This is a genomic window from Streptomyces afghaniensis, assembly GCF_044327915.1.
GTDB classification, from domain to species: Bacteria; Actinomycetota; Actinomycetes; order Streptomycetales; family Streptomycetaceae; genus Streptomyces; species Streptomyces afghaniensis.
On the sequence record NZ_JBIRGJ010000008.1, the window covers coordinates 506,730 to 614,737 of the forward strand.

120 protein-coding genes, 1 tRNA gene and 5 pseudogenes (2 of these 126 cut by a window edge) are annotated in these 108,008 nt (G+C 70.9%); 62 read left to right on the top strand and 64 right to left on the bottom strand.

What is annotated here, in order from left to right:
* Positions 1-31, top strand: partial view of a GNAT family N-acetyltransferase gene (locus ACH4G3_RS31190; protein WP_397627640.1) — the end only. It extends 494 nt beyond the left edge of the window; only the last 31 of its 525 coding nucleotides appear in the window; its start codon lies off the left edge, out of view; the stop codon is at positions 29-31.
* Here the strand turns inward: ACH4G3_RS31190 and ACH4G3_RS31195 are convergent.
* Positions 18-1,424, bottom strand: a complete 1,407-nt coding sequence (locus ACH4G3_RS31195; RefSeq protein ID WP_397627641.1) for a M1 family metallopeptidase — start codon at positions 1,422-1,424, stop codon at positions 18-20. The genes ACH4G3_RS31190 and ACH4G3_RS31195 overlap by 14 nt on opposite strands.
* 37 nt (positions 1,425-1,461) lie before the next feature.
* Between ACH4G3_RS31195 and ACH4G3_RS31200 the strand changes: the two genes are divergently transcribed.
* Together ACH4G3_RS31200 and ACH4G3_RS31205 are read left to right on the top strand one after the other, a co-directional pair.
* A complete protein-coding gene (locus ACH4G3_RS31200) occupies positions 1,462-1,962 on the top strand; it encodes a hypothetical protein (RefSeq protein ID WP_354738560.1) in 501 nt (166 codons plus the stop codon).
* 65 nt (positions 1,963-2,027) lie between these two features.
* Positions 2,028-2,684: a hypothetical protein gene (locus ACH4G3_RS31205; protein WP_397627642.1), complete on the top strand. Its 657-nt coding sequence runs from the start codon at positions 2,028-2,030 to the stop codon at positions 2,682-2,684.
* A gap of 8 nt (positions 2,685-2,692) precedes the next feature.
* On the opposite strand, the gene ACH4G3_RS31210 is transcribed toward ACH4G3_RS31205, so the two are convergent.
* Positions 2,693-3,370 carry a pentapeptide repeat-containing protein gene (locus tag ACH4G3_RS31210; protein WP_397627643.1) on the bottom strand — a complete coding sequence of 226 codons (678 nt, stop codon included), beginning with the start codon at positions 3,368-3,370 and terminating at the stop codon, positions 2,693-2,695.
* 129 nt (positions 3,371-3,499) lie between these two features.
* On the opposite strand from ACH4G3_RS31210, the gene ACH4G3_RS31215 reads away from it, so the two are divergent.
* The 7 genes and pseudogenes from ACH4G3_RS31215 to ACH4G3_RS31245 all read left to right on the top strand — a co-directional run bounded on the left by ACH4G3_RS31215 (position 3,500) and on the right by ACH4G3_RS31245 (position 10,187).
* Positions 3,500-4,660 (top strand): NAD(P)-binding protein, encoded by a 1,161-nt coding sequence (locus ACH4G3_RS31215; protein ID WP_397627644.1) that lies wholly within the window; start codon positions 3,500-3,502, stop codon positions 4,658-4,660.
* A gap of 43 nt (positions 4,661-4,703) precedes the next feature.
* Positions 4,704-5,684 carry a zinc-binding dehydrogenase gene (locus tag ACH4G3_RS31220; RefSeq protein WP_397627645.1) on the top strand — a complete coding sequence of 327 codons (981 nt, stop codon included), beginning with the start codon at positions 4,704-4,706 and terminating at the stop codon, positions 5,682-5,684.
* Between the two features lie 25 nt (positions 5,685-5,709).
* The gene (locus ACH4G3_RS31225; RefSeq protein ID WP_397627646.1) at positions 5,710-6,633 is read left to right on the top strand and encodes an aminoglycoside phosphotransferase family protein; all 924 of its coding nucleotides are present in this window, start codon (positions 5,710-5,712) and stop codon (positions 6,631-6,633) included.
* A gap of 3 nt (positions 6,634-6,636) precedes the next feature.
* Positions 6,637-7,809: a DUF4037 domain-containing protein gene (locus ACH4G3_RS31230; RefSeq protein WP_397627647.1), complete on the top strand. Its 1,173-nt coding sequence runs from the start codon at positions 6,637-6,639 to the stop codon at positions 7,807-7,809.
* A 768-nt stretch (positions 7,810-8,577) separates the two neighbouring features.
* Positions 8,578-8,706, top strand: a pseudogene (locus ACH4G3_RS31235) (IS5/IS1182 family transposase); the annotation flags it as partial.
* 29 nt (positions 8,707-8,735) lie between these two features.
* Positions 8,736-9,260, top strand: coding sequence for a P-loop nucleotide/nucleoside kinase family protein (locus ACH4G3_RS31240; protein ID WP_397627648.1), 525 nt, complete (start codon positions 8,736-8,738; stop codon positions 9,258-9,260).
* A 390-nt stretch (positions 9,261-9,650) separates the two neighbouring features.
* Positions 9,651-10,187, top strand: coding sequence for a hypothetical protein (locus tag ACH4G3_RS31245; protein WP_397627649.1), 537 nt, complete (start codon positions 9,651-9,653; stop codon positions 10,185-10,187).
* 290 nt (positions 10,188-10,477) lie between these two features.
* Here ACH4G3_RS31245 and ACH4G3_RS31250 read toward each other — a convergent pair whose 3' ends face one another.
* A complete protein-coding gene (locus ACH4G3_RS31250) occupies positions 10,478-10,966 on the bottom strand; it encodes a TRADD-N-associated membrane domain-containing protein (protein ID WP_397627650.1) in 489 nt (162 codons plus the stop codon).
* A gap of 497 nt (positions 10,967-11,463) precedes the next feature.
* On the opposite strand from ACH4G3_RS31250, the pseudogene ACH4G3_RS31255 reads away from it, so the two are divergent.
* From ACH4G3_RS31255 to ACH4G3_RS31265, 3 pseudogenes are all read left to right on the top strand, one after another.
* Positions 11,464-11,709 (top strand): annotated as a pseudogene (locus ACH4G3_RS31255) (GntR family transcriptional regulator); the annotation flags it as partial.
* A 108-nt stretch (positions 11,710-11,817) separates the two neighbouring features.
* Positions 11,818-12,077, top strand: a pseudogene (locus ACH4G3_RS31260) (HD domain-containing protein); the annotation flags it as partial.
* A pseudogene (locus tag ACH4G3_RS31265) lies at positions 12,075-12,899 on the top strand (tyrosine-type recombinase/integrase); the annotation flags it as partial. The pseudogenes ACH4G3_RS31260 and ACH4G3_RS31265, both read left to right, overlap by 3 nt.
* A gap of 43 nt (positions 12,900-12,942) precedes the next feature.
* Here the strand turns inward: ACH4G3_RS31265 and ACH4G3_RS31270 are convergent.
* A tRNA-Thr gene (locus tag ACH4G3_RS31270) sits at positions 12,943-13,016 on the bottom strand.
* An 88-nt stretch (positions 13,017-13,104) separates the two neighbouring features.
* Positions 13,105-13,542, bottom strand: coding sequence for a DUF3224 domain-containing protein (locus ACH4G3_RS31275; protein ID WP_397627780.1), 438 nt, complete (start codon positions 13,540-13,542; stop codon positions 13,105-13,107).
* A 139-nt stretch (positions 13,543-13,681) separates the two neighbouring features.
* Here ACH4G3_RS31275 and ACH4G3_RS31280 point away from each other — a divergent pair, with 139 nt between their 5' ends.
* From ACH4G3_RS31280 to ACH4G3_RS31295, 4 genes are all read left to right on the top strand, one after another.
* The gene (locus ACH4G3_RS31280; protein WP_397627651.1) at positions 13,682-14,650 is read left to right on the top strand and encodes a helix-turn-helix transcriptional regulator; all 969 of its coding nucleotides are present in this window, start codon (positions 13,682-13,684) and stop codon (positions 14,648-14,650) included.
* A 184-nt stretch (positions 14,651-14,834) separates the two neighbouring features.
* Positions 14,835-15,923: an ABC transporter ATP-binding protein gene (locus tag ACH4G3_RS31285; protein ID WP_397627652.1), complete on the top strand. Its 1,089-nt coding sequence runs from the start codon at positions 14,835-14,837 to the stop codon at positions 15,921-15,923.
* A 218-nt stretch (positions 15,924-16,141) separates the two neighbouring features.
* The gene (locus ACH4G3_RS31290; RefSeq protein ID WP_397627653.1) at positions 16,142-16,597 is read left to right on the top strand and encodes a hypothetical protein; all 456 of its coding nucleotides are present in this window, start codon (positions 16,142-16,144) and stop codon (positions 16,595-16,597) included.
* Between the two features lie 108 nt (positions 16,598-16,705).
* Complete coding sequence (locus ACH4G3_RS31295) at positions 16,706-17,437, top strand: nucleotidyltransferase family protein (protein ID WP_397627654.1); 732 nt, start codon at positions 16,706-16,708, stop codon at positions 17,435-17,437.
* Positions 17,438-17,508: 71 nt separating this feature from the next.
* On the opposite strand, the gene ACH4G3_RS31300 is transcribed toward ACH4G3_RS31295, so the two are convergent.
* The 6 genes from ACH4G3_RS31300 to ACH4G3_RS31325 all read right to left on the bottom strand — a co-directional run bounded on the left by ACH4G3_RS31300 (position 17,509) and on the right by ACH4G3_RS31325 (position 23,864).
* Complete coding sequence (locus ACH4G3_RS31300; protein WP_397627655.1) at positions 17,509-19,227, bottom strand: DoxX family protein; 1,719 nt, start codon at positions 19,225-19,227, stop codon at positions 17,509-17,511.
* Between the two features lie 128 nt (positions 19,228-19,355).
* On the bottom strand, positions 19,356-20,297 hold the full coding sequence (gene rlmB, locus ACH4G3_RS31305; RefSeq protein ID WP_397627656.1) for a 23S rRNA (guanosine(2251)-2'-O)-methyltransferase RlmB: 942 nt from the start codon (positions 20,295-20,297) through the stop codon (positions 19,356-19,358).
* A gap of 97 nt (positions 20,298-20,394) precedes the next feature.
* Positions 20,395-21,792 carry a cysteine--tRNA ligase gene (gene cysS / locus ACH4G3_RS31310; RefSeq protein ID WP_397627657.1) on the bottom strand — a complete coding sequence of 466 codons (1,398 nt, stop codon included), beginning with the start codon at positions 21,790-21,792 and terminating at the stop codon, positions 20,395-20,397.
* Positions 21,793-21,837: 45 nt separating this feature from the next.
* Positions 21,838-22,341 (bottom strand): 2-C-methyl-D-erythritol 2,4-cyclodiphosphate synthase, encoded by a 504-nt coding sequence (gene ispF, locus ACH4G3_RS31315; protein WP_397627658.1) that lies wholly within the window; start codon positions 22,339-22,341, stop codon positions 21,838-21,840.
* Positions 22,331-23,095, bottom strand: a complete 765-nt coding sequence (ispD, locus tag ACH4G3_RS31320) for a 2-C-methyl-D-erythritol 4-phosphate cytidylyltransferase (protein WP_397627659.1) — start codon at positions 23,093-23,095, stop codon at positions 22,331-22,333. Before ispD ends, ispF begins: the two co-directional genes overlap by 11 nt.
* A 286-nt stretch (positions 23,096-23,381) precedes the next feature.
* On the bottom strand, positions 23,382-23,864 hold the full coding sequence (locus tag ACH4G3_RS31325; protein WP_003953493.1) for a CarD family transcriptional regulator: 483 nt from the start codon (positions 23,862-23,864) through the stop codon (positions 23,382-23,384).
* Positions 23,865-24,456: 592 nt separating this feature from the next.
* Here ACH4G3_RS31325 and ACH4G3_RS31330 point away from each other — a divergent pair.
* A complete protein-coding gene (locus ACH4G3_RS31330) occupies positions 24,457-25,149 on the top strand; it encodes a copper chaperone PCu(A)C domain-containing protein (RefSeq protein ID WP_397627660.1) in 693 nt (230 codons plus the stop codon).
* Between the two features lie 78 nt (positions 25,150-25,227).
* Here ACH4G3_RS31330 and ACH4G3_RS31335 read toward each other — a convergent pair whose 3' ends face one another.
* Both ACH4G3_RS31335 and ACH4G3_RS31340 read right to left on the bottom strand, forming a co-directional pair.
* The gene (locus ACH4G3_RS31335) at positions 25,228-25,908 is read right to left on the bottom strand and encodes a two-component system response regulator PhoP (protein WP_030243122.1); all 681 of its coding nucleotides are present in this window, start codon (positions 25,906-25,908) and stop codon (positions 25,228-25,230) included.
* On the bottom strand, positions 25,905-27,197 hold the full coding sequence (locus tag ACH4G3_RS31340) for a two-component system sensor histidine kinase PhoR (RefSeq protein ID WP_397627661.1): 1,293 nt from the start codon (positions 27,195-27,197) through the stop codon (positions 25,905-25,907). The genes ACH4G3_RS31335 and ACH4G3_RS31340 overlap by 4 nt, the downstream gene beginning before the upstream one ends.
* Before the next feature lie 245 nt (positions 27,198-27,442).
* Between ACH4G3_RS31340 and phoU the strand changes: the two genes are divergently transcribed.
* The 3 genes from phoU (at position 27,443) to ACH4G3_RS31355 (ending at position 28,936) form a co-directional block, all read left to right on the top strand.
* A complete protein-coding gene (gene phoU / locus ACH4G3_RS31345) occupies positions 27,443-28,147 on the top strand; it encodes a phosphate signaling complex protein PhoU (RefSeq protein WP_397627662.1) in 705 nt (234 codons plus the stop codon).
* 210 nt (positions 28,148-28,357) lie between these two features.
* The gene (locus ACH4G3_RS31350) at positions 28,358-28,513 is read left to right on the top strand and encodes a hypothetical protein (protein ID WP_397627663.1); all 156 of its coding nucleotides are present in this window, start codon (positions 28,358-28,360) and stop codon (positions 28,511-28,513) included.
* A gap of 171 nt (positions 28,514-28,684) precedes the next feature.
* Complete coding sequence (locus tag ACH4G3_RS31355; RefSeq protein ID WP_397627664.1) at positions 28,685-28,936, top strand: SCO4226 family nickel-binding protein; 252 nt, start codon at positions 28,685-28,687, stop codon at positions 28,934-28,936.
* Positions 28,937-28,961: 25 nt separating this feature from the next.
* On the opposite strand, the gene ACH4G3_RS31360 is transcribed toward ACH4G3_RS31355, so the two are convergent.
* Complete coding sequence (locus ACH4G3_RS31360; protein ID WP_397627781.1) at positions 28,962-30,275, bottom strand: MDR family MFS transporter; 1,314 nt, start codon at positions 30,273-30,275, stop codon at positions 28,962-28,964.
* A 166-nt stretch (positions 30,276-30,441) separates the two neighbouring features.
* Between ACH4G3_RS31360 and ACH4G3_RS31365 the strand changes: the two genes are divergently transcribed.
* Complete coding sequence (locus ACH4G3_RS31365) at positions 30,442-31,203, top strand: phosphoglyceromutase (protein ID WP_020271854.1); 762 nt, start codon at positions 30,442-30,444, stop codon at positions 31,201-31,203.
* A 100-nt stretch (positions 31,204-31,303) separates the two neighbouring features.
* Here ACH4G3_RS31365 and ACH4G3_RS31370 read toward each other — a convergent pair whose 3' ends face one another.
* From ACH4G3_RS31370 to ACH4G3_RS31380, 3 genes are all read right to left on the bottom strand, one after another.
* Positions 31,304-31,483 (bottom strand): hypothetical protein, encoded by a 180-nt coding sequence (locus tag ACH4G3_RS31370; RefSeq protein WP_397627665.1) that lies wholly within the window; start codon positions 31,481-31,483, stop codon positions 31,304-31,306.
* Between the two features lie 464 nt (positions 31,484-31,947).
* Positions 31,948-33,186, bottom strand: a complete 1,239-nt coding sequence (locus ACH4G3_RS31375; RefSeq protein WP_449657606.1) for a tyrosine-type recombinase/integrase — start codon at positions 33,184-33,186, stop codon at positions 31,948-31,950.
* Between the two features lie 29 nt (positions 33,187-33,215).
* Positions 33,216-33,620: a type II toxin-antitoxin system PemK/MazF family toxin gene (locus tag ACH4G3_RS31380; protein ID WP_397627666.1), complete on the bottom strand. Its 405-nt coding sequence runs from the start codon at positions 33,618-33,620 to the stop codon at positions 33,216-33,218.
* 170 nt (positions 33,621-33,790) lie between these two features.
* Here ACH4G3_RS31380 and ACH4G3_RS31385 point away from each other — a divergent pair, with 170 nt between their 5' ends.
* Positions 33,791-34,771 carry an IS701 family transposase gene (locus ACH4G3_RS31385; protein ID WP_449657607.1) on the top strand — a complete coding sequence of 327 codons (981 nt, stop codon included), beginning with the start codon at positions 33,791-33,793 and terminating at the stop codon, positions 34,769-34,771.
* Complete coding sequence (locus ACH4G3_RS31390; protein ID WP_397627668.1) at positions 34,762-35,241, top strand: hypothetical protein; 480 nt, start codon at positions 34,762-34,764, stop codon at positions 35,239-35,241. The genes ACH4G3_RS31385 and ACH4G3_RS31390 overlap by 10 nt, the downstream gene beginning before the upstream one ends.
* On the opposite strand, the pseudogene ACH4G3_RS31395 reads toward ACH4G3_RS31390, so the two are convergent.
* The 3 genes and pseudogenes from ACH4G3_RS31395 to ACH4G3_RS31405 all read right to left on the bottom strand — a co-directional run.
* Positions 35,233-35,412: pseudogene (locus ACH4G3_RS31395) on the bottom strand (hypothetical protein); the annotation flags it as partial. The gene ACH4G3_RS31390 and the pseudogene ACH4G3_RS31395 overlap by 9 nt on opposite strands.
* A gap of 4 nt (positions 35,413-35,416) precedes the next feature.
* A complete protein-coding gene (locus ACH4G3_RS31400; RefSeq protein WP_397627669.1) occupies positions 35,417-35,851 on the bottom strand; it encodes a GNAT family N-acetyltransferase in 435 nt (144 codons plus the stop codon).
* A gap of 17 nt (positions 35,852-35,868) precedes the next feature.
* Entirely contained in the window at positions 35,869-36,624 is a 756-nt protein-coding gene (locus tag ACH4G3_RS31405; RefSeq protein ID WP_397627670.1) for a metallophosphoesterase, read from the bottom strand.
* A gap of 226 nt (positions 36,625-36,850) precedes the next feature.
* On the opposite strand from ACH4G3_RS31405, the gene pdxR (ACH4G3_RS31410) reads away from it, so the two are divergent.
* From pdxR (ACH4G3_RS31410) to ACH4G3_RS31425, 4 genes are all read left to right on the top strand, one after another.
* Positions 36,851-38,236 carry a MocR-like pyridoxine biosynthesis transcription factor PdxR gene (pdxR, locus tag ACH4G3_RS31410; protein WP_397627671.1) on the top strand — a complete coding sequence of 462 codons (1,386 nt, stop codon included), beginning with the start codon at positions 36,851-36,853 and terminating at the stop codon, positions 38,234-38,236.
* Positions 38,237-38,300: 64 nt separating this feature from the next.
* Positions 38,301-38,912, top strand: coding sequence for a DinB family protein (locus tag ACH4G3_RS31415; RefSeq protein WP_397627672.1), 612 nt, complete (start codon positions 38,301-38,303; stop codon positions 38,910-38,912).
* A gap of 201 nt (positions 38,913-39,113) precedes the next feature.
* Positions 39,114-39,485 carry a hypothetical protein gene (locus tag ACH4G3_RS31420; RefSeq protein WP_397627673.1) on the top strand — a complete coding sequence of 124 codons (372 nt, stop codon included), beginning with the start codon at positions 39,114-39,116 and terminating at the stop codon, positions 39,483-39,485.
* A gap of 76 nt (positions 39,486-39,561) precedes the next feature.
* Positions 39,562-39,987: a nuclear transport factor 2 family protein gene (locus ACH4G3_RS31425; RefSeq protein ID WP_397627674.1), complete on the top strand. Its 426-nt coding sequence runs from the start codon at positions 39,562-39,564 to the stop codon at positions 39,985-39,987.
* On the opposite strand, the gene ACH4G3_RS31430 is transcribed toward ACH4G3_RS31425, so the two are convergent.
* On the bottom strand, positions 39,984-40,598 hold the full coding sequence (locus ACH4G3_RS31430) for a DinB family protein (RefSeq protein ID WP_397627675.1): 615 nt from the start codon (positions 40,596-40,598) through the stop codon (positions 39,984-39,986). The two genes, ACH4G3_RS31425 and ACH4G3_RS31430, sit on opposite strands and share 4 nt — an antisense overlap.
* Positions 40,599-40,786: 188 nt before the next feature.
* On the opposite strand from ACH4G3_RS31430, the gene ACH4G3_RS31435 reads away from it, so the two are divergent.
* Complete coding sequence (locus tag ACH4G3_RS31435; RefSeq protein WP_397627676.1) at positions 40,787-41,767, top strand: winged helix-turn-helix domain-containing protein; 981 nt, start codon at positions 40,787-40,789, stop codon at positions 41,765-41,767.
* A gap of 133 nt (positions 41,768-41,900) precedes the next feature.
* On the opposite strand, the gene ACH4G3_RS31440 is transcribed toward ACH4G3_RS31435, so the two are convergent.
* Genes ACH4G3_RS31440 through ACH4G3_RS31450 form a run of 3 tightly spaced genes read right to left on the bottom strand, consistent with a single transcriptional unit; the run spans position 41,901 to position 45,222 of the window.
* On the bottom strand, positions 41,901-42,218 hold the full coding sequence (locus ACH4G3_RS31440) for an SCO4225 family membrane protein (protein WP_397627677.1): 318 nt from the start codon (positions 42,216-42,218) through the stop codon (positions 41,901-41,903).
* Between the two features lie 35 nt (positions 42,219-42,253).
* A complete protein-coding gene (locus tag ACH4G3_RS31445) occupies positions 42,254-42,931 on the bottom strand; it encodes a response regulator (RefSeq protein ID WP_397619654.1) in 678 nt (225 codons plus the stop codon).
* Positions 42,928-45,222 carry a sensor histidine kinase gene (locus tag ACH4G3_RS31450; protein ID WP_397627678.1) on the bottom strand — a complete coding sequence of 765 codons (2,295 nt, stop codon included), beginning with the start codon at positions 45,220-45,222 and terminating at the stop codon, positions 42,928-42,930. The genes ACH4G3_RS31445 and ACH4G3_RS31450 overlap by 4 nt, the downstream gene beginning before the upstream one ends.
* Positions 45,223-45,472: 250 nt before the next feature.
* Between ACH4G3_RS31450 and ACH4G3_RS31455 the strand changes: the two genes are divergently transcribed.
* Positions 45,473-45,913 carry a DUF5707 domain-containing protein gene (locus ACH4G3_RS31455; RefSeq protein ID WP_397627679.1) on the top strand — a complete coding sequence of 147 codons (441 nt, stop codon included), beginning with the start codon at positions 45,473-45,475 and terminating at the stop codon, positions 45,911-45,913.
* On the opposite strand, the gene ACH4G3_RS31460 is transcribed toward ACH4G3_RS31455, so the two are convergent.
* Entirely contained in the window at positions 45,903-46,634 is a 732-nt protein-coding gene (locus tag ACH4G3_RS31460) for a YqeB family protein (protein WP_397627680.1), read from the bottom strand. The two genes, ACH4G3_RS31455 and ACH4G3_RS31460, sit on opposite strands and share 11 nt — an antisense overlap.
* Positions 46,635-46,726: 92 nt before the next feature.
* Positions 46,727-47,170 (bottom strand): DUF2000 family protein, encoded by a 444-nt coding sequence (locus ACH4G3_RS31465; protein ID WP_397627681.1) that lies wholly within the window; start codon positions 47,168-47,170, stop codon positions 46,727-46,729.
* A 49-nt stretch (positions 47,171-47,219) separates the two neighbouring features.
* On the opposite strand from ACH4G3_RS31465, the gene ACH4G3_RS31470 reads away from it, so the two are divergent.
* Positions 47,220-48,038 carry a helix-turn-helix domain-containing protein gene (locus ACH4G3_RS31470; RefSeq protein ID WP_397627682.1) on the top strand — a complete coding sequence of 273 codons (819 nt, stop codon included), beginning with the start codon at positions 47,220-47,222 and terminating at the stop codon, positions 48,036-48,038.
* Here the strand turns inward: ACH4G3_RS31470 and ACH4G3_RS31475 are convergent.
* Both ACH4G3_RS31475 and mshA read right to left on the bottom strand, forming a co-directional pair.
* Positions 48,016-48,525: a type III secretion system chaperone family protein gene (locus ACH4G3_RS31475; protein ID WP_397627683.1), complete on the bottom strand. Its 510-nt coding sequence runs from the start codon at positions 48,523-48,525 to the stop codon at positions 48,016-48,018. The two genes, ACH4G3_RS31470 and ACH4G3_RS31475, sit on opposite strands and share 23 nt — an antisense overlap.
* Positions 48,518-49,855: a D-inositol-3-phosphate glycosyltransferase gene (mshA, locus tag ACH4G3_RS31480; RefSeq protein ID WP_397627684.1), complete on the bottom strand. Its 1,338-nt coding sequence runs from the start codon at positions 49,853-49,855 to the stop codon at positions 48,518-48,520. The genes ACH4G3_RS31475 and mshA overlap by 8 nt, the downstream gene beginning before the upstream one ends.
* A 190-nt stretch (positions 49,856-50,045) precedes the next feature.
* On the opposite strand from mshA, the gene ACH4G3_RS31485 reads away from it, so the two are divergent.
* From ACH4G3_RS31485 to ACH4G3_RS31500, 4 genes are all read left to right on the top strand, one after another.
* On the top strand, positions 50,046-50,669 hold the full coding sequence (locus ACH4G3_RS31485) for a dihydrofolate reductase family protein (RefSeq protein ID WP_397627685.1): 624 nt from the start codon (positions 50,046-50,048) through the stop codon (positions 50,667-50,669).
* 57 nt (positions 50,670-50,726) lie between these two features.
* A complete protein-coding gene (locus tag ACH4G3_RS31490) occupies positions 50,727-51,545 on the top strand; it encodes a class I SAM-dependent methyltransferase (protein WP_397627686.1) in 819 nt (272 codons plus the stop codon).
* A 207-nt stretch (positions 51,546-51,752) separates the two neighbouring features.
* A complete protein-coding gene (locus ACH4G3_RS31495; RefSeq protein ID WP_397627687.1) occupies positions 51,753-52,835 on the top strand; it encodes a C40 family peptidase in 1,083 nt (360 codons plus the stop codon).
* A 459-nt stretch (positions 52,836-53,294) separates the two neighbouring features.
* Positions 53,295-54,644, top strand: coding sequence for a PP2C family protein-serine/threonine phosphatase (locus ACH4G3_RS31500; RefSeq protein WP_397627688.1), 1,350 nt, complete (start codon positions 53,295-53,297; stop codon positions 54,642-54,644).
* A gap of 30 nt (positions 54,645-54,674) precedes the next feature.
* Here the strand turns inward: ACH4G3_RS31500 and ACH4G3_RS31505 are convergent, their stop codons facing one another.
* The 3 genes from ACH4G3_RS31505 to ACH4G3_RS31515 all read right to left on the bottom strand — a co-directional run bounded on the left by ACH4G3_RS31505 (position 54,675) and on the right by ACH4G3_RS31515 (position 56,570).
* Complete coding sequence (locus tag ACH4G3_RS31505) at positions 54,675-55,007, bottom strand: DUF2516 family protein (RefSeq protein WP_307179914.1); 333 nt, start codon at positions 55,005-55,007, stop codon at positions 54,675-54,677.
* A 118-nt stretch (positions 55,008-55,125) separates the two neighbouring features.
* A complete protein-coding gene (locus ACH4G3_RS31510; protein WP_397627689.1) occupies positions 55,126-55,791 on the bottom strand; it encodes a hypothetical protein in 666 nt (221 codons plus the stop codon).
* Between the two features lie 89 nt (positions 55,792-55,880).
* Positions 55,881-56,570 (bottom strand): helix-turn-helix domain-containing protein, encoded by a 690-nt coding sequence (locus ACH4G3_RS31515; RefSeq protein ID WP_397627690.1) that lies wholly within the window; start codon positions 56,568-56,570, stop codon positions 55,881-55,883.
* Positions 56,571-56,681: 111 nt separating this feature from the next.
* Here ACH4G3_RS31515 and ACH4G3_RS31520 point away from each other — a divergent pair, with 111 nt between their 5' ends.
* Positions 56,682-57,338, top strand: coding sequence for a class I SAM-dependent DNA methyltransferase (locus ACH4G3_RS31520; RefSeq protein ID WP_397627691.1), 657 nt, complete (start codon positions 56,682-56,684; stop codon positions 57,336-57,338).
* 50 nt (positions 57,339-57,388) lie between these two features.
* Here the strand turns inward: ACH4G3_RS31520 and ACH4G3_RS31525 are convergent, their stop codons facing one another.
* Entirely contained in the window at positions 57,389-57,757 is a 369-nt protein-coding gene (locus ACH4G3_RS31525) for a VOC family protein (RefSeq protein ID WP_397627692.1), read from the bottom strand.
* 104 nt (positions 57,758-57,861) lie between these two features.
* Between ACH4G3_RS31525 and ACH4G3_RS31530 the strand changes: the two genes are divergently transcribed.
* A complete protein-coding gene (locus tag ACH4G3_RS31530) occupies positions 57,862-58,590 on the top strand; it encodes a hypothetical protein (protein ID WP_397627693.1) in 729 nt (242 codons plus the stop codon).
* A 21-nt stretch (positions 58,591-58,611) separates the two neighbouring features.
* On the opposite strand, the gene ACH4G3_RS31535 is transcribed toward ACH4G3_RS31530, so the two are convergent.
* Complete coding sequence (locus ACH4G3_RS31535) at positions 58,612-59,265, bottom strand: class I SAM-dependent methyltransferase (protein WP_397627694.1); 654 nt, start codon at positions 59,263-59,265, stop codon at positions 58,612-58,614.
* A gap of 189 nt (positions 59,266-59,454) precedes the next feature.
* Between ACH4G3_RS31535 and ACH4G3_RS31540 the strand changes: the two genes are divergently transcribed.
* The 3 genes from ACH4G3_RS31540 (at position 59,455) to ACH4G3_RS31550 (ending at position 61,846) form a co-directional block, all read left to right on the top strand.
* Positions 59,455-60,003, top strand: coding sequence for a DUF2269 family protein (locus ACH4G3_RS31540; RefSeq protein ID WP_397627695.1), 549 nt, complete (start codon positions 59,455-59,457; stop codon positions 60,001-60,003).
* A 69-nt stretch (positions 60,004-60,072) separates the two neighbouring features.
* On the top strand, positions 60,073-60,660 hold the full coding sequence (locus tag ACH4G3_RS31545; RefSeq protein WP_397627696.1) for a TetR/AcrR family transcriptional regulator: 588 nt from the start codon (positions 60,073-60,075) through the stop codon (positions 60,658-60,660).
* Between the two features lie 4 nt (positions 60,661-60,664).
* Positions 60,665-61,846 (top strand): GDSL-type esterase/lipase family protein, encoded by a 1,182-nt coding sequence (locus tag ACH4G3_RS31550; protein WP_397627697.1) that lies wholly within the window; start codon positions 60,665-60,667, stop codon positions 61,844-61,846.
* A gap of 137 nt (positions 61,847-61,983) precedes the next feature.
* Here ACH4G3_RS31550 and ACH4G3_RS31555 read toward each other — a convergent pair whose 3' ends face one another.
* Complete coding sequence (locus tag ACH4G3_RS31555) at positions 61,984-62,340, bottom strand: winged helix-turn-helix transcriptional regulator (RefSeq protein WP_397627698.1); 357 nt, start codon at positions 62,338-62,340, stop codon at positions 61,984-61,986.
* A gap of 57 nt (positions 62,341-62,397) precedes the next feature.
* On the opposite strand from ACH4G3_RS31555, the gene ACH4G3_RS31560 reads away from it, so the two are divergent.
* Entirely contained in the window at positions 62,398-63,303 is a 906-nt protein-coding gene (locus ACH4G3_RS31560) for an NAD(P)-dependent oxidoreductase (protein ID WP_397627699.1), read from the top strand.
* Between the two features lie 55 nt (positions 63,304-63,358).
* Here the strand turns inward: ACH4G3_RS31560 and ACH4G3_RS31565 are convergent, their stop codons facing one another.
* From ACH4G3_RS31565 to ACH4G3_RS31585, 5 genes are all read right to left on the bottom strand, one after another.
* A complete protein-coding gene (locus tag ACH4G3_RS31565; RefSeq protein ID WP_397627700.1) occupies positions 63,359-65,374 on the bottom strand; it encodes a HelD family protein in 2,016 nt (671 codons plus the stop codon).
* 56 nt (positions 65,375-65,430) lie between these two features.
* Positions 65,431-66,054: a TetR family transcriptional regulator gene (locus ACH4G3_RS31570; protein ID WP_397627701.1), complete on the bottom strand. Its 624-nt coding sequence runs from the start codon at positions 66,052-66,054 to the stop codon at positions 65,431-65,433.
* Between the two features lie 39 nt (positions 66,055-66,093).
* Entirely contained in the window at positions 66,094-67,107 is a 1,014-nt protein-coding gene (locus ACH4G3_RS31575; protein ID WP_397627702.1) for a phosphotransferase, read from the bottom strand.
* Positions 67,108-67,314: 207 nt separating this feature from the next.
* A complete protein-coding gene (locus ACH4G3_RS31580) occupies positions 67,315-67,965 on the bottom strand; it encodes an HAD family hydrolase (protein ID WP_397627703.1) in 651 nt (216 codons plus the stop codon).
* 92 nt (positions 67,966-68,057) lie between these two features.
* A complete protein-coding gene (locus ACH4G3_RS31585) occupies positions 68,058-68,936 on the bottom strand; it encodes a winged helix-turn-helix domain-containing protein (RefSeq protein WP_397627704.1) in 879 nt (292 codons plus the stop codon).
* Positions 68,937-69,075: 139 nt separating this feature from the next.
* Between ACH4G3_RS31585 and ACH4G3_RS31590 the strand changes: the two genes are divergently transcribed.
* Positions 69,076-69,264: a hypothetical protein gene (locus ACH4G3_RS31590; RefSeq protein WP_020273448.1), complete on the top strand. Its 189-nt coding sequence runs from the start codon at positions 69,076-69,078 to the stop codon at positions 69,262-69,264.
* A gap of 2 nt (positions 69,265-69,266) precedes the next feature.
* Here the strand turns inward: ACH4G3_RS31590 and ACH4G3_RS31595 are convergent, their stop codons facing one another.
* The 3 genes from ACH4G3_RS31595 to ACH4G3_RS31605 form a co-directional block, all read right to left on the bottom strand.
* Positions 69,267-70,184, bottom strand: coding sequence for a FadR/GntR family transcriptional regulator (locus ACH4G3_RS31595; protein WP_397627705.1), 918 nt, complete (start codon positions 70,182-70,184; stop codon positions 69,267-69,269).
* 265 nt (positions 70,185-70,449) lie between these two features.
* On the bottom strand, positions 70,450-71,712 hold the full coding sequence (locus tag ACH4G3_RS31600) for a GNAT family N-acetyltransferase (protein ID WP_397627706.1): 1,263 nt from the start codon (positions 71,710-71,712) through the stop codon (positions 70,450-70,452).
* A 75-nt stretch (positions 71,713-71,787) separates the two neighbouring features.
* Entirely contained in the window at positions 71,788-72,420 is a 633-nt protein-coding gene (locus tag ACH4G3_RS31605; protein WP_397627707.1) for an RsiG family protein, read from the bottom strand.
* 212 nt (positions 72,421-72,632) lie between these two features.
* Between ACH4G3_RS31605 and dtd the strand changes: the two genes are divergently transcribed.
* On the top strand, positions 72,633-73,058 hold the full coding sequence (dtd, locus tag ACH4G3_RS31610; RefSeq protein WP_010036184.1) for a D-aminoacyl-tRNA deacylase: 426 nt from the start codon (positions 72,633-72,635) through the stop codon (positions 73,056-73,058).
* A 19-nt stretch (positions 73,059-73,077) separates the two neighbouring features.
* On the opposite strand, the gene ygfZ is transcribed toward dtd, so the two are convergent.
* The 3 genes from ygfZ to ACH4G3_RS31625 are packed head-to-tail and all read right to left on the bottom strand — an operon-like array spanning position 73,078 to position 75,083.
* Positions 73,078-74,043: a CAF17-like 4Fe-4S cluster assembly/insertion protein YgfZ gene (gene ygfZ, locus ACH4G3_RS31615; protein WP_397627708.1), complete on the bottom strand. Its 966-nt coding sequence runs from the start codon at positions 74,041-74,043 to the stop codon at positions 73,078-73,080.
* A 10-nt stretch (positions 74,044-74,053) separates the two neighbouring features.
* Entirely contained in the window at positions 74,054-74,491 is a 438-nt protein-coding gene (locus ACH4G3_RS31620; protein ID WP_010036186.1) for a Fur family transcriptional regulator, read from the bottom strand.
* Positions 74,492-74,507: 16 nt separating this feature from the next.
* Positions 74,508-75,083 carry a heme-binding beta-barrel domain-containing protein gene (locus ACH4G3_RS31625; protein ID WP_010036187.1) on the bottom strand — a complete coding sequence of 192 codons (576 nt, stop codon included), beginning with the start codon at positions 75,081-75,083 and terminating at the stop codon, positions 74,508-74,510.
* 203 nt (positions 75,084-75,286) lie between these two features.
* On the opposite strand from ACH4G3_RS31625, the gene ACH4G3_RS31630 reads away from it, so the two are divergent.
* A complete protein-coding gene (locus tag ACH4G3_RS31630) occupies positions 75,287-75,649 on the top strand; it encodes a DsrE family protein (RefSeq protein ID WP_397627709.1) in 363 nt (120 codons plus the stop codon).
* Here the strand turns inward: ACH4G3_RS31630 and ACH4G3_RS31635 are convergent.
* From ACH4G3_RS31635 to ACH4G3_RS31675, 9 genes are all read right to left on the bottom strand, one after another.
* On the bottom strand, positions 75,643-76,017 hold the full coding sequence (locus ACH4G3_RS31635; protein WP_397627710.1) for a VOC family protein: 375 nt from the start codon (positions 76,015-76,017) through the stop codon (positions 75,643-75,645). The genes ACH4G3_RS31630 and ACH4G3_RS31635 overlap by 7 nt on opposite strands.
* 20 nt (positions 76,018-76,037) lie before the next feature.
* Positions 76,038-76,298 (bottom strand): DUF3099 domain-containing protein, encoded by a 261-nt coding sequence (locus tag ACH4G3_RS31640; RefSeq protein WP_397627711.1) that lies wholly within the window; start codon positions 76,296-76,298, stop codon positions 76,038-76,040.
* A gap of 86 nt (positions 76,299-76,384) precedes the next feature.
* Positions 76,385-76,672, bottom strand: a complete 288-nt coding sequence (locus tag ACH4G3_RS31645; RefSeq protein WP_010036201.1) for a DUF1416 domain-containing protein — start codon at positions 76,670-76,672, stop codon at positions 76,385-76,387.
* Positions 76,673-76,715: 43 nt separating this feature from the next.
* Entirely contained in the window at positions 76,716-77,561 is an 846-nt protein-coding gene (locus ACH4G3_RS31650; RefSeq protein ID WP_307176040.1) for a sulfurtransferase, read from the bottom strand.
* A 136-nt stretch (positions 77,562-77,697) separates the two neighbouring features.
* Positions 77,698-77,778, bottom strand: coding sequence for a putative leader peptide (locus ACH4G3_RS31655; RefSeq protein ID WP_350310325.1), 81 nt, complete (start codon positions 77,776-77,778; stop codon positions 77,698-77,700).
* 204 nt (positions 77,779-77,982) lie between these two features.
* Positions 77,983-78,720 (bottom strand): LmeA family phospholipid-binding protein, encoded by a 738-nt coding sequence (locus tag ACH4G3_RS31660; protein ID WP_397627712.1) that lies wholly within the window; start codon positions 78,718-78,720, stop codon positions 77,983-77,985.
* A 434-nt stretch (positions 78,721-79,154) separates the two neighbouring features.
* The gene (locus ACH4G3_RS31665; RefSeq protein WP_397627713.1) at positions 79,155-80,246 is read right to left on the bottom strand and encodes a hypothetical protein; all 1,092 of its coding nucleotides are present in this window, start codon (positions 80,244-80,246) and stop codon (positions 79,155-79,157) included.
* Positions 80,247-80,249: 3 nt separating this feature from the next.
* Positions 80,250-80,504, bottom strand: a complete 255-nt coding sequence (locus tag ACH4G3_RS31670) for a MoaD/ThiS family protein (protein WP_037671193.1) — start codon at positions 80,502-80,504, stop codon at positions 80,250-80,252.
* A gap of 38 nt (positions 80,505-80,542) precedes the next feature.
* The gene (locus tag ACH4G3_RS31675; protein ID WP_397627714.1) at positions 80,543-81,394 is read right to left on the bottom strand and encodes an alpha/beta hydrolase; all 852 of its coding nucleotides are present in this window, start codon (positions 81,392-81,394) and stop codon (positions 80,543-80,545) included.
* 172 nt (positions 81,395-81,566) lie between these two features.
* On the opposite strand from ACH4G3_RS31675, the gene ACH4G3_RS31680 reads away from it, so the two are divergent.
* The 8 genes from ACH4G3_RS31680 (at position 81,567) to ACH4G3_RS31715 (ending at position 88,243) form a co-directional block, all read left to right on the top strand.
* The gene (locus tag ACH4G3_RS31680) at positions 81,567-82,346 is read left to right on the top strand and encodes a response regulator transcription factor (RefSeq protein ID WP_397627715.1); all 780 of its coding nucleotides are present in this window, start codon (positions 81,567-81,569) and stop codon (positions 82,344-82,346) included.
* A gap of 138 nt (positions 82,347-82,484) precedes the next feature.
* A complete protein-coding gene (locus ACH4G3_RS31685; RefSeq protein WP_397627716.1) occupies positions 82,485-83,507 on the top strand; it encodes a LacI family DNA-binding transcriptional regulator in 1,023 nt (340 codons plus the stop codon).
* A 99-nt stretch (positions 83,508-83,606) separates the two neighbouring features.
* Positions 83,607-84,599, top strand: a complete 993-nt coding sequence (locus ACH4G3_RS31690) for a S1C family serine protease (protein WP_397627717.1) — start codon at positions 83,607-83,609, stop codon at positions 84,597-84,599.
* A gap of 28 nt (positions 84,600-84,627) precedes the next feature.
* Positions 84,628-84,840 (top strand): hypothetical protein, encoded by a 213-nt coding sequence (locus ACH4G3_RS31695; protein WP_397627718.1) that lies wholly within the window; start codon positions 84,628-84,630, stop codon positions 84,838-84,840.
* 89 nt (positions 84,841-84,929) lie between these two features.
* Positions 84,930-85,667, top strand: coding sequence for a response regulator transcription factor (locus tag ACH4G3_RS31700; RefSeq protein WP_397627719.1), 738 nt, complete (start codon positions 84,930-84,932; stop codon positions 85,665-85,667).
* Positions 85,664-87,136 carry a sensor histidine kinase gene (locus tag ACH4G3_RS31705; RefSeq protein ID WP_397627720.1) on the top strand — a complete coding sequence of 491 codons (1,473 nt, stop codon included), beginning with the start codon at positions 85,664-85,666 and terminating at the stop codon, positions 87,134-87,136. The genes ACH4G3_RS31700 and ACH4G3_RS31705 overlap by 4 nt, the downstream gene beginning before the upstream one ends.
* A 59-nt stretch (positions 87,137-87,195) precedes the next feature.
* Positions 87,196-87,528, top strand: a complete 333-nt coding sequence (locus ACH4G3_RS31710; protein ID WP_354738717.1) for an ArsR/SmtB family transcription factor — start codon at positions 87,196-87,198, stop codon at positions 87,526-87,528.
* Positions 87,529-87,562: 34 nt separating this feature from the next.
* Complete coding sequence (locus ACH4G3_RS31715) at positions 87,563-88,243, top strand: NAD(P)H-dependent oxidoreductase (RefSeq protein ID WP_397627721.1); 681 nt, start codon at positions 87,563-87,565, stop codon at positions 88,241-88,243.
* A 27-nt stretch (positions 88,244-88,270) separates the two neighbouring features.
* Here ACH4G3_RS31715 and mshD read toward each other — a convergent pair whose 3' ends face one another.
* The gene (gene mshD, locus ACH4G3_RS31720) at positions 88,271-89,197 is read right to left on the bottom strand and encodes a mycothiol synthase (protein WP_397627722.1); all 927 of its coding nucleotides are present in this window, start codon (positions 89,195-89,197) and stop codon (positions 88,271-88,273) included.
* 144 nt (positions 89,198-89,341) lie between these two features.
* Here mshD and ACH4G3_RS31725 point away from each other — a divergent pair, with 144 nt between their 5' ends.
* From ACH4G3_RS31725 to ACH4G3_RS31745, 5 genes are all read left to right on the top strand, one after another.
* The gene (locus ACH4G3_RS31725; RefSeq protein WP_397627723.1) at positions 89,342-91,165 is read left to right on the top strand and encodes a bifunctional metallophosphatase/5'-nucleotidase; all 1,824 of its coding nucleotides are present in this window, start codon (positions 89,342-89,344) and stop codon (positions 91,163-91,165) included.
* A gap of 38 nt (positions 91,166-91,203) precedes the next feature.
* Positions 91,204-92,322: a KAP family P-loop NTPase fold protein gene (locus ACH4G3_RS31730; RefSeq protein WP_397627724.1), complete on the top strand. Its 1,119-nt coding sequence runs from the start codon at positions 91,204-91,206 to the stop codon at positions 92,320-92,322.
* Positions 92,312-94,126 (top strand): Hsp70 family protein, encoded by a 1,815-nt coding sequence (locus tag ACH4G3_RS31735; RefSeq protein ID WP_397627725.1) that lies wholly within the window; start codon positions 92,312-92,314, stop codon positions 94,124-94,126. The genes ACH4G3_RS31730 and ACH4G3_RS31735 overlap by 11 nt, the downstream gene beginning before the upstream one ends.
* Before the next feature lie 49 nt (positions 94,127-94,175).
* On the top strand, positions 94,176-95,411 hold the full coding sequence (locus ACH4G3_RS31740) for an LmeA family phospholipid-binding protein (protein ID WP_397627726.1): 1,236 nt from the start codon (positions 94,176-94,178) through the stop codon (positions 95,409-95,411).
* Positions 95,412-95,560: 149 nt separating this feature from the next.
* On the top strand, positions 95,561-96,583 hold the full coding sequence (locus ACH4G3_RS31745) for a glycoside hydrolase family 5 protein (protein WP_397627727.1): 1,023 nt from the start codon (positions 95,561-95,563) through the stop codon (positions 96,581-96,583).
* A gap of 57 nt (positions 96,584-96,640) precedes the next feature.
* Here ACH4G3_RS31745 and ACH4G3_RS31750 read toward each other — a convergent pair whose 3' ends face one another.
* From ACH4G3_RS31750 to ACH4G3_RS31765, 4 genes are all read right to left on the bottom strand, one after another.
* The gene (locus ACH4G3_RS31750) at positions 96,641-98,707 is read right to left on the bottom strand and encodes a pectinesterase family protein (RefSeq protein WP_397627728.1); all 2,067 of its coding nucleotides are present in this window, start codon (positions 98,705-98,707) and stop codon (positions 96,641-96,643) included.
* 78 nt (positions 98,708-98,785) lie between these two features.
* The gene (locus ACH4G3_RS31755) at positions 98,786-99,634 is read right to left on the bottom strand and encodes a hypothetical protein (RefSeq protein WP_397627729.1); all 849 of its coding nucleotides are present in this window, start codon (positions 99,632-99,634) and stop codon (positions 98,786-98,788) included.
* Between the two features lie 110 nt (positions 99,635-99,744).
* On the bottom strand, positions 99,745-100,038 hold the full coding sequence (locus ACH4G3_RS31760) for a hypothetical protein (RefSeq protein ID WP_397627730.1): 294 nt from the start codon (positions 100,036-100,038) through the stop codon (positions 99,745-99,747).
* Entirely contained in the window at positions 100,035-100,259 is a 225-nt protein-coding gene (locus ACH4G3_RS31765; protein ID WP_397627731.1) for a hypothetical protein, read from the bottom strand. The genes ACH4G3_RS31760 and ACH4G3_RS31765 overlap by 4 nt, the downstream gene beginning before the upstream one ends.
* Positions 100,260-100,398: 139 nt before the next feature.
* Between ACH4G3_RS31765 and ACH4G3_RS31770 the strand changes: the two genes are divergently transcribed.
* Genes ACH4G3_RS31770 through ACH4G3_RS31780 form a run of 3 tightly spaced genes read left to right on the top strand, consistent with a single transcriptional unit; the run spans position 100,399 to position 101,656 of the window.
* Positions 100,399-101,232, top strand: coding sequence for a helix-turn-helix domain-containing protein (locus ACH4G3_RS31770; RefSeq protein WP_397627732.1), 834 nt, complete (start codon positions 100,399-100,401; stop codon positions 101,230-101,232).
* Complete coding sequence (locus ACH4G3_RS31775) at positions 101,229-101,450, top strand: DUF397 domain-containing protein (protein ID WP_397627733.1); 222 nt, start codon at positions 101,229-101,231, stop codon at positions 101,448-101,450. Before ACH4G3_RS31770 ends, ACH4G3_RS31775 begins: the two co-directional genes overlap by 4 nt.
* Positions 101,451-101,455: 5 nt before the next feature.
* A complete protein-coding gene (locus ACH4G3_RS31780) occupies positions 101,456-101,656 on the top strand; it encodes a DUF397 domain-containing protein (protein ID WP_397627734.1) in 201 nt (66 codons plus the stop codon).
* Between the two features lie 3 nt (positions 101,657-101,659).
* Here ACH4G3_RS31780 and ACH4G3_RS31785 read toward each other — a convergent pair whose 3' ends face one another.
* Both ACH4G3_RS31785 and pdxR (ACH4G3_RS31790) read right to left on the bottom strand, forming a co-directional pair.
* Positions 101,660-102,604 carry a LysR family transcriptional regulator gene (locus ACH4G3_RS31785; RefSeq protein ID WP_397627783.1) on the bottom strand — a complete coding sequence of 315 codons (945 nt, stop codon included), beginning with the start codon at positions 102,602-102,604 and terminating at the stop codon, positions 101,660-101,662.
* Positions 102,605-102,621: 17 nt separating this feature from the next.
* Positions 102,622-104,061, bottom strand: coding sequence for a MocR-like pyridoxine biosynthesis transcription factor PdxR (gene pdxR, locus ACH4G3_RS31790; protein ID WP_397627735.1), 1,440 nt, complete (start codon positions 104,059-104,061; stop codon positions 102,622-102,624).
* 118 nt (positions 104,062-104,179) lie between these two features.
* Between pdxR (ACH4G3_RS31790) and ACH4G3_RS31795 the strand changes: the two genes are divergently transcribed.
* Positions 104,180-104,788 carry a TIGR03086 family metal-binding protein gene (locus tag ACH4G3_RS31795; protein WP_397627736.1) on the top strand — a complete coding sequence of 203 codons (609 nt, stop codon included), beginning with the start codon at positions 104,180-104,182 and terminating at the stop codon, positions 104,786-104,788.
* Positions 104,782-105,261: a hypothetical protein gene (locus ACH4G3_RS31800; RefSeq protein WP_397627737.1), complete on the top strand. Its 480-nt coding sequence runs from the start codon at positions 104,782-104,784 to the stop codon at positions 105,259-105,261. Before ACH4G3_RS31795 ends, ACH4G3_RS31800 begins: the two co-directional genes overlap by 7 nt.
* A gap of 10 nt (positions 105,262-105,271) precedes the next feature.
* On the opposite strand, the gene ACH4G3_RS31805 is transcribed toward ACH4G3_RS31800, so the two are convergent.
* The 3 genes in view from ACH4G3_RS31805 to ACH4G3_RS31815 are tightly spaced (at most 17 nt apart) and all read right to left on the bottom strand, a layout consistent with a single transcriptional unit that may run on beyond the window.
* Positions 105,272-105,922 (bottom strand): ABC transporter, encoded by a 651-nt coding sequence (locus tag ACH4G3_RS31805; RefSeq protein ID WP_397627784.1) that lies wholly within the window; start codon positions 105,920-105,922, stop codon positions 105,272-105,274.
* Positions 105,923-105,939: 17 nt separating this feature from the next.
* Positions 105,940-107,454 (bottom strand): ABC transporter permease, encoded by a 1,515-nt coding sequence (locus tag ACH4G3_RS31810; RefSeq protein WP_397627738.1) that lies wholly within the window; start codon positions 107,452-107,454, stop codon positions 105,940-105,942.
* Positions 107,451-108,008 carry the 3' portion of an ABC transporter ATP-binding protein gene (locus ACH4G3_RS31815; RefSeq protein ID WP_397627739.1) on the bottom strand. 303 nt of this gene lie beyond the right edge of the window, so the window shows 558 of its 861 coding nt (coding positions 304-861); its start codon lies off the right edge, out of view; it ends in the stop codon at positions 107,451-107,453. The genes ACH4G3_RS31810 and ACH4G3_RS31815 overlap by 4 nt, the downstream gene beginning before the upstream one ends.

Sequence of the window (108,008 nt, forward strand, 5' to 3'; positions counted from 1 at the left end):
GGTGCTCCGCAAGGAACTCAGCGCGCGCTAGAGGTGGCTTGTGGCTTCCCCTCGCCGTACAGCCAGTCCTCCCAGATCCCGTCGAAGTCCTTCCCGGGCGCCTGCTTCTCGACGTACGCCGTGAAGTCGGCCGTGCCGGCGTTCCCATGGCGGTGGGCCGCCGCCCACCCCCGGAGGATGTCGCCGAACACCTCGTCGCCCACCGCCAGGCGGACCTGGTGCAGGACCATGGCGCCGCGCTGGTAGACGGGGGCTTCGGAGAGGTGCGCGGCGTCCGGGGGTGTCCCGGGCGGGAAGGACCAGAGGCCCTCGTAGGTCCGCTCCCCGTGGTCGTTCAGCGCGTCGAAGGTCTCCTGCGCCGTCTGGCCGCCGTGGTCCTCCTCCCACATCCACTCCGCGTACGTCGCGAAACCCTCGTTGAGCCACATGTCCCGCCAGCTCTTCGGCGTCACGGAGTCGCCGTACCACTGGTGGGCGAGCTCGTGGACGAGGAGGGTGATGTCGGGGGCGCCGGGGAAGACGGGGCGCGTCTGGGTCTCCAGGGCGTAGCCGATGCCGGCCGCGCGGTCGACGATCGCGCCGGTGGCGGAGAAGGGGTACGGGCCGAAGCGCCGCTCCGCCCAGCGCAGCACCTCGGGGATGCGCGCGAGGACCGCGCGGCTCGCCTCCTTCTCCACGGGGTCGACCGCCGTGTACACGGGCAGACCGTCCCGGGCGGTGGAGCGGCTGATGTCGAAGTCACCGATCGCGAGCGTGGCGAGGTAGCTCGCCATCGGCTCGGCGGTGCGCCAGGTGAACGTCGTCCGGCCTCGCGCGGTCGTCTCGCCGCGCAACTCCCCGTTGGAGACGGCCCGCAGCCCCCGCGGCACGGTCACCGTGAGGTCGTACGCCGCCTTGTCGGAGGGGTGGTGGTTGCCGGGGAACCAGGCCATCGCCCCGTTGGGCTCGCCCAGCGCGAGCGCCCCCTCCGTCGTGCGCAGCCAGCCCTCCCGTGAGCCGTCCGGGTCGGTGACGGTCTCGGGCGCCCCGGTGTAACTGACGGTCACGCGGAACGTCTCGCCCTCGTCGAGATCCTCGCGCGGCCGGACGGTGAGCTCCTGCCCGGCACGGTTCCAGCGGGCGGTCTCGCCGCCGACGGTGACCTTCCCGACCTCCAGGCCGAGCAGGTCGAGGTTGAAGGCGGAGAGGGCCTCGGTGGCCCGTGCGGTGAGGGTGGCCCTGCCGGCGAGCTGGTGTGCGCGCGGGTCGTAGTCGAGGCGCAGGCCGTAGTGGGTGACGTCATAGCCGCCGTTGCCCGCCTTCGGGAAGTACGGGTCGCGTACGCCGGAGCCGCCCGGAGCGCCGTGGACTCCGCCGCACGCGGTGAGGGCCAGGGCTATCGAAACGGCGGTCAGCGCGGGGACAAGACGCACAGATCGGGCCACGATCGCGATGGTACGGGCGCGTGACACCATCACACCCGTGCTCGACATCGGCTACGCCCTCTCCAACCGCTTCCCCGACCCGCCGCAGACCGACTACCGCCGCGCGGACGTCCGTGCCCTGCGGCACGACCTGTTCTGCGGTGACGTCTATCTGGCGGACACCAAGACGGACCGTGAAGTGTCCACAGCCTGGGGATGGGTGCCGGTGCTCGACTTCGCGTGGGCGCTGTGCGACATCGTCGAGCGGATCGACCGGGACCCGGCGGGCTCGCGGGCGTCCCGGCCCCAGCGGGCGGAGCTGGACTTCACCGAGTCGACCGACCGGATGCTCTTCGAGCGCCGCTTCGGGTGGGTGGACATCGAGGCCGACTGGATGCCGGCGGAGGAAGCTCCCCTGACCTTCTCCCACACCGAACTGCGCCGAGAGGCCCGCGACTTCCTGCACGACCTGATCGCCGACCTCACCGACCTGCATGACGACCTCGCCGAGAACCCCGCGATCTGGACCCTCCAGGCGCGTTTCCCCAGGGTCTCCTGACGGAGCCGACGCCCGCGGTGACACGCTTGGCCGTGATCAGTACCTGACACGGGGAGAGCGGGAGCATGACGCAGGGGCGTGTGACCTACGGGCTGGACTACAGGGTGCACCCACCGGCCGTCGTCGGCGGCGACGGGCCGGGGGAGGGCACCTCCGTCCGGCTGTGCCGTGACCCCGACAGTCCCGCTCCCGACCGGCTCCACTCGCTGCGGGCCTTCCATCTGCGCGCCGAGGACGGGACGCCGGTCGCCCGCGTGGTCACGGAGCAGGTCCTGGGTTCCCGGCTGAGCGGGCGCCCGGCGGTGTACCAGGTGCTGGATCCCCACGGCGCGCCGCTCGGGCGGATCACGCTGCGGCGCCGCCGCGCCTTCCACTGGGGCCGCAGGCGCTGGACCGTCGAGCCGGTGGCCGGCCCCGCCCTCCAGGGGTACCAGGGCCGGCTGGTGTGGTGGGCGCTGTGGTGGCCCGTCGGTTTTCCGGTGTACCTGCTGTTGTTGATCTGGGTCCTTCTGGCGGGAGACGGCGACGGCTTCGGACCGCCGCGCCGCGTCATCTGGCGCGACACCTCACGCCGCGCCCATCTCGTCTTCCGCGCGGTGGCCGAGGACTACCGGCTGCTGAGCCACGAGGTGGACCCGCGCCTGATCAACGCCCTGATCGCACTGCACCAGTCCTACGACTGCCCGGAACGGGCGGGAACCTGGGGCTGGTACGGGAGTTGAGCGGGTGATCAGTCCTCCACCCTGATCCCCCACTGCATGGCCAGCACCGGTGCCAGGTCCAGCAGTTGGCCCGTGCTGATCACCGCCCCGGCCAGCCGGTCCAGGCCGCGGCTGATCTCCAGCGTCACGGCACCGCGCAGGTCGACGTCCTTGAGGGTCGCCGCGTGAAGGTCGGCGCCCTTCAGCGCGCAGTCCACGAACTCCACGCGCTCCAGGCGGGCACCGCCGAAGTCCGGCTCGACGAGGACGCAGCCCTCGAAGACGACGTCTCTGAGCCGGGCCATGCGCAGGTTCAGATAGTCGATCTTGCCGCCGCGGATCAGCACCCGCTCCAGCACCGCCGCGTGCATCTGCGTCCCCCCGAGACGGGCGTCGACCAGCTCGACGTCGCGCAGCGTCGCCTCGGCGAGATTGGTGCCGACGCCCCGGGCCCCGGTGAGGACCGAGTCCAGGACGGAGGCGTGCCGCAGCCCGACCTCGTCCAGCGCGCACTCCGTCAGGGCGCAGTCCAGGAAGCGGGACCCCGACCCGTCCTGCCCCGCGAGATCCGCCTCCCGGAACTCCAGCCCGTCGTAGTCCCCGTCCGGCTCCAGCCCGCCGCCCGTGAACGGCTCCAGCGCGGGCAGCCGGATCTCCGGTCGCCGCGCGCCCTTCACACCCGTACCGCCCGCTGCTCTCCTCGCCATGCCCCCATGGTTCACCCCACCACTGACAACCGGCCCTGACCTGCGAGAACACCGGCCATGTCACATTCCGGGGCCCTCGGTCGGTCGTACTCGCAGAAGGCGACCCCGACCCGAGGGAGACCCCCAGCCATGCACCGCATCACCGTCATCGGCGGCGGCTTCGCCGGACTGACCGCCGCCATCACCGCCGCCGAGGCGGGCGCCAAGGTCACCATCCACGAAGCCCACCACACCCTCGGCGGCCGGGCCCGCACCGCCGAGGGCCCCTACCGCACGAACGAGGGCCCGCACGCCCTCTACAACGGCGGCCCGCACTGGACCTGGCTCAAGCAGCGCGGCCTGCTCGGGCCGCTCGCCCCGATCCCACCCCTGGAGGCCGCCCGACTGCGGCTGCGGCACCACGGCGTGCTGCGCCGCACCCCGCCCTTCCCGATGCTGAAGCTGCTGCGCCGGACCGCCGAGCAGGCGCCCGTGGACGTCGACTTCCTGACCTGGGCGACCGGCATCGCGGGCGAGGAGGGGGCCCGGGCCGCCGCCCACTACTCGGCCGTCGCCCTCTTCCACCACGACCCCGGTTCCCTGTCGGCCGCGTTCGTGCAGGAGCGCCTGCGCCGCGCCACCAAGTTGCCGCCCGAGGCGCACTACCCGCGCGGCGGCTGGGCCACCCTCATCGACCGGATGGCCGCCCGCGCCTGGAACCTGGGAGTCCGGATGGAGACCCTGTCCCGCGTCGACACGCTCCCCACCGACACGCCCGTGGTCGTCGCGACCTCCCTCGACGCCGCCCGGCGCCTGCTCGGCGACGACTCCCTGACCTGGCCGAGCGGCCGTACCGTCCTCGTCGACCTCGCCGTACGGACCCGGCGCGGGGACGCGTTCGCGGTGTCCGACCTCGACGCGCCCGGCTGGCTCGAACGGTTCACCGCCCAGGACCGCAGCCTCGCCCCGGCCGGTCAGCAGCTCATCCAGGGTCAGATTCCCATCGCCCCGCACGAGTCCAAGGCCGACGGCACCGCCCGGGCCGAGCAGTTGCTCGACCTGGGCTTCCCGGGCTGGCGCGAGCGCGTCACCTGGCGGCGCGAGGCCGTCGCGAACGGCCGTACGGGCGCGGTGGACCTGCCCGGCACCAGCTGGCGCGACCGGCCGGCCGTGGACCGGGGCGACGGCGTCTACCTCGCCGGCGACCAGGTCGCGGCCCCGGGCGTGCTGTCGGAGGTCTCCTTCAACAGCGCCCTGACGGCGGTGTCATTGGCCCTCGGCCGACGGGAGCTTGACCTCAAGCAAGCTTGAGGTTGAAAGCTGGGCGCACCGGACGAACCCACGAGGAGTTCCCATGCACGCCATACGCCTGCACGCCTACGGCCCGGCCGAGAACCTCACCTACGAGCAGGTCGACGACCCGCGGCCGGGCCCCGGCCAGGTCCGTGTCGCCGTACGGGCGGCGGGCGTCCACCTCCTGGACACCGCACTGCGCGAGGGTGGACAGGGACCGGCGCCCGAGCCCACGCCGCTGCCCACCATCCCGGGCCGGGAGGTCGCCGGCGTCGTCGAGTCCCTGGGCGAGGACGTCGCGGACCTGTGGCTCGGCAAGCGGGTCGTCGCCCACCTCGGCTTCGTCCCCGGCGGCTACGCCGAACTGGCCGTCACCGAGGTCGAACGACTGCACGAGATCCCGCGGAACCTGGACTTCGCCGAGGCCGTCGCCATGATCGGCACGGGCCGTACGACGATGGGGATCCTCCAGTTCGCCGAGCTCGGCCCCGACTCGGTGGCCGTCGTCCCGGCCGCGGCCGGCGGCATCGGCACGCTCCTCGTGCAGTACGCCAAGAACGCCGGCGCCACCGTCGTCGGCCTCGCGGGCGGGCCGGAGAAGGTCGCCCGGGTGCAGGCGGGCGGCGCCGATCTCGCCGTCGACTACAAGGACCCGGCCTGGCCCGCGAAGGTCCGTGCCCACCTCGGCGGCCGGGCCGCGACCGTGGTCTTCGACGGCGTCGGCGGCGACGTGGCCCGCGAGGCCGTCGCCCTGCTCGGCCCCGGCGGCCGGCACATCGTCTTCGGCTGGTCCGCGGAAGGCATCCAGGACGGCGGGCCCTACCTCGTCGACGGCGTCTCCGAGCAGGTCCTCGGCCCGGTGATGCTCCAGAAGGCCGGCGGCCCCGACCCCGTACGCACCCTCGAACTGCGCGCCCTCGCCGAGGCCGCCGCCGGCCGCCTCACCCCCGCCGTACAGCGCTTCCCGCTGAGCGAGGCCGCGGCCGCGCACCGGGCGCTGGAGAGTCGTGGCACGACGGGAAAGGTGGTCCTGGAGCCCTGAGGCGACTCCCTGCCAGTTAATTCACATGACCCGCCCGGCGCGCCCCACTACCGTGCCGAAAGTGATCGACATCCCCCGGGAACTGGCAGCGTCACAGGAGAAGTACAACGGCGAGGCGGGCCGCGCCTTCATCGAGGAACTGCCGGACCTGACGGCCGGCTTCCTCGACCGCTGGGGACTGGAGCCCGACGGGCCGCCCATGCACGGCGTGTCCGCCCTGGTCCTCCCGGTCCGCCGCGCCGACGGCGGCCCCGCGGTCCTCAAGCTCCAGATCCTCGACGAGGAGAGCGAGGGCGAACCGGTCGCGCTGCGCGTCTGGGACGGCGACGGGGCGGTCCGTCTCCTCGACCACGACGAGCCCACCGGCACCATGCTGCTGGAGCGTCTCGACGAGACCCGGATGCTGTCCCACGTCCCGGACACCCACCGGGCCGTCGTCACCATCGCCGAACTCCTGGCCCACCTGACCTCCTTCCCCGCCCCGCCCGGCATGCGCCGCCTCGGCGACATCGCCCGGGCCATGCTGGACCGGACCCCGTGGGCACTCGACCGCATCCCGGACCCCGAGGCACGCCGTCTCGTCGCCGACTGCGCCGCCGCCGTACGCGAGGTCGTCGACGAACCCGGCGACCGGCTCCTGCACTGGGACCTGCACGACGAGAACGTCCTCGCCTCCGACCGCGCCTCCTGGCTCGCCATCGACCCCAAGCCCCTCGCCGGCGACCCCGGCTTCGAACTGTGGCCGGCCATCGACAACCGCTACGCCCCCGACGACATCCTCTGGCGCTTCGACGCCATGACCGATGTCCTCGCCCTGGACCGCCCCCGCGCCCGCGCCTGGACCCTCGGCCGCCTCCTCCAGAACGCCCTGTGGGACATCAAGGACGGCCGCCCCCTGGACGACGACCAACTCGAAATCGCCCGCCGCCTGCGCGGCCACACCGGCTGACCCATGCCCGCCTTCCTCCCGGGCCTGGAGCTCTCCCGCCGCTTCTACACCGAGGCCGTACGCCCCCTCCTGGAGCAGGCCCTCCCCGGCCTGCCCCACTCGGCCGCGCGCCTCGGCAGCGGCTCCGAGGTCCTCGGCTACGACACCACACGCTCGGCCGACCACGAGTGGGGCCCGCGCCTCCAGCTCTTCCTGCGCCCGGAGGACGCCGAGGCCCACGGCCCCAGCCTCACCGCCCTCCTCTCCCACCGCCTCCCGAAGACCTTCCTCGGCCACCCCACCCACTTCGCCCGCACCGAGGACGACCCGGCCACCGACGTCCGCGTCATGGCCGGCACCGACGGCCCGGTCCACCACCGCGTCGACATCACGGACTGCGCCACCTGGTTCACGGACCGGCTCGGCTTCGACCCGGCCCAGGGCGTCACCACGGCGGACTGGCTGGCCACGCCCACCCAACGCCTGGCCGAGGTCACCGCGGGCGCCGTCTTCCACGACGGCCTCGACCGGCTCGCCCGGGCCCGCACCGCCCTGCGCTGGTACCCGCACGACATCTGGCTGTACGTCCTGGCCTGCCAGTGGAAACGCATCTCCCAGGAGGAGGCCTTCGTGGGCCGCTGCGGCGAGGTGGGCGACGAACTCGGCTCCGCGATCGTCGCCGCCCGTCTGATCCGCGACCTGATGCGCCTGAGCCTCCTCATGAACCGCCGCCACCCGCCCTACAGCAAGTGGCTCGGCACCGCCTTCACCGCGACCCCCCAGGGCGCGGCACTCACCCCCACCCTGTCCGCGGCGCTCGCGGCCCCCGACTGGCACACCCGAGAGCACCACCTCAAGCACGCCTACGAGACCATCGCCGCCCACCACAACAACCTCGCGCTCACGGCCCCCGTCGACCCCACCACCCGCCCGTACCACAGCCGCCCGTTCCAGGTCCTCCGCGCGGAACGCTTCACAGCGGCACTCCGCGCCCGCATCACGGACCCGGACCTCCACGCGCTGCCGGACGTCGGCGCGATCGACCAGTGGGTCGACAGCACCGATGTCCTGAGCGACGTCAGATCCGCCATGCCCGGATCAGCAGCCGCTCCACATACGCCAGGATTCGCCACCCCCACACACTCGCCACCTGCGTCTTCGTATTCGCCAGGCCACGAGCGCCACCCGCCGCCATGATCATTCGCCACGGAAAAAGCCGGACAACTCGACCATGATCGTCTGCGGCCCTTGATGGACGGCGTGGCTTGCGATTACCTCATGTGAGGGCAGACGCGGGAGGCAGGCTCCCGGCGCTGCGAGCCCCTGTGTACGCACAAAGCCTGGCTCCGGGATGCAGCCCAGAGCCAGGCTCGTGCGCGGGGCAGGGTGGGTCCGGCCGCGTATCCGTCGGCCGGGCTCGCTCACCCGACCTGCCGCCCGGCTCACCCCTCAGCGCGTCACAGGAAGTGTTCGACGCACCCCGCAATGGCAGTGATCGCAGTCAGGAAGAGCGCCGCCAACTGCACCCACTCCTGCCTCGGGTGCTTGCTGCGACGCCTTCGCCGTCTCGTCGACCGCTCCATCGCGCCAGATCTCCAATCTCTCTGTATCCCAACGGTGTTGGGGCCTCCCCGAAGCGGGCAGGCGTCCTGGGAGAGACGCGATCAGGCGTTCCGCAACATACCGGCGGCCAGACGCCCGGAGGACTGACAGCCACAGTTCGCCAGGCTTCGCCACAGAAGACTGCGCAGACCGCCAGGCGCTTGTACGGAAAGAGGTCAGAGACGGACTCATCCGGTTCGTTTCATACCGTCGGGTTTGAGGCGGCTCGCAAAGCCGAACGAGGCAAGCCGCTGCGCGCTGGGACGGGCGGGCAGCACGCATGCAGGGCCGCCGACGCGCTCCGCTGAGCGAAAAACCCCAGGTCAGAGAGGTGACCTGGGGTTCCAGTGAGTCCCCGTCGGGAACAAAGTTGAGCAAACGATCAACGCGCTGACCAACTCCCGGGCCGTGGCCACGAGATTCGACGAGCGCGCCTATGTCTTCCACAGCACCGTCACCGCGGCTTCGATCCGCCTTCGGCTCAAGCCGTGATCACTTGGCCTGCGTGACACGATCTGGGCGTGACGACGTTGTTCCTGACGGTTGGCCTGCCCGGGGCCGGAAAGACCACGAGAGCTCGACAGCTGGCCAAAGAGCACAACGCGCTGCGGCTGACGCCGGATGAGTGGATGCTCCCGCTGTTCGGCGATCCGCAGCCGGCCGGGAAGCGCGATGTGCTGGAAGGACGGCTGCTCTGGCTGGGTCTGGAGGCACTGAAGCTGGGAACGAACGTGGTCCTGGATTTCGGATGCTGGTCTCGTGACGAGAGGTCCGCGATCCGCTGGTTGGTGATGTCTGTGGGTGCGTCCTGTCAACTCGTGTACGTGCCGGTGGACCATGAGACCCAACGTGCTCGGATCGCCCATCGCCAGTCGGCCACCCCTGATCAGACCTTCGTGATGAGCGAGACGGACCTCTTGCACTGGAGGACGCTGTTCGAGGAGCCCGACGCCACGGAACTCGATGGACATGAAGTAGGAGGTCCGCCTCCTGGGTGGTCAGGATGGCTGGAGTGGGCCGCCGACCGGTGGCCATCGCTCGCGTGACCGTCCGGCCACCCTTGGTGCCGCCCAGTAACGCAGCCGTGCCAGGAGCGCCGAGCCCGGAAAGATCTGCCGGACCGGCCCTGACACGTCTACCACGAGCACACCGCCCGCTTGCGCCTCCCCGTTGACGAGCCATTTCGCCTGGCGTTCCCCGACTTCGCCAAGCACACGGAGGCGACACTTCGCCGAGTACCTGAATGCGCTCTGTCTGCTGGGCGAGAGTGAACGGCGCACGGCGGATCTGCGTAGCCTCCTGCTGCGGGCTGCCACGGACGCGGGCGGCGGCATGCTCGCCCCGCCCGCGCCTGGCGTCCAGGCCGGGCTGAGCGCGGCCCTCGAGACCCGTCGCGGACAGACGAGGACACCATCGATGGGCTGGCCTCTGTCGTGGTGGACGTCAACGCAGAGATCGGCAGCCTGCCGATGGTGCGGGTGGGTGACTTCGCCCGCGAGATCAACAACCACGACTGGCAGGACGCACCCTACCGGCGCGACCGTGCAGGCCACGACCGCGCCAGCGACACCAACCGCGACGATCGCGTCCTCACCCAGAAGGAGACGGACTCCGTCCGTATCAACGTGATGTGGGTGGCCACGCAGGTCCTCGGCTATCACGACCCCAACTTTGACGTCTATGAGTTTGCCGAAGCCTGCGGCGTCGACACTCGCACGCGCAGGGGAGATCGGGACGGCAGCATCCGGGCCGGCGTGCGTGAGCGGTACGGCCGGTACATGCGCCCTGGAACCTGGGAACTTGATCCCGAGTTCGTCACAACGGAGACGAGCGACTTCTACCACTCCAGCACCGATTGTGCCCTGTTCCAGAGGGGCTACCGTGGCGGGGAACTGCTGTCCTTCCCGCTCGACAGCCAGGTGCCCCCGAGGTGGAAGCCGTGCACCAGCTGCATCGTTGAGCACCAAGGCTAAGCACGCGTTCCACGAACGTGAGCCCCCTCCTTGCCGCAGCAGGGACGGGGCTCACAGGCGTTGACGAAGGGCAATCACAGTAGACGCGCAGAGGGAAATGGAACGACAGCCTGGGATCGAACATCGGCCGCCTCCGCCCGCCTGGCTGCTGGTACGTGTGCTGAACCGTGGCGAGCCGTCGGTGCAGGTGCACGTGGGAGACTGCTAAACCAGAGGCGAACTTTGCCGCCTCAGGCGTGTCCGGACTTCATGGACACTCCCGTCTCGGGGAATGCGTTCACTTAGGCATCTCACACCGGAGATGACGACGACGGAGTCACGCCATCATGCTCACGACCTGCCGGCGGGCCGTTCTGAGCGCCTCTGTCGCTGAAGAGTGTCATTGAGTCGTGAATGCTCTTGAGGTCAGCGCCCACGCCACTCAACTCCAAAGCAACGGCTGCCATCAGGTTGTCTCTGAGCAGCGGCTGCTGCACTTGGTCGATGAGCTCCAGCGAGCGTGCAGCTCGCACGCTCCTTTCGGCATCGTCGCGCAAATCGGCCAGTACTTGGACCATCATCCGTCGCTCTTCCGCCCTGTTCCGGAAGAAGAAGAATGACAACACCTGCGAGAAGGCACCCGCAGCAGTCATAACCACAGCGAGCACCATGTCGTCTGACCGGTAGACGCCGACTGCAATCCCGCCAGCAATGATTAAGTAGCCCAGGACTGCGGCAATGATCGCTGCGAAGAAGCTGACGTCAGCACGTCGGCCCACCTTGTTGTAGTAGTCCTCCAAGACTTCAGAGAGTGGGTCCTGTCGAGACGCCGACACCTCTACCGGGAGGGGGAAAACAAAAGGCTGCTCGGACTGTCCTTCTACTCCACGCGAGCCAGCTTCCGTACCAGCTGTCGGTGGAGGAGCACTTGCCTCGGCCTGTCTCCTGGCCAACAGAACTCTCGTTCTGGCCCAGGCGTCTGCGGCCGCTGTACTCAAAGCTTGAGCTGCAACTGCCGCCAATATCTCTGCCGCCACTGTCCCCCCAAGCGCGATCGGGCCGACAGAGTACCGCTCTCCATGCTCCGCCGGGCGCCAACTACGGAGGAGCTGAGCAGGCTTGGGCCAAGAGCCGTCAGGACATTCGACGCTTAAGTCTGGCACTGGGCGACAGAAGGGGAGAGCAAGTGTCACAGCAGGCCAGCCCTCGGGGCACCTTCCTGAAGGTGGCTGCCTCAGTGAAGGACTTGATCGAGGCCGATCCTCAGATGACCGAGTTGCCATCCCTAGCCGAGGTCATGCTCGAGCACGGAGTCTCGCGTGGCGTCGCTATCCGCGCTTACAACGTATTGCGGCAGGAAGGCTTGGCCGAACCGGCACCAGGCGGGCGATGGCGCGTCGTGCGATCCAGTGCACCGGTAGACCAACGCCCGCTCCACGAGCGGATCGCCGAAGTTATCCCGATTGACGGACTCCATGCAGGGGAAGCGTTCCCCAGCGCTTCTGCGTTGGCTGAGCGGTTCGGGGTCTCACGTCCCACAGTGTCCAAAGCCCTGGAGAAGTTGGAGGCCGCCGGCGTGCTGGCCGGGGGGGAGGGCAGGGCAAGGTGCGGACGGTTCGCACTGTGCCGACGCGAGAGGAGCGTTCGTAGCTTGCCGAAGTTGACGGAGTGGGCCTATCCCCTGGCTGAGTCACTGCTTGCCGAGCCACTGCCGCGGCGGTGGAAGCACTGCCTCGGAGTCGCCGAGAGGCCCATACGATCGCGCTCGTACTCGACCAAGATGCAGACCTGCTGGAGGCCGCCGCTGTCCTGCACGACATCTGCTACGCGCCGGACCTGGCCAAGACGGGTTTCCACCCGCTGGACGGGGCCCGCTACCTCCGGGACGTGGCCGGCGCCGACAACCGCCTAGAGGCCGCCGCGAAGCGTCCCACCTTCATGCGCTGGGTCGTCGGAGTCGGCATGGGCTTCCGTCAGGGCGAAGCCCTGGGGTTCCGGTGGAAGTACGTCGACCTCGACAACGAGCTGTTCCACCCCCAGTGACAGCTTCAGCGCCTCACCTGGCGCCACGGCTGCAAGGACGCCCACGCCTGTGGGGAGCGACTGCACCGATTCGCCCCCTGCCCGCCCGACTGCACGACGCACAAGAGCTACAAGCGCGGCTGCCCCAAGCCGTGCCCGTAGGACTGCACGAAGCACGCCAGCACCTGCCCCGACCGCAAGGGCGGTGGACTCGTCCTCACCCGGCCTAAGACCAAGAAGAGCCGGAACTCCGTCCCCATCCCGCCCCCGTTCATTCCGTACCTGTTGGAGCACAAGGCGCAGCAGGATGAGATGCGCACCGCGGCCGGAGACGAGTGGCAGGAGCACGACCCGCTCTTCACCCGGCCGGACGGTCGGCCGATCGACCCCCGCGACGACTGGGAGGAGTTCAAGGAACTGCTCGAAGAGGCTGGCATCGACGATCGGCGCCAGCACGACGGCAGCCGCCACACCGCCGGCACGACCCTGAACGAGCTGGGCGTCGACCTCCCCACGATCATGGAGATCCTCCGCCACTCTCAGATCGGCCAGACCCGTCGGTACGTCAAGGGCAGATCCCACCTCGCCAAGGCCGCGATGCGCCGCATGGGAGACACGTTCATGCCCGCCCCCGAACCCCCGACTGAGACCAAGACTGAGACCAGCGACCGCCGAGCAGCACGCGCGCAGCGTCGTCGGCGCATCCGCTGAACGAAACCCCAGGTCAGCCAACCGCTGACCTGGGGTTCAAGGGAGCCCCCTGTCGGATTCGAACCGACGACCTACGCATTACAAGTGCGTTGCTCTGGCCATCTGAGCTAAGGAGGCGCCGCGTACTACAACGCCGTACGCGAGGGCGGCACCACTGTACACAGAGCCCGTCACCCCGAGCCACGAAGTTCCGCTCCGCCCGGGCTCACTCCACCTCGTACTCGAAGCGGTACGCCACGGTCGTCTCCCCGTGGTGCGCGGTGAAGCCGCCCTTCCCCCGCAGTCCGGCCAGTTCCCCGCTCCCGGAGCCCGGCACCACCTCGAACGTGCAGTGCACCGCCCCGTCCTCGCCGAACCACCCGCGCTCCTCCACGGCGAAGCTCCCCTCTCGCCCGTCGAGCCGGCCTGTGATCAGTTCCATGCCGGCGAAGGAGCCGGTCTTCTGGGTGACGTAGACGATGGAGTACTCGCAGATCGTCCCGGCCGCCTCGATGCCGCCGCTGAAGGTGTTCCGGACGGAGGCGTGGGCGAGCCGCGGGTTCGCGTCCTCCCCCGGGCCGATCACACGCTCCTGCCAGTCGGCGAAGGTGAAGTGTCCGGTGGTGGTGGTGCGTGTGCCGCATGGGTGGGTCCTCTCGAAGATCAGGCGACGCTCGAAGATCAGGCGACGCCGAAGATCAGGCGATGGCCGTGCGGGCCGTCCGGGACCCTCACTCTCTCGGCTGTACCTGACATCTCCTGTCAGGTACGGGTACGGCCGCGTCCGCCGGAGAATGGCGGCCATGCGTGCCGACCGGCTCCTCTCCCTGCTCCTGCTGCTCCAGAACCGCGGGCGGATGACCGCGTCCGAGCTCGCCGCCGAGCTGGAGGTGTCGGTGCGCACGGTCTACCGGGACGTCGAGGCGCTGGGCGCGGCCGGTGTGCCGGTGTGTGCGGATCGCGGGCCGGAGGGCGGCTACCGGTTGGTGGACGGGTACCGGACCCGGCTGACCGGTCTGACCGACGCCGAGGCCGGGTCGTTGTTCCTCGCCGGGATGCCCGGTCCGGCACGGGATCTGGGGCTGGGGGCGGTGCTGGCCAGTGCCCAGCTGAAGGTGCAGGCCGCGCTGCCGGCGGAGTTGGCCGGGCAGGCGCGGCGGGTGCAGGAGCGGTTCCACCTGGACGCGCCGGCGTGGTTCCGGGAAGCCGATCCGGTGCCGTGTCTGGAGCCGGTGGCGGCAGCCGTGTGGGAGCGGCGGGTGCTGCGGGTGCACTACCGGCGGTGGCGGGGGGAGGTGCGCCGGGAGGTGCGGCCGCTGGGGCTCGTCCTGAAGGGCGGCATCTGGTACCTGGTCGCCCTGGCGGAGGAGACCGTACGGACGTACCGGGTGTCCCGCCTGCTGACCGTGGAGGAGACCGGGGAGCTCTTCGACCGTCCGGCCGGCTTCGACCTGGCCGCCTACTGGGAGGAGTCGTCCCGGCGGCTGGAGGCCGCTCTGCAGCAGGGTGTCGCCCGGTTGCGGCTCTCACCGCGAGGGCAGCGGCTGCTGCCGATGCAGTTCGGGGCGGCGGGTGCACGGGCCCTGCAGAGCGCGAGTGCGCCGGACGCGGACGGCTGGGTGGCGGTGGAGCTGCCCGTGGAGACGGAGGCCGTGGCGGTCGGGGATCTGCTCCGGCTGGGTCCGGAGGCGGAGGTCCTCGGGCCGCCCGGACTGCGGCTGGCCGTGGCGCGGGCGGTGGCGGCGCTGGCGGACCGGTACCGGCAGCCGTGAGGCGCCTTCGAAAATTTCCACGAAGTTCACAGGCCCGGAGGTACTGACAGACACGTGAACGCCAGGTACCGTCCTGAGCCAGTTCACACGCGTGGACTACACCACAACGGAACACCCGTCGTGGCACCGCCTTCCTACTCGGATCGTCCGGCACGTTCCTGCCGGTAGAAGGGGTTCATTCACCATGGCCACTGTCTCGTTCGACAAGGCGACCCGGATCTACCCGGGTTCCACCAAGCCCGCTGTTGACGCGCTCGACATCAGCATCGAGGACGGCGAGTTCCTCGTCCTCGTCGGCCCGTCCGGCTGCGGCAAGTCCACCTCGCTCCGCATGCTCGCGGGGCTCGAGGACGTCAACGCCGGCGCGATCCGCATCGGTGACCGCGACGTCACCCACCTGCCGCCGAAGGACCGGGACATCGCCATGGTGTTCCAGAACTACGCGCTCTACCCGCACATGACCGTCGCCGACAACATGGGCTTCGCGCTCAAGATCGCCGGCGTCAACAAGGCGGAGATCCGGCAGAAGGTCGAGGAGGCCGCGAAGATCCTCGACCTCACCGAGTACCTGGACCGCAAGCCGAAGGCGCTCTCCGGTGGTCAGCGCCAGCGTGTCGCCATGGGCCGCGCCATCGTGCGTGAGCCGCAGGTGTTCCTCATGGACGAGCCGCTGTCCAACCTGGACGCCAAGCTCCGTGTGTCCACGCGTACGCAGATCGCCTCGCTCCAGCGCCGCCTGGGCATCACCACCGTCTACGTCACCCACGACCAGGTCGAGGCCATGACGATGGGCGACCGCGTGGCGGTCCTCAAGGACGGTCTGCTCCAGCAGATCGACACCCCGCGCAACATGTACGACAAGCCCGCGAACCTCTTCGTGGCCGGCTTCATCGGCTCCCCGGCGATGAACCTCGTCGAGGTCCCGGTGACCGACGGCGGCGTGAAGTTCGGCAAGTCGGTCGTGCCGGTGCAGCGCGACGCCCTCTCCGCCACCACCGACAAGACCGTCACCGTGGGTGTCCGCCCCGAGCACTTCGACGTGGCCGGCCCGGACGCCGAGCTGGGCCTCGCGGTCACCGTCAACGTCGTCGAGGAGCTCGGCGCCGACGCCTACGTCTACGGCACCGCGAAGGTCGGCGACGACTCCAAGGACCTCGTCGTCCGCGTCAGCGGCCGTGACGTCCCGGAGAAGGGCAGCACGCTGCACATCGTCCCGCGCTCCGGCGAGACCCACGTGTTCTCGACCTCGACGGGCGAGCGCCTGTCCGACTGACCCGTCGGCAAACGCACAACCCCGGGTGAATCACCCAAGTTGACGAAGAGGGCCCCGCAGCCTGCTGCGGGGCCCTTCTCGTTGTCGACAAATACCCCGGCAGACCGGACGTTTCGAGCGGTGTGCGTCAACGCCTTACCCAAAAATGGGCACTCTCTCATCCCCCGAACCGGTGACTAAATGTCTACAAACCATTACCCCGCGCTACCCTCACACGCGTGAAGCACTCCACTAACCAACAGACGCGACGCGGCCGGGGCCCCGCCCGCCGGATCGGCCGCTCCCTCGCTTTCGTCCTGCCCGTCGTCCTGGTGCTCTCCGGGACCCTCGCGGTCACCCGAGTCAACTGGTCGGGGAGCACCTCCGACCCGGTGCTCACCGCCGCGGACACCAGCACGTCCGCCGGCTCCCCGCGGGCCGCCAAGCGTGCCCCACAGGACGTCCTGCGCGACAAACTGCTCACCGAGCTCCAGGAGGAGAACCCGGGCGTCGCCCTCACCCATCTCCAGCAGGCCGTCAACGGCCGCCCGTCGCTGGCGAAGCACTGCGTGTCCATCGCCCGCGCCCTCGGCGAGGCCGCCGTCCGCGTCTACGGCCCGACGCGCGCCCAGTCCTACGCCCGCCCGGTCTGCGACACCGCCTTCGCCACGGGCGTCGCGGCCGCGCACAGCTGAGCACCCCGCCCTGCCGCCGCACGAGAGAGGTGAGAAGCGGGCAGCGGCTGACGCGAGATCCCTCGTCCGCCGCGGCCCCGGGCGGGACGCCACGTACAGTTCGGTCTCATGAGCGATCCGAGCGCCGCGTCCCGCCCCGTTCAAGCCGTCGTTCTGGCCGGTGGCCAGGGCTCCCGGCTCCGTCCGTACACCGACGACCGGCCCAAGCCGATGGTCGAGATCCCCGGGACGGGGACACCGATCATCGGCCATCAGCTGTCCTGGCTCGCCGAGGAGGGCGTGACGGACGTGGTGGTCTCCTGCGGCCACCTCGCCGAGGTGCTCCAGAAGTGGCTGGAGACGGCCGAGCTGCCCGTCTCCGTCACCACGGTCGTGGAATCGGAGCCCCTCGGCCGCGGCGGCGGCCTCAAGTACGCCGCCGCGCATCTGCCCCACCCGGACCAGCCCTGGTACGCCACGAACGGCGACATCTGGACCCGGTTCTCGCTGCGTGACATGGCGGACTTCCACACCGAGCGGGACGCCGTCGCGACGCTGGCCCTGGCCCGGCCGCGGCTGCCGTGGGGTGCGGTGAAGACGGACGGCTTCGGCCGCATCACGGACTTCATCGAGGCCCCGCCGTCGACCTTCGAGATCAACGCGGGCGTGTATGTCTTCTCCCCCGGGTTCGCAGGGCTGCTGCCGGACCGGGGCGACCACGAGCGCACGACGTTTCCCCGGCTGGCCCGCGAGCGGAAGCTGGCCGGGTTCACGATCCCTCAGGGGTCGTATTGGCGTGCCATCGACACGGCCAAGGATCTGACGGAGGCTGCGAAGGAACTGGCGGCGTCGGGCCGCTGAGAGCTCGCTCCAGGAAGCCGGAAGGGGCCCACACCCGAGGGTGTGGGCCCCTTCCGGCTCATGTCGGTCGGCTAGCCCAGCAAGCCGCCCACCAGGCCCGGCCGGCCCGTCGACGAGGAGTCGCCGTCACCCGAGCCGCCGGTCGAGCCCGAACCGCCGGTCGAGCCCGAGCCGCCGGAGCTGGGTCCCGAGGTGGTGCTCGGGGCCTGGCCGGCCGGGGAGGACTGCCGGGGCGGGGCCTGGCCCGCACTGCCCTGGGTCTGGCTGGGCGAGCCGCCGGTGACCGTGCCGGCGTCCCGGGTGGCACCCGGCCGGGTCGTGGTGCCCGCGCTGGGGCTGGCCGAGCCGGCCGTGGCGCCCTGGGTGGGTGAGGTGGAGGCCGACGGCGTCCGCTTGTCCTGCCGCTTGCCGGGGGCGTCCGGGAGCGGGGAGCCGGGCAGTTCGTTGCGCGGGGCCTCGCCCGGGCCGGGGACGACGACCCGGTCGGCGTCGCGGACGGCGCCGCCGAGCAGTGAGCCGACGAGCAGCGTGAGGCCGGTGGCGACGGCAGTGACGAGGACTCCGCGGCGCAGCACGTAGCGGCGCAGGTCCCAGATGTCGGCGCGGGGTCCGAGGCGACGCCAGGCGCTGCCTGCCAGGCGGCCGTCGACGGAGTAGACGGGGGCGCCGGCGATGATCAGCGGGGACCAGGCGGCCAGGTAGATGATGTCGGGCGTCTCGTAGACGGGGACGCTCTTCCAGCTGACGGTGACCAGCAGCGCGGCCGAGAGCAGGGCGCCGAAGCAGGCGGCGACGCGCTGCCAGCAGCCGAGGACCGTCAGGACGCCGACGATGACCTGGGCGAAGGCGATGGCCAGCCCGGAGCCGACCGGGTGCTCGAAGGCGAACTGGCGCAGCGGCTCGGCGACTTCCCAGGGGTGCAGGGTGTTGAGCCACCTGACCATGGAGCCGCGCTTGCCGCCGTCGAAGTAGACGGGGTCGCACAGCTTGCCCATGCCGGCGTAGATGGAGATGAAGCCGAGGAAGACGCGCAGCGGGAGCAGGACGACGCCGAGGTTCATCCGTCGGCCCGGGTAGTAGGCGTGCCGTGCCGGGTCGTCGCCGTGGCGCCTGACGGCCCGCTCGGTGTCGTCCGCCTCGGCGGCGAGGTCCTCGAAGTCCGCCTCCGTGTAGGCGGGTTCGTCGTAGGCGCTGCCGACCGTGCGCATCGGCGGCAGCAGCCGGGTGCCGTCGGCGGGCTCATGGGTGCGCTGCGGGCCGATGACGGGGGTCTCGACGGTCTGGGTGAGGTCGTCCTGGTAGCCGTCGCCCTCGTAGCCGGTGCCGCCGTAGCCGCCGCCCTGGTGCCCGGCGCCGTAGCCCGGGCCCTGCGGGTCGGTGCCGACGCGGGAGATGACCTGGGTGGCCCCGGTGTCCGTGGCGGACTCGTCGGGGTGGCGGACGCTCTCGTGCCGGACGGCCTGGAGGAGCCGGTGGGCGCCGGTGTCGTCGGGCGCGGACTTGCCGCTCCAGACGACCGGCCGGCGGCGGGTGGTGGCCCCGTCCGCCGCGCCCCCGGCGGTGACGACGGGGATGCGGGCGGTGTCCTCGCTGGCGGTCAGATGCCGTGCGACCCGGGGGGACTGGACGCGACGCGTCGAGACGCCCAACTGCACGCGGAAACTCGCGTGATTGACGATCACCTGCGCCGGGTCGCTCGGGACCTTCACCATGCTCAGCGCGGGAGCGTCGTCGAGACCCGACGAGCGGTCCCCCGTGGGAGTGCGGGGTGTTCTGGTGTCCACACTCATCTAACCGAGTGACGTCGGGATAGGACACTGCTTTGACTCGCCGGATCTGTCCGGACCCCGTCAAGCTTGTCCTTGTCGCCCCGACGTCACCGGAATTACCCCGTACGGGTGAGGTGGCGGACGCTTGTTCAGGCGCGTCGGCGGGCCGCCTCGTACAGCACGATCCCCGCCGCCACACCGGCGTTGAGCGACTCGGCGCCGCCCGGCATCGGGATCCGCACCCGGTAGTCGCAGGTCTCCCCGACCAGCCGGGACAGACCCTTGCCCTCGCTGCCGACGACGATGACGACGGGCCCGCCCAGGGCCTCCAGGTCACCGAGTTCGACCTCGCCGTCGGCGGCGAGTCCGACGACCACGATGCCGGCCTTCTTGTACGCCTCCAGCGCACGCGTCAGGTTGGTGGCGCGGGCGACGGGCGTACGGGCGGCCGCACCGGCGGACGTCTTCCAGGCACCGGCCGTCATCCCGGCGGCCCGCCGCTCGGGTACGACGACGCCGTGCCCGCGGAAGGCGGAGACGGAGCGGACGACCGCGCCCAGGTTGCGCGGGTCGGTGACACCGTCGAGCGCGACGATCAGCGGGTCCTCGCCGTCGTCGAGGGCGGCGTCGGCGAGGTCCTGCGGGTGGGCGTACTCGTACGGCGGGACCTGGAGCACGAGCCCCTGGTGGTTCAGCCCGTTCGTCATCCGGTCGAGCTCGGGGCGGGGGGCCTCCATGAGGTTGATCCCGCCGCGCTCGGCGGCGAGCTGGAGGGCCTCACGGACACGCTCGTCGTTGTCGATGAACTGCTGGACGTACAGCGTGGAAGCGGGCACGCCGTCGCGCAGCGCCTCGTAGACCGGGTTGCGGCCGACGACCAGCTCGGACGTGGACTTGCCGCCGCGGCCCCGGGGCGCGGGACGGCGCGCGGTCTGCCGCGCCTTGGCGCTGGCGACACGGTTCTTCTTGTGTCCCTTGCGCATCTCGGCGGGCGGAGTCGGGCCCTTGCCCTCCAAGCCCTTGCGCCGCTGGCCGCCACTGCCGACCTGCGCGCCCTTCTTGCCGGACATGCGGCGGTTGTTGGCTGCCATGACCTACCTGTCTGTGGGTGCGGTGCGTACGTACGTCTATGAAGTGTGCCGCCCGGAGGCCCGGGCGGCACAATCGATCTTCCGGATCGCGGTCGGGTCAGCGCGGTCCCAGGCTCCAGCGCGGCCCCTGCGGGCTGTCCTCGATGACCAGGCCGGACTGGCCGAGCTGGTCGCGGATGGCGTCCGCGGTGGGCCAGTCCTTGCGGGCCCGGGCGGCCTCGCGCTGGTCGAGGACCATGCGGACGAGCGTGTCGACCACGCCGTGCAGGTCGGCGCCTCGGTCGCTCTCCCCGGCCCAGTGGGCGTCGAGCGGGTCGAGCCCGAGGACGCCGAGCATGGCACGGACCTCGGCGAGCCGGGCCACCGCGGCTTCCTTGTCGTCGGCGGCCAGCGCGCTGTTGCCCTGCCGGACCGTGGTGTGCACCACGGCGAGCGCCTGCGGCACGCCCAGGTCGTCGTCCATCGCCTCGGCGAAGGCCAGCGGCACCTCGGCGGCGGGCTCGACGGCACCGGCCTTCTCCACCACGCGCTGCACGAAGCCCTCGATCCGCGCGAACGCCGACTCGGCCTCGCGCAGCGCCTCCTCGCTGTACTCGATCATCGAGCGGTAGTGCGGGGTGCCGAGGTAGTAGCGCAGCACGATGGGCCGCCAGCGCTTGACCATCTCGCTGACCAGGACCGAGTTGCCGAGCGACTTGGACATCTTCTCGCCGCTCATGGTGACCCAGGCGTTGTGCACCCAGTACCGGGCGAAGTCGTCGCCGTAGGCCTTGGCCTGGGCGATCTCGTTCTCGTGGTGCGGGAAGACCAGGTCGAGGCCGCCGCCGTGGATGTCGAAGGCATCGCCCAGGTACCTGTGCGCCATCGCCGAGCACTCCAGGTGCCAGCCCGGGCGGCCACGGCCCCACGGCGTCTCCCAGCTGGGCTCCCCCGGCTTCGCCGCCTTCCACATGGCGAAGTCCCGCGGGTCGCGCTTGCCGGTGATGCCCTCCTCGGCAGGCTGCCGCATCTCGTCGAGGTCCTGTCCGGACAGCTCCAGGTAGGAGGGCCAGGACCGGACGTCGAAGTAGACGCTGCCGTCGGCCTCGTAGGCGTGCCCGCGCTCGATGAGGCCGCGCATCATCTCGACCATCTCGGTGATGTGGCCGGTGGCGCGGGGCTCGTAGGTGGGCGGCAGGCAACCCAGCACGGTGTAGCCGTCGTTGAAGGCGCGCTCGTTCTCGTAGCCGATGGCCCACCACGGGCGGCTCTGCTGGTCCGCCTTGGAGATGATCTTGTCGTCGATGTCCGTCACGTTCCGCACGAACGTGACGTCGTAGCCGCGGTACTCGAACCAGCGGCGCATGATGTCGAAGTTCAGACCCGACCGGATGTGCCCGATGTGGGGTGCGGCCTGCACGGTGGCACCGCACAGGTAGATCGAGACACAACCCGGCTTGAGCGGGGAGAAGTCACGGATCTGCCGGGCGCTGGTGTCGTACAGGCGAATAGTCACGGGACCAGGGTAGTAGGCCGTGGGGGGTGTGTGGGGCAGTGCCGCTCACCCGACTCGCACGACGAGCGCCGTCGCCACCGCCATCAGGCCCTCGTCACGTCCCGGGAAGCCCAGCCCGTCCGTCGTCGCGCCCGATACGGAAACCGGTGCTCCGGCCGCCTCCGACAGCAGCTTCTGGGCTTCGTCCCTGCGCTTGCCGATCTTCGGCCTCGGGCCCACGACCTGTACGGCGATGTTGCCGATGCGGAAGCCCGCCTCGCGCACGATCCGGGCCGCCTCCGTCAGCAGCGTGACGCCCGACGCGCCCGACCATTCGGGGCGGCCCGTGCCGAAGTGCTGTCCCAGGTCGCCGAGACCGGCCGCCGAGAACAGCGCGTTGCACGCGGCGTGTGCGACGACGTCCGCGTCCGAGTGGCCCGCCAGGCCCGGGCCCTCGCCCTCCCACTTCAGGCCGGCGCACCACAGTTCGCGGCCTTCCTCGAAGGCGTGGATGTCGGTGCCGATGCCGACCTGGGGCAGCGGCATCGCGGACATCGCGTCAGAAGCCATCGTTGAGCCTCCTGCGGGCCAGGACCGCCTCCGCGAGCACCAGGTCCAGGGGACGGGTCACCTTGAACGCCTCCTCGTGGCCGGGCACCGCCACGACCGTGAGGCCGAGCTGCTCGACCATGCCGGCGTCGTCGGTGACGTCCCCGGTGACCGTTTCGTGCGCCCGTACCAGCGTGGCCCGGTCGAAGCCCTGCGGCGTCTGCACCGCCCGCAGCCGCGCGCGCTCCGGCGTGGCGACGACCGGCTCCGGCTCGCCGGGAGTCCCGGCCGGCTCGACCTGCTTGACGGTGTCGGCGAGCGGCAGCGCCGGGACCACGGCCGGGGCACCGTCGCGTACGGCCTCGATCACGGCGTCGACCGTGTCGACCGGCACCAGCGGCCGGGCCGCGTCGTGCACCAGCACGATGTCGTGGCCGGGCGGCAGCGCGTCCAGGCCGAGCTTCACGGACTCCTGGCGGGTCTGCCCGCCCGGTACGACCAGGAAGTCGGTCCGCTCGGGCAGCGCGTGCGCGTCGAGCAGCGACTTGACCTCGGCGGCACCGTCGGGCGGGGCCACGACGACGACCAGCGAGACGGCGCGGGAGGCGGCCATCGCGCGGACCGCGTGGATGAGCATGGGGGTGCCGCCCAGCGCGCGGAGCGCCTTGGGGGCGCCCGGGCCGAGCCGTACACCACGGCCGGCGGCCGGGATCACGGCCGCCGTACGGGCCGCCGAGGGTGCGGCCGACGGCGAAGGGCGCGAATCGTCAGACATCGGTTCCTGTCAGGTTTGTGTGTTGCCCTGGCGTGGGTATGGCCTGGAGGAGTGCCGGGCGCGACGCGCTCGACCGGACCCTTCCGTGACGCTGGTCGAGCCGGCTGCCCGGGCCCGGCACGCCAAACACCGGATCGTGAGTGATAACACATCCGGCGGTGACGGCGCATTCGGCGTCCGAGTACGAACATGCCGCAGCGCCCGGCGACAGAGGAATCGTCATCGGGCACCGCGGCATTTCGATGTGCAGGGCTGATCAGCAGAGTGCTGAGCGACCGGCTTCGCCTCAGGAGGCGAGAACCTCGTCGAGCAGGGCCTCGGCCTTGTCCTCGTTGGTGTTCTCCGCGAGGGCGAGCTCGCTCACCAGAATCTGGCGGGCCTTGGCGAGCATGCGCTTCTCACCGGCGGAGAGTCCGCGCTCACGCTCACGACGCCACAGGTCACGCACCACTTCCGCGACCTTGATGACATCGCCCGAGGCGAGCTTCTCCAGGTTTGCCTTGTAACGACGGGACCAGTTCGTGGGCTCCTCGGCGTACGGCGCGCGCAGCACCTCGAAGACCCGGTCCAGCCCGTCCTGACCGACCACATCACGCACGCCGACGAACTCCGCATTGTCCGCTGGCACACGCACTGTCAGGTCACCCTGGGCGACCTTCAGCACCAAGTAGGTCTTGTCCACGCCTTTGATCTGGCGAGTTTCGATAGCCTCGATCAGCGCGGCCCCGTGATGGGGATAGACCACGGTGTCGCCAACCTTGAACGTCATGTGACAGGTACCCCTTCCGTGGCTATCCAGGGTAACACGGAAACTGCGGGTTCTGAATGGCGTTTTCGCAGGTCAGGGCATATCTCGGGGCTTGACAAGTCCAACAGGAACGTGCTTCGGACAGGGAGTGGAAGAAGGTATTCGCAGGTCGGAGCGGCTCTCCGGGCCGAGCGAAACGCGTACGTTACACACATCCGGACCCTCCTCCAGACGGCCGAACTTCCCCATATGTCCGGTTCTGTGTGATCGACTTCCGCTACTCCGTTCGGTGGCCCGAGGCGCGGTCCGGTCGATTCCGGAATTGATCAACGGGCGTCCGGGCGAGTCGCCGGTGATCAATTCCGAGGTGGTCCGCGCATTCCTTCACGGAAAATTTGCGCTGTTGTCGGAGCTCTTCCGGGGCTCTTATGTGAATGCAGGACGAGCGCCCTGCCAATGTGACCGGCGTGTCACTTGTGACCGAGGTGGGACCGCAGGTGCCGGGGGGTCGGGTGCGGCCGGTCGGGAACGGCTCGGTAACCTGTGGCCTGCTGACAGACACTTAGGGCGGCTTTATCGGCCGCTCCGCTCGAGTCAAGGAGTTGCCGCCGCCGTGAGCAGCAGCCTTCGACGCGGCGCCCTCGCCGCGGCCGCCATCGCGTTCTCCGTCGCCTCGCTCGCCGCGTGCGGCGCGGGCAACAACGCGCAGACGCTCGAGATCAAGCCGGACAACGCGGCGACGAGCGTCGGCAACATCAAGATCCAGAACGCGATCGTGATCACGCAGCCCGACCTCGAGTCGACCGGCCCGGCCGCGATCTCCGCCACCTTCTTCAACTCCGGCAGCACCGCCGAGACGCTGGAGTCCATCACCCTGCCCGGCACCGGCAAGGAGGCCGAGCTCAAGCCGGCCAAGGGCAGCAGCCTGAGCATCCCGGCCGGCGGCAGCCTGGTCCTGGGCGGCAAGGACAACGCCACGGCCACGCTGCCGAGCAGCCGCGAGGCCGTCCAGGACGGCAACGCCCAGAAGGTCACCTTCACCTTCAGCAAGACGGGCGACGTCAGCCTGCGCGCGTTCGTCGTCCCGGCCAAGCACTACTTCGCCGAGTGGGGCCCGACCGAGGTGCCGGCCGCGCCGGGCGGCTCGGCGTCCCCGTCCGGTTCGCCGTCGGGGAGCCCCTCCGGTTCGCCGGCCGGCAGCGAGAGCCCCGCCGCCGGCGAGACCCCGGGCGGCCACGAGTCGCCGGGCACGCCGACCGACGCGGCCTCGGCGAGCGCCACGGCCGGGGCGGGCGCCGGGCACTGAGCCCGCGCGAGGCAGTCGTAGAGAAGGGCGGGACCTCCTGGGAGGTCCCGCCCTTCTCGTTCGTCGTACGCGGCCGGTTTACGGCTCGAACTTGTAGCCCAGGCCGCGGACCGTCACCAGGTAGCGCGGGGCGCCCGGGTCCGGCTCGATCTTGGCGCGCAGGCGCTTGACGTGGACGTCGAGGGTCTTGGTGTCACCGACGTAGTCGGCGCCCCAGACGCGGTCGATGAGCTGCATGCGCGTGAGCACGCGGCCGGCGTTGCGCAGCAGCATCTCCAGCAGGTCGAACTCCTTCAGCGGGAGGTCGATCTTGGTGCCGCCGACGGTGACCACGTGCCGGTCGACGTCCATGCGGACCGGGCCTGCCTCCAGCGCGGCCGGGGTGACCTCCTCCGGCTCGCCTCTGCGGCGCAGCACGGCGCGGATGCGGGCGACCAGCTCGCGCGAGGAGAAGGGCTTGGTGACGTAGTCGTCGGCTCCTATCTCCAGGCCGACGACCTTGTCGATCTCACTGTCCTTGGCGGTCACCATGATGACGGGGACGTTGGAACGGCCGCGCAGCTGGCGGCACACCTCGGTGCCCGGCAGGCCGGGCAGCATCAGGTCGAGAAGGACGAGGTCGGCGCCGTTGCGCTCGAACTCGTCGAGTCCGTCGGGCCCCGTGGTCGCGACGGCGACCTCGAAGCCCTCCTTGCGGAGCATGTACGACAGGGCGTCGGAGAAGGACTCCTCGTCCTCGACGACGAGCACTCGGGTCACGGAAGGACCTCCGGGGCGGGAAGCGTTTCGTACGCAGTGGAATCGGTGGATGTGGGGGTCGACCGCCCGGCCTCCTCGTCGAGGCCCGCGCCTCCTGCGCGTATCTCTCGGGCGGGCTGCTGATGTGCGCGGTCGCGGGCCGCACCGGCCTCCGGCAGCCGCAGGGTGAAGGTGGAGCCCTGGCCTTCGGCGCTCCACACCGTGACCTCCCCGCCGTGCGAGGCGGCCACGTGCTTCACGATCGCCAGCCCCAGCCCCGTACCGCCGGTGGCACGGGAGCGGGCCGGGTCGACGCGGTAGAAGCGCTCGAAGATGCGCTCCTTGTCCTTGTCGGAGATGCCGATGCCCTGGTCGGTGACGGCGATCTCGATGTGCTCCCCGCCGGGCGCGTTCACCCTGCGGGCCGCTATGCCGACGCGGGTGCGGGCGGGCGAGTAGTTGACCGCGTTCTCGACGAGGTTGCCGAGGGCGGCGGCGAGCTGGCCGCGGTTGCCCCAGACATGCAGGTCGGCGGTGCCGCCCGCGGCCATGGTGATCTGTTTGGTGCCGGCCTGGTGCCGGCAGCGGTCGACGGCCTCGGCGACGAGCTCGTCGACGCGGACCGGTTCGGCGTCCTCCAGCGGGTCGTCGTTCTGCACCCGCGACAGGTCGATGAGCTCCTGGACCAGGCTGGTGAGCCGGGTGGCCTCGATCTGCATGCGCCCGGCGAACCGCTCGACGGCCTCGGGGTCGTCGGAGGCGTCCATGACGGCCTCGGACAGCAGGGAGAGGGCGCCGACGGGCGTCTTCAGCTCATGGCTGACGTTGGCGACGAAGTCGCGCCGCACCGCCTCGATCCGGCGGGCCTCGGTGAGGTCCTCCACGAGCAGCAGCACCAGCCGGGAGCCGAGCGGCGCGACCCGCGCGGAGACGGCCAGGGCCTCCCCGCGTCCGGTCCCGCGCCGCGGCAGGTCCAGCTCGACCTGGCGTATCTCCCCGTCGCGCCGGGTGTCCCGGGCCATCTGCAGCATCGGCTCGACGGCGAGCTTGCCGCCGCGGACCAGGCCGAGGGCGTACGCCGCCGAGCTGGCCTTGACCACCCCGTCCGCCTCGTCGAGCACGACGGCGGAGGACCTGAGGACCGACAGGACGGTGTCCACGCCCGGTGGCAGCACCGGATCCGTGTGCAGGGACGTCCGTGTGGGGCGCTTCTGTTCGCGCTCACTCCAGCGGAACGCCAGCATGGCGATCACGCCGGTGAGTACCCCGGCGATCGCTGCCACTGCGGCGACCGCCGCGTTCACGTCCATGCACCCAGGTTAGGCATGGGTCGGGCACGGGCCACAGCCGTCGGGCTGCGAGCTCGAACACTCGTCGCCCAGAGTTCACCTAGGAGCCAGTATTGGTTCATTTGGGATGACGGAAACGGACGCGTACGGGCCGGAACGTGGGAGCGTGGGGTTCGGACCGTTGGTAATACGACGGTCGTACCGCCGGTTGTTCGGTGGGCCCCGGCCCTTGAACCCCCGACACAGACGCACGAGAGGGAAGCCTGATGCGGGACGCGTACCACGAGGAACTGGACTCGATCGGCGACGGTCTGGTGGAGATGGCCCGGCTGGTCGGCTCGGCGATCGGGCGCGCCACCACCGCCATGCTCGACTCCGACCTGAAGCTGGCCGAGAACGTCATCGAGGCCGACCAGAAGGTCGACGAGCTCCAGCACGACCTGGAGGCCCGGGCCATAGCACTGCTGGCGCGGCAGCAGCCGGTGGCGACGGACCTGCGCATCGTCGTCACATCGCTGCGCATGTCGGCCGACCTGGAGCGCTCGGGCGACCTCGCCCAGCACGTGGCGAAGCTCGCGCGCCTGCGCTACCCGGACCGCGCGGTCCCGAGCGACCTGCACGCCACCATCCTGGAGATGGGCCAGCTCGCCCAGCGCCTGATGGCCAAGGCCGCCGAGGTGATCATCACCAAGGACGTCGACCTGGCGCTCCAGCTGGAGCAGGACGACGACGAGATGGACCTGCTGCACCGCACGCTCTTCCAGCACCTGATGGACGACCGCTGGAAGCACGGCATCGAGACGGCCGTGGACGTGACGCTGCTCGGCCGCTACTACGAGCGGTTCGCCGACCACGCGGTCTCGGTCGCCAAGCGGGTGGTGTACCTGGTGACGGGTGAGCACGCGGACGAGCTCCAGACGACGGATGTGCAGCCGGAGATCCAGGCGGCGACGGGGGCGGAGAGCGCCTGAGCGTGGGGTGGGTCGGCCAGTAGTCGGGGCGGGAGGGATCTGCCGGGGCCGGAGGGACCTACCGGGGTCGGAGGGATCTGCCGGGGCCGGACGGACCTGCCGGGGCGGGCAGGGGATCTGCCGGGGCGCGCGGGCGCCTCAGTGCGCCGTTGATGCGCCCAGCGGTACGGGCGTCCAATGGGCACAGGCACCAGCCTCGAGGAGGGACCCATGGCCGAATCCCCCAGCACCACGCCCGACCCCACGCAGGAGCACCGGACTGAGCAGCCCGCCGAGATCAGGAACCTGCCCCTGGTCGCCGCATGCGGCTGCGGCTCCGGCTGCGGCTGCGGCTGCCAGTCGGGCAGCCCCTGCCAGTGCGGCTGACGCCGGCACTTTCGTACGACCGACAGGGCTCCGGTGGTTCGCCGCCGGGGCCCTGCGGCGTTGTGGACGTCGTGGACTCTTGTGGTCGCCTCCGTGCCCGTACGGGCGGACCATGGAGGTACGCCCGCTGTACCGGCGTGCCGCCGGGTACTGGGAAGGAGGCGTGACGTCATGGCCAAGTTCATGGATGTCCACCACAGCATGAAGGGCATCACGGAAGAGCAGCTGCGCGAGGCCCACAACGCGGACCTCGCCATTGAAGGGGACGAGAGCGTGCACTTCGAGAGGGCCTGGGCGGACCCGGAGTCCGGCCTCGTCTACTGCCTCTCCGAAGCACCCTCCGCGGAAGCGGTCCAGCGCATCCACGAACGCGCGGGACACAAGGCGGACGAGATCCATCCGGTGCCGTTGACCGTCCAGTGAAGTGAGGTGGTGCGGTCGGCCGGTCTCAGGGAGCTCTCAGGGCGTCGGCAGCAGGCTCAGCGGACTCAGCTGACTCAGTTGACTCAGTTGACTCAGCGGACTCAGGCTCAACCGCCTCAGCCGGCTGCTCCTCCTCCGGCACCCGCCGCAGCAACGCCCCGTATCCCAGCCCGGCCACCGTGCCCACCACCGCGCACAGCCCCCACAGCCACTCCGCCCCGAACCGGTCGATGACGAACCCGGACATGAGCGGGGCGACGAGCGCGGCGACGGACCAGGACATGCTGTACATCCCCTGGTAGCGCCCGCGTCCGTGGAGCGGGGACAGCCGGACGACCAGGCCCGTCTGCGTCGGGGCGTTGACGATCTCGGCCAGCGTCCACACGCACACCGTGAGGGCGATGACGCCGACCGACCCGGCGAAGGCGGTGAGTCCGAAGCCGTACCCCGCGAGGACGGACGAGATGACGAGCAGCCGGTGCGGGTCCCGGTGTTCGATGAACCGCGTGACCGGGATCTGGAGCACGACGATCAGGAGGCCGTTGACGGCGATCGCCATGCCGTACTCGGCGGACGTGAACCCGGCCTCGCCCATCGCCACCGGCAGCCCCACCGATGCCTGCTGGAAGATCAGCGCGACGAGGAAGGACAGCCCGACGACGCTCATGAAGCGCCCGTCGCGCAGTACGGTCCCGAGGCTGACGGAGCTGTCGGAGGCGGCGGCCGTCTTCACCGTCTCGGCGGGCTTGGACTCGGGCAGCTTCAAGAAGACGACGACCGCGCAGACCATCGTCATCCCCGCCTCGATCAGGAACCCGGCGCGATAGCTGACCTCGGCGATGAACCCGGCGGCCATGGAGGACACGGCGAAGCCGAGGTTGAGGGCCCAGTAGTTCAGGGAGAAGGCGCGGATACGGTCCTCGGGCCGGACGATGTCGGCCATCATCGCCTGCACGGCGGGCCGGGACGCGTTGCTGGCCATGCCGACGAGGAACGCGACGCCGGCGATCGCCACCGGGTGGTGCACGAACCCGAGGAGCGCGACCGACACGGCGGTCGAGACCTGCGCGATCACCAGGGTCGGCCGCCGCCCCAGCCGGTCGGTCATCACGCCGCCACCCAGTGAGGAGATCACCCCGCCCAGCCCGTGCAGGGCGGCGACCAGACCGGCGTACGTGGCGGAGTAGCCGCGGTCGAGCGTCAGGTACAGCGCCATGAACGTCGCGACGAAGGCGCCGAGCCGGTTGACGAGGGTGCTGGTCCACAGCCACCAGAACTCGCGGGGCAGTCCGGAGACGGTCTCCCGGACGGCACGTCTGGCACGCAGGGCGTACGGCATGGACGACATGGGCTCCCCCCAGGGCGCAGGATGTAAGCGGCGCGCGATGGGGTCACAAATTACAAAGCCCCGCTTGACGGGGGCCACTCAATTAACAGAACCCGTCAAACGTCCGCCTGCCGGGCAGCCACGCGAACGGGCGAATGCGTGGATTACGCTCTGGGGCATGGCCGACGCACCGTACAAGCTGATCCTCCTCCGCCACGGCGAGAGCGAGTGGAACGAGAAGAACCTGTTCACCGGCTGGGTGGACGTCAACCTGACCGCGAAGGGCGAGAAGGAGGCGACGCGCGGCGGCGAGCTGCTGAAGGACGCCGGCCTGCTCCCCGACGTCGTCCACACGTCCCTCCAGAAGCGCGCCATCCGCACCGCGCAGCTCGCCCTGGAGTCCGCCGACCGCCTCTGGATCCCGGTCCACCGCAGCTGGCGCCTGAACGAGCGCCACTACGGCGCCCTCCAGGGCAAGGACAAGGCCCAGACGCTCGCCGAGTTCGGCGAGGAGCAGTTCATGCTGTGGCGCCGCTCCTACGACACCCCGCCGCCGGCGCTGGACCGTGACGCCGAGTACTCCCAGTTCTCCGACCCGCGCTACGCGACCCTCCCGCCGGAGCTGCGGCCGCAGACGGAGTGCCTGAAGGACGTCGTCGTCCGCATGCTCCCGTACTGGTTCGACGCGATCGTCCCCGACCTGCTGACCGGCCGCACGGTCCTGGTCGCCGCCCACGGCAACAGCCTGCGCGCCCTGGTCAAGCACCTGGACGGCATCTCCGACGCGGACATCGCGGGCCTCAACATCCCGACGGGCATCCCGCTGTCCTACGAGCTGGACGCCGACTTCAAGCCGGTGAACCCGGGCGGGACGTACCTGGACCCCGATGCGGCTGCGGCGGCTATCGAGGCGGTCAAGAACCAGGGGAAGAAGAAGTAAGTCGACGCGAGTAAGCCCCCCACCTGCTGTTTCCTGTCTGGTGGGGGGCTTGTATGCACCCTGGGGCCGTCTGTGCGCCGTCAGGTGCATGCTCGGACCGTTAGACGCGTCGGCGGCAGCGGCGGGGGCGGATGTCGAAGACGATCAGCAGGGCCGTAGGGATGGCGATCTCGGCAGGAGCGTTGGCCCACATAGCGAACGCACCTCCAGCCGCGCCGATGAGCGCGATCGGCAGATCACGAAGGTGGATGTCGACTGTTACGCCGATGCATGCGAACATAGAGCTCTCCATTTAGTTCGTGCTGGTTGAGGCAACAATCAATGCGCTAGTGGAGACCGAAGGCCACCCACTGCAATGGGTGGCCTTCTTGCTTCCCCGCTGGCACCCCGGAACCTATTGCAGAGTCGACTCATCGCGCAAATCCCCAACCCTTGCGGAATAAGCTCTTCCGCGTAACCATCGAAACAATCGACTCGCGCGGCCAGTGGAAGGTGCTGCTAACCCTTGCCTCCCCCGAGCCTTGCTCCCCTCACCCGTACAACTTCCGTTGTCGCTATACGGGCTACTACCCGGCCGGGCGGGCAACCGAGCAGGCGGGCGGCCTGGAGGGGCCAGTGGTCACGCCGCCAAAATTGTTCCGCAAGCGACGGGACTTTCACGTCTGACATTTACACTTTCAGTCGCCCGAAGTTTCGGGCGAGATTTTGGATCCGACGGAACATTCACGTCTGACATTTACACTTTCAGTCACTCGAAGTTTCGGGCGAGATTTTGGATCCGACGGAACATTCACGTCTGACGTTTACACTTTCAGTCGCCCCAACTTTCACGGCGGAGCGGTTCGCGGGCAGGGAGAAGACCGAGGCCACAGCCTTACGGGTCCGTTCCTGGCTGGACGGCATCAGGTGCGCGTACACGCGGAGCGTCAGGCCCGGGTCCGAGTGACCGAGGTACTCGGCCAGGGCCTTGACGTTCTCCCCGGCGTCCAGGAGCACCGAGGCGTAGAAGTGCCGGAGGGCGTGCATGCCGTTCTCGCGGGACTCGGCGTACGACTCGCCCGGTTTCCGCTCGGGGATCACCCCGGCCGAGGCAAGCGCCCGCTTCCACACTTCCTCGTTGAGGGACGTCCGCCAGACATGACCGCCACGCGGGCCGGTGAAGATCAGCCGCTTGGTCACCGGATGCCCGTCCGCCACCTTCCACGGCAAGGTGATCTCCACCGGCGGAAACCGCTTCATGTGGTCCCGGAGGGCATCAGCGACCGGACCGGGCAGCGGCACGTCCCGCAGCTTGCCACCCTTGGGTGGGGCGAACACTGGCTTGCTGCGGCTCAGCTTGAGCTGCTGGACCACATGGAGCGTGCCCGCCGCAAAGTCGATCGCGTCGACCGCGATGCCAAGGATCTCCCCCTGGCGGAGACCGCAGCCGCCGCCTAGGTCGACCATGGCTTGGTACCGCTCGGGCATGCCGGCCCGGACGGCGAAGACCCGCTCTGCCGTCCATGGGACGACTCGCTTGCTGTCCACGGTCGGCGGCCGAACCGAGCGAGCAGCACACGGGTTCAGGGGAAGGTGCCCATCGTCCACGGCTGCGCTCAGAGCCGCCCGCACGTTGGAGTAGATCGTCCGAGCGTACGAGCCTCGGACGCCGTTCTCTCGGAGCTGCCTCACCCAGTCACGGCTGCGAGCAGGCTGGAAGGAGCCGAGCGGACGCGACCCCAGGTACAGGAACGCGTGCAGCCGAAGCTGCGACTCCGTCGACGCCTGAGGGTTCGGATCCGGTGCGTGAGTCACCCAGTTCTCGGCGTACTGCTGGAACGTGATCCGTGCCGCGCGCGGGTCGATGTACTGCCCGCGCGCCATGTCGGCCTCAGTCGGTCGGCTCCACGGCTTCAGTACTCCAGCCGTAGATCGTGATCTCGATGGTGAGGGGCGCCGAGGAGACAGGTGGCCAGCGTCGATCGTCTGGACGAGATCGGCCACGCCATCGGGGGCGTCTGTTCCTTCTCGGCCTACGCGAGTCCGCCGAGACGGAGGGCGTCCCTCATCTCGCTGAGCTTCGCGGTCGTCGCCGGGGTCCACTCCTTCTCCTGTTCACCGAGTCGGAGGGCATCCTCGATCTCGCTGAGCTTCGCTGAGGACAGGGCGCCCGCCCGCTCGATCAGGTCGTCTCGGGACACGGTGGTCAGCCACGTGCAAGGGGTAAGGCCTGGACGCGGGAACGCGAACCGCAGTACGCCTTCAAAGGGCAGTCCTTCCATGGCGCCTACTACCACTTCGACGCCCAGACCGCTGATGTCGACGCCCGCCGGAGCGACGACCTGCATCACCCGGATCCCGGACGCGTCGTCTCCCGACAGCAGTACGACCAGCCGCCGCTCGTCGAACTCGACCCACCAGACTTCGCCACGTTGCACATGTCCTCCTGACACGGGACGGCAGACGGACGCTGCGCAACCCTGACGCGCTGTGGAGACGGTGCGGCCACCGTTGATCATCGGTGTATGAAGACTGAAGATCATGCGGTGGCCTCAGGTCACAGCGTAGACCCGACCCTGCCCGCTGGCAGGAGGCGTTCGAGGGCCTGATGAGCCGGATAGCGGGGCGGTTTGCGCGGGTCGAACCCCGGCGTCGAGCGGGGCAGTTGGTGCTCGGGCTACTGTCGGACCTGCCGCGCAAGAACTGCTGGACCATCGCCGAGTGGGCCGGGGAGGCCACCCCGGACGGCATGCAGCACCTGCTCGGCCGGGCCAAGTGGGAAGCCGAGCAGGTACGCACGACCTGCGCGAGCACGTGGTGGAGCACCTGCACCACGACCAGGCGGTTGCTGGTGGTCGACGAGAGCGGGGACGTGAACAAGGGCACCGGCACGGCGGGCAGGATCGAGAACGCTCAGGTCGCCGTCTCCCCTGGTCTACGCCGGCCCGCGCGGGCACGCGGCAGTGGACCGGGACTGTACGTCCCGCGCTCCTGGACCTCCGACCGCTGCCGCGCCGCCGGGCTCGGCGCGGAGACTCCCTTCGCCACCAAACCGGAGCTGGCCGCCCGCATGGTCGCCCGGTTCCTGGACGCCGGCCATCAGGCCGCATGGGTCGCGGGCGACGAGGTCTACGGCGGCAACCCCAAGCTGCGAGACGCGCTGGAGAAACGCGGCACCGGCTACATCCTCGCGGTGGCCTGCTCGCACGAAGTCACCACCAGCGCGGGGAAGTTCCGTGCGGACACGCTGGCCAAGAAGGTGCCCAAACGGGCCTGGCAGAAGCTCTCCGCCAGGGCCGGAGCCAAGGGCCACCGCTTCTACGACTGGGCCGTCATCGACCTCGCCGACCCAAGGCCCGGCAGTCGCCAACTGCTGATCCGCCGCAACCGCAGCACCGGCGAACTCGCCTACTACCGCTGCTACTCGCCCACACCGATGCCGCTGACCACGCTGGTGCGAGTCGCTGGATCAAGATGGCCAATCCGGAAAGGGCCTGGCCGCCCTGGACGAGCATCAGGTCCGCCGCTACGCGTCCTGGTCCCGCTGGGTCACCCTGGGCATGCAGGGATACTGCTTTGGTGCTGTTGACGTGGATCGCTGAGGTGGCGGACGAGCCATTGGCGCTGGACCCGGGTGACCGGCGGGTGGAGTGGGAGACCAACACCTGGTCGCTGGATGCGGCGGACGAGGACAGGAGGTCGTTGTCCGCCGCCGAGGTGGTCGCTGCTTTTGAGCAGACTGCTGCTGCCATCCGGGCACGCATTCGCGAGCTGGGCTTTTCCGGAGCGGCGACGTTCTATGTGTGGCACGACGTGCAGGCCGGGCAGCTCCGGTGCTCAACCGGTTCTGTGCCCCCGGATGCGTTGCCGTTCAGCAGCACGTATGTGGCTTCCGCCGACCTTGGTCCAGTCGTTGAGGCGTTCCTGGCCGACAGCAAGCCGGGCGTCGTCGCCTGGTCGGACCTGGACGACGTGGGGAGCCACTTGGAGCAGACCGAGATCGAGCCGGAGATCACGCCCTTGCGGGTCTGGGCCAGCAGTGTCGGAGCCTCACACTGACTGGGCCTGCCCGTCCACCCGGACGAGTCGGCGGTGGCAGAGGAGGGTTGCGGCCATGCCGACGAAGGCGAGGAAGTGCTCTGCCTTGCGTTCGTAGCGGCGGTGGAGCCGGCGGCAGCCGGCGAGCCAGATACGGTCCTCTCAACAACCCCGGTGGCGGCCGAGTCTCTCTGCGTCACAGTTCGATCTGATATCGGATGAAACCGCGGTTCTCCGCCACCTTGTCGTAAAGGTGCCGTGCCGTGCTGTTGGACTCGTGGGTGTTCCAGTACACGCGGCAGCAGCCGCGGGACCGGGCCCAGTCGGACACGGCTGTGATCAGCGCGCGGGCCGTGCCCTTGCCGCGCATGTCCGGGGCGGTGAAGAGGTCTTGCAGGTAGCAGACGTCCGGCCCCGATGTGCTGGGGTGGGCGAAGAAGTGCGTGATGCCGACGAGTTCGTCGTCCCACCTCGCCCCCAGAGCGTGCAGATGTGTGTCCGCCAGGAATTCGCGCCATGCCCGGTCGTACATCTCGGGCGGCTCGACTCGCTGGTAGAACTCGATGTACGCGCGGAACAGGGCCTCCCAGGCATCCCTGTCGGACGGCATGAGCTTGCCGATACGGATCACGCGGCACCCCCAGATGATCAAACGTTGACGAACCGGTAATGAGTGGTCAGCCGTCCCTCGTCGTCCAGCACATGGAAGGCGAGCGCGGGTGGCTGGTCGAGGTGGACGTGGTCCTCGGCGTGGGCCCGGTGCTCCCAGGGGAGCCGGAGTGTGGAGACCACGCCCGGTGCCACCAGCAGCGGGCGGCCGGCGAAGGTGGTCGCCGCCGGGGTGTGGGCGTGCCCGCACAGGAAGGCCGTGATGTTGGGGTGGCGGCCCGTGAGCGCGGCGAGCCGCTCGGCTCCGAACTGTCGGATGCCGTCGACGAAGGGGACGTGCAGCAGAGCCGGCGGGTGGTGGAACCCGACCAGTACCGGCACCGCGTCCGGGGTCTCGGCCAGGACGTCCTCCAGCCACGCCAGCGTCTCGTCCTCGAGGAAGCCCTCGTCCTTGCCGGGCACCGAGGAGTCGCACAGGGCGATGACGACACCGGCGGCGCGGTGCACCAGGTTGATCGGTGCCGCCGAACCCGGCTGTCCGAGCAGGTGCTGCCGGAAGGCGGCGCGCTCGTCGTGGTTGCCGGGGCTGACCACGACCGGGTGCCGGGAGGTCAGCAGCCGGCGGGCCTGCTCGTACTCGGTGGGCAGGGCATGGTCGGCGATGTCTCCGGTGACCAGGACCGCGTCCAGGTCGTAGGGGAGGTCTTCGAGGTAATCCATGACGGCCCGGGTGCGCTCGATGCTGCGCGGCCCGCTGTCGATGTGAGTGTCACTGAGGTGGGCAATCACGTGCACCGCTGGGGTCCCTTCGTCGCGGCGTGCAGGGTGTGGGGCGTGCAGGATGTGGGGCGGCGCGCAGGAGGTGGGAAAGGACGGCCGAGCAGTCCTGACGGCGCGCCCATCGCGCCGTGTCCTATGACTGCGACCCGTTTCATGCTCGTGCTCCTCCCTCCGTCCGGGCTTCCGACCACGAACGTCACGAACGTAGAGGGCGACAGGACCAGAAATAAGATCCAGTTCCATGCCAGAAAATTGGTCCGGTTCCCGGCTCGACCTGCACATCGACTTCGATGCCGCAGGAGGGCGTCGAAACGGCCTGGAGTCCGCGCTCCGGGCGGCCATCCGCCAGGGACGCCTGCCCGCCGGAACGCTCCTTCCGTCCACCCGCGGGCTGGCCAGGGAACTCGGCCTCTCGCGGGGCACCGTGAGCGCCGCCTACGACCAACTGGTCGAAGAGGGCCACCTGACCACACGGCCGGGATCGGGCACCCACGTGGCCGGGACACCGCAGCACGTCACGGCTCCCGCACCACCCGCACCCGCGCCGACGACTCCCCGCCACGACCTACGCCCCGGGCTCCCCGACGTCAGCGCCTTCCCCACCCGGGCCTGGCTCGCCTCCACCCGCCGAGTGCTCAACCGCGCCCGCCCCGAGGTCTTCGGCGCCGGAGATCCGCAGGGCCGGATCGAGCTGCGCCACGCGCTCGCCGACTACCTGGGCCGCACACGCGGCGTGATCACGACCCCGGACCGCATCGTGATCACCTCCGGCTACTACCAGGGCCTGGGCCTGCTCAGCGGCGTACTGGCCGCGGGCGGCACCGGCACCGTGGCTGTGGAGGACCCGGGCCACAAAAGCTTCCGCGACGTCGTGCAACGCGCCGGGTTCACCACCGTCGCCCTGCCCGTCGACGCCCACGGCGCCCGCGTGGAGGAACTCACCCAGCGCACGGGAGCCGCGTTCCTCACTCCCTCGCACCAGTACCCGACCGGTGTCCCACTGCATCCGGGCCGCCGCCAGGCACTGTGCGTATGGGCGCGCTCCACGGGCGGGCTGATCGTCGAGGACGACTACGACGGCGAGTACCGCTACGACCGCCTACCCGTCGGCGCCCTCCAAGGCATCGCCCCTGACCACGTCGTCTACTGCGGAACCGCGTCCAAGACCCTCGGCCCTGCCCTCCGCCTGGCCTGGATGGTCCTGCCGCCCCACCTGGTGCCACCGCTGGTGCGGGCAAAGCAGGAAGCCGACCTGTACACCGAGACCCTGAGCCAGCTTGTCCTCGCCGACCTGATCACCACGCACGCCTACGACCGCCACATCCGCGCCGCCCGCCTGCGCTACCGCCGCCGCCGCGAACTCCTCGTCAACCGCTTGGCCGCCACGCCCGGCCTCACCGCCCACGGCGTCCCCGCCGGCCTGCACGCCCTCGTCACTCTCTCCTCCGACGGCCCCACCGAACACCACGTCCTGACCAGGTGTGCCCGCCACGGCGTCGCCCTGCGCGGTCTCACCGACCTTCACCACGACCCCGTCAACCGCCCCCAGGGCCTGCTGATCGGCTTCGCCGCCCCGTCGGAACACGGCTACCCAGCCGCCCTCGACGCCTTGTTCACCTGCCTGTAGGCCGGGCGCTCGACACCCCGAAATCCGGTGGCGGAACCCGTCCCGCACCGTCCACCATCCCCGCATGGCCTCGAACGAGCACGTCAGTGAACCAGCGGCAACTCGGTGGACGCGGGCGACCGTCTACCCCGACATGTGGGTGGATCCGGACGACGACCCGCGCGAGACCGCGGTGGAGATCGTCGATGAACGTGGGGCGTTGCTGGAGAGCCTGCGGCACTATCGCCTCACCCTGGAGATGAAGTGCGCGGGGCTGGACGCGGAGCAGATGGCTCGGCGGTCCGCGCCGCCGTCCACGATGTCGTTGCTCGGGCTGGTGCGGCATCTGACCGAGGAGGAGCGGCACTTCCGGCGGGTGATGGCCGGGGAGGACGCGCCGAAGCTGTACCGGACCGAGGAGGACCGGGACGGTGACTTCAACGGTGCGGTCGCGGACCCGGCGGTCGTGGAGGAGGCGTGGCGGCGGTGGCGGACCGAGGTGGAGCTCAACGAGCGGTATCTGGCCGGTGTCAGTGACCTCGCCACACGGAACGCCGGGTACTCCGACTTCGGTCCCGAGCCGGGTGGGCGGCTCCAGCTGCGTGACGTGCTGGTGGCGCAGATCGGGGAGTACGCGCGCCACTGCGGTCACGCCGACCTGCTGCGTGAGCTGATCGACGGCCGCGTCGGGCAGTGATCTTCCATGGACGTGGGGGGTCGCTCAAGTCCCTTCGCGGCACCGGTTGTTGAGGTCTTGTGTGTGCCGTCGGTCCAGCGAGGACGCGCACATACCCTCTGATAGGTTCCCACTTGCAACGTGCGGCGGAACGGGGGAACGTTCGCGCCTTCTCCCGGCATGCCCGCACCCGACCCAGCAGGTTCAAGGGGGAAGACCCGAATGACCAAGCGTCTCCTGATCCCCGTGCTCATCGCCACATGCGCGATGCTCGGCACCAGCACCGCAACGGCCGCGGAAGGCACCGTCGCGGCCCGGACGGCCTCGGCCGCCACGGCCGCGAGCGGCTGCACGGCGGACTTCCCGATGGGGCACGCCATCACAAACGTGAAGATCCGCAACAAGCCGAAGATGAGCGCCACCGCCCTGCGCCTCTGGTACAAGAACACCAACGGCTGCATGTCCAGTGGAACCGTCAAGGGCGGCGTCTACAGCGCGTGCGGCGGAGACGACTCGCCGCACTGGCGCAAGGTGAAGTACCGCGGCACCACCGGGTACGTGCCCATGGACTGCATCTACTCGGGCGCTGCGTAGTAGGCGTCGGGCCGAGGTCATAGCCTTACCTCCGGCGTAATCGACGGGCCTTCGGCGTCCCGGCAGGCTGTCTCCCATGACATCCACCAGCGCCGCGGACGCCACCCGCGCCACAGTCCAGAAGTTCCTCGAACTCCGGCTCGCCGGCGACACCGAAGGGCTCACCGAGCTCTTCGCGGACAAGGTCGACTGGATGCTGGCCGAGAACCCCGTCGTTCCCTGGATCCGACCTCGGTCCACGGCCGCCGAATGTGCCGCTCAGGCCGACGAGTTGGCCGAGTACACCGTGCCGGAGGACGCCCGCGCGTCCATCGACACGATCCTCGTCGACGGTACCGACGCCGTTCTGATGGGGCACCTCTCCGGGACCGTCCGTGCGACCGGCAAGTCCTTCTCGGGGCCCTTCGCGCTGCGGCTCACCGTCGAGGGCGGGCGGATCACCCGGCACCACCTTTACGAGAACAGCGCGTCGATCGCCGCAGCGTGCACACCTGACGCCTAGGAGCTGCCCGGGCGCTCCGAGCCGGACGAGGACGACGAAGGCACGGCCGACCTGGCGGCCTGCTCGATCTTCGCGCGGTGGGCTGCACGGGCTGCCTCGTCGATCTGCTGCTCGTTCTCGGCGCGCACCCCGGTCCGGCCGTCGAGGCCCTCGCGCAGAATGTCGGCGTGCCCGGCATGCCGGATGGTCTCGCCGAGTACATGGACCATGATGGCGAACAGGTTCGTGTTGGGATGAGGCTCCGGCCACCACGGCACGTGGCCGGGCGCGTCGAGGGAAAGCTCGTTGATCGTCGCGTCCGAGTGTTCCCACGTGCGCCGGTAGAACCCGATGATCTGATCGCGGGTCTCGTCCTCGGTCGCCCACTGATCGCTGCCGTCGGAGTCCTGCCACCGGGGCAGCGGTTGCGGGGAAGGGCGGTCGAAGACCTCGCCGAAGTACCTGGCCTCGACGGTGGCCACGTGTTTGACGAGGCCGAGGAGGTTGGTCCCGGTCGCCGTCAAAGGTCTGCGGGCGTCGTAGTCGGACAAGCCGTCGAGTTTCCAGAGCAGCGCCTCGCGGTCCCGCCGCAGTCTCCTGTGCAGGTTGTCCTTCGCGAATTCATCGATCATGCGGCATGAACCTTCCATGGGCTGTTCGTGGTCTCAAGATCCCGTGGGTGGGGTGCGTGACGGCTCGCGGCCCTCTGCGCGGGCGGCGGTTGGGGTCATGACGCCCAGCCTCGCCGTGCGCCCACGCCACTCACCAATGATTCGTCGCTGGACGAATCGGAACAGACGTCCGCCGGTAGCATCGCGGGGTGCTCCGCTTCGAAGTCTCCGTCGAGGACCTGCTGCGCAGCCGCTTCGCCCTGTCGCCCGCGATGGACCTCTGCTTACTGCTGCGCTCGCTCGCCGGCCGGAACCGGCCGCTGCCGCGAGCCTGGGCCACCCGGCTCCTGCCGGCCTTCGAACGGCTTCGCCGCGAGACCGAACTGGACGCCGCCCTCGCCCTGCACACCCCGCGATCCGGACCGAACTTCGTCGCCCCGCCCCCGCGCGGCCTCAACCAGACCTGGGCAGACGACCTGGCCATGATCCGGGCCACACCGCTGGAAGCGGCCCGCCACGAATTCGCCACCACCGCGACCGGCCCGTCCGCCCATGACCCCCGCGTACGCGCAGTGCTGGACTCCACGGACGCCGTCTCCAGGATCGCCGAGGCGATGGACCAGGCGTGGCACGAGCTGCTCGCCACGGACTGGCCGCACCTGCGCGCGATCTGTGAGCGCGATGTCGTGCACCGGGTGGGCGTGATCGGCGAACACGGATGGGCCACGGCCATCGAGAGCCTGCACCCGAGCATCGCCTGGCGCGCCGGCGGTATCGAGATCGGCTTCTTCCCCCCAGTCGGAGGCGTCCGCCTCGCCGGCGACGGGCTACTGCTGATCCCGTCGGTCTTCGTCGGGAACATCGCCGCCCACCTGGAAGACCCCTGGCCCAGGACCTTGGTCTATCGTGCCCGCGGCACCGCCGCCCTGTGGGACGAACAGGCGACCGTCCCCCCACCGGACGCGCTGACCGCTCTGGTCGGCCGGGCCCGAGCCCGGCTGCTGTTGGCGCTGGACGCCCCGGCAAGTACCAGCCACCTCGCCCGAAGCCTCGCCATGGCACCCGGCGCGGTGGGAGACCACCTCACCATCCTGCGAGGCGCGGGGCTGCTCGTCCGCGCCCGGTCCGGACGGTCGGTGCTCTACCGGCGCACCCCGCTCGGCGAGGCGCTGGTCGCCGGTTCGGGCTGAGGACTCAGATCAGCAACGACCCGGCGGTTCTTGCCCAGGCCGCTTCCGTGCCCGGTGCCGCGCCGGGCGATGAGCGCCCGGTGCCGCGCCGGGCGAGGGACCTGCTGCAGCCGACGCTCCCACGTGCCGTCGGCTAGTTCGCGCTGCCGCCCCCGCGCAGCGCCCGGGCGCACGCGCCGATGATCAGGGCGTTCACCAGTGCACCAAGCACGACGGCGGCGACCAGCATCGCGCCGTGGTCCGGGAGCATCAGCAGGACCAGGCTCACGGGGGCGGTCGCCAGGAGCGGGATCACCCCCGCCATCGACTCGTCCGAACCGTCGGCCAGCGTCACAACCAGCGCCCATGCCAGCAGGATCGCGCAGACGGCGAGGTAGACGAGAGCGGCGGGGTGGCGCAGGGCGCGGGCCGCCTTGCGGGAGGGCGAGCGGCCGGGAGGTGCAGCAGTCATGGTGGACTCCTCGGTCGGGATGGTCATCGGGGTGGTCAAAGGTGCGTGCCCGGTTGGTTCGGGCGGGCCAGGCCCAGGTCGTACGCGAGGATCGTGGCCTGGACCCGGTCCCGTAGGCCGAGTTTGCGCAGGAGCGCGTTCACGTGGGACTTCACCGTGCCTACGGTGATGCCCAGGGTGTCCGCGATCTCCGCGTTGTTGAGGCCGGCGGCGACCAGGCCCAGGACGTTCCGCTGGCTCGCGGTCAGGGTGTTCAGTTCGTGGGGCCCGCCGGCGTTGCGGGGGCCCGGGCCGGATGCGTAGTGGGAGATCAGGCGGCGGGTCGCCGACGGGGCCAGGACCGACTCGCCCGTGGCCACCACCCTGATGCCCTGGAGGAGTTCGAAGGCGTGCACGTCCTTGAGGAGGAAGCCGGAGGCACCGGCGCGCAGGGCGTCGAAGACGTAGGCGTCGAGGTCGAAGGTGGTCAGGACCAGGACCCGGGGGGCGTTCTCCCGGGCCGTGATGATGCGGGTGGCGGCGATGCCGTCCAGTTCGGGCATGCGTACGTCCATGAGGACGACGTCGGGCGAGAGGTCTTCGGCGAGGCGTACCGCTGCCACACCGTCGGCGGCTTCGCCCACGACCGTCATGTCGTCCTCGGCGTCGATCACCGCCGCGAAGCCCGCCCGTACGATGCCCTGGTCGTCGACGACCAGCACCTTGAGGCTCATTGCTCGGTCTCCTCTACTCCGGACAGCGGCAGGCGGAGGCGGAGCGTGCTGCCTCCCGGGCCGGTGGTGAGAGAGCCGTTGAGTGCCTTGACCCGTGTCTCCAGGCGTCGGCGGACGGCGGGCTCGGCTGCGGCGGTCACCCCTGTGGCCGTGAGCGTCAACGTATCGCCGTCCGCGTCGAGTTCGAGCAGGGCCGGCCGGGTACCGCCGGCCGCCAGCAGTGTCTCGGCCGCGTGGTAGGCGGCCAGGTCCACCGCCGTCGGCAGGCGCTCGGGCACGCGATCCGTCCGGCGTATCTCCACGTCCCTGCCCGTCGCCCGGCACTGGTGGGCCAGCAGGTCGAGGGCCTGGAGGGTGGGCTGCGGTCGCAGGCCGGGGGCCGGATCGCCCTCCCCCACCGTGTCCAGCAGGGCTCGCATCGCGGCCAGGGCCTCGCGCGCGCGGTCCGCTGTCGCGTCGAGGTGCCCCGCCTCCGCCTCGGCGATCATGTCGGCGGTGCGAGCCAGGACGGTGGTCTCCAGGCCGGTGGCGATCCTGCGGCGTTCGGCCCATGCTTCCCGGACGGCCTCTTCGGTCCAGGTCGCCAGGCGTTCGTCCCGTGCACTGCGGCCGGCCGCCTCATGCCGGCCGCGCAGCGTGCCGTACCAGTGGGCCGCGCCGACAGCCACGGCCGCTCCGGCCGCCGTGCTGGCTCCGACCGCCCAGACGGGGAGCGTCGTACCGCGGTCCAGGACGGCGGCCGCCGCCGCTGCCGCGTGCACCGGCACTGCCACCAGAGCACCCGGGAAACGGCCGGGCGACGGGTCGGCGACCCCTCGCGCCGCCTTCACCACGAGCGCCGTACAGGTCGCGATCACGCTCAGCAGCGGCGGAAGGAGCACCGGTCCGGTGTACCCGCCCACCTCCATCGCCGGCGGCCACAGCAACACCAGCCCGAGCAGGACCCCGTAGGCCGCCCTGGGCGCCCGCGCCAGCCACAGCAGTGCCATCGCCTGGGCGGCGGCCAGCAGTGCGAAGAGGACTCCGGCGGACACCTGGGACCCGGGCGTGGTCTCCGAGGACCGGATCACCAGCACCGGGAGCAGTGGCTGCCCGGCCAGACCGGCAGCGGCCGTCAGCTGTGCCAGGCGGTAGGTCCGGGGAACGGTTCGCTCGACCGACCCGGTGTTCCGGCCGGGCAGGACCGCCCTGACCTCCCAGCCCCCCTCCGCCGTCGGGCCACTCGTCAGCGTGCCCCCCGCCTCCTTCGCCCGGGACCGCAGGAAGCCCTGGCCCCGCCCCGAGCCGAGGCCGGTGCCGTGGGCCGGTGAACCGGCCGGTGGCGCGGCACTCCTGACCGCCACCTCCGTGCGCGTGTCGCCGTACCGGCACAGAACCGTCGTGTGCGCGCCGGGCGCGTGCCGTGTCACGTTGGTCAGGGCCTCGCGGACGATGCCGTACACGGCGTCCGCGACGGTGCCGTCCGGGAGTGGGTCGATCTCGCAGTCCACCTGCTGGCCGAGGCTGCGGAACCCGGCGACGAGCGACCGCAACCGTTCGTCCGGGGACGGCAGTTCCTCCTGTGCGGGTGCCGGTGCACGGACCGCTCCGAGCGCCCGGGTGACCTCGCGGCCCGTCTCGACCGCGAACTCAAGGGCCTCGGCGGCCAGTTCCGGGCGGCGGTCGCGCAGGCCGAGGGCCGCCCCGGCCGTGACGACCACGGCGGTCAGGTGATGGGCGCTCACGTCGTGCAGCTCCCGTTCCATACGGCGCCGCTCGGCCTCCGGGAGGCGGTGGCGCTCGGCCTCGGCCCGCTTCAGCAGGTGCTCGGCGGCCTGCCGGGCGCGACGGGTACGCCGTACCAGCAGGCCGGAGCCGCACGCGGCGGCGTAGAGCAGAGCGGTCAGGACCAGGTCCAGGCCGTCCGGGGTGCTCAGGCCGTGCAGGGTGAGGCCGTGCAGTGACTGCCAGGCGGCGAGCGTGACGACGGACAGGACGGCGGTGTACGTGTCGCGCTCGGTCGCCACGCTGAACAGGGCCAGTGCGACACCTGCCGTGCCGAGTACCGCGACCGCGCCCGCGGGCAGCGGGCCGGCGCCCAGTGCGCAGACGGCGGCGATGACGACGAGGGTCGTCACCGGGCGGGTTCGGCGCAGGGCGAGGGCGGCTGTCGTCAGTCCGCCGACCAGGGCCGCCACGAGCAGGTCGGAGGCCGGCGGCACGGTCCCGCGCAGCAGCGCCGCGCCGGGCCAGACCGCGGCCTGGGAGCAGATCAGCGCGACCGGGAGAAGTCGATCGTCGGTTCGATTCATGTCCTGACCAGGCTAGAGCCGCAGGCCAGGGGAGCCTCTCCGGCCGGAGGCGGATTTCGGTCTCTTACCTGGGTTACAGACGTCGCCGGGACGACCGTTCCGCAGCGTGAGGACCGGGCGACGTGCCGTCCATAGGCTCGATCACATCGACATCCCGCATCGGGAAAGGCCGACATCCCGCATCGGGAGACGTCGGTGTCCCCGCATCGGGAAACGTCGCAATTTCCCGACCGATCACGGAGGATCTCCCATGTCCAAGCGCACTCTCGTCGCGTCGCTCGCCGGCATCGTCGCCATCGGCGGAATCACCGCCGGCGGCCTCGCCGTGGCGGCCGCCTCCGCCTCCACCGACCCGTCCCTGGCGAACACTTCGGCCCGCTACACCGATGACAGCACGCTCACCTTCACCACGGACGTGAGCGACGACTCGGGCGTCCGCAGCCTCAAGGTCCTCGCCTGGCCCGCCAGTTCGAAGCTCGACCCGACCGAGGCGGAGCTGCGGTCCGCGGAGCGCGCCACGTGCCGGAGCACCGGCGCCGAGACGTCCCGCTGCACGTACACGGTGCGGGCCACCGAGGAGGAGGCGTCCGAGCTGGCCACCGGGACCTGGTACGTCTCGGCGCTGGCGACGGCCCAGGACGGCGACACGACGTTCGTGCCCCGGGCCGCCACCTTCGAGGTCACCCGCTGACGATCCGCCAGTACTGCCGTTTCTCCTCGTCCCGTACGACCACGCCCAGCCGCAGCAGTTCGCGGCGCAGCTCACGGGCGTCCTCGGCGTCGTCGTCGCTCTTGCGGGCCTGGGCGCGGGCCCGCAGCAGGGCGTCCGCACCCTCGGGGAGACCCGGGGTGCCGGGGACCCAGCGGCGGAACTCCGCGCGATACGGGTCCTCCTCCGCCCAGCGGTAGCCGTGCCCGGCGAGGGTGTCGGCCAGGCGCGGCCAGGACAGGCCGCAGTGCTCCCGGGCCAGTTCCATGCCGTCCGGGGCCAGCACCACGAGTTGCTTGCCGTCCCTGCACAGCACCGCGATCTCCTCGCGGGTGAACTCCCGCGTGCTGTCCCTGATGGTCAGGGCCAGGTGCGTGCCGGAGATGCGGACCGACAGCGACTCGTGCACGGCGGCGAGGCCCAGCAGCAGGCCGCCGAGCGCGCCCACGGCGACCGTGCCGAGGGTGAGCGCGGGCTCCGGGATCGAGGTCAGCAGTTCCGCCGGGCCCTCCAGCGGTGCCCACGGCAGCTTCAGCAGCAGGCGGGCGAGGAGCGGGAGCACGGCGCCGATGCCGGCGCCGCAGGCCACGCAGAAGAGTGTGATCACCCAAGGGGACTCGGACAGTTCGGTGTCCCCGCCCGTGCCCGTGCCCGCTGGCGGAACCCGCTTCTTCCCCGTCCGAACGTTCCTCGCGTCCTCCATGAGGCGAGTCTCGGCGGGCGGGGCACGCGCTGTCGTCAGCCGTTGGTCTACGTGTCCGCGACTTTGGTCGCGGGGCAGGGCCACATCCCGCCTCACGGGTGCATCCGCGCCCCCTTCACCACCTTGTCCACCGCGTTCTTCGGGCCGTAGACCGCGAGGCCGACCAGATCCAGGTCCGCCGTCGGCACCGACCGTACGGCCGCGCGGTTGTCGCGGTCGTTGCCCGTGGCGAACAGGTCCGAGGTGAAGATCGCACGGGGCAGGGAGCGGGACAGGGCGCGGGTGTGGGCCGTGGTCAGGGTCTCCTTGGTGGCTTCGAAGACCAGGACCGGCTGGCGGAACATCGGCAGGTACGGCACGCCGTCCGCGTCCTCGTAGGGCTCGCCGATCACCTCGGGGACCTGCGCGCCCAAGCCGCTGACCAGGAACGACGTCACGTTGAGACGCTGCCAGGGCTCCAGGTCGGCGCGCAGCAGTACGGCGATCTTCGTGTCGAAGCGGATCGGCTCCACAGCCGGTTCGGTGTGCGTGTTCATGATGCGAGCGTGCCCGGCGGCCCTCGCCGGGGTCTTGTACGTTCTTTGCATGGCTTCCCAGCCCGCCCGGATCGTCTCCGCCTGGCGGCCCGCCGTGCCCGGTGTCGTCGAGGTCTTCCACGCCCGCTTCACCGAGTACGCGTACCCGATGCACGTCCACGACGCCTGGACGCTGCTGATCGTCGACACCGGCGCCGTACGGTACGACCTGGACCGGCACGAGCACGGCACCCCGCACGACACCGTGTCGCTGCTGCCGCCGCACGTGCCGCACAACGGCTCCCCCGTCACCCCGGAGGGCTTCCGCAAGCGGGTGCTGTATCTCGACCGGACGTATCTCGGGGACGAGCTCATCGGAGCCGCCGTCGACCGGCCGGACCTGCGCGATCCGCTGCTGCGCAAGCGCGTCGGGCAGGTGCACGGCGCGCTGCTGCGGCCCGGTGAGGAGCTGGAGGCCGAGAGCAGGCTGCTGTTCGTCGGGGAACGGCTGCGCGGGCATCTGCGGGGCGACAGCGACAAGCCCCGGCCGGCGGATCCCGTGCTCGCGCGGCGGCTGCGGGAGTTGCTGGACGAGCGGGTCGTCGAAGGTGTCGGACTTCAGGAGGCGGCCGGGCTCGTCGGGGCCCATCCCGCCCATCTCGTACGGGCGTTCAGCGCCGCTTACGGGATCGCCCCGCACCAGTACCTGACGTCCCTGCGCGTGGGCCGCGCCCGGCGGCTGCTGCTCGAAGGCCGCTCACCGGGAGAGGTGGCGGCCGAGGCCGGGTTCTACGACCAGTCCCACCTCACCCGGCACTTCCGGAAACTGGTGGGCGTCCCGCCCGGGCGTTACCGGGCAGGACAGCCTAGCGGTCAGGGCGTTGGGTGAGGTGGGCGAACGCGTCCAGGTTGCGCGTCGACTCCCCGCGGGACACCCGCCACTCGTACTCCTTGCGGATCGCCGAGGCGAAGCCCAGCTCCAGGAGGGTGTTGAAGCTGCCGTCGGAGGCCTGAAGGACCTGGCCGAGCAGGCGGTCGATCTCGTCGGCGGTGACGGCGGCCAGGGAGAGCCGGCCGGTGACGTAGACGTCGCCGTGCTGGTCGACGGCGTAACTGACGCCGTAGAGCTTGAGGTTGCGTTCCAGGAGCCAGCGGTGGACGCCCTGCTCGTTCTCGTCGGGGTGGCGGATGACGAAGGCGTTCAGCGAGAGGGAGTGGCGGCCGACGATCAGGGAGACCGTCGTCTTGAGCTTGCGGGTGCCGGGGAGCTGGGCCACGTAGGTGCCGGGCTGGGGGCTCTCCCACTCCAGGTCGGCGTCCTTCAGCACTCCCTCGACGACCTGTGCCGCACGCTGTTCCAGATCGGTTTCACCCATGCTGCGAGCGTACGCGACGGCGGTGTGCCTGCATCGCGGCCGTGTACACGTCCGCCGTGGTGGCGGCCGCCGTGTCCCAGCCGAAGGACTGGGCGTGGCGCGCGGCCTGACCGCCCAGCCGGGGCGACAGCTCCGGGTTGTCGGCGAACTCGCGCAGCACGCGCGCGTAGTCGGCGGGATCGTGGCCGCGTACCAGGAAGCCGGTGTGTCCGTCGCGCACGGCGACCGGCAGACCGCCGACCGAGGCCGCCAGCACGGGGGTGCCCGCCGCCTGCGCCTCTATGGCGACCAGGCCGAACGACTCGCTGTAGGAGGGCATGACCAGGACGGAAGCCGCGCGGAACCAGTCCGCCAGCTGCTCCTGCCCGACCGGCGGGTGGAACCGTACGACGTCCGCGATGCCGAGGCGTGCGGCCAGCTTCTGGAGGCCCTCGGGCTTGGCGAGGCCACTGCCGCTGGGGCCGCCGACGACGGGGACGAGGATGCGCGAGCGCAGCTCGGGGCGCTCGTCGAGGAGGACGGCGACGGCGCGCAGCAGCACGTCGGGGGCCTTCAGGGGCTGGATGCGGCCCGCGAAGAGCGGGATCAGCGCGTCCTGGGGCAGGCCGAGTCGGGCCCGGGCGGCGGCGCGGCCGTCGGCGGGCGAGAAGCGGCTGAGGTTCACGCCCGGGTGGACCACGGCGACCTTGTCGGTGTCGGCCGCGTAGTGCCGTACCAGTTCGTCGGCCTCTTCGGTGGTGTTGGCGATGAGGCGGTCGGCGGCGGCGACGATCTGCATCTCGCCGATGACGCGGGCGGCCGGTTCGGGGGTGTCGCCGTCGGCCAGGTTGGCGTTCTTGACCTTGGCCATGGTGTGCATGGCGTGCACGAGGGGCACGCCCCAGCGCTGGGCGGCCAGCCAGCCGACGTGGCCGGAGAGCCAGTAGTGGGAGTGGACCAGGTCGTAGTGGCCGGGGCGGTGGCCGGCCCAGGCCTGCATCACCCCGTGCGTGAAGGCGCACAGCTGGGCGGGGAGGTCCTCCTTGTTGAGGCCCTCGTAGGGACCGGCGTCGACGTGCCGGACGAGGACGCCGGGGGCGAGCTCGACGGTCGGCGGGAGGGCGGCCGAGGTCGCGCGCGTGAAGATCTCGACCTCGATGTTGATCGCGGCGAGGCGCTGCGCCAGCTCCACGATGTAGACGTTCATGCCGCCGGCGTCGCCGGTGCCCGGCTGGTGCAGCGGGGAGGTGTGCACGGAGAGCATGGCCACCCGGCGGGGCCTGCGGTGCAGCCGCAGGCGCGCGGACGGGGACGCCGAGCGCCGCCCGAGCCTGCCGATGTACTGGCTCACGTGGCGTTCCTCCTCGCTCAGGGCATGCCATGGCAGGGCGCACGTGCCCTCCAGCGGTCCAACACCGGAAGGTTGGGCTCCATTTCCTGATTCGCGACCTTTACCGAATCATTACCGCTCCTCGCTCAACCGTTCGAGGAGGTGGGGCGTGGGGGTAAGCCTGAGGGAGAGAGGAACGAGGTGGTGCGCGATGAAGCTGGTGGTGCAGGAGTTTCTGTCGCTCGACGGTGTCTCCCAGGGGCCGGGCGCCCCGGACGAGGACACCAGCGACGGCTTCGAGCGAGGCGGCTGGTTCGTGCCGCATCTGGACGAGGAGTTCGAGCGGCTGGCCGGCAGCTGGCTCGGCGAGGCGGACGCGTTGCTGTTCGGGCGGCGCACGTACCAGAACTTCGCCCGCGACTGGCCGGCGATGACCGGCCATCCCCTCGCCGGGATCATGAACAGCCTGCCGAAGTACGTCGCCTCCCGGACCCTGACCACGGCCGGCTGGGAGCCGACCACGATCCTCTCCGGTGACGTCCCCGCCCAGGTCGCGGAGCTGAAGCGGCGGCCCGGCCGGGAGCTCCAGATCCACGGCAGCGCCCGGCTCGCCCAGTCCCTGCTCGCCGCCGGGCTGATCGACATGCTGCGGCTCGTGATCGCCCCGGTCGTGGTCGGCCAGGGCCGCCGCCTCTTCCCGGACGGCGGCGCACCGGCCGGGCTGCGGCTGGCCGGCCACCGGACGACGCCGGGCGGCCTGTCGGTGCATGTCTTCGAGTCGGCGGGGGTTCCGGGGTTCGGGACGTACGAGGGTGGGGGCGGGGCCGGGGCCTAGGTGTGGCTTTCGACACCGGGGGCGGTGCACGCCGGGGCGCCGCTTAACCTCGTACGCATGACATCCCGCGCCGCCACCCGCCCCGTGGGCACGGTGACGCGCGGGACGACCAACCCCAACCGCCTGCGCCGTATGGACCGCTGGATCGCGGCCACGCACGGCGCAGAGCTGCGCCGTGCCGCCGATCCCGTAGCCGTCGACCTCGGGTACGGCGCCGCGCCCTGGACGGCCGTCGAGCTGCTGCACCGGCTCCGTACGGTCGCGCCACGCGCGCGCGTGGTGGGCGTCGAGATCGAGCCGGCCCGGGTCGCGGCGGCGCTGCCGTACGAGCGGGCGGGGCTGATCTTCCGGCACGGCGGTTTCGAGATCCCGATCCCGCAGCGGCCCCTGCTGGTCCGCGCGGCGAACGTGCTGCGGCAGTACGCGGAGGGCGAGGTCGAGGCCGTCTGGCACCGGCTGTGCGGGCGGCTCGCCCCGGCCGATCCGGCGACCGGGGCGCGCGGCGGGCTGCTGGTCGAGGGGACCTGCGACGAGATCGGACGCCGGCACGTCTGGGTCGCGCTCGGCCCGGAGGGACCGCGCACGGTCACCTTCGCGACCCGGCTCGGCTCCCTGGAACGCCCCTCGGACCTGGCCGAACGCCTGCCGAAGGCGCTCATCCACCGCAACGTCCCGGGCGAGCCGGTGCACGCCTTCCTGCGCGACTTCGACCGCGCCTGGGCCGCCGCCGCACCCTACGCGTCCTACGGCGCCCGCCAGCGCTGGATCCGGGCGGTACGGAACCTGACCGCCGACTGGCCCGTGGCGGACGGGCCGGTGCGATGGCGGCAGGGCGAAGTGACGGTGCGCTGGGAGGCGCTGGCGCCACGGGGCTGAATCCCCCGGCCCGGCACGGACCGACCCGGCCCGCCGGGAACGATCTCTTTGAGTCGTTCGTCACACTGGCGGGGAGATCGTCATGCCGATGGCATATCGGGGAGGGGACCGCGGGAAGTACTACCCCTGTCGCTTCGCGCGCCGACATGGCAGCATCCCCACGCGAACCGTACGTTACTGACGGTTAATCAGTTTGGGGGCTGAAGTATGGGAACGGGCAAGCGTGGCCTGATCGCGACCGCCGTGACCGTGGTCTGCGCGCTCACGGTGCTGGCGGCACCGGGCACGGCGTTCGCGAGCCCAAGTCCCACACCCACCCCGAGCGCGGGCCCGACCCTCGCGCCCGGCAAGGACCTGGAGGCCGTGCGGAAGAAGCTCGACAAGCTCTACCGCGCCGCGGCCCGCGCCACCGACGAGTACAACGCCGCTGAGGAGAAGGTGGACAAGCAGTCCGCCGAGCTCGTCAAGCTGGCCAAGAAGATCGTCAAGGGCCAGGAGAAGCTGGCGAAGCTGAAGGACCGCGCGGGCGCTTCGGCCGCCGCACAGTACCGCGGCGGCGGACTGCCGCCCGAGGCCCATCTGATGCTGAGCGACGATCCGCAGGAGTTCCTCGACGGGGCGGGCCGGGTGCGCCAGGGCCAGCACGCGGCCAAGGGCCTGATGGGCGAACTGACCCGCACCCAGGAAGACTTGGAGCAGTACGCGCAGGACGCCTCCGCCCAGTGGAAGAAACTCGAGGCGGGCCGCAAGGCCAAGGCCGCCGCGCAGAAGAAGATCGAGAAGCAGATCGCGGAGGCGGAGAAGCTGGAGTCCGAGCTCCGCAAGGAGGAGCAGGAGCGCCTCGCCGAGCTGGAGAAGGAGGCCGCCGGCAAGGCGCAGACCGCCTGGCTCGACTCCGGCATCCTCGACGAGATCAGCGGAAAGGCCTCCGAGCAGGGCAAGAAGGCCGTCGCGTACGCCACGGCCCAGATCGGCAAGCCGTACCAGTGGGGCGCCGAGGGCCCTAAGACCTACGACTGCTCCGGGCTGACCTCACAGGCCTGGATCTCCGCCGGACGCGGCATTCCGCGCACCTCGCAGGAGCAGTGGAAGCGGCTGCGGCACATCGACATCCAGGACATGCGGCCCGGTGACCTCATCATCTACTTCGACGACGCCAGCCATGTCGCGATGTACGTCGGCGACGGGGCGATCGTGCACGCGCCGCGGCCCGGGCGGACGGTGACCATCGCGGGGGCCGGCTCGATGCCCATCCTCGGGGTGGTACGACCGGACGCCGACACCGACTGAGCGGGCACCGAGACCGAGCGGGCGGCGAGACGGCGTGGTCGCCGAGACCGAGCGGGCGGCGAGACGGCGTGGTCGCCGAGACCGAGCGGGCGGCGAGACGGCGTGGTCGCCGAGACCGAGCGGGCGGCGAGACCGAGCGGGCGCCGGCCGGACACCGGATACCGGACAACGAGTCGCCGCACGCCCGCCGGTGACCTGCACCACGTGGCCCTGACCACGTGACCCAGCCCACCCCGAACCCACCGCTAAACAGCGTGCTGACGTGACGTTCGTCATCCCCACAGCATCCCGGCGGTGTCCAACTGGGGGGCATATCGCGGCATATGACACTGGCCGATGGCGCAGCGGCGTGGCTCACACCATTCCAATGCGGCGCCGACACCCGCTATGGTCCCGGTCGGTGGGTCGAGGTCCCTCGCCCCCGCCATGCCCTCGGGGGGAGGGAAGGAACCCAAGACGATGCCCGTACCCATACCGCGGCAGAGAGCGATCCCGGCCGTGGAGAGTGGTCAGGCGCAGGCCGAGTCCCGCTGCGACGGCCCCGCCGAGCAGTCCGCCAAGGACGTCTCGGCAGCGGCCCCGCGTACGCCGGACACCGCCGGGAACAACACGGACAAGGTGGAGAACAACACCGCCCACACCAACCTGACCCTGCTGCTGATCGAGGACGATCCGGCCGGTTCGCCGATCGTGCCCGACATGCTCGACCAGGCGGGCAAGCCGATCCGCGTCCGCACGGCCCGCAACCTCACGGAGGCCGGACGGCTGCTGACCGACGACGTCCACTGCATCCTGCTGGACCTCGCGCTGCCCGCTCCGGGCCGCAGCGACTCCGATGACGAGCTCGCCGTGCTCAAGCACGTGCTGGAGCTCGCGCCCCGGCATGCCGTCCTGGCGCTGACCGCCTCGGGCGACGCCGAGCGCGGCGCGGAGGCGGTGCGCGTGGGCGCCCAGGACTACCTCTTCCGCGACGAGCTGGACGGCCGGCTGCTGAGCCGGGCGATCCGCTACGCGGTGGAGCGCAAGCGCTCCGAGTCGGCCGAGCGCCGGCTCGCCGAGGGCCGGCTGCGCGCCCAGGAGAACCGCCGCCTGGAGCGCGGTCTGCTGCCGACCCCGCTGCTGGACGGCTCCCCGCTCCGGTTCGCCGCCCGCTACCGCCCGGGCCGCTCGCGCGCCCTGCTCGGCGGCGACTTCTACGACGTCGTGCGCACGCCGGACGGCACCGTGCACGCCATGATCGGTGACGTCTGCGGTCACGGCCCGGACGAGGCCGCCCTGGGCGTGGAGCTGCGGATCGCGTGGCGCGCGCTGACGCTGGCGGGCCTGTGCGGCGACCAGCTGCTGGGCACGCTCCAGCAGGTGCTGGAGCACGAGCGGGCCGACGACGAGATCTTCGCGACCCTGTGCACGGTGGACATCGCGCCGGACGGCCGCCGCGCCGGACTGTGTCTGGCGGGCCACCCGTCGCCGCTGCTGGCCCGCCCGGGCAAGCCGGCCCGCCTGCTGCCGTACGACAACAACGGACCGGCCCTCGGGCTGCTGCCGGGTGCCCGCTGGCCGCGCATGCAGGTGGAGCTGGGCGCCGAGTGGAGCCTGATGCTCTACACCGACGGCCTGATCGAGGGCCATGTCGGCCAGGGCCGGGAGCGGCTCGGCCAGGACGGCATGACGGAGATGGTGCGCCGCCAGATCGCCGAGGGACTGCGGGGCGAGGAGCTGCTGCGGGCGGCGGTGAACGAGGTGCGCGCCCTCAACGGCGGCGAGCTGACGGACGACGTCGCGGTACTCCTGCTGGACCGGGTGCCGTAGCCCCGGTCGGCTCAGGTGCCGGCCGGGGGCTTACCGGCCGCCGTTCCAGGGGCCGTACGGGCCGTCGCTGCTGGAGCCGCGGCGGCTGCGGCCGCCGCCGGGGAGCGCGCGGATGGCGGGGCGGACATCGACCATGTACACGATCGTCGCGATGAGGCCGATGATCGGCAGGAACGACAGAATCGGGAAGAGCAGGTTCACCACGAAGGCCAGCCCGAGGATGATCATCCAGAACGGCTTGGTCTTCTTGTCGGCCGCTCGGTAGGCGTCCTCCCGCCGCACGGCGGCGTCGAACAACGCGAAGCCGCTGAAAATGATCAGGGCAATGCTCAGAAGCCACATGAACCCTGCGAAGCCCTGCATCAGCACTACGTCCACCACCTGACTCGGCTCGTCCCTACGCGGTCACCGTACCCGTACAACGGGCCGGACACCCCCAGGGTGCCCGGCCCGTTGCGGTCGCTCTGCGCCCTCGGCCGTCCTACTTGGCCGGCGGGGTGCTCTTCTTGGCGGTGGTGGTCTTGCGCGCCGGGGCCTTCTTCGCCGCGGGGGCCTTCTTCGCCGGGGCGGCGGTGGCGGCGGGCTTCGCCGGCTCCTCCTTGACCTCGACCGGCTGGGCCTTCGGCTCGACGGCCACGGCCAGCTCCTCGACGCCCTCGGCGACATCCTCGATGCCCTCGGCGGCCTCGCCGCGCCAGGTGCGCACGGCCTGCTCGCCGTGCTCGGCGACCTTCTCGTAGGTCTCCCGGGCCTTGACGGCGTACTCGGCGGCCACGCCGACGCCGCGCAGCGCGAAGTCCTGGGCGGTCTCGCCGACCTTCTTCAGGTCCGCGTCGATCGTGCTGCCGAGCTTCTTGATGTCGACGTCGATGGAGCCGATGAACTCCGTGACCTTGTTCTGAAGGGTCTCCTGCGTCTCCTTGACGCGGGCGGTGGCCTCCTTGGCCCGGGCGGAGGCCTTCTCCTGGACGGCCTTGGGGTCGGTGTTGCGCACGGCGTCGATCCGCGCGGGGGCCTCGGAGCGCAGCTGCTCCACCAGGGCCGGCACCTTCTTGGCCTGCTGAAGGGCGAGGTCGGCGGTGCCTGCGGCGAAGTAGAGCGGCGTCGGGTCGCTGAGGGTCTTGCGCAGGTCGTCGGTGATGGCCATGGTGATGGTCCTCCCGGATTCTGTTTCGCTTGAGGGTTCGGCTGAGGGTTGTGTGATCCGCAGCGGTACGGCCGGTGCCCTGGTCCGGCTCAGCCGGCCGTCTGCTGCGGGTCGGTGTCACTGCCGCCGGTGGTCTTGCGGGCCCGGCGGGCGGCGGGCGTACCGCCGGTGTTCTTGCGAGCACGGCGGGCGGGCGAGGGTGACGTACCGCCGTCGTCCTCGCGTATGCGGCGGGTCGCCGACGGTGACGCGGACGTACCGCCGTCGCTGCCGTCGCTGTCGCGGGTACGGCGCTCGGCGGGCCGGCCGCCGTCGGCCGTGCGGGTCCGTCGTATCCCGGTGCCGCCGTCCGGAGCGTCCCCGTCACCGTCTCTGTCCGCCGCGTCCTCGGCGACCACGAGGTCGACGACCGCGGAGCCGTCGCCGGTCCCGAACCCGTTCTCCTTGCGGAAGGACTCGTAGATCTGCAACAGCACCTGCTTCTGCCGCTCGTTCAGCGTCGGGTCCGCGAGGATGACGGCACGCGTCTCGACCTCGTCCCGGTCCCGCTCGGCGTCGAGGATGCCGGCCCGGACGTACAGCGTCTCGGCGGAGATCCGCAGGGCCTTGGCGACCTGCTGCAGCACCTCCGCGCTCGGCTTGCGCAGTCCGCGCTCGATCTGGCTCAGATACGGATTGGACACCCCGGCGGCGTCGGCGAGCTGCCGGAGCGACAGCTGCGCGTTGCGCCGCTGTTCGCGCAGGTAGTCACCGAGATTGCCGACGTTGAGCGATGCCATGACTCCACAGTGCCGCACCCCGCTAACTATTGCAAGCACCTGCTTGCAAAAGTGCGCCACGCCACCCTGGGAGCCGCGACATCCTGATCACTGGGCCTACTGTGTCGAGGCATGAACACGGACCAGTGGTTAGCAGACACCCGCACCTCCTACGACACGGTCGCGGTCAGCTATGCCGACCAGCTGCGCGAGGCTCTGGCCGGGGAGCCCTACCTTCGAGCAGCTCTGGCGTTGTTCGCCGACTTGGTGCACGCCACCGGCGGCGGGCCGGTGGCGGACGTGGGCTGCGGGCCTGGACACGTCACCGCTCACCTGCACGAGCTGGGCGTGGACGCGTTCGGCATCGATCTCTCCCCCGCGATGATCGACATCGCTCGGCGCGACCACCCCGGCCTGCGGTTCGAAGTCGGCTCGATGACGGACCTGCACCTCGCCGACGCTTCGCTCGCCGGCCTGCTCGCCTTCTGGTCGTTGATACACGTCCCCGACGATGCCGTGCCCACGGTCTTCAGCCACTTCCACCGGGTGCTACGCCCTGGCGGAGCACTGCTGCTCGGCTTCCACGTCGGTGACGAGTCGAGGCTGAAGACGCAGGGCTACGGCGGTCACCCGATGAACGTTTACGTCCACCGCCGCCGGCCTGACCAAGTGACGGCCTGGCTGCACGATGCCGGCTTCACGGTCGAGGCCCACATGCTCCTCGACCTCGACGAGAGCGTTCCAGGGGCGGTCCTCTTCGCACACCGTCAGCCCACGCCGACCACCTGACGATGCGCAGGGACCAACAGTGGCGCTCCGGGCCCGATGCCACCGCCCCCTCACCCCCCGACGATGCAGAAGGGATGCCCCGCCGGATCCGTCAGCACGCGCCATCGGCCCTCGTTCGGCTGCTGCTCCGGCCGGCCCGCTCCCAGCTCCAGCAGCCGGGCCTCCGCCTCCGCCAGGTCCGCGACCCGGAAGCAGCAGTGCAGTTGCTGGGGCACGTCCTGGCCGGGCCAGTTGGGAGCCCGGTAGTCGTCGACCCGCTGGAAGCCGAGGGAGAGTCCGTCCCCACCGCCCAGAGAGGCGAAGTCGGCGTTCGACCTCGGGTGCGGTTCGAGGCCGGTGGCCGCCTGGTAGAACGCCGAAAGCGCGAGAGGGTCAGGGCAGTCCAGGGTTATGGCGCTCAACTTCATCTGTATCGACATGCCGCCTCCCGGCTGATCATCGGTGGACACTCGCGATCACCCTAGAAGTGCTCCGGCCCAAAATCGTTCGACTGACAGGCCGAACGCGGCCATGCTCCGCACACGTGACGACTTCGCAGCAGTCCCTGGTCCGTGCCGCCGCCCGTAACAACGCCGAGTGGTGTGCGGCGATGTGCCGGGTGCACGGCGTGGCGGGTGAGTTCGGGGGCCAGGCGTGGGCCGCCGCGGGGCGGACGCCGGTCTACTACCCCGACGCGGTGACGCTGGAGCCGGGCGCCGACCCGGACGCGCTCGTGGCACGCGTCGACCGGGGCTCTCCCGGTGCCTCGGTCAAGGACAGCTTCGCCGATCTCGACCTGGCGGAGGCCGGGTTCCGGGTGCTGTTCGAGGCGCAGTGGATTCACCGTCCGGCCACAGCGGCCGTGCCCGCCCGTCCACGGGAACCGGCGGATCTCGCATGGGACGTGGCGAGCGACCCGGAGACGCTGCGCGCCTGGGCACTGGCCTGGGACGGCGGCGCCGGGAACGCCGGCCTCTTCCGGGACGGGCTGCTCGCCGATCCGGAGACGTTCGTGATCGCGGGACGGTCCGGTGACGGGCGGGTCGTCGCCGGCGCGGTGGCCACCCGTAGCGAGCACGTGGTCGGCGTCTCCAACGTCTTCGGGCGGGACGGCGGGCCCGACGCGGCCTGGCCGGTCGTGCTGCGCGCGCTCGACCGGCTCTTTCCCGCCCTGCCCGTGGTCGGGTACGAGAGCGGCGACGACCTGGAGGCCGCCGTCCGGCAGGGCTTCGAGCCGGTCGGCCCGTTGCGGGTGTGGCTGCACGGCGGGTAGCGGAGACGGGGCCCGCCTCCGCTACCGCGGCTTGTACGCGAGGAACGTGCCGGTCTGCCGCTTGGTCCCCTCCTCCGGCTCCTGCACCACACGTGTCGTGACGACCAGCCCGGCCCGGTGCAGCAGTTCGGCGATCCGGTCCGGCGGCAGCAGGTACGACTCGTAGGACACCGGGTGGTCGCCGTAGGCGTGCGACGGGCGCAGGTGCTCGCCGCCGCCCACCGGGCCGGCCAGCATCAGCCGGCCGCCGGGCGCGAGGGTGCGGTGGAACTCGGCGAACACGGTCGGCAGCCACTGCGGCGGGGTGTGGTGGGTGGAGTAGTACGCCAGGATGCCGCCGAGTTCGCCGCTGCCGGTCTCCAGCGCGGTCATCGAGCCGACGGTGAAGCGGAGATCCGGGTACGCCGCCCGGGCCAGCTCGACCATCTCCGGCGACACGTCGACGCCGAACACCGTTACTCCCAGCGCGGCCAGGTGAGCCGTCACCTTGCCCGGCCCACAGCCCAGGTCGGCCACCGGCCCGGGGTGCGGCGGCCGTACGAGCTCGGCGAAGGCGGCCAGCATCGCGCGCGACACCGGGTCCAGCTCCGCCGGCTCCTTGACGAGCCGGGCGTAGTCGGCGGCGACGGTGTCGTAGGACTCTCGGACGGCGGTGAGGTGGGAGGGCTCGGTCATGCCGTGAAGGTAGACGACAGGGCTGGCAGGGCCGGGCTGTCACGCCGGGCGAGTACCTGCTGGTCCCCCGCCCGTACGCCCGGCCCGTACCCCTCAGCCGTACGCCCCGGCCCGTACTCCGACGCCAGTACGCCGCTTTACTCCGCCCGTAAGACGCCACCGCCACCCCCCGCCCGGCACGGTGACAGCGTGAAGCCGAAGCAGAAGCCGCACCCGATTCCGAAACTCGGCCGCCCGGCGCGCCGGGCCGTTCTCGTCGTCCACGTCATCGCCTCCGCCGCCTGGCTCGGGCTCACGCTCGGGCTGCTCGCACTCGGCGCCACCGCGGCCACCACCGGTTCCGCCGTGACCGTGGAGTCGTCCGTCCGGGCCATGAAGCTCTTCGCCGACTGGCTCCTGCTCCCCGTCGCGTTCCTCACGCTGCTCAGCGGACTGGTGCTGTCCCTGGGTACGCCGTGGGGACTCGCCCGGCACCGCTGGGTCTGCACGAAGTTCTGGCTGACCCTGGCCACGACCACCGCCACGGTGTTCGCCCTGCGCCCCGGGGTGAACTCCGCGGTCACCGCAGTCGCCGCGGGCGGGCCCCTGCCCGATGCGGGTGACGTGCTGTTCGGGCCGGTCGTCTCGCTGTCCGCCTACGTCTTCATGACGGTGATCTCCGTCCTGAAGCCCTGGGGGCTGACCAGGCGGGGCAGGAGGCTGCGGGAGCCCGCTCGGCGTGCTCTGCAGAGCGCCTAAGGCGGCAATCAATTTGCCTAATACTATTAGGCAGATGCACACTCCCTTATGGCAGAAGGGAGTGACCGTATGGCACGCGTAGGACTGACACCGGAACGGCTGACTCGGGCAGGTGCCGAGCTGGCCGACGAGGTCGGCTTCGAGCAGGTGACCGTCTCGGCGCTCGCCCGCCGGTTCGACGTCAAGGTCGCGAGCCTGTACTCGCACGTGAAGAACTCCCAGGACCTCAGGACCCGCATCGCCCTGCTCGCGCTCACGGAACTGGCCGACCGGGCCGCCGACGCCCTGGCCGGCCGGGCCGGCAAGGAAGCCCTGGCCGCCCTGGCGAACGTCTACCGCGACTACGCCCGGGAGCACCCCGGCCGCTACGCCGCCGCCCAGCTGCGGCTGGATCCCCAGACGGCGGCGGCGAGCGCCGGTGTCCGGCACGCGCAGATGACCCGGGCGCTGCTGCGCGGCTACGACCTGACGGAACCGGACCAGACCCACGCGGTCCGGCTGCTGGGCAGCGTCTTCCACGGCTACGTCAGCCTGGAGATGGGCGGCGGGTTCAGCCACAGCGCCCCCGACACCGACGCCACCTGGACCCGGATCCTCGACGCCCTCGACACGCTGCTGCGGAACTGGCCCACGCCCCCCACCGACCCCCGAGGCTGACACCATGCACATCGAGCACGACTGGATCACCACCCCCCTCACAGCCGACCTGCTGCGCGGCGCCCTCGACCTGGAGCGCACCGGACACGGGCTGCTCCCGCACCGGCTGCCCGCCCGGGCCCGCGCGCAGAACACCAACGCCCAGCTGGCCATGGCCGAGGCCCAGCCGTCCGGCGTACGGCTGGCGTTCCGTACCGCCGCGACCGCCGTCGAGCTGGACACGCTGCGCACCAAGCGCGACTACGCCGGCTTCCCGCCCCGGCCGGACGGCCTGTACGACCTGCTCGTCGACGGCCGGCCGGCCGGTCAGGCCTCCGGGACGGGCGGCAACGTCCTCACGATCGACATGGCCACCTGGGGCGGCGAGGTCACGCCGGGCCCGGTCGGTACCGTCCGCTTCACCGGCCTGCCCGCGCGCGAGAAGGACGTCGAGATCTGGCTGCCGCACAACGAGACCACCGAGCTCGTCGCCCTGCGCACCGACGCGCCCGTGGAGCCCGTGCCGGACCGGGGCCGCCGGGTGTGGCTGCACCACGGCAGTTCGATCAGTCACGGCTCCGACGCCGCGAGCCCCACCGCCATCTGGCCCGCGATCGCCGCGTCGCTCGGCGGTGTGGAACTGGTCAACCTCGGTCTCGGCGGCAGCGCGATGCTCGACCCGTTCACCGCGCGTGCCATGCGGGACACCCCGGCCGACCTGATCAGCGTGAAGATCGGCATCAACATCGTCAATGGGGACGTGATGCGGCTGCGCGCGTTCGGTCCGGCCGTGCACGGTTTCCTCGACACGATCCGCGACGGGCACCCCGACGCCCCGCTGCTGGTCGTCTCCTCCATCCACTGCGCCATCCACGAGACCACGCCCGGGCCCACGGCCCCGGACGTCGGCGCGCTCGGTGAGGGCAGGCTGCGGTTCGCCGCGATGGGCGACCCGGCGGAGGTGCCGGCCGGGAAGCTGACGCTCGGCGTCATCCGGGAGGAACTTTCCCGCATCGTCCGGCAGCGCGCCGCCGACGACCCCAACATCCACTACCTCGACGGCCTCGATCTCTACGGCCTGTCCGACGCGGCCCGGCTCCCCCTCCCCGACGAGGTCCACCCGGACGCCGCCACCCACCGCCACATCGGCGAACGCTTCCACGCGCTGGCCTTCACCGAGGGCGGCCCCTTCGCGGCGGGTTCATGACGTAGTACGGCAGGTCATCGCCGGGGCGAACACCCACTTTTTTGTGGGTACTTGGCAGCGGGCCGGCTTGGGGCGAACCTGGTGGTGGGCCGTCGGAGAGGCGCCGGACACCGAAGGGACGGAGGTGAACGCGGGCGTCAGGAGGCCGACCGGGTGGCCTGCGTCTCGGCCAGCTTCTCCAGGCGCCGGTAGCCCCAGTCGGACAGCGGGGCCAGTGCCTCCGCGAGTTCGCGGCCGAACGGGGTCAGGGAGTAGACCGTCTTCGGCGGCAGCACGTCGTACACCTCGCGGCGCACCAGCCCGTCCGTCTCCATCTCCCGCATCGCCTGGGTCAGCACCTTCTCGGTGAGGCCCGGCAGCCGCCGGCGCAGTTCCGCCGGGCGGTGCGGGCCCGACTCCAGCAGCCAGAGCAGGGTCGTCTTCCACTTGCCGTCGATCACGGCGATCGCGGCGGTCACTCCGCAGACGTTCGGGTCCTGCCGCCGGCGCGTCATCCTTCAGCCCCATTCATCATCAATTGTGCATGCCTGCAAGGGAGTTCAAGCGTGTCCATGTACAGCACATCCTCATCCCCGGAACATTCCGCCCGGCCCGCCGTCACCGTCCTCGGTCTCGGCCCGATGGGCCGCGCCCTGGCCGGTGCCCTCCTGGACGCGGGACTGCCGACCACGGTCTGGAACCGCACTCCGGGCAGAGACCGGGAACTCGTCGAACGGGGAGCGGTGGGCGCCGGCTCGGCGGCTGAGGCAGCCGCCGCCGGTGAGGTGGTCATCGTCTGCGTGGTGAACTACGACGCCGTCGACGCCGTCCTGCGCCAGGACGACGTCGCCGCCGCCCTCAAGGGCCGCACGGTGGTGAACCTGACCGCCGACACCCCGGCCAGGGCCCGCGACACCGCCGGCTGGGCCGCCGCGCACGGCGTCCGCTACCTGGACGGCGCAATCATGACCCCGACGACGACCATCGGCACGCCCGACTCCGTGTTCCTGCACAGCGGGCCGGCGGACCTCTACGAGGAACTGGCGCCCGTGCGCCGGGCGCTGGGCGGCACCCACACCCACCTCGGCGAGGAGACCGGCCGGGCCGCGGCCTACGACATCGCCCTGCTCGACATCTTCTGGACGGCGATGGCGGGCTACGCGCACGCCCTGGCGGTGGCCCGCGCCGAGGGCGTCACCGCCGGCGAGCTGGCGCCCTTCGCCCAGGGCATCGGCGCGATCCTGCCGCCGCTGTTCGCCGAGACCGCGGCGGACGCCGACGCCGGCACGTACTCCGGCGAGGGCAACCCGCTCACCTCGGCCGTGTCGTCGATGGCCCACGTCGTCCACGTCTCCGAGGCCCACGGCATCGACGCCGGCGTCATGCGCGCGGCCGAGGGCATGGCCCGCCGCACGATCGGGCTCGGCCACGGGACGGACGGTTTCATCCGGATCGCGGAGGTCATCGGGCGGAGGTGAGCCCTCACAAGGGCCGGGCCTGCTCGGCCGGCCCGGCCCGGGCGGCGCCGCGCGCCTAGAACGGCAACGGCCGCCCCCGCACCACATCCAGCCGTGACACCGCCCGTGTCAGCACCACGTAGAGCCGGTGCAGCCCCCGTTCCTCCGCCTCGGCGATCGTCGCCGGCTCGACGGCCACGACATGGTCGTACTCGAGGCCCTTGACGACGCTCGCCGGCACCAGGGAAACCCGCGCGCCGAGTTCCTCCGGACCCGCCGCGTCGAGGCCGGCCGCGTCCAGGGCCGCCCGGATCCGGGGCACGTCCGTGTCCGCCGCGACGACCCCGACGGAGCCCTCCCGCCCGAGTGCGTCCCGTACGGCCTCCACGACCGCGCCGGGCACGCCGTCCGGGGCCGTCTCGCGCATCCGCAGCTCCCCGTCCCCGCGCAGCGAACAGGCGGCCGGCACGTCCACGTCGAGCCGCTCCAGCAGCCGGTTGGCGAGGGCGACGACCGCACGCGGCACGCGGAAGCCGGTGGTCAGCTCGACCACGGCCGCGTCCGGTTTCCCCAGGTGCGCCAGGACCGTCCGCCACGACCGCGCCGCCCACGGTGTCGTCCCCTGCGCCAGGTCGCCCAGTACCGTCAGCGAGCCGAAGCGCGCCCGGCGGGCGATGGCCCGGCACTCCATCGGTGACAGGTCCTGCGCCTCGTCGACGACGACATGCCCGTATCCCTCCGGGTGCTCGATCAGCCCGGCGACCTCGTCCAGGAGCACCAGATCGGCGGCCGACCAGCGCGCCGACTTCCACGACCGGGGCGGCTTGCGCCACAGCAGCGCCCGCTGCTCGCCGGGGTCCAGCAGCCCGTCGGCGGCCTCCGCCAGCACCCCGGGATCGCCGAGCAGTCCGGCCACGACCTCCTCGGGCCGCACCCGGGGCCAGACGGCGTCGACGTACGCGGACACCGGCCGCGCCCGCTCGATCCGGCGCACCCAGGCGCCGGGGGGTGGCCCGGCCCGCCGTTCGGCCTGCTCGCGCAGGCACCGCACGATCCGCGCCCGCACCCGCTCCCGCCCGACCCCGTACGGCGGTTCCTCCTCCCGTACGTCCGCCACGATCCGCTCCAGCGTCTGCGCCGGCACCCGCCAGCGGTACGACCCGTCCGGCACCGCGAGGGACCCGGCCCCTTCCGCGCGCACCCTGGCGTACAGCGCCCGCCGCAGCACCTCGGCCATCCGGGCGTCGTGCTTGACGACGGCGGCCGCCGGCTCGTCACGGCCCCTGGCCGGATGCCGCGCGATCTCCTCGGCCGGCGTCGACTGCCGCACACCGGTCTCGCCGAGGGACGGCAGCACCTCCGCGATGTACGACAGGAAGGTGCGGTTGGGCCCGAGGATCAGCAGGCCGCCGCGCCGGATGCGCTGCGGGTGCGTGTAGAGCAGGTACGCGGCCCGGTGCAGCCCGACGGCGGTCTTGCCGGTGCCGGGCGCCCCTTGCACGCACACCGACACCGCCAGGTCCCCGCGTACGAGGTCGTCCTGCTCGGGCTGGATGGTCGCGGCGATGTCCCGCATGGGCCCGACGCGCGGCCGTTCGATCTCCCGGGCGACGATCTCGCTGGTCCGCGCCTCGCCCTGCCCCAGGTGCTCGTCCTCCAGGCCGGTGAGGTCGGCGGAGTCGCCCCGGCTGCCGGGCGCCCACCCGAACCGCCGGCGCACGGCGACGCCCTGCGGGTCGCGGGCCGAGGCCTGGTAGAAGGCGCGCGAGACGGGCGCACGCCAGTCGACGACGAGGGGCGGTTCGGCCGGATGCTCGGAGATCCGCAGCCGCCCGATGTGCAACTGCCCGTCCTCCGCCTGCAAGGCCCCGAAGAACAAGGGCCCCTCGGGCAGTTCACGCAGCGCCTTGGCCTGGCTGCGCAGCCGGTACCCGAGCACCTCGGCATCGGCGCCGGACGCGGACACGTCCTCCCCGATGACGACCTGCTCCCCGGCCCCCTCGACCATCGCGGCGAGGGCGGCCCGGCAGCGCTCGTGGTGGGCGCGCTCACGGTCGAGGACGTGCTGAAGGGCAGGCTCGGTCGACGTCATTCCATAGAGCGTACAGCGAAAAAGCAACCAAGTTAAATTTATTACTGCGTCTCAAATCACTGGGTGGCACTCCGGATGCCGGGCGGCAGCCCCGCCGCCAGCCACCCGAACGCCCGCTCCGCCGCCGCCACCGCGTCCGCCCGTACGTCCGCCACCCGCTCGCCCGCCGCGATCCGCCGCCAGTTCTCCATCGCGAGGATCCGCCGCACGGCCATGATCTGCCCGGCCGCGAGCCGTGCGTCCAGGTCACCTCCGAGCACCTCGGCGAGCGCGGCCTCGGACCTCTCCTGATGCGTGTGCGCCCGGGCGACCAGGGAGGGTGTCCCGTAGAGCAGCCGGTGGAAGGCGAGCACCCGGGGATCGTCGTTGAGCCCGGTCACGGGATCGCACCGCTCCAGCCCCGCCAGGAAGTGCCGCCGCAGCGCCTCCACGGGATCCCCCTCGGCCTCCGCCACCACCCGCGCGGCCTCGCCCTCGTGGTCGGCGATCCGGTGCAGGACCAGATCCTCCTTCGCCGGGAAGTACCGGAACAGCGTCGGCTTGGAGATCTCGGCCGCCGCCGCCACCTCGGCGACGGACACCGCGTCGAACCCCTTCTCCAGGAAGAGCCGGATCGCGATGTCCGACACGACCTGGTACATCCGCTGCTTCTTGCGCTCCCGCAGCCCGCTCTCACTCATGCGGCGAGCCTACGCAGTACAGCGAGGCGGGAGGCCGCGTCAGGACGTGTGCCAGCGGACCAGCGCGGCCATGATCTGCGCACGGCTCGGCACCTGTGCCAGGCCCAGCGGCTGTGCGGCGGCGGTGAGGATCTTCTGGAGCTTGCCGGCGGCCACGGGCAGGGCCACCCAGTTGAAGGCCGCGTCCTCGCGCAGGGACAGCGACACCCGGATGACATCCGTGAAGACCGACTGCGCCCGCTTGAAGTCGAGGAGCAGCGGCAGGTCCCGCTCCCACCCGGACGAGCTGCCCGGCCGGATCCGCTCGACCAGGTCGCACCACTCGCGGACCATACGGCTCTCCTGGTCGACCGGGTAGCGCATCAGGTAGAGGTGGGTGGCCAGGTCGTAGAGCGGGTCGCCCAGCATCGCCAGCTCCCAGTCGATGGCCCAGAGCCGGCCCTTCGGGTCGAGGACGAAGTTCTCCCGGTGCAGATCCGCGTGCAGGAGACAGAACGGGCGCTCCTGGAGCCCCAGCACGTGCTTCCTCAGGAAGGTGAACGATTCGTCCGAGATACCGAGCGCGTGGAACAGGCCGGCGAACACCGTGTGGTTCTTCCGGTAGACCTGCTCCTCGACGAAGACGATCAGACGTTCCAGGAAGTCGTCGCTGCGCCCGTCCTCGGCGCGGTCCTTGTCCTCACAGCGCCGCTCCACACTCAGCATGTCCGGCGTGACCCGCACCATCTCCCGGAAGAGGTCGACGATCTGGTCGAACACCGCGTCGGGAACCCGCCGCCCGGGCCGCCGTTGCTCGCCGAGCGTCCGCCCCTCGATGAAGCCCTGGAATCCCATGCCGGCGACATCGACGATGCCGGGGACGCGGGTGATGTGCTCCTGGAGGGCGCGCAGCAGCGCCTCCTCCGACTTGAAGCACCTCCGGTCGAACCACAGGATCTCGGAGCGCGGCTCACGGACCTTGACGGTTCGTGTCCCACCGGGCAACGCGAGGACGTAGGTCTCGTGGTGGTACCCCTTGAGCGGCCCCTTGACCAGGCTCGGGTCGCCGCTCATCTCGACTGCTCGCTGCCGAGCACCGGAGACCGATGGGGGTGTCATTGGGTGGTTCAGCCTGCCCCGGTGGTGCGGATGGTGTAAGGGGGAAGGCACGTTACTCCACCGGACGCCGTCATCAGGGGAGAACCGGGCTATCGGTCCGAACTCCCCACTCCCAGGTGAACCGGCGCCCCCGGGCGACAGGCTCGCCCGCCCGGACACCCCCTAGCCGCGCAGCAACGCCAGCACCGGCTCAAGGGACTCGATCACGACGTCGGCTCCCGCCTCCTTGAGGATCTTGGCCTTCCGGGGGTTGCTCGCGTAGCCGAGGAACGGCACCCCGGCACGGGCGGCGGCCTCGCGGTCCGGCGGGGTGTCGCCGATCATCAGGGCATCGGCCGGGGCGGCACCCATGGCGTTCAGCGCCCGGTTGAGGCAGTGGGGGTCCGGCTTCAGGTGGTGCAGTTCCGGGGTGCGGCCGTAGATGTGGGGGGCGAAGCAGCCGACGAGACCCCGGCTTTCGAGGTACTTGCGCACCACCCGCGGGGAGTTGTTGGTGGTGATCGCGAGGCCGGAGCCCACCGCCGACCAGGTGCGTATCAGCGGGTCCGCGTACGGGGTCGGCATCGCCGAGGACGCGGCCCGCAGCTCCTCCTGGGTGAGGCGTTCCTCCAGCTCCGCGACGAGGTCGCTGCCGGGATGCCGGCGGTCCACGGCGCGCAGGACGACCTGCGGGTCGAGCGACTCGCGTTCCGTCTCCGTCAGCAGGCCGTGCAGCCCCCGGCCCTCCAGCCAGGACACCAGGTCGCCCGCCACGCCGTCCGCCGAGTGCCTGGCGAACAGCCGGCAGATGGGCCCGTCGAAGTCCCACAGCACGACACGGGCACCTTTGATCAGATTCGGAAGGTGGTACTGATCGTTCTCGTTCTCGACTGTCGTCGAACCAGTCTGCGTCGTATCAGGAGTCACTAGGAGAGTGTCAGGTCCGTGGTGATGGTTTCCCAGAGGGCGTCGAACCACTTCTGGGATTCCTGCACGAAAGCCGCGTCCCGCAGGCCCGCCCGCTTCACGAAGGAGAAGAGCAGGGACTGCGAGCCGAGGACGTCGTACATGTCCAGCGTCTGGCTGCCCCACTCCTCCGCTCGCCTGGTCAGCATGTAGTAGCCGATCAGCGCTTCCTCCCCGTTGAGCAGGTACAGCTTCACCGGCGGGGTGAAGGGCAGCGCCCGGAACGTGACGTGCACGTCGATGCCGTGCGTGGAGCGCAGGGCGAGCAGGTTGTGCTGGAGGACCTGACCCTGGGCGTTGCGCATGGCCAGCCAGCGCTTGTGGACCGGATTGTCGTCGCCGTGCGCCTCGACGGGCACCGGGAAGGCCAGCTCGATGTCCCGGGAGGGCACCAGGATGCGGACGTCGATCGACTCGGGGTGGATGCGGCCCTCGTGGATCAGGCGGAGCGGCTCACCGATGGCGACCATCAGGGTCTCCGCGGTGTGGCAGACGACGTCGACGCGGACCCGGCGGGCCGAGAACGCCTCGGTGAGCCGCGGCGCCAGGCCCACCATCGTCGGCTGGGGCTCGCCGCGGGCCGGGGCGGGCGCGGCGATCCGCGGCGGGCTGCCCTTGCTGACGTTGGTGAGGAGACCGTCCTCCTGGAGCGCCCGCAGGGCCTGGCGGACGGCGCCGCGTTCCACGCCGAACTCCTCCGCCAGTTCGGCCTGGGTGGGCAGGCGGTCGCCCGGCCTGAGCTCACCGGCGCGGATACGTTCCCGCAGGTTGTCGGCGATCTTCTGGGGCGACTGCCTGCTGCTGCCGTTCACTGCCACGCTCTCCTGGGTCACGACCAAACGCTACAACTCTGATCCATCTGACGGGAGTTGTTTGAAAGTTGTTTATTACTAGTAGCCAAGTGGGGACAACTTAATCAGAGTTGGTTGCCAACTTACTTGAGTTGGCGGAAGTTTTGCTTCCGAAGGGGGAACCCAGATGCCTGCCCTCGCTCTCCTCTCCGCCGCGTTCGTCGTCGCCTTCGAGCAGCTCGTGCAGTGGAAGTACGGTCCGGCCGGAATCGTCGGGCTGATCCTTCTCACCGTGGGCATCAAGGCCAAGAGCCCGGCCGTCAGCTCCGCGGGAGCGGTCGTGCTCGCGCTGCTGATGACGGGCCCCGTCCGATGACCTCAGCTCGTGAGCACCAGCTCCGAACTGATCGTCTCCCACAGTGCGTTGAACCACAGGTGCGACTGCTCGACGAACGTCGTGTCGCGCAGGCCGGGGCCCTGCTGGAAGGAGAACAGCATCGACTGGGTGCCCTGGGCGTCGTACATCTCCAGGTGCTCGTGGTCGATCTCGGCCTCCCGGCGCATCAGCGTGTAGTACGCGAACAGCGCCTCGGTGTTGTTGAGCAGGTACAGCTTCACCGGCGGGGTGAAGGGCAGCGCCCGGAACGTGACGTGCACGTCGATGCCGTGCGTGGAGCGCAGGGCCAGGAGGTTGTGCTGGAGGACCTGGCCCTGGGCGTTGCGCATCGCCAGCCACCTCTCGTGCACCCAGTCGTCGTCGCGGCCCTCGACCGGCACAGGGAAGGCGAGGTCGATGTCCCGGCTCGGCAGCAGGACCCGGACGTCGACCTTGGCCGGTTTCAGCCGTCCCGCGTGGATCTGCCGCAGCGGCTCACCGATGGCGAGCGTGAGGGAGATGGACGTCAGGCACACGGCGTCTATCTCGACGTGCTCCGCTGCGAAGGCCGCCGCGATCCGGGGCGCGAGGGCCACCGTGGTGGGCAGGGGCGGGGCTTGCGGGCCGGTCAGCGCCCTGGCGGGGTCGGGGGCGACGGTCGCCGGGCTGCCCTTGGACACGTTGGTGAGCAGCCGCTCGGACTGGAGGACGCGCAGGGCCTGGCGTACGGCACCGCGCTCGACGCCGAACTCGTGGGCCAGCTGGGCCTGGGTGGGCATGCGTTCGCCCGGCCGCAGCGCTCCTGACCTGATCCGGGCGCGCAGTTCGTCGGCCACCTCGTGATGTGTCCTCTGTGGCCGTTGCGACCTCTTCCGTCCAGTGACGGGGGCGTGTTCCGGGTCCACAACAAAACAGTACAACTTCCCGCCATCTTCCGGCAGTTCAGCACCAGGTGGTTATGAGCCGCTTCCAAGCGGAGATAAGTACAGTGAAGTTGGTCGCCAACTTGAGCGACATGGTCAGACCTTCAAGGGGTTGGCCATCCACCGTGGGGCTCCCTTCCGGAGGGGAGCCGGGAGCCCCGGCCGGTCGGCGTTCACGCCGGTCGGCCCGACCGCACAACAACCACAACCGAACAGCTCGCTACGGATGCGGGATCCCTGTCGTCGGCGGAAGGAGGGCGGCTCAGAATATGTCCGGGCACCACGGCCGCCTGGACGTACGCAGCAGGGCGTCGGCCTTCCGGGCGGCGCCCGCTCGTTCTTCCCGGACCCGGCCCAGCGCCGCCAGCCGCACCGCCGACTCGTCGCCGAGCCACAGCGCCCCCAACTCGACCAGCCCGAGCGCGAGGTCCGCGCTCTCGGTGGTCGGCGTACAGGACGCCCCGGCGGCCGAGGCCTCCAGCCGGTAGCGCCCGCCGGTCAGACCGTCCACCCCCGCGACCTCCAGCACCAGCGTCCCCTCCCCCTCGTACGTCCGCGCCTCAAGCGCCCGTACGACGTCGAGGATCCGCACCCACAGCCAGTCCGCCAGCGAGGTGATCCTGGCCGCCCGCGGATCCGGCAACAGGAACGGGAGCAGGTCGTCGGGAGCCCGCCAGCCGCTCTTGACCGTCACGACCCAGTCGATGGAGCACAGGTACCGCCACAGGGCGCGCTCCGCGGCCGGGGTCGCGCCGAGCAGCCACTTCACGGTGGCCGTGTTCAACGGCTGCTTGGCGTCACCCCAGTTGTCGTCGACCTCGTAGGCGGCCATGCCCTCGACCTCGCCGGACGCCGAGCGGTACACGGCGAAGAAGGGGAGCTTCCACGACGGGTCGAACCGCAGCGCGCCGGTGTTGAGCCTCCACCACACCTCGTCGCGGGTGATGACACCGGGCTGGGCGCGGCGCAGCCGCTCGTGCAGTTCCGGGCCGAGCTTGCGGACATCCTCGCCGTCCACCAGGTCGACCCGCCCGCCGTCCGCCGGACCCGCCCAGCGGGCGTCGAGACCGGCGCGCGGCACGTCGACCGTCCACTCCGACATCCAGGTCGCCGGCCCGAAGCCGTACCGGCCGTAGATCGGGTACTCGGCGGCGATCAGCGTCGCGACGACGTCCCCGCGCTCCTTCGCGGCCGCCAGGTCCCGCGCCATCATCCGGCTGAGCAGCCCGCGACGGCGGTGCGTGGCGGTGACGGTGACCCCCGTGATGGCATCGGCCCGGACACTCGCCCCGCCCACGGCCGTGAGCTCCTGGTCGAAGGACTTGAAGGTCGCCACACACCGGCCCCCGTCGAAAGCACCGAGGTAACGGCCGGGGACGAACTGCCGGCGTCGCCCCTCGATCTCCTCCTCGGACGGGGCCGGCGCCCGCAGGAAGCCGGTGCTCACGGCACGCAGCCACTCGGTGAACTCGGCTTCGGTGATCGGGCGTACGTCGATGCCGTCGGCACGGGGAGCGGGGGTCATGGCATCACGCTAGGCGGAGGGCCGGTCGGTGTCGCGTAAATATCCGACCGCCGGCCCTCCCGGGCCCGCGGAGCCTCACACGAGCAGGTCGTCGACCTGGGCCTCCCCCTCGCGGTACCGGCGCGCGATCTCCGCGCTGCACTCGTCGGCCGTCCGCTGGAGCCGCTGCCGCCGCCGGGAGACCTGCTGCTCGTAGCGCACGAGCCGCCCCATCGCGGTGTTCAGCTCCAGGTCCGTGCGGGCGTCCAGGTCGGACAGCTCGACCTCGGCGAGCATCTCCGCGGCCAGCCGCCGGTACTCCTCGCCCTGCGGCGTCCCCAGGGTCAGATGGCGGGCGGAGGAGCGATGCCGGGCCGGGGCGTCCCGCAGGATCTCCGCGAGCCGCTCCACGACGGACGCCTCCGCGGGCGCGGCGACGGAGGCCGCGCCCACCGGGGTACGCCGCGTCAGTTCCGCCCGCAGGATGTCGATCCGCCCCTGGAGCAGCCGCCGTACGTAGCTGAGGTCGGCTTCGTCGCGCTGGGCGTCACGGCGCAGCGTGCGCAGCTCGGGCAGGCTCAGCGCGGCCAGCTCGCGCTCGGGAGCGTCCGAGGGCAGCGGCGGGCTGTCGGTGCGCTGTGTGGGCGGCCGGTGGTACTCCGCCGCCCCGGTCCCCGTGTGGCTGGACCAGACAGCCCCCAGCGGATGTCCGGTACTGGATGTGCTCATGTGCCTCAACCGTCCCCTCGACCGGTGTGTGAAAGCATCGTGCCACCCCAAGTGGCCGCTATGGGAACGAGTGCCCCCGATAGACCCCAGATGGGCGGTTAAGCAGCAAAATACGGCCGTGCGCGGCCTGTTGGGGCCCTGAGCAAACCACCCTTTCGGGCCATGCGCGAACCACCCGCGGTCTCATGTTCACCGCCCTGCATGATGGACGTATGCGAGCAGTGGTGCAGAGGGTGGACGGCGCGAGCGTCGTCGTGGACGGCGAGACCGTAGGGGCGATCGAGGGCGAGGGGCTGTGCGTCCTCGTCGGCGTCACGCACGAGGACACCAAGGAGAAGGCGGCCCAGCTGGCCCGCAAGCTCTGGTCGGTCCGCATGCTGCACGACGAGAAGTCGTGCAGCGACATCGACGCCCCGCTCCTGGTGATCAGCCAGTTCACCCTCTACGGCGACGCCCGCAAGGGCCGCCGCCCCACCTGGAACGCCGCAGCCCCCGGCGACGTCGCCGAGCCCCTCGTCGACGAGGTGGTCGCCCAGCTGCGCTCGCTGGGCGCGACGGTGGCCACGGGCCGCTTCGGCGCGGCCATGCGCGTATCACTGACGAACGACGGACCGTTCACCGTGCTGATCGAGATCTGACCCGAAAGAACGACAAGCTCTACGGCTCGACGACGACTTCCTGGGCCGCGGCCGTGTCACCGGCCACCAGCGGCGCGTTCACGGCCACGTTCCGCTTCACCAAGGCGAGGGCGACCGGCCCCAGCTCGTGGTGGCGTGCGGAGGTCGTGATGAAGCCGATCTTCCGGCCGTCGGGACCGTCGTCCGCGAGCCGGACCTCGGTGCCGGCCACCGGCAGGTGGACCTCGCTGCCGTCCAGGTGCAGGAAGACCAGCCGGCGCGGCGGCTTGCCCAGGTTCTGCACCCGGGCGACCGTCTCCTGGCCCCGGTAGCAGCCCTTCTGCAGGTGCACCGCCGAGCCGATCCAGCCCAGCTCGTGCGGGATCGTGCGGTGGTCGGTCTCGAAGCCGAGCCGGGGCCGGTGCTGCTCCACGCGCAGCGCCTCGTAGGCCAGGATCCCGGCGGGCGGCCCGGCCTGCGCGGCGTACGCCTCCAGGTCGGCGCGGGGCAGGAACAGGTCCCGGCCGTACGGCGTCTCCCGGACGACGACGCCCTGCGGCACCTCGGCGATGGAGCCGGCCGGCAGGTGCACCACCGCGATGTCGGCGGTCCGGTCGGCGACCTCGACCCGGTAGAAGAACTTCATGGACTCCAGGTACGCGATCAGCGCTTCCTGGGTGCCCGGCTCCACGTGGGCCCAGGACGTCTCGCCGTCGTCGACGAGGTACAGCGCGTGCTCGATGTGGCCGTTCGCGGAGAGGATCAGCGCCTCGGTGGCCTGGCCCGCCGGGAGCTCGCTGACGTGCTGGGTGAGCAGCAGGTGCAGCCAGGCGAGCCGGTCCTCGCCGGTGACGGCGACGACCCCGCGGTGCGAGAGGTCCACGAAGCCGGTGCCGTCGGCGAGGGCGCGCTGCTCGCGGAACAGGTCGCCGTAGTGGGCGGCGACGCCTTCGTCCACGCCCTCGGCGGGGACGGCGCCGGGCAGGGTCAGCAGGGGGCTCTTCATATCCGTAAGCCTACGACTCGGTAGTTGAAGCCTTGAGGGTGCAGTCCTCGCACCGGCCGAAGATCGCGAAGTGCTTCATGTCGGTGTCGAACCCGAACGTCTGCCGCAGCTTCGCGGTGAACTCGGCGGCCACGGAGACGTCCGCCTCGATGACGTTCTGGCAGTCGCGGCAGACCAGGTGGAGGTGGTGGTGCCGGTCCGCGAGGTGGTACGTCGGCGCCCCGTGCCCCAGATGGGCGTGGCTGACCAGGCCGAGCTCCTCCAGCAGCTCCAGCGTCCGGTACACCGTGGAAATGTTGACCCCCGACGCCGTCTTCCTCACTTCCACGAGGATGTCGTCGGGGGTCGCGTGCTCAAGGGTGTCCACGGCTTCGAGCACGAGTTGCCGCTGCGGGGTCAGCCGGTAACCGCGCTGCCGCAGATCGCTCTTCCAGTCGGTGCTCACCACACCGGCCAGTCTAGGACTACTTGAAGAAAGCGATCCCGTCGTCCGGCATGTCGTCGGGCAGGGCCTTGGCCCAGCGCTCGACCTCCTCCGGCGTGACGACCTTCTTCAGGTGGGCCGACATGTAGGGGCGCAACTCGACCTCGGGGGTCTGCTTCTCGCCCACCCACATCAGGTCGCTCTTGACGTAGCCGTAGAGCCGCTTGCCGCCGGTGTAGGGCTGGGAGGCGGCGGTGCGGGCCACCGCGTCCGTCACGAGGTCGATCTGCGGCTTCTTGTCGGCCAGCTCGCCGTACCAGATCTCGATGACACCGTCGTCGCGGGTCATCGTCACCTCGACCTTGCGCTCGGCGTCGATCCGCCAGAAGCCGTGCTCGGACTCCAGCGGCCGGACCTTGTTGCCGTCCTTGTCCAGCACCCAGCTGTGGGAGCGGTACTCGAGGAAGTCCCGGCCGTCGTGGGTGAAGGCGACCTCCTGCCCGAAGTTGCACTTCTCGGAGCCGGGGAAGTCGTGCACACCGGCCCCGGCCCAGTTGCCGAGCAGGAAGGCGAGCGGGACGAGGTCCTTGTGGAGGTCGGACGGGATCTCGATCATGGGAACTTCCTAGACGGGGATCAGCGCTGGCCCTGGTACAGCTTCTTCACGGTCAGTCCGGCGAAGGCGAGGACGCCGACGGCGACCAGGACCAACAGGATTTCGAAGAAAAGCTCCACGGGGTGCTCCTTGAGCGGGGTGCGGATGTGTGCACGGGGCCGCGCCCAGCTTACGCGGGCCCCTTCGGCACTACGATTCCGGCTATGGCGAAGAAGCTGGTGATCAAGGTGACGGCGGGGGCCGACGCCCCCGAGCGGTGCTCCCAGGCGTTCACGGTCGCGGCGGTGGCCGTGGCGAGCGGGGTGGACGTCTCTCTGTGGCTGACCGGCGAGTCCGCCTGGTTCGCCCTGCCCGGTCGCGCCGCCGAGTTCGAGCTGCCGCACGCGGCCCCGCTCCCCGACCTGCTCGACTCGGTGCTGGCCGCCGGCCGCGTCACGCTGTGCACGCAGTGCGCGGCCCGCCGCGACATCACGGAGCAGGACGTCCTCAAGGGCATCCGCATCGCCGGCGCCCAGGTCTTCGTGCAGGAGGCGATGGCGGAGGAGACCCAGGCGCTCGTCTACTGAGACTCCGTGTACAGGCAGAACGGGTGCCCGGCCGGGTCCAGGAGCACCCGGACGTCGTCCTGCGGCTGGAAGGCGGCGAGACGCGCCCCGGCGGCGACGGCCCGCGCGGTCTCCTTCGCCAGGTCGTCGACCTCGATGTCGAGGTGGATCATCATCTGCTGCCGGTCCGGGCCGCTCGGCCAGACAGGCGGCACGTACGCGGGCTCGGTCTGGAAGGACAGCCCCGTACCGCCGTCCGGTGGCCGGATGTGCACCCAGTCCGGGCCGTCCTCGCCCGGCCGTACCGCCCAGCCGGGCAGCAGCCGCAGGTAGAAGTCCGCCAGCTCACGGGCGTTCGGTGCGTCCAGTGTCGCCGCCGTCAGGCGCATGGGCCCTCCCCCTGGCCGGTTCAGCGTCCGCGCTTCTTGCCGTCCAGTTCGTCCCACCACTCGTCGGACGTGGGGTCGCCGGAGGGATCGTCCCACCAGCGGTCCTCGGGGCCCCGGCGGTTCGCGACCATCGCGGCGGCGGGCGGGATGACCATGGCCACCACGCACATCCCCACGGCCACGGGGATGGACCACAGCCGCACGACGCCCCAGGCCAGGACGAAGAGGCCGATGCAGCCGCCCATCATCGCGAAGTACGTGCGCCGCCGTCGTGCGTACATACACCCAGCGTAGGTCCGGACAGGCCGAAGGGCCGCACCCCAGGCGTCCAACCCGTGGGATGCGGCCCCTCCTGGCACTGCCGCCGTCAGACGGCGATCGCGACCTCCGCCAGGCCGCCCTTCTGGGCGACGACCGTGCGGTCGGCGGTGGCGCCGGGCACGAGGGCGCGGACGGTCCAGGTGCCCTCGGCCGCGTAGAAGCGGAACTGTCCGGTCGCCGAGGTCGGCACCTCGGCCGTGAACTCGCCGGTCGAGTCCAGCAGACGGACGTAGCCCGTCACCGGCTCGCCGTCCTTGGTCACCTGACCCTGGATGGTGGTCTCACCGGGCTTGATCGTCGAGGCGTCCGGGCCGCCGGCCTTCGCTCCACACATGTCGTACTCCTGAAGAGAGGTCTTGAGAGGTCGGTCGGTTTGCTTACTTGTTGGCGCCGAGCTCGATCGGCACGCCCACCAGGGAGCCGTACTCGGTCCAGGAGCCGTCGTAGTTCTTGACGTTCTCCACACCGAGCAGCTCGTGCAGGACGAACCAGGTCAGCGCGGAGCGCTCACCGATACGGCAGTAGGCGATGGTGTCCTTGGCCAGGTCGACGCTCTCCGCGGCGTAGAGCTCCTTGAGCTCCTCGTCCGACTTGAAGGTGCCGTCGTCGTTGGCGTTCTTGGACCACGGGATGTTGCGAGCGCTCGGCACGTGGCCGGGGCGCTGGGACTGCTCCTGCGGCAGGTGGGCCGGGGCGAGAAGCTTGCCGGAGAACTCGTCGGGCGAACGCACGTCGACGAGGTTCTGCGAACCGATGGCCGCCACCACGTCGTCGCGGAAGGCACGGATGGACGTGTCCTGGGCCTTGGCCTTGTAGTCCGTCTTCGGACGCTCCGGCACCTCGTCGCCGGCGACCAGCTCGCGGGCGTCGAGCTCCCACTTCTTGCGGCCGCCGTCGAGGAGCTTGACGTTCTCGTGGCCGTACAGCTTGAAGTACCAGTACGCGTAGGAGGCGAACCAGTTGTTGTTGCCGCCGTAGAGGACCACGGTGTGGTCGTTGGCGATGCCCTTCTCCGACAGGAGCTTCTCGAAGCCCTCCTGGTCGACGAAGTCACGGCGGACCGGGTCCTGCAGGTCCTTGGTCCAGTCGATCCGGATGGCGTTCCGGATGTGGTTCTTCTCGTAGGCGGACGTGTCCTCGTCCACCTCGACGATGGCGATGGTCGGGTCGTCCAGGTGCTCCTGGAGCCAGTCGGCGTCGACCAGGACGTCGCTGCGGCTCATGCTCTTTCTCCTCCGGGGCAGTTGCGGCGGGGCGTGCGAGATCTGCGGGGCGCGCCCATGACGAGGGCGGCGCACAGGTGCCCTTGGTGCGGGGCGGCGGGGATGCGCGCGTCGGCGCATGGGCCGACGCGGTCGCTCAGAAGGTGCGACAGAGCATGGCGGCGACGCGGCACAGGTCTACTGCCCGCCGCTTCGTGAGATCCGCCTGTCGCTTCATGCCGTCGATCGTAGGGACGGTCGGGCACGCGTGTCACCGGTGTGTCGCATACTGAGACGCGAAAATCCACCATGTGGGATCGCGGCCGTTCGCGGAGGTGCGGGACAAGGCTTGTGCCCGAATGTATCCGCCGTCACATCTGCGCTACGGACATCACCGTCTCGCCCACCGGACACGCCGGGTCCGGTCCGTCTGGCGGCTTCCCTACCCGGCCAGGCGGACGTTGGAACCCTTCACCGTGATCTCGACGCCGTTCGGCGCGGCCTGGACCTTGTCCAGCTGGATGCCGCCGGGCAGGCCGTCGATCTTCTGCTGGAAGTCGGTGATGGCCCGGACGCGGGACTCGGCGATGTCGACGCCGCCGAACTTGGGCAGGCCGTCGGCCTTCACCCGCACGGTGCCGTCGGTCACCGTCACCGAGCTGAGCACGGAGACCGGTTCGGGCAGCTTGGTGCCGAGGACGGTGGCCTCCACGGTGACCTTGATCTTGCCGTTGCCGCCGTCGGAGAGGCCGACGACGTTGGCGGTGACGCCCGGGGCGACCTGGGTGGGCTCGGACTTCGCCGTCTTCAGCAGCTCGTCGTAGGCGATGGTCGCGGTGCCGGTGGCGCTGGTGGCGGTGGCGGAGCTGTAGTCGCCGGAGAACTCGACGCCGCGCATGTCGGCCCGGAGGTCGTCGATACGGATCTTCTCGGCGCCGTTGCCCGCGGCGGCCTCGTAGTCGGTGATGCCGACCTCGATGTCGTCCAGGGAGCCGCCGACGACCTGCGTGAGGAACGGGAAGCCCTTGATGGACACGTCCGGGGTGGCGGAGAGGTTCTCGGTGGTCTTCAGGCGGTCGGCGGCCTCGCCCTCGGCGAAGTTCACGGCGACGCGGTCGGCGATCACGAAGAGCCCGCCCAGGATCACGACGACGATCAGCAGTATTCGCAGTGCGCGCATGCGGTGTTTCCCCCACCTAGGCGGTTGGACGGCGGTCCGGTGTTCGACGACCGAGCGGCCGTCCTTGCGTGAGGGTAACTCCGTGGGAGGCGGGGGCTCCGGGTTTGTCGATCATCTGTGACAGGTCAGGCACCCGGCGTGGGTGCCCGGGCCGGGTGGGTCCGCAGCCCGGCGGAACGGGGTGCCTCCCCCAAGCTCTCGGCTTCGCTCGAGCAGGGGGACCCCCATCGCCCACCCGTGCCGCCCTTAGCGGCACGATTGCCCGCAGCTGAGTGCGCCCGCACCCGCCGACGGCGAGAAGGGGACGTGTCGGGGGGTGTCCGCCCGCAGCGGTTGGCGCGTCAACGCCAGTCAGTCGGTGTGTGACCCCATCGCGCCGTTCCGAGGACGGACACCCCCCGGCGCGGCCCCGACCCACCACCCGGCGTCAGGCGCTAGACCAGGGCCCGTCCGAGTACGTAGATCGCCGGGGCCGCTGCGGACAGGGGCAGGGACACGCCCGCCGTGAAGTGGACGAAGCGGGACGGGTAGTCGTAGCCGGCGACTCGGTGGCCGATCAGGGCACAGACCGCCGCGCCCGCGCCCAGGAGGGCGCCCGCCGTGCCCAGGCCCGTCAGCGAGCCGGCCGCGGCACCGCCGCCCGCACCCGCGAGCAGCGCCACCACCACCGACGCCGGGGTCGGCAGCGGCAGGGCACGGGCCAGGACCGTGACCGCCACCGCGATCGCACCCACGGTCACCGCGTCCGCCTCGGCCGCGAGGTACCCGCCCGCCACGATCGCCAGCGCCGACGCCGCGACCGTCGCCATCAGGCCGTACATCCGCTCGTCCGGATCGGCGTGCGACCGCAGCTGCAGCACCAGCGCCAGCACCACCCACACCCCGAGCGTGCCCAGGATCGCCGAGGGCGAGCGGTCCGACGCCAGCAGCGCCGCGTCCGCGGCCAGCGCGCCCGCGAAGCCCAGTGCAATGCCCTGCCGCGCCGGCCACATCCCGTTCAGCCGGAACCAGCCCGCCGCGGTGACGGCCTGGAGGACGACGAGCGGCACCAGCAGCGCATACGTGCCGACCGCCGCCGCGCCCGCCAGCAACAGCCCCAGCAGCGCCGTCAGCGCGGCCGGCTGCATCCCGGGCTCGATGATCGGCGACCGCCCTTCCGCCCGAGCCCGCTGCGCGTCAGTGACACGCGGGTTCCCGCCGACGGTGGCCGGACCGTACTCGGCGGCGGAAGCGGCGGAAGCAGGTGCAGGAGCGGGAGCAGGGGTGGGAGCAGGAGCCCCGTACCCCTGCGGCGGCAGATACGCCGTCTCCTCCGCCGCCGTCACCTGCGCGGACACCGGCGACTGGGTCTGCGTCTCCCAGGTCTGTCCCTGCCACTGCTGCGTGTACTGCTGACCGGCGTACGGGTCGTCGTACCCCTGATGCGCTTGCGGGTACGCCTGGTGCCCTTGCTGGTACCCCTGCTGCCCGTAGGGGTCGTATCCCTCGTAGCCGTCGTACGGCTGGTTGGTCGGCTGGTTGGTCATCGCTCACCCTCCTGCGAACGGCGGGAGCACCTCGACCGTGCCGCCGTCGGCCAGCCGTACCGTCTCATGTCCGCGGGTGCCCACGGGGTCACCGTCCACGAGGAACGAGCATCGCCGCAGCACGCGCTCGAGTTCGCCGGGGTGTCGCGCGCGTACCCCGTCGAGCGCCTCGGCGAGCGTGGCCGCCTCGTACGGCTCCTCGGCCACCCCGGCCGCGGCCTTGGCGGCGGCCCAGTAGCGCACCGTGACCTTTGGCATCTGCTTCCTCGATCTGCTTGTCGGTGAACCCCGCCAGGCTAGCCCGCCCGGCCCACCACCCACTCCCCGATCCGCCCCAGCAGTTCGTCGCTCGCCGCGTTCTCGGCATGCCCCATGCCGGGCTCCAGCCACAGTTCGCCCTGGTCGGCGGCGGCCGCGGCCAGCATGCGGGGATGGTCGACGGGGAAGTAGCCGTCGGCGTCGCCGTGCACGATCAGCAGGGGCGTGGGCGCGATCCTCGGCACCGCCTCCACGGGCGAGAGCGGGACCGGGTCCCAGTCGCGGTGGTGGATGCGCGTGCGGAGGCCGTAGCGGCTCACCACGCGGCCCTCCGGCCGCGTCACCAGCCAGTGCAGCCGGCGCATGGGGGCGGTTCCCCGGTAGTACCAGCGGGCCGGTGCGCTCACCGACACCACCGCGTCCGTCTGCCGTGGGTGCAGCGCCGCGTGCCGCAGCGCCACCGAGCCGCCCATGGAGAACCCCACCGTCCCCACGCGCGCGTGCCCGAGCTCCCGGGCCCAACCCACCGCCGCCGCCAGGTCCAGCACCTCCCGGTCCCCGACGGTCGACCGCCCGCCGGACGCCCCGTGGCCCCGGAAGGAGAACGTGACGACGGCCCCGAACCGGGCGAAGGCCCGCGCAACGCGCCGCACGTGCAGCCGGTCCACAGCACCGGTGAAGCCGTGGGCGACGACGAACACGGGGTGATCGGCAGGTGTCCGGGAGGCGTCGTATACAACCGCACCCGGGTCGTATACGGCATCGATCGTCACACCGTCGGACGTGCGCAGAAACGTCCGCAATTGCGACCGCACAGGTGTTCCCCGGGTCGTCTCGGAGTGCGGACGAACGGTGGAACGCGCCACATGACCTGCCGAACCAGAGCTCATGTGGGCTATTCTGCTGGGCAGAGGACTCGGGCAGCGTAGCCCCCGGGTCCTTTTGTGCTTTCGGAAGCGTTGTATACGACGCGGGAAACCGCAGGTGTACGGGGCCTTCGGGATCGCAGAGCTGTGCTGTGCCAACAAACGTCCTCGCAGGGACCGAGGAGGAACCAGACGTATGAGTTCTCTGCTGCTCCTGACCAACGCCCTCCAGCCGTCGACGGAGGTGCTCCCCGCCCTCGGTCTGCTCCTGCACAACGTGCGAGTGGCCCCCGCGGAGGGCCCCGCCCTCGTCGACACCCCGGGCGCCGACGTCATCCTCGTCGACGGCCGCCGCGATCTGCCGCAGGTCCGCAGCCTGTGCCAGCTGCTTCGCTCGACCGGGCCCGGCTGCCCGCTCGTCCTCGTCGTCACGGAGGGCGGTCTCGCGGCCGTCACCGCCGACTGGGGCATCGACGACGTCCTGCTGGACACCGCCGGACCGGCGGAGGTCGAGGCGCGCCTGCGTCTGGCCATGGGCCGCCAGCAGATCGTCAGCGACGACTCCCCGATGGAGATCCGCAACGGCGACCTGTCGGTCGACGAGGCCACCTACTCCGCCAAACTCAAGGGCCGCGTCCTCGACCTCACCTTCAAGGAGTTCGAGCTCCTGAAGTACCTCGCGCAGCACCCCGGCCGTGTCTTCACGCGCGCCCAGCTGCTCCAGGAGGTCTGGGGCTACGACTACTTCGGCGGTACGCGCACGGTCGACGTGCACGTACGGCGGCTGCGCGCCAAGCTCGGCCCCGAGCACGAGTCGCTCATCGGCACCGTCCGGAACGTCGGTTATCGATTCGTTACGCCGGAGAAGGTGGAGCGCGCCGCCGAGGAGGCGAAGGCCAAGGCGGCCAAGGGAATTCCGGACAGCGCGGACGATTCAGCCGATCTGGACGTCGCCGAGTCGCGCAGCAAGGCGTAAAGAGGCGTATTGCGGTGCCCACCTGGGCATCGCTTTCCGCACGGAACGCGCCGACGGCCGCCGGACGGCGGTCGGGATATCGTACGGAAGCCCCTTTACGCCCTGCCCAGAGCGGGTATATCCGCGTAGACTCCGCGCGTGGCCAAGGTGACTCGGGATGATGTGGCGCGGCTGGCAGGGACTTCCACTGCCGTGGTCAGTTATGTCATCAACAACGGACCCCGGCCGGTCGCCCCGGCCACGCGCGAGCGTGTCCTCGCCGCGATCAAGGAGCTGGGGTACCGGCCGGACCGGGTCGCGCAGGCGATGGCGTCCCGGCGTACGGACCTCATAGGCCTGATCATCCCGGACGCGCGCCAGCCCTTCTTCGGGGAGATGGCGCACGCGGTCGAGCAGGCCGCCTCCGAGCGCGGAAAGATGGTGCTCGTCGGCAACACGGACTACGTGGCCGAGCGCGAGGTCCACTACCTGCGCGCCTTCCTGGGGATGCGGGTCTCCGGCCTGATCCTCGTCAGCCACGCGCTCAACGACCTGGCCGCCGCCGAGATCGACGCCTGGGACGCCCGGGTCGTGCTGCTGCACGAGCGGCCCGAGGCCATCGACGACGTCGCCGTCGTCACGGACGACCTGGGCGGCGCCCAGCTCGCCGTACGGCACCTGCTGGAGCACGGCTACGAGTACGTCGCCTGTATGGGCGGCATAGCCGAGACCCCGGCGGTCGGCGACCCGGTCTCCGACCACGTCGAGGGCTGGCGGCGCGCGATGGACGAGGCCGGGATCTCCACGGAGGGCCGCCTCTTCGAGGCCCTCTACAACCGCTACGACGCCTACCAGGCCGCCCTGAAGATCCTCTCCGGCCCCGAGCGCCCGCCCGCCATCTTCTGCTCCACCGACGACCAGGCGATCGGCCTGCTGCGGGCCGCGCGCGAGCTGCGGATCGACGTGCCCGGCGAGCTGGCGGTGGCCGGCTTCGACGACATCAAGGAAGCGGCGCTGACCGACCCGCCCCTCACCACGATCGCCTCCGACCGTTCGGCGATGGCCCGGGCGGCGGTGGACCTCGTCCTCGACGACGGACTGCGCGTGGCGGGGGCCCGGCGGGAACGGCTGAAGGTGTTCCCGTCGCGACTGGTGGTACGGCACTCCTGCGGCTGCGCCTGACCCTGGCCGAGGCGCCTTTATATCGGGCATACGAGGTTCTGTCGGGCTTCTCAGGGTGCACTCAGGAAGCTCTCATGGTCGGGCTCCAAGCTCTGAGACATGACCGAGAGCTTCCACCGCAGTGGCGAGTACGAGAACCCTTACGAGGGTCAGCAGCAGGCCCCGGTGAACCCCGAGTGGCCGCCTCCGCCGGCGTACGCCCCGGCACCCGCTCCGAAGAAGCGCAACCGTGGCCCGGTCGCCCTGCTCGCCGCCGTGGCGATCGTCGCCGCGGCGATCGGCGGCGGCACCGCCTACGGCATACAGGAGCTGACGGGCAACGACACCGTCGCCTCCAGCTCCACCAGCACCAACGTGGTGCCGTCCGCCCAGAAGGGCACGGTCGCCGGCGTCGCCAAGGCGGTCAGCCCCAGCATCGTCGAGATCAGCGCCGACTCCAACGCCGGTTCCGCCACCGGCTCCGGCGTGATCATCACGAGCGGCGGCGAGGTCGTCACCAACAACCACGTCGTCTCCGGTGCCTCGCAGATCAAGGTGACGACCAGCGACGGCAAGTCGTACTCCGCCAAGATCGTCGGCACCGACAGCAAGAAGGACCTTGCGCTGATCAAGCTGGAGAACGCCTCCGGCCTGAAGGCGGCGACGCTCGGCGACTCCTCGGGCCTGCAGGTCGGCGACCAGGTCGTGGCGATCGGCTCCCCCGAGGGTCTGTCCGGCACCGTCACCAGCGGCATCATCTCCGCCCTCGACCGTGACGTCACGGTCCCGACCGACGAGGACCAGGGCCGGCAGCCCCAGCAGGGCGACGGGTGGCCGTTCGAGTTCGGCGGGCGGCAGTTCAACGGCGACACCGGCTCGGACACCACGACGTACAAGGCGCTCCAGACCGACGCGTCCCTCAACCCGGGCAACTCCGGCGGCGCGCTGATCGACATGAACGGCAACATCATCGGGATCAACTCCGCGATGTACTCGCCGGCGGGCGCCGCCTCCTCGTCGTCCGACGCGGGCAGCGTCGGCCTGGGCTTCGCCATACCGATCAACACCGTCAAGGCCGACCTCGCCAAGCTGCGGGCCGGCTCCACCGACTGAGTTTCCACCGGATCCGAGGAGTACGGCGATGATCCAGCAGGTTCCGCACACGGTGCCGGGGGCCGATCCGGCGGGGTTCGCACTGGCGCTGGCGGTGGCGTACGAACTGCACGCACCGGCGACGGCGTCGCGGGCCGTCGAGGTGGCGCCGGCCGAGGACCGCCCCGCGCGCCGGACCGCCGCCCGCCAGGCCGCCGCCCGCCGAGCCGCCGCCGTCCGGCGCCGCAAGGTACGGGGCTGATCCTGCTCCCGGCCCGCCCCGCCGGCGTGCGAGGCTGAGAGCGTCAGCGACACCCCGCCCCGTCACACCACACCCGAGGACCCCGACCCATGAGCCCCGCAGACGGCGACCGTGACTCCCAGCGCATCCTGATCGTCGACGACGAGCCGGCGGTACGCGAAGCACTCCAGCGCAGCCTCGCCTTCGAGGGGTACGGGACCGAGGTCGCGGTCGACGGCGCGGACGCCCTGGAGAAGGCGGCGGCGTACCGGCCCGACCTGGTGGTCCTGGACATCCAGATGCCCCGCATGGACGGCCTGACGGCGGCGCGCCGCATCCGCGGCACCGGCGACACGACCCCGATCCTCATGCTCACGGCCCGCGACACGGTCGGCGACCGGGTCACGGGCCTCGACGCGGGCGCCGACGACTACCTGGTCAAGCCCTTCGAACTGGACGAACTCTTCGCCCGTATCCGCGCGCTGCTGCGCCGCAGCTCCTACGCGGCGGCCGTCGGCGCGGGCTCGCCGGACGACGAGGACGTCCTCGCCTTCGCCGACCTGCGCATGGACCTCGCGACGCGCGAGGTCACCCGGGGCGGCCGCCAGGTGGAGCTGACCCGTACGGAGTTCACGCTGCTGGAGATGTTCATGGCGCACCCGCGCCAGGTCCTCACCCGGGAGCAGATCCTCAAGGCGGTCTGGGGCTTCGACTTCGAGCCGTCGTCGAACTCCCTGGACGTGTACGTGATGTACCTGCGCCGCAAGACCGAGGCGGGCGGCGAGCCGCGCCTCGTGCACACGGTGCGGGGTGTGGGCTACGTGTTGCGGCAGGGCGGCGCGGAGTGAACAAGGTGGTACGCCGGTTCCGCTCGCTGCCGATCCGGTCCCGGCTGGCGCTGCTGGTGGCGGCGGCGGTGGCGTTCGCGGTGGCGGCGGTCTCGGTGACCTGCTGGTTCATCGTGCAGGGGAAGTTGTACGACCAGGTGGACGGGGACCTGAAGTCGTCGTTCCGGACCCTTCAGGCGGACGATTTCGACGCGCTGACGAAGACGTGCCCCCAGAAGCCGTCGAGCACCCTCGGCGGGGCGCCGCGCCCGCAGACCTACGCGCAGGTGGTCAGGTCCGACGGCAGGGTCTGCCTGTTCAGCAACCTCATGCCCCAGGTGAAGGTCACGGGCGCCGACAAGGAGGTGGCCAAGAACCCCGACCCCACGACCGCCAAGCTGCGCAACGGCACCGACAGCGACGGCAACTCGGTGCGGGTCCTGACCACGGCGGTCGTCGTCAAGGACGGGCCGTTCCAGCAGGGTGTGGCCGCCGACTACGCGCTGGTCATCGCCGTCCCCCTGAAGGGAACGGAGTCGACGCTCAACGAACTGGCGCTGATCCTGCTGCTGGTCTCGGGCGTGGGTGTGGTGGGCGCCGGGGCGGCCGGACTGACGGTGGCCCGGGCGGGCCTGCGCCCGGTCGACAAACTCACCGAGGCCGTCGAGCACGTGGCCCGCACGGAGGACCTGGGCATCCGCATCCCGGTGGACGAGGACAGCGAGGACGAGGTGGCCCGGCTCTCCCACTCGTTCAACTCCATGACCTCGGCCCTGGCCAGCTCCCGCGACCTCCAGCAACAGCTCATCGCGGACGCCGGCCACGAACTCCGTACTCCGCTCACCTCCCTCCGCACCAACATCGAGCTCCTCACCCGCAGCGAGGAGACGGGCCGCCCCATCCCCGAGGCGGACCGCAAGGCGCTCCTCGCGTCGGTGAAGGCGCAGATGACGGAGCTGGCCGCGCTCATCGGCGACCTGCAGGAGCTGTCCCGGCCGGACACGGGCCTGCACTCGGGCCGGACGCAGATCATCGCCTGGCACGACATCGTCGACTCGGCGCTGCGGCGAGCGCGGCTGCGCGGCCCGGAACTGACGATCACGGCGGACGTCCAGCCCTGGTTCGTCCGGGCGGAACCCTCCGCCCTGGAACGGGCGGTGGTCAACATCCTCGACAACGCCGTGAAGTTCAGCCCGGAGGGCGGCACGATCGAGGTACGGCTGTCCGAGGGCACCCTGACGGTCCGCGACCACGGCCCGGGCATCCCCGCCGACGAACTCCCCCACGTCTTCGACCGCTTCTGGCGCTCCCCGAGCGCACGAGCGCTGCCCGGCTCGGGCCTCGGCCTGTCGATCGTGGCACGCACGGTGCAGCAGGCGGGCGGCGAGGTGTCGCTGGCCCCGGCGGAGGGGAGCGGCACGGTGGCTACGGTACGGCTGCCGGGGGCGGCCGTACCACCGCCCGACAGCCTCACCTTCGCCGACGCATAGCGCGGATCCGATATCGATATATCGTGGTGTGTCGCACTGACGGGCGAGGAGGGTGACGCATGGCCGCGACGGCGGAACTGGATCCGGGCGATCTGATCGAGGTGTTCAAGGCCCTCGGCAACCCTGCCCGACTGCAGATCATGCAGTGGCTGAAGGATCCCGAAGCGCACTTCGGTGAGTACGAGCCGATCGCGGACCGCCGGGCGGTCGGCGTGTGCGTCACGCACATCCAGGCGAAGGCGGGACTCGCCCAGTCGACGGTCTCCAGCTACATGAGCACGCTCGAACGGGCGGGACTCGTGCGTCCCACCCGGGTGGGCAAGTGGACCCACTACCGGCGCGACGAAGAGCGGCTGGCACGGCTGGCACGGGCCATCGGCACCACTCTCTAATTGACGAATCGCGATACGTCGATATGATCTCTTCATGTCGACCTTCACTGCTGCGCCCACAGCCCTGATCGTTCACGCCCACCCCGAGCCCCGCTCGTTCAGCACCGCCCAGATGACCGCCGCGGCTGAGTCCCTGCGCGCGGCCGGGTACCGGGTCGACGTCCTGGACCTCTACGCCGACGGCTGGGCGCCGGTGCTCTCCCGTGAGGAGTTCGCACCGGTCAAGGACCCGTTCAAGCCGCAGGCCGAGCAGCTGCGCGCGGTCGAGGAGGGGACGCTCGACGCGGCCGTCCGGGCCCATCTCGACCGGCTGCTCGCCGCCGATCTGCTCGTGCTGTCGTTCCCGATGTGGTGGTTCTCGCTGCCGGCCGTCCTCAAGGGATGGGTGGACCGGGTCTTCGTGATGGGCGGGGTCTTCGGCGGCGGCCACGGGCTCTTCGGCGACGCGGCGCTCGCCGGGAAGCGCGCGATGCTGCTGTTCACGACCGGCGGGCCCAGCGAGTCGTTCCGGCCCGGTGGCGCCTTCGGCCCGATGGACGACTTCCTGTTCCACATCCACCGAGGAATGCTGGAGTTCGTCGGCTTCCAGGTCCTGGAGCCAGTGATCACGTACGGCCCCGCCCGTATGACCGACCAGGAACGAGCCGCGGCGCTGGACGCGGTCAGGGAGTCCGTCGCGCGCGTCGCGGCCGATGCCGGAGCCACCGTGGGCTGATGCCGGCACCGTCCGCGGCCGGCACCGTCACGTCTCCGTCCGGTACATCAGATCCACTTCGTGCGTGACGAACCCCAGCCGCTCGTACACCGACACAGCCGCCGTGTTGTCGGCGTCGACGTACAGCATCGCGGTCGGCAGCCCCCGGTCCGCCAGGTGCCGCAGGCCGATCGTCGTCAGGGACTTGCCGAGGCCGCCGCCCTGGGCGCCGGGGGCGACGCCGAGGACGTACACCTCGCCCAGGCCCTCTTCGGCGTGGACCTTGGTCCAGTGGAAGCCGATGAGTTCGTCGCCGCGGAAGGCCAGGAAGAACCCCGCGGGATCGAACCACGGCTCGGCCTTGCGGTCGTCGAGGTCCCGCTGGGTGAGTGAGCCCTGCTCGGGGTGGTGGGCGAAGGCGGCGGCGTTGACGGCGAGCCAGGCCGCGTCGTCCCGGCCGGGGACGAAGGTGCGGACGGTGACGCCCTCGGGGAGGACCGGTTCGGGCGCGTCGAAGCCGGTCAACGGGCGCCGCATCTGGCGCAGTTCGCGGAACAGGGTCAGGCCGAGGACCTGCGCGAGGTGCCGGGCGGCGGAGTGGCCGCCGTGCGCCCACACCCGCAGCCGCTTGCCGGACGCGGCCAGCAGCGCGGAACCCAGCGCCCGCCCGTGCCCCTGGCCCCGGTGCCCGGGGTGCACGACCAGCTCGGCGGCCGGCGGCTCCACCGGGTCGGTGTCCTCCAACTGGGCGTACCCGACGAGTTCGCCGTCGACAGTGAGCAGCAGATGGGCCACGCCCGCGCGTTCGCCACCGCGCAGCTGCAACCGGCCCTGTTCGGAGACCGCCTGCTGCCCGTCGGTGCGGGCGGCCTCGTCGAGCAGTCCGAGGACGGCCTCGGTCTGCTCCGCGGAGAGTGCGGCATACGTGTCGATCGAGCGGGGGCGTCCGGGCCGTGCGGTGTCGTCGCTGGTCATGCGTACGAGGGTACGGGGGACCAGCGGCAAATCAGCGGCAAGAAGCAATCAGGATGTAACCACGAAAGCTCTGTCGCGCTACGCGCGTTGACTCTAGGCTGCGCCGGACGACATCACTGTCCCAGCAGACCCACAGGGGGGCGTATGCCAGCCACTTCACCGGCACCGGCGCACCAGGAGCGCCGCAGACGTCGTACGAACCGTCTCGTCGCTCTCGCCGCCGGTGTCGCCACCGTCGGCGCACTGGCCGCGGCGACGGTGCCCGGGTCGGCGTCGGCCGGAGAGAACCACGGCGGGGGCGGCCACTGGCCGGGCCGCTACCAGGACGTCCAGTTGCTGTCCTTCAACGACCTGCACGGCAACCTGGAGCCGCCCGCCGGCTCCTCCGGCCGCGTCACCGAACACCAGCACGACGGCACGACGAAGACCATCGACGCGGGCGGTGTCGAGTACCTCGCCACCCATCTGCGCCAGGCCCGCAAGGGCGAGAAGTACTCCATCACCGCGGCCGGCGGCGACATGGTCGGCGCCTCCCCGCTGATCTCCGGCCTCTTCCACGACGAGCCGACCATCGAGGCGCTGAACAAGCTCGACCTCGACGTCACGTCCGTCGGCAACCACGAGTTCGACGAGGGCGCCAAGGAGCTGGCCCGCCTGCAGAACGGCGGCTGCCACCCGAAGGACGGCTGCTACGGGAACCAGAAGTTCACGGGCGCCGACTTCCCCTACCTGGCCGCCAACGTCCTCGACGAGAAGACGAAGAAGCCGATCCTCAAGCCCTACTGGGTGTGGAAGAAGAACGGCGTCAAGGTCGGCTTCATCGGCGTGACGCTGGAGGGCACCCCGGACATCGTCTCCGCCGAGGGCGTCAAGGGCCTGTCCTTCAAGGACGAGACCGAGACGATCAACAAGTACGCCAAGGTGCTCCAGAAGCAGGGCGTGAAGTCGATCGTCGCGCTCATCCACGAGGGCGGCTTCCCGGCGTCGACGTCGTACAACTACGACTGCGACGCCCCGGGCGCGGGCGACGGCGTGTCCGGCCCGATCGTCGACATCGCCAAGAACGTCACGCCGCAGGTGGACGCGCTGGTCACCGGCCACACCCACAGCGCGTACGTGTGCACGATCGACGACCCGGCGGGCAAGCCCCGCATGGTCACCTCGGCCGCGTCCTTCGGCCGCCTCTACACCGACACGACGCTGACGTACGACCGGAAGACCGGCGACATCGCCCGTACGGCCGTGAAGTCCGCGAACCACGTGGTCACCCGGGACGTCCCCAAGGCGCCCGACATGACCGAGCTGATCAGCAAGTGGAACACCCTGGCGGCCCCGATCGGCAACCGCGCGATCGGCCACATCGCCGGCGACATCGGCAACACCGGCACCGAGTCCCCGCTCGGCGACCTCATCGCCGACGCCCAGCTCGCCCACGGCAAGCAGCTCGACCCGGAGACCGACCTGGCGCTGATGAACCCCGGCGGCATCCGGGCACCGCTGACGTACGCGGCCAAGGCCGGTGAGGGCGACGGTGTGGTGACGTACGCCGAGGGCTTCACGGTCCAGCCGTTCGCCAACACCGTGAACCTCCAGGACTTCACGGGCGCGCAGCTGATCCAGGTGCTGAAGGAGCAGGTGACCGGCCCGAACGCGGCGGCGCCCAAGGTCCTCCAGGTGTCGTCCGGCCTCACGTACACGCTGGACCTCACCAAGTCCGGCGCCGACCGGGTCGTCACCGACTCGGTCAAGCTGGACGGCAAGGCCATCGATCCGGCGGCCACCTACCGCGTCGCGACGAACAGCTTCCTCGCGGGCGGCGGCGACGGCTTCCCCACGCTCGGCCAGGGCACGAACGACGTCGTCGGCGCCGACGACCTGACCGCGCTGGAGCAGTACCTCACGGCCAACTCCTCGGCCGCGAACCCGCTGGCCCCGCCGAAGGCGGACCGTATCGCGATCGTCCAGTAGACCGAGAGAGCCTCCCCCGGGGGCTTGGCACGGGGCCGGTGCACACCACCGGCCCCGTTGTCGTTCCGGCCGCGTTACGGCGATCGCCGGGCCCCTCTCCCCACCATTGGCACGCTCTCATCCAGACCGTCCTCACCGAGATAGCCGTCGACCTGGACAGACGGCGGGAGGCCGGTGAGGAGACACGGCAGGAGCGGCTGTCCGCGGCGCTTGGCACGGTCAAGCGGCTCAGTCAGGCGGCGGCCTGGCTGCTCGCCCGCAGGGCGGCCGGCCCGCTGACGGCGGGTTTCCTGGCCCCCGAGGACGTCGACGCCGTCCAGAGCGCGCTCACCGCACCGGGGGCGGAGACGTATCTGCACGTCAACCGCTTCGAGCAGGACTTCCGCGAGGTCGTCGACATCTACGCCGACGGAGGCCGGCTCGTCCTGTTCGTCGACGACCTGGACCGCTGCCACGAGGAAGCGGCGATCACCGTGCTCGACTCCCTGAAGCTCTTCCTGGGAGAGGGCTCCTGCGTCTTCGTGCTCGCCATGGACTACCAGGTCGTCGCCGAGGCCGCCGCCAAGCGGTTCGACCGGGAGGGCACGGACGGCGCGCGCGGGCGGCAGTACCTGGAGAAGCTGATCCACTTCCCGTTCCATCTGCCGGGCATCCCCTTCGAGTTGCTGTACCAGCAGCTCAGCAACGAGGTCACGGATCCGGCGATGGGCGCCTCGCGGGAGCTCTGGGAGCTCATCGAGGTCGCGTTCGCGGCCAATCCGCGGCGGGTGCGCCGCTTCATCAACGGCCTGAACCACACGGTCCTGACACTCCAGCAGCACGACGGCCGGCCCGGCAGCGACCGCCTGCTCCACGCGGGCGTCCTGCTCGCCCTGCAGATCAAGTTCCCGGACTTCTTCTCCGCCCTGCAGAACGATCCCGGGGTCTGGGCACGGTTCGACGACGCCGAGTTCACGAAGTCGGAGCTCGGCGGCCGCGACGGGGAGCTCGCCGCGCGGAACCCGGGGGTGCGGCGGCTGATCGCCACCGTGTCGTCCCGGCGTACGGGGTTCTCCTTCCCGCCCCCTCCGACGGCCAGCGTGCTCAGACTGCTGACCGAGGTGCTCACCGTCACCGGCGGAGCGCTCACCGGCGAGGGCGACGCCCATGTCGGCTGACAGCGAATCCGAGGTCCGGTACGCGGTCGGCCTGGACCTCGGCGACGGGGAGAGCTCCCTGTGCTGGGTGCCCACGCACAGGCGCGGCAAGGCGGAGATCTACACCAGGGGAACCGAGGGCACCGCCATCGTGACGGCCCTGGGGCGCGAACCCCTGGAGCAGGGCGGCCACCGGTATGTCATCGGCGAGGCCGCGGTGCTGGCGAGGAACGCGCTGCACTTCAGCGTCAACTTCAAGACGCGGCCCGATCCGCAGGGGCTCGTCGCCCCGGAGGCCGTGCAGTTCGCGCAGGTCCTCCTCACCGAGTTCTTCGCCGCACACCCGGAGGTCAGGGGCGACTGCGCGGTGTACGTCGGCCACCCCACGGGGTGGGACGCCCCCTCGGTCACGGCGTACCGCGAGCACTTCTCGTCGATGCGGCTGCCCGTCCAGCTCGTCGCGGAGTCCCAGTCCGCCCTCGTCCACGTCAGGGACCGCAGGGCCGGACGGCGTGACCCGCGCGGGCTCGACCGGGTCCTGGTCGTCGACATCGGCTCCTCCACGACCGACTTCACGTTCGTGGCCGACCTCGTCCCGCGGAACCTGCCGGTGGGCTCCGGCCTCGGCTGCGCCCTGATCGACAACGAACTCGTCGAGCGGGTGCGGGCGGCGTTCCGGGCGAACGAGCAGTTCACCGCGGCACTCGGCCAGGACGGCGCGCCGGAGATGCTGCGGCTCGTGTGCCGCCGGGCCAAGGAGGCGCAGTTCGGCGGGGACGACGTACGCCTCCAGGATCTCCAGGCAGGCTGCGACCGCCGGTTCACGCCGTTCCTGGTCCCCGCCATCGGCTGGCTCAGGCAGCAGAACATCCCCGAGCACGTGGTGCGCGACCGGGGCGGCTGGGCGGAGCGGTTCGCGGGCGTCCTGGCGGAGGTGCGCGAGCTGCTCGGCGCGGACGAGCCCGAGCTGGTGGTGCTCACCGGAGGCGGTTCCCGCATGCCCGTGGTGCGCCGGCTGTGTCTCGACGCGTTCCCCGGGGCCACCGTCGAGAACGACAACGACCCCTCGCTGTCGGTGACCCGGGGGCTCGCCAGCGTCGGACGGCACCGGGTCAACGTGGCCCGGTTCCGGCGCGACATCCAGGGGCTGAAGGACCGCCCCGAGTTCGAGGAGAAGATCCGCTCCGGCCTGCTCTCCGCTTTCGACCAGGCCAGGAACACCCTGCTGACCCGCCTTCTGGAGAGGGCCGACAAAGAGTCCGCCGACTTCCAGGACGAACAGGACATCGACGCGCTCATCCGCCGCCTCACCGGCATGGACGAGGTCCTCGCCGGCCTGCGCGTACGGCTCAACACCGAACTCACGCCGATGGCACTCGACATCTGCCGCTCGTACGACATCCGGGACGACCGGTTCACCGTGGACCTCGAACTGCCCGGGATCATCGGGACCGCCATCGGCGCGCGGATCCGCCCGATGTGGCGCACGCTCCGGGCGGCGCAGGCCGTGCTGCGGACGTTCGAGAATATGGGACACGCGCTCCCCTACGCGGTGCGGTTCGTGGCACGCGGCGGACAGCTGTTCATGAAACTCGGTGCCGCGGGAGTCATCGTCGCCGCGGCGCTGGGTCTGCCGAGGGCGACCGAGGCGGGCGCCCGTCGGCTCATCCGCACGACGCTGCAGAACGCGGAGCTGGATCCGGCCGAAGTGACCAGCGTCGTCACGCACGTTGCGGAGCGGATCACCGCACAGATGGACCACCGCGCCCAGGAGGTGGAGCGCTTCGTCTCCGAAGCGCCGGCATCCGTGACATCGATCGCATAGCGGGGGTTCAGGTTGCGGTCAGGGGCGGTGCGCATGGTCGGATGAGACGATGCGCACCCCCCACCGCATGGACACGCATCACCCCTACGACCGCTCCGACCAGCCCCGCAACCCCTACGAGGAACTCGGCGCACTCGACGACGGTCCGCTGGAGGAGACCCCTCTGGAGGACTTCCTCGGCGAGGAGGCCGAGCAGCGGGACGAGGCGGAACCGGAGTGGTCGCCGCCCGACCACCGCCGTGGCGGCCGGCGTCGGCGGAATCGTTTCGCCGGGCTGCCGCTCGCGGTGAAGGCGGTGGTCGGCCTGGTCGTGCTCGCCGCCTTCGTCGCCCTCGGCGACCGCTGGGCCGTGCTGTACGCCGAGCACCGCGCCGCCGACACGCTCAAGGACCGGCTCGACCTCGCGGCGGCGCCCGAGGTGGAGATCGGCGGGTTCCCCTTCCTCAGCCAACTCGCCGACAAGCGGCTGGAGTCGGTGAAGGTGACCGTCCCGGACGTCGCCGCCGACCGGGTCTCCCTGGCGAAGGTGTCGGCCACGGCGCACGACATCCGGCTGGAGGCCGACGGCCTCACGTCCGTGCGCGGCGCCCACGTCCCCCGGTTCGACGGGGACGTCCTGCTGTCCTTCGAGGACCTCAACCGCGAACTGGGCGCCTCCCAGGTGACGTTCACCGGCGAGGGCCGCGACCGCGTCCGGGCCCGCGGCACCCTGCCCGTCGCCGGACACGACCTGCGGCTGCGCGCCGAGGCCCGGATCCAGCGGCAGGGCGAGCGGGGCATCGCCACGGAGATCGGCGGCATGCGGCTCGACATAGGGGACCTGGCCACCTACCGGCCCGGCACCCGCGCCTCCGAGGGCCTGCACCTGACGCCCAAGGGGACCGCCGGCCTCGCCCGGGAAACCCGCAAGGCCAAGGCGCTGCTCTCGGTCCCGGCCATCGTGCAGCGGATGGGCGTCCCCGAGGCGACCGTGCGCGAGGCCCTGGCCGACGACGGCAAGCTCGCCGAGCTCACCGGCTCCCCGAAGTTCGCCCGCCAGGCCGAGCGCCTCAACCTCATCGACCTGGCCCTGGACAACCCCGACGTGCTCCGCCGTATCGGGCTCGACCCCAATCTCCTCGACGAGTTGTCCGGTCTGACCCGCCCGGTCCTGGCCGACCGGCTGGCGCTGGCGTTCGAACTGCCGAAGCCGGAGCAGGGGGACGTACGGCTGGACGACGTACGGGTGGAGGAGGACGGCATCCGGGTGCGGGTGTCCGGTTCGGGGCTGACCGTGGGTTCGTAGCGGCGTGAGCCCGCAGCCTGTGTTCCTGATGAGATTTGGTGTGCAGATGTGTTGACCTCTGTTCGAGTCCTCTTCTAGTTTGCGGGAGCCAACGAGCCGCCGATCTGTACGCGAGGTTCGCTCGAAAGTACTGCTCAGAAGGGGACGTCGTGTCACGAAAGACTCATCGGGGGACAGCCGGTCTGGGGGCGCTGCTCGCCTGCGCCACGGCATTCGGTGGGGCTCTCGCCTCCCCCGCAGCCGCCTCCCCCTCCGCCCCGCCGCCCGTCAGCGACTTCAAGGGCGTCAACTGGGCCGACCCGCGCGACAACTACGCCGACGACGCGGTCGTGCCCTCGGGCCTGTCCACCTCCGACAGCTACGCCACGACCTACGCCAAGTCCAGGGCGATCATCGGCGGATTCTCCAAGCTGGGCGCCAACACCGTCCGCCTCCCGGTCAACCCGACCTCCGTGAACGGCCCGTTCTGGAAGTCGTACCGGGGCGCGATCGACGCCGCCACCGCCAAGGGCTTCAAGGTCATCCTGGGCTACTGGGAAGCCGACAACGCCAAGGACGGCAAGATCGACAACCAGGCCTCCTGGGACCAGATGTGGGCGCGGATCACCTCCGCCTACGGCCGCAACTCCAAGGTGTACTTCGAGCCGATGAACGAGCCGTTCGGCTACACCGCCCAGGAGTGGACCGACATCGCCGCGAAGTGGGTGACCACCCACCGCAACGTGCCCCGCGACCGGATGCTGATCGGCGGGTACAAGTACAGCGAGGACGTCAAGCCGGTCTGCGCCGACCCGCGCCTCAACGGCACCCGGATCGCCCTGCACAACTACGGCTTCTGGCACACCGACTGGACCAGCGTCGACCAGTGGAAGCAGGACTTCAAGGCGCGCATCGGCGACTGCGCCTCGCGCACGATCCTCGACGAGTTCGGCGCGTCCATGACGACCGGCCTGGACTACAACGGCCCGGTCAACGGCTCCAACGAGGTCGCGTACATCCAGGCCGCGACCGACACCATCCGCGAGATGGGACTGGGTTCGGTCTACTGGCCCGGCCTGCGCAACGGTGACACCTACTCCCTCACCACGCTCCAGGGCACGGGCACGAACCTCAGCCTGACGGTGAACAACCAGAGCGGCCTGGACCGGCTGCACTACGCCTGGAAGCAGTAAGGGTGGTGGCCCTTCCGGGTCCGGCGCCGCTCGTCAGCCGGACCCGGAAGGGAGCCTTCAGGACGCCGAGGGCGTCCAGCCCGCGAGCCAGTCCGCGACCTCCTGGTCCGCGGCCTGCGCGTCGGTCAGGTGCGGCCGGTTGGAGCTGGCCGAACCCGCCCCCGCACCGGTGTTCTTGTACTCGGCGAACCGGTCGTCCTTCCACGAGAAGCCGCTCATGTCGGTCCACGGCGTGGACTTGATCGCGGCACTCAGGCTGGTGTTGCGGACCGTGGTCTGGGGGTCGAGCGAGGCGTCACCGCCCGCGTGCCAGGGCCGGCCGAGGTAGAAGCTGCCGCCCGACACATCGCCGTTCACGGTGGAGTTGGCGATCAGGATGCCCTTTCGGTTCGCGGCGGTGCTCGGGGCGGTGACGTAGCCGGCCGAGGTGCCGTCCCAGCGCTTCTTCAGCGTGATGACGGACTTGTCGACGACGGCCGTGGCCCGCCCGAAGATGAAGTCGACGTTGCCGACGACGTAGGAGTTGGCGACGTAGACCCGGCCCAGCCGGTCCTTGGCGGCGGTGTCGAGGAGCAGCGTGTCCTGGTCGCCGCTGACGATGATCCCGTCCAGGAAGACCTTGTCGGCGGCGGTCCGCAGCGCGACGGCCTGGTGCCCGCTCAGGTTCTGGTTGGCCTTCTCGTCGAAGTCGTTGGAGATGGTCAGGTTGCGCGCCTGGAAGTCGTCGGCCTCGACGGCGACGGTGGCGCTGCCGCCCGTGCCGTACGTACCGCCGCCGGGCTTGGGCGTACCGGAGGCGTTGTTGTAGACGATCGTCGTGTCCTTGCGGCTGCCGCCGGTGCCCTGGATGGTGACGTGCGGCTTGTTGGACGGCACCTTGACGAGTTCCCGGTACGTCCCCGGCTTGACGGCGATCACGACGCGGGAGGGGTTGTTCGCCGGCACGGCGTTCACGGCGGCCTGCACGGTCGTGTACTGCCCGCTGCCGTCCTTGGCCACGGTGAGAGTGGTGGCCTTGGCGGCCTTGGTGGAGGCGGCGGCGGTCTTGCCGATGGAAGCGCGGGGCCCGGCGCCGGACTTGAGGATCGACGGCAGGTCGGCGGCCTTGTCGAGGGAGTACGGGTAGTAGGCCTTCGGATCGAAGGCGGTCCCGCCGCTCTCGTTGCGCCCGCTGGTGCCGGAGAAGGAGTTCCCGCGCTGGACGATCGCGGCGCCGCTGTCCTTGATGACGGGGTTCTTGACGCCCTGGAAGAGGGAGTTCTCCAGGACCATCTTGGTGGCGCCGCGCGAGTAGTTGCCGTACGACGACTGGATGTCCGTGCCCGGGGCGTCCTCCAGGAAGTTGTTGTAGAGGTGCGCGTGGGCGGCGTTGTCGGTGGACGGGTTGCGCTGCTCGGTCTCGCGGATCCAGTTGTGGTGGATCGTGATGTCCGTCTTGACGTTCTCGGTCCAGCCGATGCCGAAGGTCTTGTTGTTGTCGCTCAGCTTGTTCCAGGAGACGGTGACGTTCGTGCTGTCCTTGCGGACGTCGATGAGCCCGTCGGCCATGTGCCGCAGATCGTTGTGATCGATCCACACGTGGTGGGCGCCGTCCATCTGGATGGCGTCGAAGTCGTGATCCTTGTCGTTCCAGACGCCCTGGTACGAGTCCCGGATGGTCAGGTTCCGAATGATCACGTTGTGGACCCCGGACCCGAGGAAGAACCCACCGCCGACGATGTGCCCGGAGGTCCCGGACCCGACGATGGTCTTGTCGGACTGCACCTTGATCTCTTTGCCGACCGGGTTCATGTTGATCGTGCCGGCGACGACGATGACGTACGGCTCGGCGGCCGTGGCGTACTTCTCCAGCTCGGCCTGCGTCTTCACGGTGACGGTCTTGCCGTCCCGCCCGCCGTACGTCCCGTTCTGCCCGAGGGAGTTGACGGAGGCGAACCCGTCGGCGGTGTCGGTGGCCCAGGACGGGGCGGCGGCGGAGGCCTCCTGGGCGGTGGACCCGAGGACGCCGAGGTCGGTGCCGTAGGCGAGGGTGCCCGCGGCGGTCAGGGCCAGGGGGACCCCGACCGCCAGGGCTGTGCGGCTTCTGCGGTGACGATGACGGGCCTTGCTGTGCGGCTCACTCATACGGCGATCCGTTCCGTGTGGGGGAATGACCGCTGATCAGTCGCCGCCCCACACGGAAAGGTTGCCGATGGATGTGCCTTACTGGGTGCAGGACTTGGGGTCGAGCTTCTCCTCGATCTTGTCCTCACGGCCGTCGGGCTGGCCGTTGGGGAGGAGCTTGTCGGAGATGCCGTCGATGTAATACCCGTGGGAGTAGATGGTCCGGTATCCCCGGTCACGCCAGCTGTGCACGGTGCGGTCGCCGTCGCCCTTGTTCCACTCGTAGTCCTCGACGTGGAAGACGGGGTTCACGCGCACTACGCGCTGATACGGCGTCCAGGTGACGGCGACCTGCCGGCAGGGCGGAATGGTCTTCTCGCTCCGGGTCTCGAACTTGGACTCCTTCTCCCAGCCCCACTCGTAGCCGGCACTGCCGCCGACGGTGCCGGAGAAAATGCTCTTGGCGAGGGAGAGGCTGATGGTCCCGCCGACGCTCTTCTTGGCGAACGTCTTGGTGCTGTAGCTGCTGACGAAGGTCTCCTTGTCGTCGGCGGAGCCCTGGTTGCCGATCCAACGGGACGTGCGGACGGTGTCGCCCTTGATGGACCAGGTCGAGGCCTCGGCGTACCCGCACCAGCCGCGGAACAGCTCCCACGGCCCGGCGGGCTTCCACAGTCCGAAGACGTCCCGCAGGTATTCGTCCTGGGTCTTGAACTCGCCGGTCTCGACGTTGAGGGCGCCGTAGACGCCCGTCAGGCTCGTCTCCTGGTTGCAGAGCCGCTCGATCATCCGGTCGGTGTCACCGGGGTCGACGCCCCGGATGTTGGTCGCCCCGGCGGGCCCGGCCGTCGCGGTCCCCGCGCCGGCCAGCAGACCGGATACGGCGAGGGCGGTGGCAGCGGCAACGAGGCCGGTTTTCCTGAGAGTTGACTTACGAATGAGACGCATGGGGGTGGCTCACTCCTGTGCGGTTCTGTGACGGCGATGAAGATGCCAGAAGGGGCGCAGGAGTTTCCGCTACTGGTGAGTATGACAGGACATCGACAGCCGGCCGGGCTTCATTTCCTGCTTTGTCGGACGTCTTGTCGGACGTCGTCCTCGCGGCTGCGACTGGCCGCGACACGTAACACGTCTCCCAGTGACTCCACCGCCCTTGTCAGTGCGAAACGCACGGCGCGTTCACCGGCCTTGGGGTCCCCGAGTACCGCCTTGGCGCCCGCGAGGACCTGCTCGGCGGAGGCGAGCTGAGCGGCCTCGATGTCGTCGGCGAGCCGTGAGAGGAGGCTGTGGGGGTTGTCGGTGGAGAGGTAACAGGGCTTGCCGTCGGCGCCGGTCCAGGGGAGCAGCCTCATACGAAGACCTCCACGGTGCGGAGGTACGGCCGTACGAGCGGGGTGTCCATCACGAGGGGCTCTTCCACATCGAGGGGTCGGGGTGTGGATGTCGGCGGGGAGTGGGGGATGGTCCAGGGCCGTTGGGCCGGCGTCGCCCGGTGACGCCCCCGGGCGGGCAGCAGAATCCGCACGAGGAGGAGCAGGACCGACTCGCAGAGTTCAGCGATACGCAGGCGCACGGAAGCGTCCCTTCTCAGGGCAGGGGGCAGGGGTTGACGAGCGGTGATTACCGTTCGTGCCTTCATCGTCACTGCTCGCGCGTACGCTGCGGAAGGGGCCAGGTGTTGCCTGGCGCGCCAGGCAACGGTGAGGGGTGACGTGGAGCAAGTTGTTGACGGAGAGCAGGAGTCGGGGCGGGCTGCACTCGGTCGGACGTTGAGGTTCCTGCGCGAGCAGGCGGGCAAGTCGCTCGGGCAGTTGGCCGAGGACACCGGGTACGACAAGAGCTATTTGAGCCGCCTGGAGAAGGGGGAGCGGCTCTCCAAGCGAGCGGTCATGGAGGACCTGGACAGCTACTACGGGTCCGGTGACCTGCTGGTTCGTGAGTGGCGGGACGCGCGCCGCGAAGTCATCAAGGACAAGTACAAGGCGTTCATGGACCTTGAGGCGACGGCGCAGATCATGTGGATGTTCCAGCTGCGCGTGCCCGGCCTCTTGCAGACCGAGGACTACGCCCGAGCGGTGTTGTCAGGGTTGTCTGGCGCCCAGACAACGGCAGGCAACAGTGAGGAAGTCGAGGAACAGGTGGCTGCGCGGATGGGGCGGCAGGAGTTGCTCTTCCGCGAGTCGGCGCCGGACGTACGCGTGATCCTGGACGAGGCGGCTCTGCGACGGCCCGTTCCTGATGCGAAGGTGTGGGCGGAGCAGTTGTCACACCTCCTGGATGCTGCCGAGTTGCCGAACGTCGCGATCCAGGTACTGCCCTTCGCAGTCGGGGTGCACGACCTCATGGACAGCCACCTCTGGCTCTTCTGGCAGCGTGTCGGCGATCCAGTTGCCTGGACGGAGGGCAACGGTTTCGGTGCGCTGATCCAGGATCCGGACAAGGTTCTGCACTTCCGTTTGTCCTACGATCGCGTCAGGGACGCGGCGCTGACTCCCGTGGAGTCGACGGCGTTCATCAAGCGCCTTCTGGAGGAGTGCAGAGAATGAACCGAGCCCCTGACCTCAACACCGCCGCGTGGCGCAAGTCGTCCTACAGCGACGGGGGCGGCACAAACTGCCTGGAGGTCGCCGACAACCACCCCGGCATAATCCCCGTCCGCGACAGCAAGCAGTCGGACGGCCCGGTGCTCGTGTTCGGCGCAAGCCCCTGGGCGACGTTCTTGGCAGGCGTCAAGGGCGACAGCGTCGTGCGCATCTCCGGGTGACTCGTGTGCCGAGCAAAACGAGGGACACCAGCGCGTCGTCGTGGCGCAAGTCGTCCTACAGCGACGGGGGCGCCAACAACTGCCTCGAAGTCGCCGACAACCACCCCGGCATAATCCCCGTCCGCGACAGCAAGCAGTCGGACGGCCCCGTGCTCGTGTTCGGCGCGAACCCCTGGGCGTCGTTCCTCACGTACGTCACGAAGTAACTGTCAGTCCGCGTCGGGGCACTCCGCCCACGACGGTTTCCAGACCTCCCCCTCGGTCAGCCGGGGGCGCGTCGCCAGCAGGTGGGTGCGGAGTGCCGACAGGCCGGGATGCGGGTTGTCCGTGCGCCACAGGAGGGAGTGCGGGTAGACCGGGGTCGGGTCGCACAGGGGGACGAGACGCAGGTCGTGGTCGGCCGGCCAGACGAGCGGGGTGCGTTCGCTGAGGAAGGTCGCCACGGTCGAGGAGCCGGCGATGGTGTCGAGGAGGGCCTCGATGCCGAAGTTGGGGCCGATCGTGTCGATGACCGGGCCGAAGGTCTCGGCGAGTTCGTCGTAGTAGGCCGACCACTCCGTGCCGGGTGCGTTGCCCGGCATCCAGATCCTCTGCCCGGCCAGTTGCGCGGGTGTCACCGAGGCGGCGCGGGCGAACTCGTGGTCGGGGCCGACGCACAGCCGCAGCGGCTCGTCCAGGACGGGGACGGCCTCGATGCCGTCGGGCAGCCGGCGCCCGGGCATGGTGACCGCACGGAAGGTCGCGTCGACGGCCCCGTCCCGCACGGCGGCCACCGCCGTGTCCGCGTCGAAGAGCGTGACGACGTCCAGGGGGATCTCGGGATGCGCCCGGTGGAAGTCCCGTACCAGCCCCGCTGTGGCGGCCCGGCGGCCCAGGACGTCCACCCGTAGCGCGCGCTCCCCGGGGCGCACGGCCGCCACCGCCCGCTCCTCGGCCTGGAGCAGGGCCCGGGCGTGCGGCAGGAGCACCTGCCCGTCGATGGTGAGCTCCGCTCCCCGCGGCGTACGCACCAGGAGCCGCACCCCCAGGTCCTTCTCCAGCGCGGCGATCCGCTTGGACACCGCCTGCTGGGTGAGCGACAGGTCCACGGCGGCCTTCTGGAACTGCCCGGCATCGGCGATCGCGACGAAGGCGCGCACGGCTTTGAGGTCCACGGCGACACCCTTCCATCTCATGGACCGAGTACGCGGCGCAGGCCCGGCTCGATGTCCGGGGCGCTGATCGAGCCGTAGCCGAAGACGAAGCCCGGGCGGGCGGAGCGGTTCGCGGCGATCTCCGCCAGGGTGTGGACCGCCACGCCGGACGCCCGGGCCCGGCGGGCGCGGTCCGCGAGGGCGTCGGGGTCGGCGAGGCGGCCTCGGGTGAACGTGGTCACGTGCAGGCCCGCGGCGGACGGCACCAGCTCGGCCAGGTCCGCGAAGTGGTCGGTGAGCGCGCGGGTGACGGCTTGGTGCCTGGTCGCGTACGTGTGCTGCATCCTGCGGATGTGCCGGGCGAGCAACCCGTCGTCGACGAAGCGGGCGAGCGCCGCCTGGGTGGGGACCGCCGTGTGCCAGTCGGCGGTGTACTTGGCGGTGCGCAGTGCCGTACGCAGCGGGGCGGGCGCCACCAGGAAGCCGACGCGCAGGGAGGGCAGCATCACCTTGGAGAACGACCCCACATAGATGACGTGCCCGTCCCGGTCCAGACCGTGCAGCGTCTCGACCGGCCGGCCGCCGAACCGGAATTCGCTGTCGTAGTCGTCCTCGATCACTGCCGCGCCGTGCCGCCGCGCCCACCGCAGCAGCTCCGCTCTGCGCCGCAGGGACATCGGCATCCCGAGCGGGAACTGGTGGGCCGGGGTGACGTACACGGCACGGGTGTCCGGCGGGATGGCGTCCACCAGCAGTCCCTCGGCGTCCACCGGTACGCCCGTGACCTCGGCGCCCTGCGCCAGGAACGGCATCCTGGCCGGTGGATAGCCGGGCTCTTCGACGGCCACCCGGTCGCCCGGTTCGAGCAGCACCCGTCCGATGAGGTCCAGGGCCTGCTGCGTGCCGGTGGTCACCAGCACGTCGTCCGGGCCGGTCCGCACGCCGCGGGAGAGTCCGATGTGCCGGGCGAGCGCGGCCCGCAGCCCGGCGTGCCCGGCCGGATCGCCGTAACCGAACGCCCCGTCCGCCGAACGGCGCAGTTCCCGGGCGATCAGGGGACGCCAGGTGTCGTACGGGAAGAGCCGGGCGTCCGGCAGGCCGACCCGGAAGTCGTGGGCCGCCGTGGTCGGTCCCGTGAACTCCGGGCCCGCCCAGGGGGACAGGCCCGCCCACAGGGCACGGGGGCGCAGTCCCGAGCCGGTGGTGTCGGTGGCGGACGCGGCCCCGTGCGTGGGCAGGCCCGTCGTACGCACATAGGTCCCGGAGCCGACCCTGCTGTCCGCGTAGCCCTCGGCGACGAGCCGTTCGTAGGCGACGCCGACGGTGTTGCGGGCCACCTCCAGACGGCGGGCCAACTCCCGGGTCGGGGGCAGCGGGTCGCCGGGCCGCAGCAGTCCGTCGTGGATCGCGGTGCGCAGCCGGCGGTAGATCTGGCCCGACAGGTCGCGCCGCCCGTCGAGCCTGATGTGCACGTCCATCCCGGCCTGCTGCTCCTTCGGCTCGGTCGCTGCCGGCTCTCCGAACGGCGATTGGCTCAATCAGTTGGCAGGTTATTGGCTCTGGGGCTGAACCGCTGCGTGAAATTACGCTCCGGCCATGGACATACGACGAATGGACATACGACGACTTGACCGCCAGGCGCTGTTACTGACCGGGGAGATGGTCTCCCGGGTGAAGACCGACCACTTGAGACTGGCGACGCCGTGCGCGGACTGGACCCTGTACGGCCTGCTTCGCCATCTGGTCTGCCAGAACGAGGGGTTCGCAGCCTCGGCCCGCGGTGCGGGTGAGCCGTGGGCCGTATGGCGCGACGGCGACCTCGGTGGTGAACCGGCCGCAGCGTATGAGGCGTCGGCGGACGAGGTCACCGCGGCGTTCGCGGAGGACGACGTGCTGGAGCGGCGGTTCGCGCTGCCGGAGGTCGGCGAGGGCTTCGCCGTCCCCGGACGGATCGCGATCGGCTTCCACCTGCTCGACTACGTGGTGCACGCCTGGGACATCGCGGTGACCATCGGCGCCCCGTGGGAGCCCGACGCCGAACTCACCGCCGCCGCGCTGCGCGTCGCCGCCCTGGTCCCGGACGAGGGCCGCGGGGCCGGTGCCGCGTTCCGCCGGCGGATCGCCGTCCCCGACGACGCCCCGCCGGGCGAGAGGCTGCTCGCCCTGCTCGGCCGCGACCCGTCCTGGACGCCGGCGCCGTGCTGAGGAGCCGCTGGTGCCTGGGTCCGGCCGGGGGCCGGCTCGGTGACCGCGCCGCGGCGCGTGGCGTCGGCAGCGGCGCACGCGGTCGCCCGAGCGACCCGCTGATCGTCAGCGTCACCGACTTCACCAGCGACGCGTACCGGGACCTGCCCGGCATCGCGCGTCGCGGTTTCGCGCTGCGGCGCCGCTGGCCGCATCTCGACGGAGCCGTCGGCATGTGGTTGTGGACCGTGCCCTCGGCGCGGCGCTGCGGATCGGTCGCGGTGTGGACCGGGCGGCGGGCCCTGGCGGAGTTCGTACGGCTGCCGGAGCATGTCGCGATCATGAACCAGTACCGTCGGCGAGGGACGATCAGGTCGGTGATCCTGGAGTACGAGAGCCTCGACGCGGCGCGGATTTGGCGGGACGCAGAGGCATGGCTGATGTCGGACGGTCACCGCCGTGACGTGCGGGAGACGCCACGGCGGATGACCTGACCACGGCTGCTCAGCTCAGGGGCCGGGATCGGGAGGTGCCTGCGCCACCCGCCGGCCGCAAGTCCCAGGCCCGTCGCCGCAGCGGCTCCACCGATCCCAGCGCCCCCACCAGCACGGCCCCGGCCAACGCCACCGCCCACCGGTCGTGCGCCGCCGCCCACCGGTCGTCCTCCACCGGCACGAACAGCGCCCACCGCCCGGGCCAGAAAACCATGGCCAGTACCGCCGAGGTCAGCAGGCCGGCCGCGACCGGCGGGCCGGGCCGCGTGACCTCGGTGCAGCGCACCGCGACCGCCGCACCGGCCACCGCCAGGGCGAACGCCGCCCCGGCCTCCAGCGTGATGTCGGCGACCGGCGGCCGTAGCTCCGGCGGCACGAGCAGCAGTGCCGCGGTCCACCAGGCGGCCGCGGCCGGGACGACCAGGGCCACCCGCAGGGCGACCCGGACCGGGCGCGGGACCGGCACGGTGGCGGTGGTGTGCCGGGCGGGGTCGTCCAGGAGGAACACCAGGCCCATCGCGAAGGCCAGGACCGCGGCCCGCAGCAGGTGCAGGGAGAGGCGTTCGCCCGTCTCGCCGGTGATCCGGGTGAGCGCGGCGAGCAGCAGGCCCGCGGCGCCGGCCGTGCCGACCACGCCCGACGGCAGGGTCCGGCAGGTCATGACGACCAGCTCCCTGTTCAGTCGAGGCACTTGTCGTCCTCCTCGGGTGCCTTCACGCCCAGCAGCCGCGCCGCACGGGCCGCCGTCAGCTTCGGCTCGGTCAGTTCGGTCCAGTGGGACTTGACGCGCGCGGTGACCTCGCCGCGGGGCCGGTTCAGCAGCTCGCGCAGGACCTCCGTCTGGGCGGCCGTCATGTACATACCGTCCGTCGGCTGGAGCACCAGGGCCGAGCCGGTCACACTGTCGTCGAGGCGGACGCGGCGCAGTGCCGCCATCGGGTCGGACTCCCAGCCCAGGGCCAGCCACATGACGGTGACCATGCGGCCGTCGCACATCGAGGTGGCCGCCTTCTCCGTCCCCGCGACCAGCACGCCGGCCACGGCGGCGGAGAACTCGGGGACGCGGTTTCCGCCCCACCGCGTGCCCACGGTCACCTCGTGCGGCCGCTCCAGGGGCGTCAGCGCGCTGTCGCCGGAGAGGCCGTAACGGGCCTCGATCCGCTGCCGTACGACGAGATCCTGCTCGTGCGCGCTGCCACCGGCGAGGGACCGCACCCGGTCCACGACCCCGGCCCAGTCCGCTACCCGGGGTTCCCACTCGGGGAACGCGCAGTACGTCGACCCGTCCCGCCGGGCGCAGGACTGCACCTGCTCCGGATGCGCGGTGGCCCGCTCCCGGGCGCGGACCAGCTCGGGCGAGTCACCGCCGGCCTGGGCGACTCCGCCCACCAGCGTCATGGCCACCGCCCCGGCGACCCCGGCCGTCACCAGCGGCTTGGGGCCACCGGCGACCAGCACCGCCACCAGGCCCGCGCACAGCGCCAGCCCGGCCAGATACAGCGCGTGCCACGCGGCGGGCCTGCCCAGCAGGTCGGACGGCAGTGTGCCGCTGCTCGGCTCGCCGACCAGCGGCATGAGCCACCGGGTCGCGCCGTCGCTCGGGCCGCCCGTGAAGAACAGGAACAAGAACAGGAAGAACACGACCGTCAGCGGGGCGGCGACCGGCGACCTCACCAGCCCGGCCATGAGCAGTCCGACCAGCCCGGACAGCAACACGATCAGCGGCCCCACGAGCAGTTCGGCCCCCGAACCGTGCCCGATCGCCCCGGGCCTGAGCGCCTCCCGGCCGAACTGCCCGGCCACGCACACGGCGGTGAGCAGGGCCGCAGCCACGACCGACAGCGCATGGGCGACCGTACGCCGCCACGGCGGCAGGACCAGCACCGCGAAGAGCTGCTCCGTCCCGTGCCGACGCGAGCGCAGCGCCGCGTGGTTGACGGACAGCAGGACCGCGAGGCCGACCAGCATCGGCGCGCTCTGGGTGGCGCGGTCGACGTCCTGGAGGGCCGGGTAGCCGCCCCAGTCCTTCCCGTCGCGCCACACGGTCCAGCCGAGGTACACGAGGAAGGCGATGACCACCGGCGGCCTCGTCAGCAGCCGGCGGGTCTCGAACAGGGCCAGGGCCGCCACGGCCGCTCCCGAGGACCCGGGCCGTACATCGGACACGACCGGCCTCTCCACCACCGTCGTCATGCCGCCACCTCCGCGGCGTCACCGTCGAGGGTGAGCAGGTAGCCGTCCTCCAGGGTGGGTTCGAGCAGCTCGGCCCCGTCCGGCGGATCCCCCACGTTCCGGAAGGACCCGGTCCCCGTACGCCACCCCGCCCTGGCGCCCGGATCGCGCTCCGTGCTGCTCCACACCCGCCCGGCGGCCCGGGCCGTCAGCTCGGCCGGAGTGCCCTCGAACCGCACCCGGCCCCCGGCCATGACCAGCACCCGGTGACAGAGCATCGCCACGTCCTCCGTCTGGTGGGTGGACAGCAGCACCGTGCGCCCCTCCCCGGCCCCCGCGATCAGCTCCCGGAACCGCATGCGCTGTTCGGGATCCAGCCCGACGGTGGGCTCGTCCAGCACCAGGAAGCCGGGATCACCGACCAGGGCGGCCCCCAGCGCGACCCGCTGCCGCATGCCGCCGGACAGCTTGCGGATCCGCTTGCCCCGTACGTCGGCGAGCCCCACCTCGTCGAGCACCCGCCGCACCTCGCGGTGCCGGGCGGCCCGGTCGGTCATCTCCTTGAGGATCGCCAC

Excerpts from the sequence above, each read along its gene's own strand:
- ACH4G3_RS31740 (WP_397627726.1), top strand. The coding sequence starts at position 94,176 with ATGCGCACCCCCCACCGCATGGACACGCATCACCCCTACGACCGCTCC.
- ACH4G3_RS31810 (WP_397627738.1), bottom strand. The coding sequence starts at position 107,454 with ATGACGACGGTGGTGGAGAGGCCGGTCGTGTCCGATGTACGGCCCGGG.
- ACH4G3_RS31215 (WP_397627644.1), top strand. The coding sequence starts at position 3,500 with ATGCACCGCATCACCGTCATCGGCGGCGGCTTCGCCGGACTGACCGCC.
- ACH4G3_RS31225 (WP_397627646.1), top strand. The coding sequence starts at position 5,710 with ATGACCCGCCCGGCGCGCCCCACTACCGTGCCGAAAGTGATCGACATC.
- ACH4G3_RS31600 (WP_397627706.1), bottom strand. The coding sequence starts at position 71,712 with ATGACCCCCGCTCCCCGTGCCGACGGCATCGACGTACGCCCGATCACC.
- ACH4G3_RS31425 (WP_397627674.1), top strand. The coding sequence starts at position 39,562 with ATGACATCCACCAGCGCCGCGGACGCCACCCGCGCCACAGTCCAGAAG.
- ACH4G3_RS31370 (WP_397627665.1), bottom strand. The coding sequence starts at position 31,483 with ATGTTCGCATGCATCGGCGTAACAGTCGACATCCACCTTCGTGATCTG.
- phoU (WP_397627662.1), top strand. The coding sequence starts at position 27,443 with ATGCGGGACGCGTACCACGAGGAACTGGACTCGATCGGCGACGGTCTG.
- ACH4G3_RS31555 (WP_397627698.1), bottom strand. The coding sequence starts at position 62,340 with ATGACGCGCCGGCGGCAGGACCCGAACGTCTGCGGAGTGACCGCCGCG.
- ACH4G3_RS31650 (WP_307176040.1), bottom strand. The coding sequence starts at position 77,561 with ATGAGCCGCAGCGACGTCCTGGTCGACGCCGACTGGCTCCAGGAGCAC.
- ACH4G3_RS31760 (WP_397627730.1), bottom strand. The coding sequence starts at position 100,038 with ATGAGGCTGCTCCCCTGGACCGGCGCCGACGGCAAGCCCTGTTACCTC.
- ACH4G3_RS31485 (WP_397627685.1), top strand. The coding sequence starts at position 50,046 with ATGAAGCTGGTGGTGCAGGAGTTTCTGTCGCTCGACGGTGTCTCCCAG.
- ACH4G3_RS31515 (WP_397627690.1), bottom strand. The coding sequence starts at position 56,570 with ATGGCATCGCTCAACGTCGGCAATCTCGGTGACTACCTGCGCGAACAG.
- ACH4G3_RS31715 (WP_397627721.1), top strand. The coding sequence starts at position 87,563 with ATGTCGACCTTCACTGCTGCGCCCACAGCCCTGATCGTTCACGCCCAC.
- ACH4G3_RS31325 (WP_003953493.1), bottom strand. The coding sequence starts at position 23,864 with ATGACGTTCAAGGTTGGCGACACCGTGGTCTATCCCCATCACGGGGCC.
- ACH4G3_RS31285 (WP_397627652.1), top strand. The coding sequence starts at position 14,835 with ATGGCCACTGTCTCGTTCGACAAGGCGACCCGGATCTACCCGGGTTCC.
- ACH4G3_RS31630 (WP_397627709.1), top strand. The coding sequence starts at position 75,287 with ATGGCGAAGAAGCTGGTGATCAAGGTGACGGCGGGGGCCGACGCCCCC.
- ACH4G3_RS31680 (WP_397627715.1), top strand. The coding sequence starts at position 81,567 with ATGAGTTCTCTGCTGCTCCTGACCAACGCCCTCCAGCCGTCGACGGAG.
- ACH4G3_RS31520 (WP_397627691.1), top strand. The coding sequence starts at position 56,682 with ATGAACACGGACCAGTGGTTAGCAGACACCCGCACCTCCTACGACACG.
- ACH4G3_RS31365 (WP_020271854.1), top strand. The coding sequence starts at position 30,442 with ATGGCCGACGCACCGTACAAGCTGATCCTCCTCCGCCACGGCGAGAGC.
- ACH4G3_RS31545 (WP_397627696.1), top strand. The coding sequence starts at position 60,073 with ATGGCACGCGTAGGACTGACACCGGAACGGCTGACTCGGGCAGGTGCC.
- ACH4G3_RS31525 (WP_397627692.1), bottom strand. The coding sequence starts at position 57,757 with ATGTCGATACAGATGAAGTTGAGCGCCATAACCCTGGACTGCCCTGAC.
- ACH4G3_RS31230 (WP_397627647.1), top strand. The coding sequence starts at position 6,637 with ATGCCCGCCTTCCTCCCGGGCCTGGAGCTCTCCCGCCGCTTCTACACC.
- ispD (WP_397627659.1), bottom strand. The coding sequence starts at position 23,095 with ATGTCTGACGATTCGCGCCCTTCGCCGTCGGCCGCACCCTCGGCGGCC.
- ACH4G3_RS31550 (WP_397627697.1), top strand. The coding sequence starts at position 60,665 with ATGCACATCGAGCACGACTGGATCACCACCCCCCTCACAGCCGACCTG.
- ACH4G3_RS31570 (WP_397627701.1), bottom strand. The coding sequence starts at position 66,054 with ATGAGTGAGAGCGGGCTGCGGGAGCGCAAGAAGCAGCGGATGTACCAG.
- ACH4G3_RS31475 (WP_397627683.1), bottom strand. The coding sequence starts at position 48,525 with ATGGGTGAAACCGATCTGGAACAGCGTGCGGCACAGGTCGTCGAGGGA.
- ACH4G3_RS31710 (WP_354738717.1), top strand. The coding sequence starts at position 87,196 with ATGGCCGCGACGGCGGAACTGGATCCGGGCGATCTGATCGAGGTGTTC.
- ACH4G3_RS31280 (WP_397627651.1), top strand. The coding sequence starts at position 13,682 with ATGCGTGCCGACCGGCTCCTCTCCCTGCTCCTGCTGCTCCAGAACCGC.
- ACH4G3_RS31510 (WP_397627689.1), bottom strand. The coding sequence starts at position 55,791 with ATGGCCATCACCGACGACCTGCGCAAGACCCTCAGCGACCCGACGCCG.
- ACH4G3_RS31460 (WP_397627680.1), bottom strand. The coding sequence starts at position 46,634 with ATGGAGGACGCGAGGAACGTTCGGACGGGGAAGAAGCGGGTTCCGCCA.
- ACH4G3_RS31700 (WP_397627719.1), top strand. The coding sequence starts at position 84,930 with ATGAGCCCCGCAGACGGCGACCGTGACTCCCAGCGCATCCTGATCGTC.
- ACH4G3_RS31560 (WP_397627699.1), top strand. The coding sequence starts at position 62,398 with ATGTACAGCACATCCTCATCCCCGGAACATTCCGCCCGGCCCGCCGTC.
- ACH4G3_RS31775 (WP_397627733.1), top strand. The coding sequence starts at position 101,229 with ATGAACCGAGCCCCTGACCTCAACACCGCCGCGTGGCGCAAGTCGTCC.
- ygfZ (WP_397627708.1), bottom strand. The coding sequence starts at position 74,043 with ATGAAGAGCCCCCTGCTGACCCTGCCCGGCGCCGTCCCCGCCGAGGGC.
- mshD (WP_397627722.1), bottom strand. The coding sequence starts at position 89,197 with ATGACCAGCGACGACACCGCACGGCCCGGACGCCCCCGCTCGATCGAC.
- ACH4G3_RS31295 (WP_397627654.1), top strand. The coding sequence starts at position 16,706 with ATGAGCGATCCGAGCGCCGCGTCCCGCCCCGTTCAAGCCGTCGTTCTG.
- ACH4G3_RS31690 (WP_397627717.1), top strand. The coding sequence starts at position 83,607 with ATGACCGAGAGCTTCCACCGCAGTGGCGAGTACGAGAACCCTTACGAG.
- ACH4G3_RS31565 (WP_397627700.1), bottom strand. The coding sequence starts at position 65,374 with ATGACGTCGACCGAGCCTGCCCTTCAGCACGTCCTCGACCGTGAGCGC.
- ispF (WP_397627658.1), bottom strand. The coding sequence starts at position 22,341 with ATGGCTTCTGACGCGATGTCCGCGATGCCGCTGCCCCAGGTCGGCATC.
- ACH4G3_RS31470 (WP_397627682.1), top strand. The coding sequence starts at position 47,220 with ATGGCTTCCCAGCCCGCCCGGATCGTCTCCGCCTGGCGGCCCGCCGTG.
- ACH4G3_RS31430 (WP_397627675.1), bottom strand. The coding sequence starts at position 40,598 with ATGATCGATGAATTCGCGAAGGACAACCTGCACAGGAGACTGCGGCGG.
- ACH4G3_RS31605 (WP_397627707.1), bottom strand. The coding sequence starts at position 72,420 with ATGAGCACATCCAGTACCGGACATCCGCTGGGGGCTGTCTGGTCCAGC.
- ACH4G3_RS31645 (WP_010036201.1), bottom strand. The coding sequence starts at position 76,672 with ATGTGTGGAGCGAAGGCCGGCGGCCCGGACGCCTCGACGATCAAGCCC.
- ACH4G3_RS31465 (WP_397627681.1), bottom strand. The coding sequence starts at position 47,170 with ATGAACACGCACACCGAACCGGCTGTGGAGCCGATCCGCTTCGACACG.
- ACH4G3_RS31535 (WP_397627694.1), bottom strand. The coding sequence starts at position 59,265 with ATGACCGAGCCCTCCCACCTCACCGCCGTCCGAGAGTCCTACGACACC.
- ACH4G3_RS31635 (WP_397627710.1), bottom strand. The coding sequence starts at position 76,017 with ATGCGCCTGACGGCGGCGACACTGGACGCACCGAACGCCCGTGAGCTG.
- ACH4G3_RS31340 (WP_397627661.1), bottom strand. The coding sequence starts at position 27,197 with ATGGACGTGAACGCGGCGGTCGCCGCAGTGGCAGCGATCGCCGGGGTA.
- ACH4G3_RS31205 (WP_397627642.1), top strand. The coding sequence starts at position 2,028 with ATGACGCAGGGGCGTGTGACCTACGGGCTGGACTACAGGGTGCACCCA.
- ACH4G3_RS31385 (WP_449657607.1), top strand. The coding sequence starts at position 33,791 with ATGAGCCGGATAGCGGGGCGGTTTGCGCGGGTCGAACCCCGGCGTCGA.
- ACH4G3_RS31490 (WP_397627686.1), top strand. The coding sequence starts at position 50,727 with ATGACATCCCGCGCCGCCACCCGCCCCGTGGGCACGGTGACGCGCGGG.
- ACH4G3_RS31660 (WP_397627712.1), bottom strand. The coding sequence starts at position 78,720 with ATGCGCGCACTGCGAATACTGCTGATCGTCGTCGTGATCCTGGGCGGG.
- ACH4G3_RS31450 (WP_397627678.1), bottom strand. The coding sequence starts at position 45,222 with ATGAATCGAACCGACGATCGACTTCTCCCGGTCGCGCTGATCTGCTCC.
- ACH4G3_RS31665 (WP_397627713.1), bottom strand. The coding sequence starts at position 80,246 with ATGACCAACCAGCCGACCAACCAGCCGTACGACGGCTACGAGGGATAC.
- ACH4G3_RS31505 (WP_307179914.1), bottom strand. The coding sequence starts at position 55,007 with ATGCAGGGCTTCGCAGGGTTCATGTGGCTTCTGAGCATTGCCCTGATC.
- ACH4G3_RS31355 (WP_397627664.1), top strand. The coding sequence starts at position 28,685 with ATGGCCAAGTTCATGGATGTCCACCACAGCATGAAGGGCATCACGGAA.
- ACH4G3_RS31445 (WP_397619654.1), bottom strand. The coding sequence starts at position 42,931 with ATGAGCCTCAAGGTGCTGGTCGTCGACGACCAGGGCATCGTACGGGCG.
- ACH4G3_RS31300 (WP_397627655.1), bottom strand. The coding sequence starts at position 19,227 with ATGAGTGTGGACACCAGAACACCCCGCACTCCCACGGGGGACCGCTCG.
- ACH4G3_RS31725 (WP_397627723.1), top strand. The coding sequence starts at position 89,342 with ATGCCAGCCACTTCACCGGCACCGGCGCACCAGGAGCGCCGCAGACGT.
- ACH4G3_RS31795 (WP_397627736.1), top strand. The coding sequence starts at position 104,180 with ATGGACATACGACGAATGGACATACGACGACTTGACCGCCAGGCGCTG.
- ACH4G3_RS31750 (WP_397627728.1), bottom strand. The coding sequence starts at position 98,707 with ATGAGTGAGCCGCACAGCAAGGCCCGTCATCGTCACCGCAGAAGCCGC.
- ACH4G3_RS31640 (WP_397627711.1), bottom strand. The coding sequence starts at position 76,298 with ATGTACGCACGACGGCGGCGCACGTACTTCGCGATGATGGGCGGCTGC.
- pdxR (WP_397627671.1), top strand. The coding sequence starts at position 36,851 with ATGCCAGAAAATTGGTCCGGTTCCCGGCTCGACCTGCACATCGACTTC.
- ACH4G3_RS31755 (WP_397627729.1), bottom strand. The coding sequence starts at position 99,634 with ATGCGTCTCATTCGTAAGTCAACTCTCAGGAAAACCGGCCTCGTTGCC.
- ACH4G3_RS31415 (WP_397627672.1), top strand. The coding sequence starts at position 38,301 with ATGGCCTCGAACGAGCACGTCAGTGAACCAGCGGCAACTCGGTGGACG.
- ACH4G3_RS31500 (WP_397627688.1), top strand. The coding sequence starts at position 53,295 with ATGCCCGTACCCATACCGCGGCAGAGAGCGATCCCGGCCGTGGAGAGT.
- pdxR (WP_397627735.1), bottom strand. The coding sequence starts at position 104,061 with ATGGACGTGCACATCAGGCTCGACGGGCGGCGCGACCTGTCGGGCCAG.
- ACH4G3_RS31210 (WP_397627643.1), bottom strand. The coding sequence starts at position 3,370 with ATGGCGAGGAGAGCAGCGGGCGGTACGGGTGTGAAGGGCGCGCGGCGA.
- ACH4G3_RS31420 (WP_397627673.1), top strand. The coding sequence starts at position 39,114 with ATGACCAAGCGTCTCCTGATCCCCGTGCTCATCGCCACATGCGCGATG.
- ACH4G3_RS31440 (WP_397627677.1), bottom strand. The coding sequence starts at position 42,218 with ATGACTGCTGCACCTCCCGGCCGCTCGCCCTCCCGCAAGGCGGCCCGC.
- ACH4G3_RS31735 (WP_397627725.1), top strand. The coding sequence starts at position 92,312 with ATGTCGGCTGACAGCGAATCCGAGGTCCGGTACGCGGTCGGCCTGGAC.
- ACH4G3_RS31360 (WP_397627781.1), bottom strand. The coding sequence starts at position 30,275 with ATGCCGTACGCCCTGCGTGCCAGACGTGCCGTCCGGGAGACCGTCTCC.
- ACH4G3_RS31350 (WP_397627663.1), top strand. The coding sequence starts at position 28,358 with ATGGCCGAATCCCCCAGCACCACGCCCGACCCCACGCAGGAGCACCGG.
- ACH4G3_RS31695 (WP_397627718.1), top strand. The coding sequence starts at position 84,628 with ATGATCCAGCAGGTTCCGCACACGGTGCCGGGGGCCGATCCGGCGGGG.
- ACH4G3_RS31455 (WP_397627679.1), top strand. The coding sequence starts at position 45,473 with ATGTCCAAGCGCACTCTCGTCGCGTCGCTCGCCGGCATCGTCGCCATC.
- ACH4G3_RS31625 (WP_010036187.1), bottom strand. The coding sequence starts at position 75,083 with ATGATCGAGATCCCGTCCGACCTCCACAAGGACCTCGTCCCGCTCGCC.
- ACH4G3_RS31590 (WP_020273448.1), top strand. The coding sequence starts at position 69,076 with ATGCCTGCCCTCGCTCTCCTCTCCGCCGCGTTCGTCGTCGCCTTCGAG.
- rlmB (WP_397627656.1), bottom strand. The coding sequence starts at position 20,297 with ATGGCAGCCAACAACCGCCGCATGTCCGGCAAGAAGGGCGCGCAGGTC.
- ACH4G3_RS31670 (WP_037671193.1), bottom strand. The coding sequence starts at position 80,504 with ATGCCAAAGGTCACGGTGCGCTACTGGGCCGCCGCCAAGGCCGCGGCC.
- ACH4G3_RS31805 (WP_397627784.1), bottom strand. The coding sequence starts at position 105,922 with ATGACCTGCCGGACCCTGCCGTCGGGCGTGGTCGGCACGGCCGGCGCC.
- ACH4G3_RS31655 (WP_350310325.1), bottom strand. The coding sequence starts at position 77,778 with ATGAAGCGACAGGCGGATCTCACGAAGCGGCGGGCAGTAGACCTGTGC.
- ACH4G3_RS31495 (WP_397627687.1), top strand. The coding sequence starts at position 51,753 with ATGGGAACGGGCAAGCGTGGCCTGATCGCGACCGCCGTGACCGTGGTC.
- ACH4G3_RS31575 (WP_397627702.1), bottom strand. The coding sequence starts at position 67,107 with ATGAGCGGCGACCCGAGCCTGGTCAAGGGGCCGCTCAAGGGGTACCAC.
- ACH4G3_RS31220 (WP_397627645.1), top strand. The coding sequence starts at position 4,704 with ATGCACGCCATACGCCTGCACGCCTACGGCCCGGCCGAGAACCTCACC.
- dtd (WP_010036184.1), top strand. The coding sequence starts at position 72,633 with ATGCGAGCAGTGGTGCAGAGGGTGGACGGCGCGAGCGTCGTCGTGGAC.
- ACH4G3_RS31675 (WP_397627714.1), bottom strand. The coding sequence starts at position 81,394 with ATGAGCTCTGGTTCGGCAGGTCATGTGGCGCGTTCCACCGTTCGTCCG.